Genomic DNA, 111459 nt, shown 5'->3' with positions numbered 1-111459 from the left:
TGCAGGCGTCTCTTGACAGATGTGTCGCAACTTGAGGCGCGCAATCAACATGTAGGCAGGGAACAGGCTCGAACATCTACATGTTGATAAATTCCCGTATAGGTGCTGTTTCATTGATACCACACCCAACATCTCCGCCCCGCCCAGCTTCCGCCGCAATCGCACTCGCCCTGCACATACCGACAAATATTCTTGCAATTTGACGGTAAATCACTAGCGTTTTATCCACAGAAAAGCGGAGCAGACATGGCCGATCCCACAGAAACCCCGCCCGACAAACCCCTGCCCGAGCGGCGGATCGTCTCTTCCCGGCACCTTGCCGAAGGGGAAGGCTGGGAAGCCTCTGAACTCGAATACGGCATGATCATCGCCTGCAATGCCTTCAACCGCTGGATGCAGCGCTGCATGGCGGCGGCAGGCAATGCAGATCTGACGGCACTGGAAATCCTCGTTCTGCACAACACCAACAGCCGCAGCCGCGAAAAACGGCTGGGGGACATCTGTTTCCTGCTGAACATCGAAGACACGCATACGGTCAACTACGCCCTGCGCAAGCTGCTGAAATCCGGCTTGCTGGCGTCAGAACGGCGCGGCAAGGAAGTGTTCTACCGCACCTCTGCCGAGGGTGCAGCACTTTGTGCAGCCTACCGCAAGGTGCGCCAGTCTTGTTTCCTCGACGGGCTGTCCCACATGGGCATCAGCGGCACCGAACTGCGCCAGATCGCCGCCAGCCTGCGGGCGATGTCAGGGCAATACGACCAGGCCAGCCGCGCTGCGACCTCGCTCTAGGGTCTATTGACATTCATAACAATTCACCAGTTTCAGTCCGAAATTGCTCAGGTCTAGGAACGGGAGCGCAGCAATAACGGGTTATTTCAAGCTCACGTGACGACGCCCTGGGCAATTTCGGCGAAACCGCTTCGCGGCGCGGCAGATTTTGCCCTCAGCGTCGCAGATTTGCCCTACCGATGGCCCGCATCGCTGCGGTCAAATCAGCGCACTGGAGGCAAAATCTGTCTCGCGCTGGTGAACTGTTATGAATGTCAACAGACCCTAGCACCCCGCGCACTGGCAGGCCGCCCCCCTTCTCAACCGGTGCCTGCCACGTCCCATCCTCGGAACGGGTGATGGCACACCACCAACGCCTCTTCTCTTTTTGGCCAAAAATATCCCGACACAACGCCCGCACAAACGATACGCCTGTTAGCGCATCAATCCCGCCATCACGCGGGCTGTGTCGTTCATCCGGCACGAAAAACCCCATTCGTTGTCATACCAGCTGACCACACGCATCATGCCGCCATCAGTCATCTTGGTCTGCGCCGGGGCAAAGCAGGACGAATGCGGATCATGGTTGAAATCAATCGACACCATCGGATCGGGTTCATAGGACAACACGCCTTTCAGCGGACCTTCTGACGCCGTTTTCAGCGCCGCATTCACCGCTTCAACGGAGGTGGCGCGGGCAGGCATGAAGCTCAGGTCCACCATCGACACGTTCAGCGTCGGCACCCGCACGGCAGAACCTTCCAGCTTGCCTTTCAGTGCCGGCAGCACCAGTGAAATCGCCGCCGCCGCCCCCGTGGATGTGGGCACCATGGAGGCCGAAGCCGCGCGGCCCCGATACGGGTCGCGGTGCGCGCTGTCATGGCTGGGCTGATCGCCTGTGAAGGCGTGGATCGTGGTCATGTATCCGGTTTCAATCCCGCAGGTTTGCTCCAGCACCATCGCCAGCGGCGCCAGACAATTCGTCGTGCAGGAGGCGTTGGAAACGATCACATCCTTCGCCGTCAGGTCTCCATGGTTCACGCCGTACACCACCGTGCGGTCCGCGCCTTTGCCGGGGGCGGAAATCAGAACCCGTTTGCTGCCGTTCTCCAGATGTTTCGCCGCCGCATCGCGCGCGGTGAAATGGCCGGTGCATTCGTACACGATGTCCACATCGCCCCAGGGCAGCTTGGTCGGATCGCGCTCTTCGGTCAGCCGCGCGGTGTGGGGGCCGACGTGCATCACATTCCCCTCCACACGCGCATCCGTGGTCAGACGCCCATGCACGCTGTCGTATTTGAGCAGATGCAGCAGTGTCTCGTTCGGGGCCAGGTCGTTGATCGCCACCACCTCGATATCGGTACTGCCGTCTTCCAGCAGCGCGCGCAGCACGCAGCGCCCGATCCGGCCAAATCCGTTGATTGCAATCTTGATGGACATGAGGCTTTTCCTTTTGTTGAGGACGTGCATCTTTTGTTGCAATGACTGTTAGCGCTAACTAATCCTGTTTTCAACCCGGTTGGTCCTGTTGCACTGCACCGCCCATGAAGTAGGATGCGCGGCAAGCGGTTGGATCGGTCCACCCTTTGAGCCAAGGAAGACGGATGTCAGCAGCACAAAACAGGGTCATCGTGGCCGTTGACGGAGGCGGGACCGGCTGCCGTGCAGCTGTCGGGACGCTGGCGGCTGGCATCCTTGCGCAGGCCACGGGAAAATCCGCCAATGTCGCCACGGGATATGAAGCGGCACTCACGAATATGACCGACGCTGTGGCCGATGCCCTGGCGACAGCGGGGCTCAACGGAACGCCGCTCGACCAGATCACCGCCCATGTGGGCGTGGCCGGGGCCAACTCCCAAGCCGCTGTGGACCGCGTTGCTGCGGCCCTGCCCTACGGCCAGACCAGCGCCACGGCGGATCGCGAAACCACCGTGATCGGCGCCTTGGGCGAAGCCGATGGCTATGTCCTCGCCCTTGGCACCGGGCCGATCATTGCCTGTCAGCAGCAGGGCACCATCCGCCATGTCGCGGGCTGGGGGTTCAAACTGTCGGACCAAGCCGCAGGCGCCTGGCTGGGGCGTCGGTTGCTGGAGGAGGTCTTGCTCGCCCACGACACCATGCGTCCTCACAGCCCGCTCAGCCGCGCGATGCTGGACCAGCACGGCGGGTTGCACGGCGTGATCGCCTTTGGCGCGGATGCGGTGCCGGGGGATTATGCGAAACTCGCGCTCGACATCGTTCCTGCGGCTGAGGCGGGCGATGCCATCGCGGTTGGTCTGATGCAGGAAGGCGTGCGGTTTCTCCAAAGCGGGCTGGACGCGCTTGGGTTTGCCGAAGGGGATACGCTCAGCCTCGCCGGGGGCCTTGGCCCCAAATACGAAAGCTGGCTTGCGCCCACCTACACCCACGCCCTGACGCCGCCATTGGGCACAGCCCTGCAAGGCGCGTTTGAGATGGCCTGCAAAGCCGTTCGCGTGACCGCCTAACCCGCCCGGTGCCTGCGCCGCACCGAGGCAGGCCGCCCCGGCAGGCTCAACTGCGCCTCATTGCGCGCCTGCCGCGCGATCACCTTGCCCTTGGCAATCACACACAACCGATCCGGCCTGAGCCGCAGCGCCTCCACCGCGCTGCCCGCATCCAGCACCACCATCGATGCCTTCGCGCCGACCCGCAGCCCATAATCCTGCAACCCCATGATCTGCGCATTCCCCGTCGTGACCATGTCAAAGCACCGCTGCATCTCTGCCGGAGAGGTCATCTGCGCCACGTGCATCCCCATGAAAGCCACATCCAGCATGTCGCCCGTGCCCAGCGAATACCACGGGTCCAGCACGCAATCCTGACCCCAGCCCACGGTGATGCCATGGGCCTGCATCTCCTTCACCCGCGTGAGGCCCCGGCGTTTCGGATAGGTATCATGCCGCCCCTGAAGAACGATGTTAATCAACGGATTAGGGATCGCCGCCACCTCGGCCTCCGCCATCAGTGGCAGCAGTTTGGAGACATAGTAGTTGTCCATCGAATGCATCGAGGTCAGGTGCGATCCCGCCACCCGGCCCTGCAATCCCAGACGTGTGGTCTCAAAGGCCAGTGTTTCGATATGCCGCGACATCGGGTCGTCGGTTTCATCGCAGTGCATGTCGACCATCAAGCCGCGTTCCGCCGCGATCTCGCACAGGGCGGTCACTGACCGCGCGCCATCCGCCATCGTGCGTTCAAAATGCGGAATGCCACCCACCACGTCGACGCCCATATCCAGCGCGCGGATCGTGTTCTCATATGCCGTCGGATCCCGGTAGAGGCCATCCTGCGGGAAGGCCACGAGTTGCAGGTCGATGTACTCCGCAACCTCCTTCTGCACCTCCAGCAACACCTCCACCCCCATCAGGCTGTCGTGGCAGGTGTCCACATGGGACCGGATCGCCAGCAGCCCCAATGAGGCCGCCCAGTCACAATAGGTCAGCGCGCGGGCCTTGACCTCATCGGCTTTCATCACTTCTTTGAGTTCACCCCACAGGCCAATCCCCTCCAGCAAAGTGCCTGAGGCATTGATGCGCGGGATGCCGTAGCTCATCGTGGCGTCCATATGGAAATGCGGATCGACCAGCGGCGGGCTGACCAGATCGCCGGTGGCGTCGATGATTTCCCCGGCTTGCGCGTCCAGCGGCTCCATCGCGGCGATGAGGCCGTCCTTGATGCCGATGTCAGTGGTGGTGCCATCGGGCAGCGTGCCGCCTTTTACGATGAGATCGAACATCAGCGTTCTCCTTTATTGAAAGGCACCATGAGGGCAGCGGGGACTTGCGCCCGCCGCGACATCACAACCAGCGCAAGGATGGACAGAACATAAGGTGCCATCAGGAAAATCTGGTACGGTACATCCGCGCCCAGCGGCGTCTGCTGCACCCGGATTTGCAGCGCATCAAACGCCGCAAACAGCACCGCGCCCAACAGCGTTTTCCACGGCATCCACGATCCGAAGACGACCAGTGCGATACAGATCCAGCCCCGCCCGTTCACCATCTCGAAAAAGAACGAATTGAACGCGCTCATGGTCAGGAACGCCCCGCCTACGGCCATCAACCCGCTGCCGACCATCACCGCGCCCATCCGGATGGCGGTGACGCTGAGGCCCTGCGCCTCCACCGCCGCAGGGTTTTCGCCCGCCGCGCGCAGGGCGAGGCCCAGCGGTGTCCGGTACAGCGTGAAGCTGACCACGCCCACGAGGATAAAGGCGAGGTAGGTCAGCGGGGTTTGGGAGAACAGCGCCGGGCCGATCAGGGGCAGGTCTGAAAGGAACGGGATTTCATAAGGCTGAAACGCTTCGATCTTTGGGGGCGACGTGACCTCCGGCAGGGCCAGACGGTAGCAATAGTAGGTCAGCGATGTGGCCAGTAGCGTGATGCCAAGGCCGACCACGTGCTGGCTCAACCCAAACGGCACTGTCAGCGTCCCGTGCAGCAGCCCGAACAGCATCCCCGATGCCATCGCCACAGCCACGCCAAACCACAGCCCGCCGCCCAGATAGACCGCCATCCAACCTGCGAAAGCGCCCACCACCATGATCCCTTCGATCCCGAGGTTCAGCACCCCTGCCCGCTCGCAGATCAGCTCGCCCAGCGCGGCAAAGATCAGGGGCGACGCAATGCGGATCGCAGCGGTCCAGAAACTGGCGGAGAGGAGAATGTCGATAATATCCATCAATCGCGCCTCACTCGGAACTTGGTGAGCATGATCGCCAGCACCATGAGGAGCAGTGACAGCGCCAGCATGATATCGGCCAGATAGGTCGGCACGCCTGCTGCGCGGCTCATGCTGTCTGCCCCCACAAAGATGCCCGCGACAAAGAGTGCCGCGACCACCACGCCCAGCGGGTTCAGAAGCGCCAGCATCGCCACGATGATGCCCGTGTAGCCAAATCCGGGGGAGATATCCAAGGTCAGGCTGCCTTTCAGCCCCGCCACTTCGGAGAAGCCTGCAAGGGCCGCCAAGCCCCCGGACAGCAACGCGGTTTTGATCAGCACCGCGTTCACCGGGATGCCTGCGAATTTCGCGGCTTCCGCGTTCAGTCCCACCGCGCGCATCTCATAGCCGAGCGTCGTGCGGCGCTGGATCACCCAGACGACGAGCGCAGCGATCAGCGCCAAGGCAAACCCCCAATGCAACCGCAGCCCGTCAAAGATGCGCGGCAGGCGGGCCTCTGCAATCAAACGCGCGGATTTGGGCCAGCCCAGCCCCATCGGGTCTTTCAGCGCGCCTTCCAGCAGCATCGAAACCCACAGCAGGACGACGAAGTTCAACAAGAGCGTGGTAACAACTTCATCCACGCCGAAACGGGTTTTCAAAAAGGTCGGGACCAGCAGCACCAGCGCACCCGCACAAATCGCCGCCACCGCCATCGCAGGCAGCAGTGCGAAGGCAGGCCATGCCAAAGCGCCCGTGCCCAGCACCACCGTCACGACCGCGCCGACATAGAGCTGCGCCTCCGCCCCGATGTTCCACAGCTTGGCGCGGAAAGCGACGGCCACGGCCAGTCCGGTGAAGATCAGCGGGGTCGCGCGGTTCAGCGTCTCCAGCAGGGCAAATTTCGATCCGAACGCGCCTTTGATGATCAGGCCCAGCACCGAAAATGGATTTGCGCCTGCGATCATCGCCAGCAGTGACGCGGCCACGACCGTGGCCACCATCGCCAGCGCGGGCAGGCCCAAGGTGCGGCTGAGCGGCGGGTTGGCGATGGGTTCAAGCCGCATCTGCGCCCTCCTCAAACCCGTGACCGGCCATCCAGACGCCCAGTTCGGTGGTGGTCTTCGTCCCGCGCGCAAAACCGGGGGAGAGACGCCCTTCGGAAATCACATGGATCACATCCGACAGTTGCATGATTTCATCCAGATCTTCGGAGATCAGCAACACCGCCGCCCCGCGATCCCGCGCGGCCAGCAGCTGTTCGTGCACATAGGTCAGCGCGCCGATGTCCAGCCCGCGCACGGGTTGATTGGCGAGGATCACCTGCGGCTCTGTCTCCAGCACCCGGCCGAGGATCAGCTTTTGCATGTTCCCGCCGGACAGCAGGCGAATGGGCGTCTCCGGGCCGGGGCAGCGCACGTCATAGCCTGCGATCACCTCTTGCGTGAAGCCGCGTGCGGCGCGCCAGTCCATCCAGCCGCGATTGCTGAAAGGGGGCTTGGCGTAAAGCTCTAGCACGGCGTTTTCGGTCAGGTCGAAATCCGCGATGGTGCCGGTCTTGTGGCGGTCTTCGGGGATGCGCGCGATACCTGCGGCGAGGGCTGCGCGGGGGGACCAGTTTGTCGGGGCGGTGTCGCCCACGTCCAACGTTCCCGAAGCGGGGGCGATCAGCCCGCCGATGAGGTCCGCCAGCGCGGCTTGTCCATTGCCCGAAACGCCCGCCAATCCGGTGATCTGGCCAGCGCACAACTCAAAGTTGACAGCTGTCAACTTTTGCGCCTGCCCGCGCGGCGGTGTTGAGACATCTTTTAGCGTGATCAATGCCTTACCCGGTGTTGCGTCAGAAACGTCCGGTGGGGCGACTTCGGCGCCAACCATCATTTGCGCCATCTGGTGGCGGTCCACATCTGCGGTGCGGGCTTCTGCCACCAGCTTGCCATGGCGCAGCACCACCACGCGGGAGGAAATCGCCGTGACCTCATGCAATTTGTGGCTGATGAAGATCACAGACAGGCCCAACGCCACGGCTTTGCGCATGGTGGCAAACAGATCATCGGTTTCCTGCGGGGTCAGCACGGCGGTGGGTTCATCCAGGATCAGGATCCGCGCATCGCGGTAGAGCGCCTTGAGGATCTCCACCCGCTGCCGTTCGCCCACCGTGAGGCTGCCGACCATCGCATCGGGGTCCACCGCCAGACCGTAGTCCGCCACCAGTTGCACGATCTTGCGCCGCGCGGCACCCTTGCCAAAACCCAGCCGCCACAGGGGCGCTGTGCCCAGCACGATATTCTCCAGCACGCTCATGTTGTCGGCCAGCGTGAAATGCTGGTGCACCATACCGACGCCCGCGTTCAGCGCTGCGGCAGGTGTGCCGGGGGGGAGCGTGTTGCCAAAGACCTCCACCGATCCTTCATCCGCCGTGTAATGGCCGAAGAGGATGTTCATCAGCGTCGTCTTGCCCGCGCCATTTTCCCCAAGCAGCGCAATCACTTCGCCCTGATGCAGGGAGAAGCTGATGGCGTCATTGGCCACCAGATTGCCAAAGCGTTTGGTGATGGTGTCGAGGCGCAGAACAACCTGCGCCCCGTCTTCATGGGTCATTTAGCTGGACTTCGGCTCTTCATCGTTGATCGTCACGACGTAGGAGCCATCCATGATGGCCGCCGTCCGCTCTTCCACCAGTTTCATCGCCGCTTCGGGCACTTTGCCCTCAAACGTGCCGAGGGGCGCGAGGGAGCAGCCGCCTTCCTTCATGAAGGAGTAAACGCCGTAGTCCTTGGCGGTGAATGTGCCCGCCTGCACGGCCGCAATCGCCGCATCCAATGTCGGTTCAAAGTGCCAGATGGCGGAAGCCACAACCGTGTCGGGATATTCGGCTTGGGTGTCGATCACGTTGCCGATGGCGAGGATGCCTTTCTCCTTCGCGGCATCCGACACACCGAAGCGTTCGGCATAGAGCAGGTCCGCGCCGTTTTCGATCATCGCGAATGCGGTTTCCTTGGCTTTGGGCGGATCGAACCACGAGCCAATGAAGCTGACCTGGAAGGAAATATCCGGCTTCATCTCTGCCGCGCCAGCCATGAAGGCGTGCATCAGGCGGTTCACTTCCGGGATGGGGAAGCCGCCGACCATGCCGATGTTGCCGGTTTGTGTCATGGCGCCTGCGATGATGCCCGACAGATACGCCGCGTCCTGAATGTAGTTGTCAAAGACGGAGAAGTTGGGGAGTGCGGGGTCTTCCTTGAACGACGAGCCCATGAGGAAAGCCACGTTGGGATATTCGGCGGCGACTTCACGCGCCTCTTGTTCCGCGCCAAAAACCTCACCGATGATCAATGTGTTACCGGCTTCGGCGTATTCGCGCATGACGCGGGCGTAATCGGTGTTGGCGGTGTTTTCGGTGAAAGTGTATTCGATGTCGCCCCGCGTCTGTGCCGTCTCGGCGGCCAGGTGGATGCGGCTGACCCATTGCTGTTCCACCGGCACGGTATAGATGCCCGCAACCTTGATCGGGTCCGCGGCCCATGCGCGTTTCGGCAGGATCGCAGCAGCACCCGCAAGGGCGGCAGCAGAGCCCAGCAGGTGGCGGCGGGTGATGGATGTGGTCTGTCGTGAAGTCATGTAGCGTTCCCCCAATTGGAATTTCTGCCCGCAGCGTTTGCGCAAACACCGGGAGGGTCAAGGGCAGATGTGGCTGGACGGGGGCATAACTGCCAAAAAATGAGGCAGTGCCTTCTGCTTTGGCAGGATCTAAAATAGAAGATCAGAGCAATGTACTACCTCAGATGGAGATGACCCATGAGCCACGTCCTGCGCCGTGTTTTGACCGGAGATCAGCCCGTGATTGTCAAAGGCGAAGGGGCGTTCCTTATTGATGCGACCGGCAAGAGGTATCTGGACGCCTGCGGTGGCGCGGCAGTGTCCAGCCTCGGCCATGACAACAAGGCGGTGCGGGCCGCAGTGGCCCGGCAGATGGAAACGCTGAGTTTTGCGCATACGGGGCTGTTCACCAACCAACCGGCAGAGGATCTGGCCGACTACCTGATCGCCCGCGCGCCAGAGGGGACCGGCGAAGGTCGGGTGATGTATCTGGGCAGCGGGTCGGAAGCGATGGAAGCGGCGCTGAAGCTGGCGCGGCAGTACCATCTGGAAAATGGCCAACCGGAGCGCGCGCGGATCATCGCGCGGATGCCAAGCTATCATGGCAACACGCTGGGCGCTTTGGCCGTCAGCGGCCACGCGGGCCGCCGTGCGCCCTTTGCGCCGCTGTTGGTGGATGTTGAACACATCGACGCCGCCTATGCCTACCGTTTTCAACACGCAGGGGAGAGCGAGGCCGCCTTCGCCCTGCGCATGGCCAACCAGCTGGAGGAGCGCATCCTGACGCTGGGCCCCGATACTGTCGCTGCCTTTGTGGCGGAGCCTGTGGTCGGCGCGTCGCTGGGATCGCAACCCGCCCCGGCAGGGTATTTCAAGCGGATCAGGGAGATCTGCGACACCTACGGCGTGCTCTATATCGCGGATGAGGTGATGTGCGGCATGGGGCGCACGGGCAGTCTGTTTGCGCTGGAGCAGGAAGGAATTGCCGCAGACATCACCACAATGGCAAAAGGGCTGGGTGCCGGATACCAGCCGATTGCGGCGGTGATGGCGGCGGAGAAGGTCATGGCGCCCATTCTGGCAGGCAGCGGCAAGCTGTGGAACGGGCATACCTACATGTCACATGCGGTGGCCACCGCAGGGGCCATGGCGGTGATGAAGGAAATCGACGACCGCAACCTGCTGGCCGATGTGTGCAGCCTTGGCGCGCAACTGGAAACCGGGTTGCGCGATGCGTTGCAGGATCATCCCCATGTGGGTGACATTCGCGGGCGGGGATTGTTCTGGACCGTGGAAATGGTTGCGGACCGCGCGACCAAGGCCCCCTTCGATGCCGCGCGCAATCTGGCCGGTCGGGTGTTGAAGGCGGCAATGGAGGCCGGCGTGATCTGCTACCCCTCGCAGGGCTGCGCGGATGGAGCCGCAGGCGATCACGTTCTGCTTGCGCCCTGTTTCACCTCCACGCCGGAGGAGATCGATCAGATCGTCGCAACCCTTGCTCAGACCGTTGATGCGGAAACCAAGGCGGCATGACGTCCCGCGGTTCTCTGGGACCTTAACGACTCGCTCATCTACTTTTTCAATTTTTAGAGAAATAATCGTTGAGTTTTCTGCGCCTTCGTTCTTATGTCGACGCATAAAAATACCATAGGGCGAGCAGGCCCCATTTAGATCAATCATCTGAGGCTCAGGATGTCTCCCGTTTTCGCGGGCCCTTTCCTCGCGTTTTGACCACGCCTGTAACGTTCTCATTCTTACAGCTCTGACAGATGTCAGACATTAATGGAGACAACGATATGTTGCAAAATGGCGATTCCGGAAACAACACGCTGACAGGCGGCGCCGATCAGGACACTCTTAACGGCTTTGGCGGCAATGACACCCTGATTGGCAATGGCAATGACGATGTGCTGAATGGCAATGGCGGCAGTGATGAGCTTTTTGGCGGTCTGGGGAATGACACGCTGATTGCGGGAACCGGTAATGATTATCTAGAAGGCGGTGAGGGCGATGACCTTTACATCCTGCGCGGTGATCTGTTTGAGGATTTCGTTCGTGTCGGGCTTGGAGACGACACCATCGATGCGCGGCAGGCCAGCTCATCCGGGGGCTTTTTGGGCGTTGATCTCGATTCCTCTGTCGAAAGCGCGCTTTTCCTGATCGACGGCGTTGAGAATTTCGCGGCCATCGTGAGCGATCTGGGGTCGGGCAATTTCGGCTTCACCGACATCCTTGGTCTGAACGGATACATGGAGTTTAACGAAGTCAACACCAATGGCGGCGCTGGCTTTACCGGAACGTCTGGCGATGACCTGTTCCTTGTAGATGCAGGTGACAGCGGCTGGGTCAGCATTCGTCCCGGTGAGGGCGATGATGAAATTCGGATTGAGGGAAATGGGACCGTCAGGCTTGACTATGCCGACGCCAGCGCCGGCATTTTCGCAAACCTCCATTTTGGGATCGTTGCGGATGCAACGCCGGGATTTGGGCTGGATCGGATCACCGGCAGCGGTGGCGTGCGCGAGCTGCGTGGCAGTGACTTCGATGATGAGATTTTTGGTTCTGATGCGGATGAGCGTTTCATTCTGCGCCAAGGCGATGATTTCGTTGCCGGGCGCGGCGGCACCGATACGGTCCGCTATGACCGCAGCAATGTCGGTCCGATTGACGTTGACCTGACACAGAACACGGCCACCGGCACATGGAGCGGCAACGCCTTCACCCATACCCTGCTCAGCATCGAGAACATCCGCGGGTCCCGCGACGGGGCCGATGACATCACCGGCAACGGCAAGGACAACCAGCTTGAAGGGCGCGGTGGCAACGACACGATTGATGGCCACGGCGGGTCAGATGTGGTGTTGGGCCAAGATGGCAATGACCGGCTGGATGGCGGCATCGGCGACGATTACCTCGAAGGCGGCAGCGGTTTTGACCGGTTCATCTTCCGGGATAATTCCGGCAACGATTTCATTGGTGACTTTGACACCAATGCGTTTGAGGACATCGTGTTGCGGGAAGTCACCGCGATTACGGATTTCACGGACCTTCAGACCAACCACCTGAGCGAAGGGCTGCGGACGCATAATGACGTGGAGGCGTTGAGCTCCATCATCTCCGATGGTGCGGGTATGACGATCACGATTTATGGCGTGACGAACGCAGAGCTTGCGGCGGACGATTTCATCTTCTGACCCAGCTTTCTATCATGACGAAAAGGGCGCGCGACTTGCGCGCCCTTTTTCCAATCCGTCGGGGAGAGAGGCATTCAGTCTTCCCAAGCGGCGTCCTTACAGCCGGGAACAAGAAGCGACTGCACGGCAAAGCGCCGTTCACTTGATCCAGACATGATCAAAGGCCTGTCCGGTTTTCACGGGCTGATGCTTGGCAGCATGGCAGTCCCTGCTGCGTTTTTCTTTCACTCTGACATCCGTCAGATACTCAGGAGGCAGCGGCATGTTGCAAAATGGCGATTCCGGAAACAACACGCTGACCGGCGGTCCGGATCAGGACACCCTCAACGGGCTTGGCGGCAACGACACGTTGATTGGCAATGACAACAACGATGTGCTGAATGGCAACGGCGGCAACGATCAGTTGTTTGGTGGTCTGGGGGATGACACGCTGATCGCAGGAACCGGGGAAGATTACCTTGAAGGGGGCGAGGGCGATGATCTGTACATCCTGCGGGGTGAGCAGTTTTACGACGAAGTGCGCGTTGGTCTCGGAGACGATACAGTTGACGCACGGCAAGTCGACAGCAGCGGGGGCTTTCTGGGTGTTTTCCTAGATACTTCCGCGATCGGCGCCCTTGTTCTGGTTGATGGCGTTGAGAATTTCGCGACCATCGTTACCGACTTTGGCCAAGGCAATTTCGGGTTCACGGATTTCCTCGGCATCAACAGCTATATTGCGATTGATGAGGTGAACTTTGACGGCGGTGCCACTTTTGAGGGCACCTCCGCGAATGACCTATTTCTGGTTGATCCGGGGGACAGAGGATGGGTTAACATCCGTCCCGGTGAGGGATCTGATGAGATCCGGGTCGAAGGCGATGGTTTCGTGAGGCTGGATTACTCCGACGCAACAGCAGGGATTTCCGCCAACCTTTACTTCGGGATCATCGCGGATGCGACCGCTGGAATCGCCTTGGATGAGATCACGGGCAATGGCCGTGTGAATGAGCTGCGCGGCAGTGATTTCGATGATGAGATCTTTGGCTCCAATCAGGATGACCGTTTCATTCTGCGTCAGGGCGATGATTTCGTCGCTGGTCGTGGTGGCAATGACCTTGTGCGGTATGACCGCAGCGACGTTGGTCCGGTTACCGTCGATCTGACACAGAATGTCGCCACAGGCACGTGGGGTGGCAACGCATTCACTCACGCGCTTTTCAGCATTGAGAACATTTCAGGCTCACGCGACGGTGCGGACGACATCACTGGAAACGGCAAAGACAACCTCCTTCGGGGTCGCGGTGGCAATGACACCATCGACGGCCACGGCGGGTCTGACAATGTCCTTGGCGAGGATGGCAATGACCGGCTGGATGGCGGCCTTGGCGATGATGTCCTGATTGGTGGAGCAGGTTTTGACCGGTTCATTTTCCGTGACACCTCCGGAAATGACCTCATTACCGACTTCGACACCAACGCTTTTGAAGACATCGTTCTTCGGGATGTGACCGCAATCACCGACTTTGCAGACCTGCAAGCCAACCACCTGTCCCAAACAACCCTGAACATGGGCAATGGCGACATCCTCAGTTCGGTTATCTCTGACGGGGCGGGCATGACGATTACGCTGTTTGGTGTCACCAACGCCGAACTGGCTGACGACGATTTTATCTTCTGATCGCCGGTCGGAAAAAACGTCAGGGGCGCGCGACTTGCGCGCCCCTTATTCCTCAAAAAGACTGGTACAGTCTGCGCATATGACAGCCTCTGAAACCGATCTGCTGACAGAACTGCACACCTGCGAGACGCGCGTGTGGGATGCGCTGGTGCGGGGTGATATGCAGGCGGACAGTGCCGCGTTGGATGCGGGGTTTCTGGGGGTCTACCCGGATGGTTTTGCCGGAAAAGACGCGCATGTGGCGCAGCTTGCCGACGGTCCGACCATCGCGCGCTTCGATCTTTCCGATGCTCGGGTCAAGGCCTTGGGCAGGGATTTCGCCGTCTTTTCCTACAGGGCGGATTACGTCAGGACCGGCCAGACAGCGCCAGAAACCATGTACGTCAGCTCGATCTGGCAGCGGCATGGCGCGGGCTGGATCAACGTTTTCAGTCAGGACACACCGGCCCGCGGGTGAACGCCGGGCCGGTTGATGCCGCTGCTGGCACAGCCGCGCTAGCCGCATTTGCTGTGCCCGCAAGACCCGCAGGTCATGCAGCCCTCCACCATGCGAAGGTCATATTGTCCACATGAGGGGCAGGCCTTACCGCGCTGTTCCCCAACGGCAATCACCTGCGCCTGTGGATCACTCTTCAGCCCCATGCCTTCGCCCTCGATGAAACCGGTGGCGATCATGTGTTTCTCGATCACGCCGCCGATGGCCGCCAGAATGGAGGGGATGTATTTGCCTTCCATCCACGCGCCCCCGCGCGGATCGAAGACCGCTTTCAGCTCTTCCACCACAAAGGACACATCGCCGCCCCGCCGGAACACGGCAGAGATCATCCGGGTCAGCGCAACCGTCCAGGCAAAATGCTCCATGTTCTTGGAGTTGATGAAAACCTCGAACGGGCGGCGGTGGCCGTTCAACACGATGTCGTTGATGGTGATGTAAATGGCATGTTCACTGTCGGGCCATTTGACCTTGTAGGTGTTCCCTTCCAACTCTACCGGGCGGTCAAGCGGTTCGGACATGTAGATCACATCGCCGCCTTCCTCCACCAGTTGAGGGCCGTCAGCCGGGGCCTTTTCAGTGGATTCCGACACGCTAAGCACGGAGCCGGTGACCGCGTTGGGGCGGTAGGTGGTGCAGCCTTTGCAGCCGGTGTCCCAAGCTTCCATGTAGACGTCCTTGAAGGCATCAAAGCTGATGTCTTCCGGGCAGTTGATGGTTTTGGAGATGGAGCTGTCGACCCACTTTTGTGCGGCCGCCTGCATCTTGACGTGATCAAGCGGCGGCAAGGTCTGCGCGTTGACGAAATAGTCCGGCAGGGGCGCATCACCTTTCAGGTCACGCCACAGTTGCACTGCGTAATCAACGACTTCTTCTTCGGTGCGGCTGCCGTCTTTTTGCAGCACCTTGCGGGTGTAGGCATAGGCGAACACCGGCTCGATCCCCGAGGACACGTTGCCCGCATAGAGGCTGATCGTGCCGGTTGGCGCGATGGAGGTCAGCAGGGCGTTGCGAATGCCGTGCGTGCGGATGGCCTCGCGCACATCGTCGTCCATCATCTCCATCGTGCCGGATTTCAGGTAGGCGTCGGCGTCAAACAGTGGAAACGCGCCCTTTTCCTTGGCCAGTTCAACAGAGGCGAGATAGGACGCCCGCGCAATGGCCTTGAGCCATTCCTCGGTCTGGGCGGCCGCCTCATCACTGCCATAGCGCTGGCCGAGCATCAGCAGCGCATCCGCCAGCCCCGTCACGCCAAGGCCGATCCGCCGTTTCGCCTGCGCTTCGCGCGCCTGTGCGTCGAGCGGAAATTTGGAGACATCCACGACATTGTCCATCATCCGCACAGCTGTGGCGACCAGTTCGTTCAGCGCGTCGATGTTCAGTTCCGCGTTGGCCTCAAACGGATCGCTGACCAACCGCGCAAGGTTGATGGACCCCAGCAGACACGCGCCATAGGGCGGCAGAGGCTGTTCGCCGCAAGGGTTGGTGGCGGCAATCGTCTCACAATAGTTGAGGTTGTTGGCCTGATTGATCCGGTCGATGAAGATCACACCCGGTTCGGCGTAATCATAGGTCGCCTGCATGATCCGGTTCCACAGATCGCGCGCCTGCACCGTGCGGTAGACCTTGCCGTCAAAGACCAGATCCCAGGGACCATCGGCCTTGACCGCTTCCATGAAGGGATCGGTGATCAGCACGGACATGTTGAACATCCGCAGGCGCGCGGAATCGGATTTGGCGGCGATGAAATCCTCCACATCCGGGTGATCGCAGCGCATGGTCGCCATCATCGCGCCCCGGCGGGAGCCTGCGGACATGATCGTGCGGCACATCGCGTCCCAGACGTCCATGAAGCTGAGGGGGCCTGAAGCATCCGCCGAAACGCCTTTCACATCCGCGCCCTTGGGCCGGATGGTGGAGAAATCATAGCCGATCCCCCCGCCCTGCTGCATGGTGAGGGCTGCCTCTTTCAGCATGTCAAAGATGCCGCCCATGCTGTCGGGCACGGTGCCCATGACAAAGCAGTTGAACAGCGTGACCTTGCGCGCGGTGCCGGCGCCCGCGGTGATCCGGCCGGCGGGCAGGTATTTGAAATCTTCCAAGGCGCTGTAAAACTTGTCTTCCCAGCCCTGCGCGTCGTCTTCAACCTGCGCCAGATCGCGCGCGATACGCCGCCAGGTGTCTTCAACCGTGACGTCCTTCGCGGTCCCATCGGGGGCTTTGAAGCGGTACTTCATATCCCAGATCTGTTCAGCGATGGGGGCGGCGAAACGTGTCATGGTGAGGCTTTCCTAGTCAGGGTTCAGTTGGGTGTCTTGGCACAGGGGCATGTCAGTGCAGAGGTAGCGGTCCGTCGCAGCAATCAAGGAATCAGATGTCCTTTCCTCGATCACTCCGAGGACGAGAAAACACTATATGTTGTGGATTATACGCGATCAACAACAATATTTGCCCGATTTCCAATATGTCGCACTTGCAGCCCGCAGCGTTACCTGTAATTTTAGCACGTATGACCCATGTGCACCTTATCAAACTCTCCGTTGGTACGGAGACCGTCGATGACCTGATCGCCTGGCAGGCGACAAAACGTGCGCAGGCCCCCGATGGCTGCCCGCGTCACGTCACACGCATGTGGCCGCGGCGGGAAGCGGAGGTGCTCAACGGCGGGTCGATTTTCTGGGTGATCAAGGGCGTGATCCAATGCCGTCAGGTGATCAAGCGGCTGGATGAATACATCGGCTCAGACGGCATCCGGCGCTGCGCCATTGTGCTGGAGCCCGAAATCATCCGCACCCAGACCAGCCTCAAGCGGCCTTTTCAGGGCTGGCGGTACTTGCAGCCTGCGGATGCGCCACCGGACCTGCCGGAAGGGCGCGATCACGAAGAGCCACTGCCGGTGGAGTTGAACAAGGCCTTGGCGGAGATTGGTGTTTTGTAGGCGCGTTCGATGGGTGCAAGCACCCATCCTACGGAGGAGCGGGTGGCGTAGGATGGGTGCTTGCACCCATCGCCCCCTTATCCGTAAAGCGCTTCAATCTGCGCCGCGTAAATCTCGTAAATCTTCGCGCGCGGCACCTTCATCCCGGCCAGTCCGAAGTGGCCTTCTCTGATGAAGCCTCTGGTAGATCTCGCGCGGGTCGCGGCAACCCAACCTTACCAGCAGTATGTGGAAGCAATCCCGGTCGATCTGACCATCTGACGCCGCGTCAGACCGCCTTTGCCAGAAAGGCGGCAAGCGTGTCGCGGGCGGTGTCGTCCATCTGAGCCACCCGGCTGCGCCACAGCGTGGCCTGCGATTTCAGGATCAACCCGTCGGACAGGATTTTCAAATGGTTCGCGCGCAGCGTCTCTCCGCTTGAGGTGATGTCGGCGATCATCTCTGCGGTTTCATTCTTCACCGTGCCTTCGGTGGCGCCCTGGCTGTCCACCAGCGCGTAGTCGGCAACCCCGTGCAACCGCAGGAAGTCACGGACCAAACGATGGTATTTGGTGGCAATCCGCATCCGGTCGCCATGTACCGCCCGAAACGCCGCCGCCGCGCCATCCAGATCATCCAGCGTATCCACATCCACCCAGACCTGCGGCACGGCGAGGATCAGATCGGCGTGGCCAAAGCCCAGCTCTTCGACCGGGTCGACCAATTGTTCCCACAGGGCGAGTTTTTCATGCACCAGATCCGTGCCGGTGACGCCAAGGTGAATGCGGCCCGACGCCAGTTCGCGGGGAATCTCCCCTGCCGACAGCAGCACCAGCTCAACGCCCTCAATACCCTCAACCCGGCCTGCATATTCACGGTCCGATGTGCTGCGGCTCAGCCGGATGCCCCGCGCGCCGAACCAGTCAAAGGTCTTTTCCATCAGCCGCCCCTTGGACGGCACGCCCAGCTTGATCATCACGGCGCGCCCTCCAGTTCCAGCATCATATCGGGGCGCATCACGCCGCCCACGGCGGGGATTTCCACGCCGTTGCCCAATTGCCGAGTCAGCGCGTCATAGCGCCCGCCGGAGGCGATGTTGGGCAGGTCGGGCCGTGTTGTGGCACGGAAGCCAAAGACAAACCCATCATAATATTCCATCGACACCCGGCCATAGCTGGCTTCGAAAACAAGCGCTTCGGTGTCGACCCCGCGTTTGGCCAGCGCATCCTCGCGCTCCGACACACGGGCGACCGCAGCGGCGATTTCGGGCATATCCACCGCCAGATCATGCAACCGGCTGAGCGCATGGGGCATGGTTTCACGCACGTCCAGCAGGGCTTCGATCAGGGCAACCTGCCCGTCGGACAGCGGGGGTTCTGCCGCATCGGCGCGCAGCACATCAATACGCGCATCAATCTCTGCCTGGGTGCGCCTGCCGATCAGCGGGGCATCCGACGCAGCCTGTCCCGCCAAAAGGGCCGCCCGTGTTGCAGGCACCGGCACCCGGCCTGCATAACGCTCCAGCAACGCGCGGAACCGACGGGGCCGCCAGATGTGCCGCCGCAGGGCAGCCTTGCGCGCATCGGAGGTTTCCAATCCATCCACTGCCGCCATCAGAACGCCGATGTCCCCGGTCACAGGGTCCACCGGCAACCCGGCCAGCGCGTCCGCAATGAGGGCAAAGACCTCCGCATCCGCCGCGGCAGGGTCTGCGCGGTCAAACACCTCATAGCCGACCTGCATGTATTCATTCGCCCGGTCGGGGTCCTGCTCCTGCCGCCGAAAGACCTCTCCGGCGTAGGTGTAGCGCGCAGGCTCCGCCCCATGGGCCATGTGCATTTCCACAACCGGCACGGTGAAATCGGGGCGCAGCATCTGCTCTCCGCGCAGCGCGTCGGAGGTCACATAGGCCCGCCCGCGAATGTCTTCGCCGTAAAGGTCCAGCAGCGTGGCGGCAGGCTGCAACAAGGGCACTTCGGCCACCATCGCCCCCTGCGCTTCGAACGCAGCGCGCAAGGCGGCTGCCTTGGCGCGAATGTCAGCGCGTTCGGACATCAGCCGTGCAGGTCCAGGATCTCACGCACCTTCGCCACCAGTTGGTCGCGCGGCACTTCGTACTGGCTGGGACGGTCTTTCCATTCCTCCAGCGTGGCGTTTTCCGCGATCTGGGCGCCCAGGATCAGGTCCTTGATCTGCACCACCCCGCGTGCCTGCTCATCCCCGCCTTCAATGACCGCCACAGGGCTGCTGCGTTTGTCCGCGTATTTCAGCTGGTTGCCGAAGTTCTTGGGATTGCCGAGGTACACCTCCGCCCGGATGCCCGCCTGCCTCAGTTCCGCGACCATGGCTTGGTAGTCGGCCATGCGATCCCGGTCCATGACCGTGACCACCACAGGCCCACGCGCCGTGTCTTCCAGCCGCCCCTTGGCATGCAGCGCGGCCAGCAGGCGATCCACGCCGATCGACACACCCGTTGCAGGCACCGCCTGCCCGGTGAAACGTTTGACCAGATCGTCATAGCGCCCGCCACCCGCGACGGAGCCGAAATTTCGGGGGCGGCCTTTCTCGTCTTTGATTTCAAAGGTGAGTTCAGCTTCGAACACCGGGCCGGTGTAATAGCCGAGGCCGCGGACAACGGAAGGGTCGATGACGATGCGGTCGGGGCCGTAGCCGCCTGCTGCCAGCAGATCAGCGATGGTTTCCAGTTCATCGACACCCTCTCTTCCGACCTGAGAGTTTTCAACAACTCGATGCAGTTGCATGATCGTTTTTTTATTCGTGGCACCCTTTGCGTTCAAGAACGCGAGGAAACCTTCAATAATGTAGCTAGGAAGGCCCAGCCCCTCGATAAACGCCCCAGACTGATCTTTCCTGCCGTTTCCGAGTAACTCTGCCACTCCAATGTCACCAACTTTGTCATGCTTATCCAAGGTCCTAAGAACATCGTCGGTAAGAGCGTTCATGCGCTCCCGCAAAACGTCGCCACTTTGCAGGCCTTGTTTGGAGATACCATCTGGGAACGCATTGTTCAGCTGGTTTTCGAACATACTTTCGATAATCCCGTTCAACACCTTGCGGTTGTTGACCCGCACCACATAGTCATTCCGCTCGATCCCGACCTCTTCCAGACAATCGGCCAGCATCGCGCAAATCTCTGCATCCGCCGCGACCGAAGGCGCGCCAACAGTATCCGCATCACACTGATAAAACTGCCGAAACCGCCCCGGACCGGGCTTTTCATTGCGCCACACAGGACCCATGGCATAGCGCCTGTAAGGGTTGGGCAGATCATTGCGGTGCTGGGCATAAACCCGCGCCAGGGGGGCGGTCAGATCATAGCGCAACGCCAGCCAATCGCCGGGCTTGTCCAGATCGGCATCCTCCTGCCAGGCAAAGACACCTTCGTTGGGGCGGTCCACATCCGGCAGGAACTTGCCCAGCGCCTCTACCGTCTCCACCCCGGAGCTTTCCAGCGCATCAAAGCCATAACGCTCATAAACGGCAGCAATCTTGCGCAACATGCCTGCCCGATGGGTCACCTCCGCCCCGAAATAGTCGCGAAACCCTTTCGGCGTTTCCGCGCGGGGGCGCGGGGTCTTTTTCGGCTTGGCCATTGGAGGCATCCTCATGTGCAATTATGCGCCCGCAGATAGCCCAGCCGCATGTTAATCGCAACCGGCACGCCGCCCGCGCCTGCTTCTCTTTTTGGCCTTAAATATCCATGCGCAGGTGCCTATGCGGGCGCAGCTTCCCGTGTTATGCGGCACGCAGCCAAGAGGACCCGATGGAAAAGCTTGAAGAACAGATCGCGCACCTGACCCGGACAGTGGAAGAACTGTCCGATATCGTGGCCACGCAGGCCGAAGAGATCGTGACCCTCAACCGCCGGGTGCACATGCTGATGCAGCGTGAAGGGGAGCGGGAGGCGCAGGGGGGCGGTTCGGTGGTCATTGGGGATGAGCGTCCGCCGCATTATTGAACGCAACAGATGCCGCAGCGATCGTTTTCTGAATCAGAAAACGGCCGGAATTTTTTAAAAATTCCGCGCCCTGCCTCAGCCGCCGGACTTCATCGCCGTCGCCAGCACTTTGCCGTCGTGGATCAGGGCTTCTGACCAACGGCTCGCATTGCCGAAGCTGTCATAGGCATTCACAAAAAACGTGGTGCGCTCCAGCCGTTTGATCTTGCTGCCGCAGGGCTTCTTGCGCGCCACACCGCAGACCCGCGCCTTCACCTTTTCATAGGCCTTGTCGGTCGCCCCATAGGGCAAGTCCTGCGCCGCTGGGCCATAATGCAACATGTCATAGAGCGCAGGCGCGCCGATCAGCACGTTCGCAGCTGTTAACTGTCGCGGGCAACCATCTGAAAAGCCAGTGATATAATAGGTTCGCGCTGCGACAGAACCGGGCGCGGAATCATAGACTGCAAAGCCCTTCGCCGGGCCTTTGAGGACCTTTTGCCCCATCTCCTTGCCCCGCGCCTCACAGACGCGGGCAATCACGCCGTAGGGAACCATAGTGCCAAACGCCACATCGTTGGCCTGTGCGCTGGTGGCGGATGCACCACCGCCCAACAGGCTCCAGCCGCCTGTACGCGCAGCCGGTGTGGGTGCGTCAGGCTCGGCTGGCAACGCGGCCAGCGTGGCCTCATCCGCGTCGCCCTGGGCGCCCAGCGCTTCGCTTTGCCCGTCTTCGGCTTCAACACGGGCCGCTGCCACAGCCACATTTTCGCGCGCGCGGGTGAACAGCCCCAGCAATCCGGGGCGCGGTGTGGGTTCTGGAAGGGTCACGTCGGGCGTCGTTTCCGCAGCGGATTGCGTGCCGAGAAAGCCCTCGCGTTCCTGCTCGGCTTGTGTCGGCAGCGCCTGAGCGCTCACAACGCCATCGGCCAATGCCACATCAGAAATCCGGTCAAAATCCTCGAGCGGGTCACCACAACCCGCCACAAGGACAAGCGCCCCCAGCGCCAACGTCCGTCTTATCATTGCCATCCCCAGCATTAAGAACGCAACGTAAGTAGCTGAAAATCAGGGCCAAGTCGAATCTGGCTGACGGAAGGGCACTTATCCCCAAAGCGCCACCAGATGTTGTGGATTAAATTTCCTCAACCTCAAGGACACCGCCCAAAGACCGAATCGCTCCCTTGATCTGCGGGGTCACCGGGAACTCCATGCCAAGGTCTACTTCGACCTCTCCGGGCAAGGCCGGGTCCATCAGGCAGAACTGCACCGGACCGCGCGCCGCAGTCTTGGCAGCCGACCGCGCGCCTTCCAGCACCTGGCTGACCGCGCTGATCGCTTCGGGGGCGTCGATGAAAACCTTCAGGCCGATGGAACTGACGTCCGCCACGGCCATATCCACCGGTGCCACCGAACGGCCCAGCAGCTTGAGCTGTTCGGCTTCCATCGTCGCCTCAACCGTGACAACAACCTTCGAGCCCACTTCCAGATGATCCCGCGCCGCTTCCAGCGTGTCAGAAAACAGCGTGACCTCGTATCCGCCCGAGGGATCAGACATCTGTGCAAAGGCAAAGCGGTTGCCCCGTGCTGACTTGCGCTCCTGCCGCCCGGCCACAACACCCGCAAGCCGCGCATTCATCGCGCCGCGGTCGGCGACCTTGTCGTTCAGCTCATCCAGCGTCAGGAAAGGCACGCCCCGGTCATTGCCCCACTTGCGTTTGAGCTGCCCCATGTAATCGTCCAGCGGATGGCCGGAGAGGTAGAAACCGATGGCCTTGAACTCCTCCGCCAGCCGTTCGGCAGGCAGCCAGTCATCGCAGGGCATCATGCGCGGTTCGGGAAGATCATCGCCTGCCTCCCCGAACAGGGACACCTGATTGGAGGACTTTTGTTCATGGATTGCAGCTGAGTATCCCACCAACGCATCCAGCGCCTGAAACACCCGCCGCCGGTTGGGGTCCAGCGCGTCAAACGCGCCAGAGCGGGCCAGCATCTCCAACGGTCGCTTGCCCACGCGCTTCAGATCCACCCGCCGCGCCAGATCAAACAGGGTCGCAAAGGGTTTGTCCTGCTCCTCAACCCGGCGCCCATCGGTGATCAGCTTCATCGCCTCAATCCCGACGTTCTTGAGCGCGCCCAGCGCATAGACCAGCGCGCCGTCCGTGACCTTGAAGGTCGCATCAGAGCGGTTCACGCAAGGCGGCACGTAAGGAAGCTCAAGCCGTTTGCGCACCTCCTCGAAATAGACCGCCAGCTTGTCCGTCAGGTGGATGTCGCAGTTCATCACCCCGGCCATGAATTCGACCGGGTGGTTGGCCTTCAGCCATGCGGTCTGATAGCTGACCACGGCATAGGCTGCGGCGTGGGATTTATTGAACCCGTAGTTGGCGAATTTCTCAAGAAGGTCAAAGACTTCCGAGGCCTTCTTCTTGTCGACCCCATTCTCCATCGCGCCCTTTTCGAACTTGGGGCGCTCCTTGGCCATTTCCTCGGCGATCTTTTTGCCCATCGCCCGTCTGAGCAGGTCGGCACCGCCCAGACTATAACCCGCCATGACCTGCGCGATCTGCATCACCTGTTCCTGATAAACGATGATGCCTTGGGTTTCCTCCAGAATATCGTCAATCAGCGGATGGATGGATTCGCGTTTCTTCAGCCCGTTTTTCACTTCGCAATAGGTCGGGATATTCTCCATCGGGCCGGGACGGTAGAGCGCCACGAGTGCCACGATATCCTCGATACAAGTGGGTTTCATCCGCTTGAGGGCATCCATCATGCCCGAGCTTTCCACCTGGAACACCGCAACCGTCTTGGCGCTGGCATAGAGTTTGTAGGAGGCCTCATCATCCAGGGGGATCGTGGCGATATCGTCGATAAGCTCTTCCGGGGGCACGAATAATTCGGTGCCATCCGCCGCGATATGCAGATGCCGCCCGCTGGCCTTGATCTGATCCACGGCGTTCTGGATCACCGTCAGCGTCTTCAGTCCGAGGAAATCGAATTTGACGAGGCCCGCCTGTTCGACCCATTTCATGTTGAACTGCGTCGCAGGCATGTCGGAGCGCGGATCCTGATAGAGCGGCACCAGCGCATCCAGTGGACGGTCGCCAATCACCACCCCCGCCGCGTGGGTCGAGGCATTTCTGAGCAACCCCTCCACCTGCTGACCGTATTCCAGCAGCCGCGCGACCACCTCTTCGTTCTTCGCTTCTTCCCGCAGGCGGGGTTCATCCGCCAGCGCCTTTTCGATGGAGACAGGCTTGACCCCTTCGACCGGGATCATCTTGCTCAGCCGGTCCACCTGACCGTAGGGCATCTGCAGGACCCGGCCAATGTCACGCACGGCCGCTTTTGACAAAAGCGCACCAAAAGTGATGATTTGCCCCACTTTATCACGCCCATACTTCTCCTGAACGTACTTGATAACCTCTTCCCGGCGGTCCATGCAGAAGTCGATATCGAAGTCCGGCATCGACACCCGTTCCGGGTTCAGGAAGCGTTCAAACAGCAGCGAATAGCGCAGCGGGTCCAGATCGGTGATCAACAGCGCATAGGCCACCAAAGACCCCGCACCGGAGCCACGCCCCGGTCCCACGGGAATATCCTCATCCTTGGCCCATTTGATGAAGTCGGCAACGATCAGGAAATAGCCGGGGAACCCCATGCCTTCGATGATCCCCAGCTCGAATTCCAACCGCTTCTCGTATTCCTCAACCGGAGCGGCCGGATCAATGATCGACAGGCGGTGTTTCAGCCCCTCTTGCGCCTGTCTGCGCAGTTCGGCGACCTCATCATCGGCAAACTTGGGCAGGATCGGATCGCGCCGGTAGGCCATGAAGGCACAGCGCCGTGCGATCTCCACCGTGTTCTCCAACGCCTCCGGCAGATCAGCGAAAAGCGTCGCCATTTCCTCGGGGCTTTTGAAGTAATGCTGCGCGGTCAAACGTCTGCGGTCCTGTTGCTGATCCACATAAGCGCCGTCGGCGATGCAGATCAGCGCATCATGGGCCTCGTACATCTTGGCATCGGGGAAGTAGACGTCGTTCGTGGCAACCAAAGGCAGGTCCATGGCATAGGCCATTTCGACCAGCCCCTGCTCCGTCAGCCGCTCTGCTTCCGGCGCGCCGTCTTCGCCGGGATGGCGTTGCAGTTCCACATAGAGACGGTCGCCAAAGGCCCCTGCAAGCCGAGTCATCAGCGCCTCCGCCGCAGGGCGCTGGCCGTTCCGCAACAGCAGCCCCACCGGGCCGCCGGGCCCACCCGTCAGACAGATCAGACCGCCGGCATGGGTTTCCAGTTCGGCCAGCGTCACTTGCGGGAGCTGACCACCCTTGTCCACGTAGAGACAGGAGTTCAGCTTCATCAGGTCCTCATAACCCGCTTCGCTTTGTGCCAGCAGAACCACCGGCGCAGGATCGCGCGGTTTCTCTCCGGGGGCGGTTTCGACATAGGCCAGATCGACCTGACAGCCGATGATCGGCTGCACGCCAGCCCCCGCCATCGTGACGGAAAACTCCAGCGCGGCGAACATGTTGTTGGTATCCGTCAGCGCCAGCGCCGGCATGCCCTTGTCGCGGCACATCTGCGGCAGTTTTTTCAACCGCAACGCCCCTTCCAGAAGGGAGTATTCGGAGTGGGTGCGCAGGTGAATGAATCGGGGGGATGTGCTCATCCGGGCAGATTACGACCGCCGATCCCTGGCTGCCAGAGGGTCTCGGGCACCAGATGCTGCAAATCGGGGCATCTCACCCCATCCATCTGGTATCATTAAGGTTTTTTTAACACAAAATTGCCCATGGGCAATTATTCACTTTCCCGCTTGATACCACCGTCAGGATTCTTCTTGCCAAAACGCGCAATCGCCCGCTAGCCTGCTTTTCAACGCCTGCTCATCTCTCTACGCCGCATCGAGCGATGGCATTCCGACAAGGCCCTTTCCGGTACCGCGGTTGAGACCTCACATGGACATCTCGTTTCTTCTCAATGGAGAACCCGTGTCCCTAAGGGACGTCCGCCCCACAGCAACTTTGCTTGACTGGCTGCGCGATACGCGGGGTTTGACCGGCACCAAGGAGGGCTGCAATGAAGGCGATTGCGGCGCCTGCACGGTGATGGTCAGTGATAACACGGGCACACGCACGCTGAACGCCTGCATTCTGTTCCTGCCCCAGCTTCAAGGCCTGCACGTCACCACCGTAGAGGGGCTCAGCGCGCCGGATGGCACGTTGCACCCGGTGCAGCAGGCATTGATCGATCACCACGGCAGCCAATGCGGGTTTTGCACGCCCGGCTTTGCGGTTTCCATGGCTTGCGCGCATTTGCAGGGGGCGACGGATGACGACACGCAACTGGCGGGAAATCTGTGCCGCTGCACGGGCTACGCCCCCATCGCCCGCGCGGCAGAGACAGCACGGAACCAGGCGGTGCCGCCGCACCTGCGGTCTTTGGCCAAGACCCTGCCAGCGCCGCCAAAATCCCAGAAACCCGATCTGACGTTATCCACATTCCGCCCGGCCACCGCTGACGCCCTTGCCGCGTGGTATGCCGCCAATCCAGACGCCACGCTGATCGCCGGGGCCACGGATGTGGGACTGTGGATAACCAAGGATTTCCGCGCCTTGGGAAAGGTTGCTTTCTTGAATGGGTGCAGTGATTTGCAAGGCGTTGTTGAGGGCGAAAAAGATATCCACATCGGCAGCATGACCACGATCGCGGCTGTCGAATCCGCCCTGCGCCCGCATCATCCACATCTGTCGGATATGCTTCTGCGCTACGGCTCGACTCAGGTGCGCAATGCCGCGACCCTTGGTGGGAACATCGCCAACGGCTCTCCCATCGGGGACAGCCCGCCTGCGCTGATCGCGCTGAACGCAACGCTGCACCTGCGCCATGGCGATACCCGCCGCAGCCTGCCTTTGGAGGATTTCTTTATCGCCTACGGCAAACAGGACCGTGCGCCGGGGGAGTTTGTGGAGGCCATCACCCTTCCGCGCCAACTTGACACGCTGCGCTGTTACAAGCTGTCGAAGCGGTTCGATCAGGATATCTCCGCTGTTTGTGGGTGCATGGCGATCACCCGGGACGGAGATACTATCACCGATGCCCGCATTGCGTTTGGCGGTATGGCAGGCACGCCCGCGCGGGCGGCCCATGCAGAAGCAAAGCTGGTCGGTCAACCGTTTGACGCCTCCAGTTTCGCTGCGGCTGCTGCCGCACTGCCGCAGGATTTCACGCCGATGACGGACATGCGCGCCTCTGCTGCGTACCGGATGCAGGCGGCGCAGAACATGATCCTGCGGTATTTCCACGAAGCAGACGGTGCAATGACAGATTTGCGGCAGGTGACGGCATGAGCGTGGCCAAACCCCTGCCCCATGATGCCGCTGCCCTGCATGTGACGGGTGCGGCGCGCTATGTGGATGATATTCCAACCCCCGCAGGGTGCCTGCATCTGGCCTTTGGTCTGAGCGCGCAGGCGGCGGGAGAGATCACCAAGCTGGATGTGACGGCGGTGCGCAAGGCGCCGGGTGTTGTGGAGGTGCTCACGGCAGATGAGCTTGAGCGGGACGCGGATTGCTCTCCCTCCAATCACGATGAACCGCTGTTGGCGGTGAAGAACGTGCATTATGCAGGCCAGCCGCTGTTCATGGTGATTGCCAAATCCCATCACGCGGCGCGCTTTGCTGCGCGGCAGGCGGTGGTGGAGATTGCAGCGACAACGCCGATCCTGACGGTTGAAGCTGCATTGGCCGCTGACAGCCGTTTCGAGGACGGTCCGCGCATTTACACCAAGGGCGATCCTGACAGGGCGCTGCCGGATGCGCCTCACCGTTTGCAGGGGCAGATCACGCTGGGCGGGCAGGAGCATTTCTATCTCGAGGGGCAAGCCGCGCTGTCGCTCCCGCAGGAGGGGGGCGATATGGTGGTGCATAGCTCCACCCAGCATCCCACTGAAATACAACACAAAGTCGCGCATGCCTTGGGTGCACCCATGCACGCGGTCCGGGTAGAAACACGGCGGATGGGCGGCGGGTTTGGCGGCAAGGAAAGTCAGGGCAACGCATTGGCCATTGCCACGGCGCTGGCGGCGGCACGGACGGGGCGCCCCTGCAAGATGCGGTATGACCGGGACGACGACATGATCGTGACCGGGAAACGGCATGATTTTCGCATAGATTACGATGTGGGCTTTGACGGCACCGGGCGCATCACGGCGCTTGAATTCACCCATTACACCCGGTGCGGCTGGGCGATGGATTTGTCGCTGCCGGTGGCGGATCGGGCGATGCTTCATGCGGACAACGCCTACCATCTGGAGCACATCCGCATCACCTCGCACCGGCTGCGGACCAACATGCAATCGGCCACAGCCTTTCGCGGGTTTGGCGGTCCGCAGGGGATGATGGGGATTGAACGGGTGATGGATCACATCGCGCAAGCCCTTGGCTGTGATCCGCTGGCCGTGCGACGCGCGAACTATTATGCCGATGGGGATAAATCACAGACAACGCCTTATGCGCAGCCAGTCAAAGACTGCATTATCAACGCACTGACGGATAAACTTGAACAATCCACAGGGTATGCGGAAAGGCGGGCGGCCATCGCGGAATGGAACGCGGGCCAGCCCATCCTCAAACGCGGCATCGCGCTAACGCCGGTGAAATTCGGGATTTCCTTCACGCTGACGCATCTCAATCAGGCGGGTGCTTTGGTGCATGTCTATCAGGACGGATCGGTGCATCTGAACCACGGGGGGACGGAGATGGGACAGGGGTTGTTCCAGAAAGTCGCACAGATTGCGGCGGATCGGTTCGGGGTGCCGGTTGAGGCCATAAAGATCACGGCGACGGATACGGGTAAGGTGCCCAACACCTCCGCCACGGCGGCGTCTTCCGGTACGGATCTGAACGGCATGGCGGTGCAGATCGCCTGTGATGAGATCAGGGAGCGGATCACAGCACATCTGGGGGAGCGGTATCAGACGCGGGACATCACCTTTGCGGAGGGTAAGGTGCAGGTGGGTGGCGAGGTGCTGAGCTTTGCCGAAGCGGCGCAATCGGCCTATGAGAACCGCATTTCCCTGTCGGCCGCGGGCTTTTATAAAACGCCTGATATTCAATGGGATAGGATCAAGGGGGCGGGGCAGCCGTTCTTCTATTTCGCCTATGGCGCGGCCTGTACGGAGGTGGTGATCGACACGCTCACGGGGGAAAACCGCATTTTGCGCACGGATATCCTGCATGATGCGGGGGCGTCGCTGAACCCAGCGATTGATATTGGCCAGATCGAAGGCGGCTATGTGCAGGGCGCGGGCTGGCTGACGACGGAGGAGTTGGTCTGGGATGATGCGGGCGTTTTGAGGACCCATGCGCCCTCGACCTACAAGATCCCTGCCTTTTCGGACCGACCGCCGGTGTTCAACGTCGCCCTCTGGGACAAGCCGAACCCGGCACAGACGGTGTACCGTTCCAAAGCGGTGGGGGAGCCGCCGTTCATGCTGGGCATATCAGCATTCATGGCGCTGTCTGATGCGGTGTCTGCCTGCGGGCCGGGCTGGGGCGATTTGCAGGCCCCTGCCACGGCGGAAGCGGTGCTGGCTGCGGTGCAGAGGGCGCGGGCATGAGCGCGATTTATGTAGAGATTACAGGCACACGCGGGTCCGCGCCACGGGACGCAGGAACGGTGATGAAGGTCACGGGCGACGGGATTGAAGGGACGATTGGTGGCGGTGCGCTGGAGCATCGCGCGATTGCAACCGCACGGCGGTTGATGGCGCAGGGCGGTGCGGTCCATGAGGAAACGATCCCCCTGGGTCCGTCGCTGGGGCAATGCTGTGGCGGATCGGTGAGGCTGCGGTATGGCGGCGCGGCAAAGGGGATTGATCCGCCACCCGCTCCGCTGGAAGGTCTGAGGGTCACAGACCACGCTCCTGTACCGCTCTGGATCTGGGGCGCGGGACATGTGGGGCGGGCGGTTGTGGCCGCAGCGCCCCCGCAAGCCTTTGATATCACTTGGATCGACAGCGCAGTTGAGCGGTTTCCACGTGAGATTCCCGCACATGTGAACGCCCTGCCTGCGGCAGATATGCCGCTGCTGGCGGCACGTGCGCCGCAAGACGCACACCACCTGATTTTCACCTATTCCCATGAGATTGACTTCGCGCTCTGCGCCGCGCTGTTGAAGCGCGAGAAGGCGAGCATCGGGTTGATCGGTTCGGACACCAAGTGGGCGCGGTTCCGCAAGCGGCTTATCGCGCTGTCGCTGGACCCAGCCCCCATTACCTGCCCCATCGGCGATAAATCCCTTGGCAAAGCCCCCGCGCAGATTGCAAATGGCGTGGTGCGGGCGCTGCTGCCTGTCCCAGCGAAGGCCCCTGCATGACCCAGACCCCTCTTCTTTCCCTGTCCGGACTGACCAAAGCTTATCCCGGCGTGGTGGCCAATGATGATGTATCGCTCCAGATTGCGCCCGGTGAGGTGCACGCGCTGCTGGGGGAGAATGGCGCGGGCAAGTCGACACTGGTGAAGATGATTTACGGGCTTGTGAAACCGGATGCGGGCAGCATGCAGATGAACGGCGCGGCCTTTGCCCCGTCCGAGCCACGCGCCGCGCGGGCGGCGGGTGTGGGGATGGTGTTTCAGCATTTCTCGCTCTTTGATGCGTTAAGCGTGGCGGAGAATATCGCCTTGGGGATGGAGCAGGCGCCGAAGATGTCGGATTTGTCTGCGCAGATCACATCCGTGTCGGACGCCTATGGTCTGCCTTTGGCTCCGGACCGGGTGGTGGGTGACCTGTCTGCCGGGGAACGGCAGCGGGTGGAGATCATCCGCTGTCTGTTGCAGGAACCAAAGCTCTTGATCATGGATGAGCCGACAAGCGTGCTGACGCCGCAAGAGGTCGAAATCCTGTTCAAAACACTGCGCAAGCTGAGTGCTGAGGGGACGGCGATCCTGTATATCTCCCACAAGCTGGAGGAAATTCGCAGCCTTTGCGATGCGGCCACGGTGCTGCGGCTGGGCAAGGTTGTGGGGGAATGCACGCCGTCTGAAACCTCCGCCCGTGACATGGCAGAGATGATGGTGGGCAGCACCCTGCGCACCCCCAAACGCGCGGAGGGAGAGACCGGGGAGGTTGTACTGGCGCTGAAAGGTTTAAGTGCGGCGTCGCCCAGCGCGTTTGGTATGCCGCTGCGCGATGTGTCGCTGGACGTGCGCGCGGGCGAGGTGCTGGGCATCGGAGGGGTCGCGGGCAATGGGCAGGATGAGCTTCTGGCGGCCCTGTCCGGGGAGATGCGGGTGCAGGCGGATATGGTGGCGGTCAAAGGCGTGGCCGTGGGTGCGCTGGGCCCGACGCCCCGGCGGGCGATGGGGATTTTGACAGCCCCCGAGGAACGTCTGGGCCATGCGGCGGTGCCCGATATGTCCTTGACGGAAAACGCAATGCTGACCGGGATGGCACGGGAAGGGCTGGCGCAAAACGGGTTGCTGAACTGGACCGCTGCGAAAGATTTTGCGGAGCGGATCATTCTGAAATTCGACGTGCGCACACCGGGCCCTGCCAACGCGGCGCGGTCCCTGTCGGGCGGGAATTTGCAGAAGTTCGTGATTGGACGTGAGGTGATGCAGCGGCCGGAGTTGCTGGTGGTGAACCAGCCGACCTGGGGCGTGGATGCAGCAGCCGCAGCAGCGATCCGGCAGGCGTTGATGGATCTGGCAGCCGGAGGGGCTGCTGTGGTGGTGATTTCGCAGGATCTGGAAGAGTTGATGGAGATATCGGACCGGTTTGCGGCCTTGAATGAGGGGCGGTTGTCCGCGCCGGAGCCAACGGCGGATCTGAGTGTGGAGCGGATTGGTCTGATGTTGGGTGGCGCGCATGGGATGGAGGTGGCGCATGTTTGAGGCGTTGGTCCAGAAGAGATTTCAGGCCTCTGGCAGGGTTTCTTTAACCATTTGGAAGACAGGTGGTGCGTTTTGATCCGGCTTGAGAAGAGGCCCCAGCCAAGCCGGGCGATGTCACTGGCGACGCCGTTGTTGGCGGTGGTGGCGACGATGGTGTTTGGCGGCGCGTTGTTTGCGGTGCTGGGTAAGGATCCTGTACAGGCCATCGCAACGATTTTCTGGGAACCGCTGTTCGGGGAGTTTGCGTTTTTCTACCGGCCGCAGTTGCTGATCAAGGGCGCGCCTTTGGTGCTGATCGCGATTGGGTTGTCGTTGGGGTTCAAGGCGGGGATCTGGAACATTGGCGCTGAGGGGCAGTACATCATGGGGGCGCTCTTTGGTGCCGGTGTGGGGCTGGCGTTTTATCCGATGGAATCTGCTTTTATCTTTCCGTTGATGGTGTTGGCGGGGGCTTTTGGCGGGTGGCTGTGGGCGATGATCCCGGCGATTTTGAAGGTGAAGTTCGGGACAAATGAGATTTTGGTGTCCTTGATGCTGGTCTATGTGGCGGAGCAGTTTCTGGCGTCGATGTCATTGGGGTTGTTGAAGAACCCCGAGGGGTTTGGCTTTCCAGGGAGCCGGAATTTGCAGCAATACGCCAGCGCGCATAATGCGGAGCTGATTACGGGGACGGGGATGCATTGGGGTATTGTGGCGGCATTGGTCGCAGTGATCTTTGCCTATGTGTTGCTGGCGCGGCATCAGCTTGGGTTTGCCATTCGGGTGACGGGAGAAGCGCCGCGTGCGGCACGGTTTTCCGGGGTCAATCCGACGCGGCTGGTGTTGTTCTGTCTGGGAATGTCGGGGGTGTTGGCGGGGCTGGCGGGGATGTTCGAGGTGTCAGGGCCTGCGGGGCAGGTGACGATTGATTTCAACGTGGGCTATGGGTTTACGGCGATTATCGTGGCGTTTCTGGGGCGCTTGCATCCGGTGGGGATTTTGCTGGCGGGGCTGTTGATGGCGCTGACGTATATTGGCGGGGACATTGCGCAGAGCCAGTTGGGGCTGCCTGCCGCGGCCATTCAGGTGTTTCAGGGGATGTTGTTGTTCTTTCTGTTGGCGCTGGATGTGTTGACGAATTATCGGCTGCGCTTTGGCGCGGGAGAGGTGGTGTAATGGATCTGTCGGCAATCAATCCAATTCTCTTTGTTGCAGGCTTCCTGATCGCCGCGACGCCGCTGATCTTTGCCGCCATCGGGGAGTTGGTGGTGGAGAAATCCGGCTCGCTCAACCTTGGCGTGGAAGGCATGATGATCGTCGGCGCAATCTGCGGGTTTGCGACGGCAGTGGAGACGGGTTCGCCCCTGCTCGGGTTTGCGGCGGCGGCTGTGGGTGGCGCATTGCTGAGCCTGTTGTTTGCCTTTCTCACGCAGGTGGCGCTGGCCAATCAGGTGGCCTCGGGGCTTGCGTTGACGCTTTTTGGCCTCGGCCTGTCAGCGCTGTTGGGGCAGAGTTATGTGGGGATCAAACCGCCAAGGTTGGGGGATATCAACTGGGGACCGCTCGCGGATATTCCGGTGATCGGACCCATTCTGTTTACCCATGACATCATCCTCTACCTTGGGCTTGTGCTGGTCATCGCGGTCTGGGCGATGCTGAAATACAGCCGCATGGGGCTGGTGTTGCGCGCGGTGGGCGAAAGCCATGATGCGGCGCATGCGCTGGGGTATAAGGTCAAGCGCATCCGCACGGCTGCGATCATGTTCGGCGGGGCCTGCGCGGGCATTGGCGGGGCCTACATCAGCCTCATCCGCGTGCCACAATGGACCGAAGGGATGACCGCCGGTGTGGGCTGGATCGCGCTGGCGCTGGTGGTCTTTGCCAGCTGGAAACCGGCGCGATTGCTGCTGGGTGCCTATCTTTTTGGCGGGATCACCCAGTTGCAGTTGAATCTGCAGGGCGCAGGCGTTGCCATTCCGGTGGAGTATCTGGCAATGTCGCCTTACGTGATTACGATCGTGGTTCTGGTGATCCTGAGCCGCGATAAATCTGCTGCGCCGGCCTCGCTTGGTCGGACATTCCACGCCTCAAGCTGAGGCCAAAACGAAACCCTTAATGGGAACAACTGGGGAAAACACATGAAACTCACATCACTTCTGACAAGTGCCGCATTGGCGCTGGGTCTGGCCACGACGGCCATGGCCGATGACAAGACCAAGGTTGGCTTTGTCTATGTCGGCCCTGTCGGCGACGGCGGCTGGACCTATGAGCATGACAAGGGCCGTCAGGCGGTCGAAGCGCACTTTGGTGACAAGGTCGAAACCGTGTTCGTCGAAAGCGTGGCCGAGGGTCCGGATTCAGAGCGCGTGATGACGCAGATGGCGCTGGACGGGGCGGACCTGATCTTTACCACTTCCTTTGGTTATATGGACCCGACGAACAACGTCGCGGCAAAGTTTCCGAACGTGAAGTTCGAGCACGCCACGGGCTACAAACGCCTGCATCCGAATGTGTCCACATATTCGGCGCGTTTCTACGAAGGCCGCGCCATTCAGGGCCACATCGCGGGCAAGATGACCAAGTCGAACATCATCGGCTACATCGCTTCTTATCCGATCCCCGAAGTGATCCGGGGCATCAACTCCGCCTATATCCACGCCAGCAAGGTGAACCCGGATGTGGAGTTCAAGATCATCTGGGCCTACACATGGTTCGATCCCGCCAAGGAAGCAGACGCAGCCAAGGCGCTGATTGATCAGGGCGCGGATGTGATCCTGCAACACACGGATTCCACTGCCCCGCAGGCGGCGGCTCAGGAAGCGGGCAATGTGGTGACCTTTGGTCAGGCCTCTGACATGGGGCAGTATGCGCCCTTCCCGCGCGTGTCCTCGATCATTGACGACTGGGCACCATACTACATCGCGCGCACGCAGGCCGTGATGGATGGCACATGGGAAAGCATGGACACATGGGACGGCATCGGCCCTGGCATGGTTGGCATTGGCGAAATTTCCGATGCGGTGCCAGCGGACGTCAAGGCAGAGGCGCTGGCGATGAAAGCCGCACTTGCGGATGGGTCATACCATGCGTTCACCGGGCCGCTGAACAAGCAGGACGGCACGCCGTTTCTGGCGGATGGTGAAACCGCTGACGATGGCACGCTGGCGGGCATGAACTTCTACGTCGAAGGGATCGACGCGGAAATTCCCCAGTAAGCGGGACCACTTGAAGACAGGAAAGGCCCCGTTGATCGACGGGGCCTTTTTTCGTGGGTTGGGTTGTGGGGCAATGATCCCTCACGCCTCTGGTGCGGTATAGCTGCCGTCTGGCCCGTGCACCTCATCGCCTTCCAGCGCCGGGGAGAAGACACAGATCAGATGCAGGGGCGTGTCGCCGTCGGGGACGTGGATCTCATGTTTATCATGGGCGTTTGGGGCATAGAGGATACCGGGTTTGATGGTGTGGCGCATGCCTGTGGCGGCTTCGATCACGGTGCCTTCGCCGGCGATGCAATAACAGGCCTCCACGTGGTGCTTGTATTCGAGCTTGAGCACGGCACCGGGCAGAACATGGGTTTCGGTCATCGAAAACCCCATGCCGTCTGACCGGACCAGCAGCCGCAGCGATGTCCACCCCGGCCCTGCTGCATCGCGGGCTGTGTGCCGCAGCTGTGCCCTGTCCTGAATGATCATGCTCTTTCCTTTCATTTGTCACCCGGTAGAGTGGCACAAACCCTTGAATGAAAGCCATGCAAGATGATCCATCTTCACCACCTCAACCGATCGCGGTCGCACCGCATCCTGTGGCTGCTGGAGGAGTTGGAGGTCGCCTATGACGTGACCGCTTATGCCCGTGATCCCGAGACGAACCTCGCCCCTGATGCGCTGCGCGCGGTGCATCCCTTGGGCAAATCACCCATGGTTGAGATCGACGGGCGGTTGGTCACGGAAAGCGCGGCGATTGTTGAGGTGCTGTGCCAGCGATATGCGCCCGAGATGATCCCGGAGGTGGGGCGTGATGCCCATATCACCCATCTGGAGCTGATACATTTTGCCGAAGGCTCCGCCATGACACCGATCCTGCTGAACCTCTACACAGGGCGATTGGGGGAGGCAGCGGCCCCTTTGCAGCCGCGCATCAAGGCGGAATTGAGCAGTCATTTCAGCTATATGGATGGGATGTTGCGGGCTTCGGGGCATTTTGTGCAGGACAGCCTGTCGGCGGCTGACATCATGTTGAGCTTTCCTGCGGAAGTGGCGATGCGCATGGGGTACGCAGAGGCCTGCCCGGCGCTGGCGGATTTCGTGGCAAAGATGCAGGCACGGCCTGCCTACGTGCGTGCGACGGCAAAGGGCCTCGGCTGAGGTGGCCAAACGGGATGCCATTCTGGAACGGCTCGCGGCTTTCATCCTTGACGAAGGGCTGGAGGCGGCCACGCTGCGCGCGATGGCCAAGGCGGCGGATCAAAGCGACAGGATGCTGCTCTATTACTTTGCCGACAAGGAAGAGATCATTGGCGCCGCGATGGCGCTGCTGGCGCAGCAATTGACGGAGATCCTTGAGGCCAATCGGGTGCCGCAGAAGATGCGCAAGGAGCCGCTGCATGCGCATCTGGATGAAGTGGTCTTGTCAGATGCGGTCTGGCCGTATCTGCGGCTGTGGCTTGATCTGGCCGCGCGGGCAGCGCGGCATGATCCGCATCTGGCGGAGGTCGGACAGGCGATTGGGCGGGGGTTTCACCAGTGGATCGAGGGGCAGCTTGCCACCGCTGATCCTGATCTGCGCCGCAAGGAAGCGACGCATATCATGATCGGGCTGGAAGGGATTGTTGTGCTGCGCGCGGTGGGCATGCAGGATCTGGTGCGGGAGTTGCTGTAGGTCAATTGGCTGTGCTGGGCCCTTTGTCCATCACCAAAGCCAGCACGATGCCCACGCCGACACCCCACAGGATGGTCCCGCCTGCCCCCGCGTGCAGGTCAACGGATGCACCATAAAGCGTGGGAAACCACGCCAGTGCCACCCCATCACACAGGGTCGCGATGCCGGAACTCAGGGCGAAACCGGGGTAGAGCTGCCCCGGCCGAGCCGCCGCAAGCTTTCCGGCCAGCCAGACCACCGGCACTGTGCCCGGAATGATCAGCGCATAAACCAGCACCCGCAGCCCTCCTTCATAGATGCCGGTTGGGCCAAGCACACGCAGGAGCAGCGCGGCAGTGAGCCAGCCAGCAACGCCGTATAGAACAAAGACGAACAGCTGTTTCGCGGTGAGGTTTTGGAAGGTCTGGGTCATGGCGTCCTCATGAATGTAGCGTGTACTACATTTCTATATCTATTTTCTGTAGTGTTTGCTACATTTTTCTTTTCACTCGAATTTCACATGCTCCGGATTGCGCCCGAAAGCGCCGCGTGGCACCACTTCTGCCATGAAACAGACACTCACCAGCCCGAACGGCACCCCTGCCAGCCGCCTTGCCTTTGGTACGATGCAGTTTGGCGGGCGGGCGGATGAAACCGCTTCCCGCGCGATGTTTGAGGCTTGCCTTGCCGGCGGGATCAACCATTTCGATACCGCGCATGTCTATACCGATGGCGCGTCCGAGACGCTGCTGGGCCGCTTTGCCTGTGATCACCGGGATGACCTGATCATCGCAACCAAAGCGGGCTACACTGGCGGGTCAGGGGCTGAGAACATTCTGACCAGCAGCGCGGAATCGCGTCAACGGCTGGGGATGGACACGCTGGACGTTCTCTACCTGCATCGGTTCGATCCTGATACCGATCCGCGGGAGACCTTTGACACTTTTGCGACACTGAAAGCGCGCGGGCATGTGCGCCACATTGGTCTGTCCAACTATGCCGCGTGGCAGGTGGTCAAAGCCGCAGGGGTTGCGGCAGAATTTGATCTGGACATTGCCGTCATCCAACCGATGTACAACCTCGCCAAACGTCAGGCGGAGGTTGAGATCCTGCCGATGGCGGATGATCTGGGCATTCTGGTCGCGCCCTATTCGCCGTTAGGCGGTGGATTGCTGACCGGGAAATATGCAGCGGGCGGCACGGGACGGTTGACCGAAGACCACCGCTATGCCGCGCGGTATGACCAGCAGGCCATGCGCGATGCGGCTGCGGGGCTGTCTGCGCTGGCACGTGAGATGGGTGTGGATGCCGCGACATTGGCCGTGGCGTGGGTTGCTGCCCATCCCACAGGGCCCAGCCCGATTATCTCTGCCCGGTCGGCGGCGCAGCTGGCCCCTTCCCTTGCGGCAAAGTCTTACACGATGGACGCGGAGACCTACGCGCGCGTCAGCGCCCTGTCGCCCACCCCGCCTCCGGCAACGGACCGACTGGAAGAGCAGACGTGACCGGCCGCCTGCCCCCCACCGCAAGTGTTGCGGAGGCGACCGAAGGCATGAAACTGAACGCGCCTTCGGCTTTGCGCAATGTCGATGCCCTGACCAACCTTTTGTTGGAAGTGGCACCGACCACAGGCACCGCGCTGGAATTGGCCAGCGGCACCGGGCAGCATATCGTCGCCTTTGCCCAAGCCCTGCCCGGCCTGACATGGCACCCCAGCGATCTGGCCGCGGACCGCCGAGCGAGCATTGATGCCTACCGGATGGAGAGCGCATGCGCCAACATCGCGCCCGTCCGCGCGCTGAATGCCTGCGCATCAGGGTGGAGCCGGGACATGCCTGCCCAAGACCTGATCGTTTGCATCAACCTGCTGCATCTGGTGTCAGATGCCGCCGCACAGACCCTCGTGCTGGAGGCCGGACAGGCGTTGGCTCCGGGCGGCACGCTGATGCTCTATGGGCCGTTCAAGCGGGATGGCCAGTTGACCAGCGAAGGCGATGCGCGGTTTGACGCGCAGTTGCGTGCTGCGGATGCCGCAATCGGGTATAAGGACGACAGCACCGTTTCGGGCTGGCTGGCGCAGGCCGGTCTGGCAAGCGCAGCACCTGTCCCGATGCCCGCAAACAACCTCGCCTTTGTCGGCAGAAAGCCCCGCTGATGACACCGATGACCCGCCGCCTTGCCCTGTTGGGGTTGACCAGCCTTGCCGCCTGCGGCGCCGCGCCGCGCAGCGCGCCACCGGGCCCGCCGGGCATGCTGTTCCGTCAGAGGTTCGATGACGCCGACCCGGTTGATTTTGCCACCCCCCGACCTGCGCAGTTCCCCGTACACGGGATTGACGCAGCGCGGTTCCAAACCCGCATCGACTGGAACACCGCGCGTGCAAACGGGGCGAATTTCGCCTTCATCAAAGCGACCGAAGGCGGCGACCTGCTGGATCCGTCGTTCAAAGACCACTGGCGCGGTGCAGGCCGGTCCGGCATGTGGCGCGGGGCCTATCACTTTTACTATTTCTGCACCGAACCGGAGGTGCAGGCCCGCTGGTTCATCCGCAATGTGCCACGGCGCGCAGGTGATCTGCCGCCCGTGCTGGATATGGAGTGGAACCCCCAATCGCCCACTTGTGCAACGGTACGCCCCCCGGCTGCGGAAGTGCAGGACCAGATGCGCCGCTGGCTGGCCATCGTCACGGCCCATTACGGGACGCGCCCGATCATCTATACGACGCCGGGATTCTACGAAGACGCCAACCTGCGCAGCTTCACGGGGTATGATTTCTGGCTCCGCACCACCGCAAAAACCCCGGCCGAGGCCTATCCCGGTCAGCCCTGGCGGTTCTGGCAGTACTCCGCCACGGGGCTTATTGACGGCGTCGCAGGCGAAGTGGACCTGAACGCCTTCAATGGCAGTCAGGACGCTTGGCAAGCCTGGGTGGCGGCGCGGGCGATTGCTTAACCGTCCACCCGAATGCGTGCGTTCCCTGGATCATAAGGGCTGTCCTCGGTGATCTCCGCATCCCAAAGCTGATCGAACATCTTGACCTTCAATTTGGTGCCGGGTGCGGCATGTTCAGGCTTCACATATCCCATGCCGATGGATTTGCCGAAGGCCACCGAATAGCCGCCAGAGGTCAGACGTCCGGTGCGCTCATCCCCCGCATAGAGCACCTCACGCCCCCAGGGGTCCGCATCCGCAGGGCCGTCGATCAGCACGGTCACGCATTTTGCATTGATCCCGTGATCCACCATGCGCTGCTTGCCGTGGAAGTCTTTGTTCAGATCCACAAACCGAGGCAGATCCGCCTCAAGCGGCGTGGCATCCCGACCCAGTTCCGTGCCAAACGCGCGATAGGATTTCTCCTGCCGAAGCCAGTTCTGCGCCCGCGCACCGACCAACTTCATGCCGTGCTTCTCCCCCGCCTTCTCAAGCTGATCAAAGAGGTAGTTCTGCATCTCGATCGGGTGATGAAGCTCCCAGCCCAACTCCCCGGTATAGGCCACGCGGATCGCCCGCACGGGCGCCATACCCAGCTCGATGTTGCGCATGGTCAGCCAGGGGAAACGCTTGTTGCTGAGCACGGTATCGGGGTCTGCATCCTTCACGATCTCCCGCAGCACATCGCGCGATTTCGGGCCCGCGATGGCGAAAACACCCCACTGCGTCGTGACATCGTGGCACTCGATATAGCCGAACTCGGGCGCCTTGTCCTCAATCGCCTTGCGCAGGTAATCGCTGTCATAGGCCGTCCAGGCGCCCGCAGACACGAGGTAGTACTCATCCTGCGCCAAGCGCACGATGGTGTATTCCGTGCGCGTCGTCCCTGCGCCGGTCAGCGCGTAAGTCAGGTTGATCCGCCCGACCGAGGGCAGTTTGTTGCAGGTGAACCAATCCAGAAACGCCGTTGCGCCGGGGCCTTTGACCACATGTTTGGTAAAGGCCGTCGCATCAATCAGGCCCACGCCTTCGCGGATGGCCTTTGCCTCCTCCACGGCATACTGCCACCAGCCGCCACGCCGGAAACTGCGGCTGTCGTGGTCGCTGAACCCTTCCGGGGCATAGTAATTCGGCCGCTCCCAGCCATTCACCCAGCCAAACTGCGCGCCCCGTGCCGCCTGCCGGTCATAGGCTGGCGAGGTCCGCAAAGGCCGACAGGCGGGCCGCTCCTCATCCGGGTGGTGCAGGATATAGACGTGTTCATAGGCTTCTTCATTCTTGCGCGCGGCAAATTCCGTCGTCATCCAATCGCCGTAGCGTTTGGGATCAAGCGACGCCATGTCGATCTCCGCCTCGCCGTCGACCATCAGTTGCGCCAGGTAATACCCCGTGCCGCCCGCCGCCGTGATGCCGAAGGAGAACCCTTCGGCAAGCCACATGTTGCGCAGACCAGGTGCGGGCCCGACCAGCGGATTGCCGTCGGGCGTGTAACAGATCGGCCCGTTGAAATCATCCTTCAGCCCACATTCTTCGGTCGTCGGAATGCGGTGGTTCATCGCCATGTATTGATCTTCGATCCGGTCCAGATCCAGCTGGAACAGATCCGCGCGGAAGCTGTCCGGCACGCCGTATTCAAACCGGGCGGGCGCGTCGCGCTCATACACACCCAGGATCCAGCCACCGCGCTCTTCGCGCACATAAGACTGGGCATCGGCATCGCGGATCACCGGATGCTCCACATTGCCACCTTCACGGAATTTCACCAGTTCCGGGTCCTGATCCATCACGATGAACTGATGCTCCACCGGAATGGCGGGCATCTTGATGCCCAGCATCTTCGCGGTGCGCTGCGCATGGTTGCCGCTCGCCGTCACCACATGCTCCGCCGTGATGACAATCTGCTGGCCCGAGGGCACCAGATTGCCGCCCTTTTCCACCATCTTGGTCGCGGTCACTTCCCAAGCTTCGCCGTTCCAGTGAAACGCATCCGCCTGCCACTTCCGCTCGATCATCACCCCACGCTGCCGCGCGCCCTTGGCCATCGCCATGGTCACATCGGCCGGGTTGATATAGCCGTCCGTATGGTGATAAATCGCGCCCTTCAGATCGTCCGTGCGAATGAGCGGCCATTTGGCCTTGATCTCATCAGGGGTCATCCACTGATAGGGCACCCCGCAGGTCTCCGCGGTGGAGGCATAGAGCATATACTCATCCATCCGCTCTTGCGTCTGCGCCATGCGCAGGTTGCCGACCACCGCAAAACCCGCATTCAGCCCGGTCTCTTCTTCCAGCGTCTTGTAGAACTTGATGGAGTAGTCATGAATATGCGTGGTCGCATAAGACATGTTGAAATAGGGCAGCAGCCCCGCCGCATGCCATGTGGAACCGGAGGTCAACTCGTCGCGCTCCAGCAGCATCACATCGTCCCATCCCGCCTTCGCCAGATGATAGGCAATCGCGGTGCCCACGGCACCACCACCCACAACCAATGCTTTCACTTGCGTTTTCATGGACCGACTCCTTCACAGCACGCTTCCGCCCCTGTTTTAGGGCCCCATACCCCCAAAACGCGCGCAGCAGCCGACCCAAATCCGCAAAAATACGACCTCCCCACCGCGCAAGGCCCCTCAGGCGCGCCCCTCTTTTCTCCATAAATATCCCAGAGCGCGAGACAGCGTCTCGCACCCCGATTTTTCGGAGGAAAATCAATAAATCAAATGCGGGCTTGCCCGCTCCTTTTGGAAAACCCCTACGGCAGGATTTTCCCCGGGTTCATGATGTTGTCCGGGTCCAGCGCATGTTTGATCATCCCCATCACATCCACCGTATCCGCCCCCAATTCCCGCACCAGATAGGGCCGCTTCCCCTGCCCGATGCCGTGCTCGCCAGTGCAGGTGCCGTCCATGCCAATCGCCATGTCATTGAGCCAGCTGACAAAGGCTTTCGCCCGCGCCACTTCCGCCGCATCCTCCATATTCACCAAGAGCGAAGCATGAAAATTGCCGTCCCCCGCATGCCCCACCACGGGCGCAAACAGGTCCATTTCCGCCGCCTTCGCCTCCGAGGCCGCCACCGCTTCGGCAAAGCGCGAAATCGGCACACAGACATCCGTCGCCACCGCCCCGCATCCGGGCTTGAGCGCCAGCATCGCCCAATAGGCATCGTGACGCGCCTGCCAGAGCTTCGTGCGTTCCTCCAATGTGGCCGTGGCGGTATAGCCGCTACCGCCTTCCTCCTCCGCAAGCATCCCAAAGGTCTCCGCCTGCTCCTTGACCGCGGCGTCCGAGCCGTGGAATTCCAGCAGCAACATCGGCTCTTCAGGCATATCCAGCCCGGAATAGCTGTTGAGCGCTTTCACCAGCCATTTGTCCAGCAGCTCAATCCGCGCCACCGGCAAGCCGTATTGAATAACCGCCATCACCGTCTTTGCCGCCGCTTCCACGGAAGGAAACGAACAGCGCGCGGCGGATATCGCCTCCGGTATCCCCTGCAAGCGCAAGGTAATCTCCGTGATCAGCCCAAGCGTGCCTTCCGAACCCACCATCAACCGCGTCAGGTCATAGCCTGCAGAGGTCTTGCGCGCGCGCTGTGCAGTGCGGATCACCCGGCCATCCGCCATCACCGCCTCCACGCTCAGCACATTGTCCTTCATCGTGCCATAGCGCACCGCATTGGTGCCCGAGGCCCGCGTCGCCGTCATCCCCCCAAGGGAGGCATTGGCACCGGGATCAATCGGGAAAAACAACCCCTGATCGCGCAGATAGGTATTCAGCGCCTCCCGCGTCACCCCCGGCTGCACCCGGCAATCCAGATCCCCCGCATTGACCTCCAGCACCTTGTCCATCTGCATCAGATCCACACAAATGCCGCCTGCCGGCGCATTCACATGCCCCTCCAGCGAAGTGCCTGTGCCATAGGCAATGATCGGCACCTTATGGGCGGCACATACCTTCACGATCTCCGACACCTCCTGCGTGGATTGCGCAAAGATCACCGCATCGGGCTTCTGGTTCTCGATCCAGGTGGTGGTATGCCCATGCTGTTCGCGCATCGCTTCCCCGGTCTGGCACCGCTCCCCAAACTGTTGTTTGAGGATCCCCAGAGCCGTTTCAATCCCCGCCGCATTGCGGGGCAAGCTGCCACCATCTGCCATCGTCTCTCTCCCTATTGACCCAGCGCGATGCCTTCGCGGCGCGGGTCCGCGCCGCCCTGCACCCCATCGCCAATCGCGATCAGATGCAGGCCCGACGTCAGCGCCCGCGTGTTCACTTCAAACCCCAGTGCCGTCAGCCCGTCCGCAAGCCCCACCGCGGCGGTGCCTTCTTCCAGATCATAGGTGCCAAAGCGGTTCACGGCATGAGGAATGCTCGCCGCCTGTTGTACATCCATGCCCCAGTCGATCACACCGATGATCGCCTGGGCGGTATAGCCAATGATCCGGCTGCCACCGGGCGATCCCACCACCAACACCGGCGCGCCGTCCTTCAGGACAATCGTGGGCGACATCGACGAACGCGGCCGCTTGCCCGGCTCCACCCGGTTGGCAATCGGCACACCCTCGCGGTGGCTGCGAAAGGAAAAATCCGTGAGCTCATTGTTCAACAGAAACCCGCCAACCATCAGACGGCTGCCAAAGCCATTCTCGATCGTCGTGGTCATGCTGGCCACATTGCCCGCCGCATCCACGATGGAGATATGAGAAGTCGACGGCAGTTCAATCGACACATCATCCGCCCAGTTCAACGCATGATCAAACGCCGGATTGCCCGGTGCAACCTCAGGCAGGGCTGCATCGGTGTTCAACACCTGCGCCCGCTCCGCCATATAGGCGGGATCCAGCAGCCCCGCCACCGGCACCGGCACATAATCACTGTCGGCCAGATAACGCCCGCGATCCGCGAACGCCAACCGCGCGGCATCTCCCATCAACCGCCGCACGTCCACGTCCTGCGGTCCGGCGCTCAGATCAAACCCTTCCAGCGCCCCCAGAATCTGCCCCACGGCCACCGCCCCCGAGGAGGGCGGCCCCATCCCGCAAACCTGATGCGCGCGGTAAGGGGCACAGACCGCCGGGCGTTCCTTGATCCGGTAGATGGCCATATCCACCTCCGACAGCACACCGGGCTTAGCCGCCCCCTGCACCGTTGCCACGACATCGCGGCCAATCTGCCCGCCATAAAAGGCATCCGCCCCCTGCGCTGCAAAGGCATCAAGCGTCGCGGCATACGCTTCGTTCTTCAACAGATCGCCCGCCGCAACAGGCGTCCCACCGGGCAGGAAATAGGCCGCCGTCACGTCCGAGGACGCCAGCCGCTCCGCATCCCCGGCAACCAGCCCCGCCAGACGCGAAGACACGGAAAACCCCTCCAGCGCCAAATCACGGGCGGGTGCCAACAAGGACGCCCAGTCCTGCGTCCCCCAGCGCGCATGCACCTCAGCCAGCAACGCAGGTGTACCGGGCGTGCCCACGGACAAACCGCCCACAACCGCATCAAAAAACTTCAACGGCGCGCCTGCATCATCCTGAAACAACTGCGGCGTCGCCGCCAGGGGGGCGGTTTCGCGCCCGTCCAGCGTCGTCACTTCGCCACTTGCCGCATCATACCAGACCAGAAACGCCCCGCCGCCCAGACCCGAGCTTTGCGGCTCCACCAGACCCAGCATCACCTGCACCGCCACCAGCGCATCCGCCGCCGTGCCGCCGCGCGCCAGCACATCTGCCCCTGCCTGCACCGCATGAGGATTGGCGGCCGCAACCATCCAGTCCGACGCGACAACCGGCACGCCAGACGCCTTGGCCGCCAGCGCCTCGGCCACCGCCGGTGAGATCGCTTCAAAAGCCCCTGCTGTGGCGGCTTCAGGGTCCACCGCATCCGCCGCCTGCTGCGCGGCGACTGCCACACCCCAGGCCGCCATTACACCTGTCATCAAAGTCAAACGCATCGCATCTTTCCTCTCTTTTCTCCCCAAATATCCCGGAGCGCGAGGCAGAGCCTCGCCAAATTTGGCCCTGCCAAATTCATAAAATCGCGTGCGGCGCATGCCGCTCAATGGGGTCAACGCTGCTAAAGCATCGAGGGGACAACCTGATCAGGAGGACGGTGGCCATCATCAAAGGTCTTGATGTTGATGATCACCTTTTCGCCCATCTCGATCCGGCCCTCCAGCGTGGCGGACCCCATATGCGGCAAGAGTACCACATTTTCCAGATCGCGCAGACGTGGATTGATCTCCGTGCCATGTTCATAGACATCAAGGCCTGCACCGGCGATTTCGCCCGCACGCAGCATCCGGGTGAGCGCATTTTCATCAATCACCTCCCCACGCGACGTGTTCACGATCACCGCGTCGGGCTTCATCAGTTTCAGCCGCCGCGCGTTCATCAGATGGAACGTCGTTGGTGTGTGGGGGCAGTTGACGCTGATCACATCCATCCGCGCAACCATCTGATCAAGGCTCTCCCAATAGGTGGCCTCGAAACTCTCTTCGATCTGGTCATGCAGGCGGCGGCGGTTGTGGTAATGGATCTGCATGCCAAAGGCCCGCGCGCGGTGTGCGACCGCCTGGCCGATGCGCCCCATGCCCAGAATGCCCAACCGGCAGCCCGACACCCTGCGTCCCATCAAGGCGGTGGGGGCCCAGCCATCCCAGGTGTCCTGCTGGATCACCGACATCCCGGCGGGCATCCGCCGGGTGACGGCCAGGATCAGCGCCATGGTCATATCCGCGGTATCATCGGTCAGCACACCGGGCGTGTTGGAGACAAGGACCCCCCGCTGCCGTGCGGTTGAGACGTCGATATGGTCCACACCCGCGCCATAGTTCGCAATCAGCTTCAGGCGGTCCCCCGCCTGCCCGATCAATGCGCCGTCAATCTCATCGGTGAGCGTGGGCACCAGCACATCCGCCCCTTTGACAGCCTCGATCAACTCGGCACGGGTCATGGGTGTGTCGTCTTCCCGCAGGCGGACATCGAACAATTCCGACAGGCGGGTTTCCACCGCTTCCGGTAACCGTCGCGTCACTACAACACTCAACCGTTTCTTTGACATTGCGTCCTCCCCGAGACTTGGCCTGCGCGTCTTTGGTTGTCATGGTGTCTCATGCAGCGACGGGGCACAAGAACCCTGCGTGGCAAAATGAGCAGACCGAACCTCCAAGACAGTGCAGGCAGCACCCATTTTATGCGACGTCTTTTTATCTTTACCCTCCAGGTACTGATCATAACGAGTCTCATGGTTACGTCACCCGCTTCGGCGGGTGACGTTGGTCCTGTGACGAAACTGCCTATGCCACGGTACGTGTCGCTGAAGGCGGCAGAAAGCAACGTGCGGCGCGGCCCCTCGTTGACCCACAGAATCGACTGGGTGTTCAAGCGCCGCGACATGCCGCTCAGGATCACCGCAGAGCATGGCCACTGGCGCCGGGTCGAGGACCGCGACGGCATGGGGGGCTGGGTGCATTATTCCCTGTTGTCCGGTGTGCGCACGGTTCTGGTTGAGCAGGACATGCTGTCCCTGCACGCCCGTCCCGACCCCAAAGCGCCGGTGACGGCCGCGCTGGAACTGGGCGTTGTGGCGCGTCTGGGCGATTGCGACGTGGAATGGTGTGAATTGCGCACCGGTGGCTATCGTGGCTGGGCGCCCAAGGCGCGTATCTGGGGCGTCGCGCCGGGAGAGATTCGCGACTGATCCGCCGGGCACCGGCCAATTGCATCCCGGCGCTGTTTGACCCAAAGTGACGCCTGCTTTCCCTCTCTCCAAGGATCCTCCATGCAGGCCATCACCTATGACCGCTTCGGCGCCGCCCGCGACGTCCTGACCCTGTCAGACATTCCAAGCCCCGCTCCCGGCGCAGGCGAGGTGCGCGTCACCCTTGCCTATTCCGGCGTCAACCCGTCAGACGTGAAATCCCGCGCAGGCACGCGCCCCGGCGTGACAAAACCCGCCTTCCCCCTGATCGTCCCCCACAGCGACGGCGCCGGAGAGATCGTGGCCGTGGGCACCGGCGTGGACAGCGCGCGCATCGGTCAGAAGGTCTGGATCTGGAACGGCCAGTGGCAACGCAGCCATGGCACCGCCGCGCAGGAGATCACCCTGCCCGCCGCGCAGGCCGTGCCCCTGCCCGATGGCACCTCCCTTGAGACAGGCGCCACCCTTGGCATTCCGGGGCTCACCGCCTGCCACGCCGTTTTCGGCGGTGGCGATATCCGCGGCAAGACCCTGCTGATCCAGGGCGGCGGCGGCAGCGTGGGATACCTTGCCGTACAGTTCGCCAGATGGGGCGGGGCCAGGGTCATCGCCACCTGCAGCGCGCGCGACCGCGACCGGGTTGCGGCAGCGGGTGCAGATGTGGTGCTGGACTACCGCGCCCCTGATCTGGCCGCAGAAGTTCTGGCGGCAAACGGCGATGCACCCGTCGACAGTGTGGTTGAGGTCGAATTCGGACGCAACATTACCGTGGATGCAGAGGTGATTGCCCCCAATGGCCGCCTGGCGGCCTATGGCTCCGCTGCGGAGATGTCGCCAACGCTGCCGTTTGGCCCGCTGCTGTTCAAAGCCGCAACCATCGACATCATATTGATTTACCTGCTGCCCGCGCCCGAACGGACGCTGGCCATTGAAAAGCTGCATGCCGCTCTTGATGCCGGAGCGCTGGACAGCCCGATTGACGCGGTGTTCCCGCTGGCCGAAACCGCCGCTGCCCATGAAGCGGTAGAAGCCGCCGGGCGCGTAGGGGCGACGTTGATCGCCTGTCAAAGCTGAATTGCAAAAGGCCACCCGACTGCCCTAGGGTCGGGTGCATTGCAATGATGAGATTTCCGATGCGCCTGATCACACTTGTTCTGTTGACCTTTGCTTTTGCCCTGCCGCTTGCCGCACAGACAAACCAACCCAGCGGCACCATCACGGTTGAGGACAGTGCGGCCGCAGATGCCGCCATCGCCAACCGCATCCGCGACATTCTGGGAGAGCTGGACGGGTATGATGACATCACGGTCACCGTTTCTTCGGGGATCGTGACACTGCGGGGCACCACACTGGACATGCCTGCTGCCGCGCGGCTGTCAGAACTGGTGGGACGGGTCGAAGGCGTGGTCGCCATCGAGAACGACGTGGCCGAGACCACGGATGTCGCACGCCGTCTGAACCCGGCGGTGGAGCGGTTCCGCGACCGCATGAAACAGGCAATTGCCTTCCTGCCGCTTGCACTGATTGCGGTGACGGTCTTTGTCCTGATCATCCTCTTTGGCTTTTTCATTGCCCGGCTGCGCCAGCCCTGGGAGCGGCTTTCCCCCAATGCTTTCATCGCAGATATCTACCGGCAGATCATACGGTTGCTGTTCATCGTCGGCGGGCTTGTCGTGGCACTGGATATTGTCGGTGCAACGGCCCTGCTGTCGGGCATCCTGGGGGCTGCCGGGATCGTTGGCCTCGCCATCGGATTTGCCGTGCGCGACACGGTGGAGAACTTCATCGCCTCCATCATGCTGTCGATCCGGCAGCCTTTTCGCCCCAATGACACGGTGGAGATCGAAGGCGATGTCGGCAAGGTGATCCGCCTGACGTCCCGCGCGACCATCCTGCTCAGCTTTGATGGCAACCACATCCGCATCCCCAACGCGACAGTCTTCAAAAGCCGCATCGTGAACTTCTCCCGCAATGCGGAGCGTCGGTTTACCTTTGCGCTGTGCGTGGCATCGGATGCCGATCTGGACGCAGCGCGTCAGCTGGCCGAGGACAGGCTGCGGGGCTTGCCGTTTGTGCTGGACACGCCCGAGGCGTCCGCCTGGATCGCCTCTGTCGACGATTTCTGGATCACGCTGGAGATGGCCGCCTGGATCAACCAGAACGACACCTCCATTGTGCTGGCCCGATCCGAAGCGATCCGCCTGACCCAGGCCGCCTTTGACGCCGCCGGGATTTCCGCCCCCCTGCCCACCTACCGGATCGACGGCCTGCCCGCGATGGCCGGTCACCCCCCAGCCCCAAAACGCGCCCCCGCCCCCTCCCCCGTGGCCGCACCGGTGCAGGACGTTGAGGCGACCGAGGAGAAAGAGCTGGAGAAAATCGTCGATCTTGAACGTGCAGAGCTCGCCCGTGATGACCTGCTGAGAGAGAATGCACAGGAAGAATAGGCCGATTTTTCCCAAAACGGGTCTTGCACTAGCCGCCTGACAGCCTTAATTAGCCCCTCACGTTGGGATGTAGCCAAGTGGTAAGGCAACTGTTTTTGGTACAGTGTACCGTAGGTTCGAATCCTACCATCCCAGCCACACACACTTCCGACTGCAAACGATACGAGGTTGGCGTCGCTTAGTGGCGTAAATTCAGAGGCTTGCCTGCTCTGCCTCATCCTGCAGACTGATATAGCCCGGCGACTACGGACCAAAAACCCCAGAAGTCTGAGGTCGGCATTTCCGCGATACGAGTTTGGGGTGTTTCGGATTAGAGCGCCGCGGTCAGCTGGCGCTGTTCTGACCAGTCGGACGGAATCTCATGGCGCAGGCACCAGTCGGAGCTCAGTCCGATTGGTTGTTTGCCTTCAATGACGTCGCGCAAGATGTCGGGTGCCAAGAATGCTAGGTCGATCATCTGCTGGATGCGGCGCTTTGATGTCGTCTCGGTGGCGGCGATATCTGAGAAGGTTTCGCCTGCCTTGATCCGCTCATACCAGACATGCGCCTTGGCGATGTTCTTGATCAAGGTCTCATCCCGGTCGCCTGGTTGATCAGCAAGGATCAGTTTGGTCTCGACGCCGCGTTTCCTCAGTTGGAATGGTGCTGTGATGGCAAGATCATCCTGCGGAGTGTCATTGATATCTAGCTCAAGCAGTGCACCCAGCCTTTCTGTATCGAGGGTAATGCTGAGCTGGCCAAGGCCAAGATCGATGCGCTCGATGAGATCCAGCGATGGAACGATGGCTTTCCTAGCGCAGACCGTTTGAGCCTTGGATTTGGCTGTCGCGATTTCGCTGGCCGTGGCATTTCGCGCAACCCTACCAATGAACGAGGGGCTGTTGATACCTTGCTGCAAGACATGCGCAACTTTCTGTTCCAGTTCCTCCCCCGGCAAGCGCCAGCCATCTTTACTGGCCTCACCGCTGTGTTTGATCAACCTATGCGAGACGTAGTATCGCAACCGCGCACCCTTACGGGTCTTGGTATGTGATGGCGTCAGGCGATCCCCTGTCTCATCAAAGACCTTGCCACAGAGCAGGGATCGTTGCTTAGCGGTCTTGCGCGTCCTGCCCTTTGCTGCGCCGTCCTGTAGTTGGCGTTGGATGCAATCCCAGCGCTCGGGGTCGATGATCGCCGGGTGTTGACCGTCAAAAACCTTCTCCCGATGGCGAATGCGCCCGGCGTAGATCGGATTGGTCAGGATGTGATGGATGTGGCCCCGGTCGAAGGGGTTGAAACCGGTCATGGTGCCATCTGAGGCTGTACGCTGGCGGCTCCTCAGACCAAGCACATCAGCCTGCGCCTTTACTTCGCGGACCGTCCCGTATTGTTCGTAGAGATCGTAAAGCGTTCTGATCGTCTTTTCTTCAACTCCGTTGATCGTCAGTGTCCGCCCATCCGGATCATATCCCAGCGGCACACTACCGCCCATCCACAGCCCCTTCCGCTTGGATGCCGCGATCTTGTCTCGGATGCGTTCTGCTGTCACTTCGCGTTCAAACTGAGCAAATGAAAGGAGCATGTTCAGCGTCAAGCGCCCCATGCTGGTGGCCGTATTGAACGATTGGGTTACGGAAACGAACGACGCTTCGGCAGCATCCAGTGTGTCCACAATCTTGGAGAAGTCCGCGAGGGAGCGCGTAAGCCGGTCGATCTTGTAGACGACGATCTGGTCAACGAGCCCGTCTGCGATGTCCTGCAGTAGATGCTTCAGCGCAGGCCGCTCCAGCGAGCCGCCCGACAACCCACCATCACCGTAATGTTGCGGCAACAGCACCCAGCCTTCATGCTTCTGACTGGAGATGTAGGCAGCACAGGCTTCCCTTTGCGCATCCAACGAGTTGAACTCTTGCTCAAGGCCATCTTCCGAGGACTTGCGGGTGTAAATGGCGCAGCGGATCTTCTTCATGCCCCGCCCCCTGCTCCTGCTGTCAGTCCAAAGAAGCGAGGACCAGACCAGGTTGCCCCGGTGATGTGTTTGGCGATGGCGGTGAGCGAGCGCCAAGTTTTGCCATCCATCTCAAAGCCCGCATCCGTGACCTGCACTTGATAGGTGCGCCCATTCCATTCCCGAACAAGATGCGCCCCCGTGCTCAGCTTGGGCGGCGCCGCATTGGTAACGTCTTCTCCTGCTGCGATTTGCCGTAAGGAGCGCCGTGTCTTGGCTGTTAACCCGCCCATCGCCTCGCACTGGGCCTCATACGCCAGCGCCTTTTGCATGAACGGCACAGACAAATAGAGCGGCGGAGGCGATCCAAAGACCGCCTCCCATCGTGCTAGCGTCGCGGGCCGCGCCCGGTCTGGTTCACGCCGCATTGGCTGCCTCCAAGGGCCGTGCGGAACTCTCTGGCTGCGGTGTTGCCAGGATCCGATACTTCGAGATCCCGCCCTTCGCTGGCTTCTCCCCTGCGATCTCATAACCCGCCTTGCGCAACCCTGTCAGCGCCGCCCGTGTCGTATGCTGCTGCCAACCCAGCTTCTCACTCAATACTTTGACATCAACGCCCGTCTTGTGGCTCAGCAATTTGATCAACCGATCCTTCTTGGTCACGCGCCCAGCCGCGTGTGTCTTCTTGCTCGTTTTCTTGGTCATATCCGTCTCCTCAGATGATCAGCGGTGAATTCCGCTGCTACTGAGCAAAGCCCGGCGTTCCCGAGCTGCGCCTCCGAACAGGGCCTGGCGCGTGGACACTACCGCTCCAATTACCGCGGTAGTCCAGTCTTATCTGCACGCATTGGAATGTCCGTTTGGAACCGCCGCGACCTGCTGGAAGGGCGTATTCCGTTGAAAAACTCTTGTTGATTTGAGGTGCTGTCGCTGATTCAATTCTCGCTAGGATGTGGGGGGATGCGGCGATGTTGGGACCGAAGCAGGAAGCACAAGCGGCGCTGTTTTACGAGTTCTCGCTGGAAGACCATGTCCCTCAAGATCACCTGCTGCGGTCGATTGATCGGTTCGTCGATCTGAGCGACATCCGCCCGTATCTGGCCGATTTCTACAGCCATACTGGTCGTCCATCGGTCGATCCAGAGCTACTGATCCGCATGCTTTTGGTGGGATACTGCTTTGGCATCCGTTCTGAGCGACGTCTGTGTGAAGAGGTGCATCTGAACCTGGCGTATCGCTGGTTTTGCCGCCTTGATCTGAGCGAACGCATCCCTGACCATTCCACCTTCTCAAAGAACAGGCATGGCCGTTTCCGCGATAGTGAGCTATTGCGCCATCTGTTCGAGACAACCGTTGCGAGATGCATCACCGAAGGTTTGGTGAGCGGACAGCGTATGGCTGTTGATGCCAGCTTGATCGAAGCCGACGCGAACCGGCAGTACTCTGCTCCAAAGGAAGAATGGGACCCGGCGCGCGTTGATGTGGGCACTGCACCACGGGCTGTTCGCGAGTATCTCGACACGCTGGATGAGGCCGCGTTTGGTGCTGCGAGTGAAGTACAGCCGAAGTTCACATCCTTTTCCGACCCTGCCAGCCAATGGACTGCTGCGCGCAAAGGCCCTGCATTCTTTAGCTATTCCGACAACTATCTGATCGACACGGATCACGGTGTAATCGTCGATGTCGAAGCGACCAGATCGATCCGACAGGCCGAGGTGGGATCGACGAAGACCATGCTAACGCGGGTTAAAGACAAGTTCGACCTGCACCCGGAACGTCTGATTGCGGACACCGCCTACGGCTCCGGCCCGATGCTGGACTGGCTGGTGAAGCGCAAGATCGCACCGCACATCCCGGTCATCGACAAGGCTGGCCGGACGGACGGCACATGGTCCCGCGCTGACTTCGAATGGGACGCCGAGAACAATCAATACATCTGTCCCGAAGGTGAAGCGCTCAAGCAGTTCCGCCGGAACTATTCCGATCCGAATCGTGGCCCGACCGGTAAAGGTGTTGCCAAGTACCAAGCTCTCAAACACACCTGTCAGGCGTGCCCCTCAAAGATGAAGTGCTGCCCGAAAGCAGACGCACGCAAGATCACCCGCGAAGAACATGAAGATGCCAGGGACGTCGCTCGCGCCATCAGAAAAACACGTCAGTACAAAGTCTCGTCCAAGCTCCGCAAGAAGGTCGAGATGCTCTTCGCCCACCTCAAACGCATCCTCGGCCTCGGGCGCCTTCGATTACGCGGTCCATGCGGCGCAAGCGACGAATTCCTCCTCGCAGATACCGCCCAGAATCTCCGGAAACTGGCCAAGATCTTTCCTGCACCGCAGCAACCACGCAAAGCCTAGTCAGAAAGGCGCCCGCGCACTGTTCATGCCGCTAATTTCTGCGCTCGCAACACGTTGTTTTTCAACAGAATGGGCGGGAAGCGGAAGTTCGCTGCGCGCGCTAAGTGGTCCAAATAGCCTCTGGAAAGCGGACTTTGACTTCCGGCGTGTTCAAGCGAAATGGCGGTTCATGCGCCACATGTTTCTGACAAATCATTTGAGTTATTTGGCGTGAGCTTCTCGACGCTATTCGGAGTAAGGCCAAGGTATCAGACCGTGGCACAGAGACGGGATGCTTGACTGTTGGGAATTCCAACATTATGTTAGCTCCATGTTGGAAAGGTTCGACTAGTGGCGCTGACTACACAAACTGAACAAATATCGACCGATACGTTTCAGGCAGCTGCCATCGAAGCGGCGTTGCGAGATGCGTTGATATCGAACGTTCAGGATCAAGCGACACTTTACGGTGTAGAATTGCCGGAGTCGCTCTCGGACGTTTCAAAGCAGTCAGTATCCATCGACTCCCTGATTGTCGTTGAAATCCTGTGCGCGGTGGAACCATTAGTTGGCAGTGAGTTGCCGCAAAAACTTGTGAAGGAAGGAGGGTACGCTTCTGTCGATCAGGCGGTTGAGAATCTGATGCCTAAGATCGAGAAGGTTTGGCAGAAAAATCAAAAAGGAAAGGCGAAAGCATGAGCGAAGTTCAGACAAAATCGGCAACCGACAAACAGGAGAGAATTCTGATCGGCCAACGTCTGCAGGATGCGCGGAAGTATCTTGGCTTCACGCAAGAGGAGGTCGCGGAATATCTCACTGTCACACGGACAGCGCTCGTCGAGATCGAGAAGGGCAACCGAAAAATCGAAGCGCTAGAACTCAAGAAGCTTGCACAGCTCTATAAACAACCGATCACGCATTTCACAGGTGAAGATGCTGCCACGTCCGCGCTACCTGCTGATGTCGCACATCTTGCTCGAAAGGCAGCGGCCCTATCCGGCAACGATCGCGAAGAACTCACGCGCTTCGCGGATTATCTTCAAAACAGGTCGAATTAGAGACATCCAAAATGGCAAGTTCGACTTCGGAAGCAATCCGCAATGGTGTCGCGAAGGCTGCCAGGCTGCATGAGCAACTGGGCAGCCAGACCGATATGGTGGCTCAACTTGGCAGTATCGATGTCTTCGACACGATCAGCCAACTCGACATTACGCTCTTGCTCCGCCCCCTCAATGGTCTCTTGGGTGCCTATTTGCGCGAACCTGCGCCGGGTATACTGATAACGACTCAACGGCCCTTAAGCATTCAGCGGTTCACCGCGGCGCACGAGCTGGGGCATTTCTATCTGGAGCATAAACCGAGTCTCGATGATGAGCAGGTACTGCGGCGTTCACCATTTCAAAACAGAGGTCTGCCGGATCTTCAGGAACTCGAAGCAAACACGTTTGCGGCCGCTTTCTTGATGCCAAGGTGGCTTGTAATGCAACACTGCCGCCAGCGCGGCTGGACGGCGGTTGACTTGCAGGACCCTGACAAGGTGTACCAACTCGCGCTGCGGCTGGGCACAAGCTACGCAGCAACCTGCTACACACTGCAACGATACAATGTAATCGATCCGTCTGTTGCCAAAGAGTTGCTGGCGGCTGAAGTGCGGACGCGCAAGCAGCGTTTGCTGGGAGATTTCGTCCCCGAGAATTACTTCGGCGACACCTGGCTCTTAACGGAGGCAGATCAGGGCACAAGCATATCCGGCAGCCGGAACGACTTGTTCGTCATTCGTCTCAAAGAGCATAGCTCCGGAGGATATGTGTGGAACTTAGACCAGCTGGTGGAGAGCGGGTTTCTTATCGTTCAGGACACAAGAGAAGCGCTGGATGAACAGGGCGTCGGCAATCCTGTGTTCCGCAACATCACTGCCCATCTCGAAGACAGCAACTACGGACGGGTCGATCTCACCGAACAAAGACCCTGGCAACCTCAAGAGCCCCTAAGCAAACTCTCCTTTGATTTCGATCTATCCGGACCCGAACTCGAAGGTTTGTCGAGAGCGGACAAGAAAAAGGCGTTGCTGGCCGCATGACTCTGGTAATCCCGACAGTCGACTTGCGCGGCCAGTTTGCACCGATCCGCGATCAGGGCAGCCGACCGACTTGCCTCGCCTTCGCAGCAAGTGACGCGCATGGCGCTTTGCTTGATCCAGACACTGAACTTTCTTGCGAATTCCTTTACTACCATGCCCAGAAGATTGGGGGGCGGGATGCCACCTCCGGTGCCACTGTTCCCGATGTATTGGCGGCGCTCAAGTCCGAAGGTCAGCCAATCGAAGCCGACTGGCCCTACATCCAGAAAAAGCCGGATCAGGTTATGAAATCCTGGACCCCACCGACCGACTTCGGTGATATCTACAAGCGCAATGGCGATCGGTGCGGTCAACTCGCAAACGACGTCGTCCAGTATCTGAATGCCGGATTGCCGGTTATTTCCTTGATTTTTCTTTGCGACTCGTTTTTCGCGGCGCAGAGGGGAAGAATTATCGAGACATCGCCCGCATCGACGCCAAACATCAATATGCGACACGCAGTGGTTGCGGTCGGCTACGGCACGGCTTCGTCAGGGCGCTGTTTTCTTATTCGGAACAGTTGGGGCAATGGCTGGGGCGACGATGGCTATGCCTGGATCGCCGAAGATCTCTTCGACGCCAGTCTGTATGACATTGCCGTATTGAAGGAGGGATCACATGTATCTGGCAACAAAGCCGCAGCCTGATGCTGCGCGCGCCTGGCTCGAGGCAACACAGCAAGTCTTCGCGCAGCCACAGCACGAAGCCTACAACGTCATTGTGGACCTTAAGGAACCGGTAATCTGCGATGCGACCAGTCTTGCGATCATCCAGCGCGTCGACGGGTTTCTGAGACCTCGATCCAAGCCGCTGATGACCGTCGCTAACACGATCTTCCCAAACGCACTCTATAAAAAACACGGAATCGAAGGGCTCTATGAAACCTTCCATGATGTCTTGCTTCCAAAAATTCGGAAAGACTGCAACTGGACAGGTTACTATTTTGAGCGAATGACCAAGGTCATCTCGGCCGAGGGCAGAGTTATCAATCCTCTCCAAGACGTCATTCGCCGGATCAGCGACCCCAGCATCACTGCGAAGAATAAGTTCGAGATCGCCATCTTTGATCCCTTCAGGGACCTCAGCGACTCCCCGTACGGGGGGCAATGCATGAGCCATCTCAGTTTCAAGCTTGCCGGCAAAGCAGAGAAGAAACTGATGCTGACTGTGACCTACCGCAATCACTATTACATCGAGAAGCTGCTAGGAAATCTCATGGGACTTGCTCAGTTGCTCTCTTTCGTATCCAAGGAAGCCGGTGTGCAGCCGGGTTCACTCACCATTCTATCGACACATGCAACAACGACTCAGCAATGCAAAGCAAACGTCGGAGACATAAAAAATCTGATCGACGAATGTGCGGTAGCAGTTGATCTGGCGGAGGCCGCTTAAGCAAAGAACTTCATAGTTTCTTGCTTTGCTGCCAATGGCACGTCGACCTTGTAAAAGTCCGCCAGTGTTTCGTTGAATTCGCGTTGTCCGCCATAGCTCGGGTGCCGGACATTAATCACCGGTATTGGTGAATCTTCCAGTGCTGCCTGTGCGTCGCGTCCGATAGCTACGAGCTGCTTCGGCTTCAGAAACTCGATCAGATACCACAAGAATGGCAAAGTCAGTTCGCGCTCTTTTGCTGTATGGCATCTGTTAGTCATCGGTTTTGCTTCTTCATGTGGATGAAACGGAAAGACGTTCCAAAGCATCACCGGCCGTCCAATAGTACCCAGGAGTTTCCAAATCACGGCAGCGGTACGCTCGGCAACGATTTCGCCTTGGGTGGCGCGAACGAGCGATCCAGTGCCAAACAGACGTTCGACCGTGTTCAAATGAACCTCATCGGTCAGTGGCACACCCGTTCGGCGTCCTCCGCGATAACCCAGGTCCCTAGCAACCCAGATTGTGTCCACGCCGGAGGCATGTACGGCTTCAAGAAGGTTTTTGAGGTTACCAGACCTCGTGGCCGCGGCGTCAGCGCGGTCCCAATCTGGGCACACATCGCGATATGGATTGAAGACCCGCTCTGCCGAAAAGGACTGGAGTTCACAGATGAATTCACTCGCGCTCATAATTTTAAAGCCTCAATGTCGATGCTTCGCTTTTTCAGGTCGAGGATCAACCTGCCCTGCCGATGCTGCTTGAGATACCGGAAGCACCTGAAACCTTCGAGGATTGCTTCCTCCCATAGCCACAATGGGCATCGTTCCGCCTCATAGCCGGAGGAGAATTGATGGACGGTTTTCAGCATGTCATAACTGAGCTTTCCTTGCTCTACGCCGGCAAAGAAATCCTGCTTCATGGCCCGGTTGAATATCCAGGTTGAAATTCCTTCCTCCACGAGATTCGCGCGGGCACCATCCTGGTTTTCGTCTTTCACGGGGTCTGATTTTCGTTTCAGCTTGAATAGCGCGCGCATCACTGGCGACCAGCCCAGAATCGCAGCGTAGGCGTAGTGGAAGACATCGTGGAATCGGTAGTCATCAGCGTCTTCTTTATTGTCGGTCAGCGGGTCTCCGATGTTCAATCCATTGCATCGCTGGAACACGAGAACGTTGCCGCCCCGCTCGCGCTCGAAAATCTCGATTTCGAGACGTCTCGGCAACTGCTCGGCGGGATCGTCATCTTCGTCGAAGAGGGCAGGGTATTCCTTCTGATGAGGCCAACGGCTGAAAATCTTGTAGAGGTTCTGGCGGGCCGCGTCTTCAAGTTCTACTTCGGCTGCATCCGCGGCTTCGATTATCGCGCGGAAAATCTCGACAAGGTGCCCAGCCAGTTTGTCGCGATTTGATGAGAATGCACCGGAATGGAGATCGTTCATCAAATCGCCGACACGTCCTGCTAGCTGCACTACCCGTCCCGAAAACTCCTCATTCGAGATCGGCTCTTTGTGGATGTGCTGAATGTCACCGAAGATACCGTTTTCGTCGGCCATCACCTCGTCCCAATCCGACATGTCACGGAAGGCACGCTGCGCTATTACACTGAGATCAAGATTTGCCCGTGCTGCAATCCGAGTGAAGTACCACAGAACGTCGCCCAGCTCCTCGACAACCGCTTCGTCATAGCTCTGCTCGTAAGACTGATCACGTTGCTTCTTCTTCAAGGCGCTGAGAAGCCCGCCAACTTCACCAAAAAGTCCCAGGATTGGCAGATCGATCTCGGTACTTCCGAATTTATCTGTCAGCTCTGTGACCCTTTGATAAGCGTTCATCCCGATCCTCGACGCATCCCCGATTTCCTCGGGGAGTTGGACGGAAGGCCACAATCGATTGAAGACGCTCGGTGAATGCATTTTTTTAGGTCCTGTAAAATATTGTTTAATTGAATCATGTGCTTGACGACCCGTCAACAACTCAATGAGCGAATTCGATTCTTAATGGACCCGCCTGATTGCCACCTTTCTGCCGGTCGCTTCTTACTATTCGAGGTTGCGTACAGATGGTGTTGCGCGTGAGAGCTGTTTCGAAAAACTTGCCTGCGTAAATTTGGCTGCGCTATCTGCTCAACCCCAAGCTTCATTAGCCCTCTTGGGCGTTTGGCCACAGCTCTAGCGCATAGATTAGGACAGAGTTCGCTTTGGTGAAGTTGTCATATTGGTCCGCAAAATTGTAACTAGCTTTCTCACCATGCAAAAAGTTGTTTCGCAGCCGGTTCGCTACTAGTAGCAGGGCGAGAAGTGTATCGCGGTTCGTCCGGTTTTCACCTGCCAATCCATGTCGCACCGTCTCGACAAACTCGGCCCTTACACGAAGATGATACCAGTGCTCGGTGTACCCATTGCCGATTAGGTACCTCTCTGCGAAGTACGCCCTCGCAGTTTCAGAATGATTGTTAGTCGGAACTTGTTCCAAATCGTTCACAGCTCGAATGATATTTTCTGGCGTGGCATTCGGCCGACCATACCGCCAAGTCGAATTCAACTCGAAGAACGACCACAAAACAGCGAAGTCGCGTATCGCCTTCTTTTCCTTGACTTCAAGGTTTCGCCATCCTGGGATCTTGGCATTTAGCCATCGGGCAGGGTCCGGCATGTTTACTCCAAATTCCAGATAGAGCACTCAGGATAGAGCAAAGATAACGCTCGAGTATCAAGATATGCATTTGGCAGGTCCGCGGACCGTGAGTTCATGCAGCCTCGAATTTTGCCATCGCAGCGAATGGCCGCTACGCGGGCAGCAACTGCAGCATCCCTACAATGTGTTCAAGGTCCGCAAAGGGCCGCCCGTGAAGACGGCCCGATTGCGTCAGATTTCGATGGCCTCAGCGATCGCCAGTGCATCTTCAAGTTCAACGCCAAGGTATCGCACCGTGCTGTCCATCTTCGTGTGTCCGACGAGAAGCTGAACAGCACGCAGGTTGCCTGTCTTCTTGTAGATCTGGGTCACCTTTGTGCGCCGCATCGAATGCGTGCCATATGCGCTCGCCTCAAGACCGATCGACGTGACCCACTCACGGACCATCCGCGCATACTGGCGTGTCGAGATGTGCAGGCGTTCGTGAAAGCGGCCCGGCCAAAGGTACTCCGAGCCGACCATGAGCTCATCTTCCATCCACTCTTCGACCGAGGCGCGTGTACCTTCGGATATTTCGAATCTCACAGGTTTCTGTGTCTTGCTTTGCAGCACCGATGCTCGTTCCTTGATCTGACCGGAAGCCATCACATCTACGACCTTCATCTTGACCAGATCGCAACCGCGCAGCTTGCTGTCGACTGCCATGTTGAACAGCGCGAGGTCGCGATGGTTCTCGGCCAATTCAAGTCGAACGCGGATTGCCCAGACGTGTTTCGGTTTCAGAGGGCGCTTCTGGCCGACGATACGGCCTTTGTTCCATGCTGGGCGAAGTGCGCGAATGGCTGGTAAGTTTGGTGTTTCCATGACTGATCCTCCGATCCGCCATGCCCTCCACAACGACAACCCGACGTTGACAAGGCAACATACCACAGGATTGCTGCGCTGCCTCTGAGGTCGGCTTGGAGCCCAAAGTGTTGAATGCTGCACATTGTTCGAAGGGCTGCTTTGTGGAATAAGTATTATCAGTCGTTGGTGCATTCTACACCGACTGAACTACAGGATTTTGCGAAAAGGTGCGTTTAGAGAATTGGCACGAAGTACTAGCAGTCCACCCCAAGTGAGCATGCCGCGAAAAGGTGAGCTTCCAACTTGGTGGTCAGAAATTATCGGCATTCGATGCCCAAAATGTGGTCGCCCCCAATCTCCTCGAAAGATGGGTTCAACCAACCCGCATCGCGGTCATAATCGTACGGACTTCCACATGTGTGGCGGCTGTGGAAACCTACTCTATTTGACCGGTGAGCGGCGTTTACGGCGGTTTTTCCTGCTTGATTTGCCAGTATTTTTCGGAGTTGGCCTATCAGGATTTTCCATCCTCAGACACATTGATGGCCTAAACATCTATCGTGAAGCTCGGGAAGCATTTGAACCGAACTTCTTTGGGTTCCTTCTGATCTGCGCTGCGATCTACGTTAGTTTGAGTATGCTGGCACGATTTGAAATCGTCGGAATTGCACAGCCATCAGAAGTTGATGACAGACAAGCTGGCTCCAATACATGAGTCTTGAATTAGCACTGACTAACAAGCCACTGCTATCTATCGTCTTTTGTTCCGGTGCCTGAACGCATTGCCGACCTTCGCGCAAGTGCAGCGAAATGGTGCTTTGTCCGCCGAGCCGACCATTGTTGCTTTCCAAGGCGAAGCGAGACCCATTAAAAACCTCAGATGGCCGGTTTGAGCCCGGAGTGACAAATGCTGCGTTTTGCAGGAATGTCCGCTTGTTAAACTGAAGCCAAAGCCTTGGCAAAACCAAAGAGAGTTTTGCGAGGGCTATTGGCAGGCGAAGGGTGCTCTCACCGCTGTGCAAGGCCCATACTTGGCGCTCGTCGAATATTGCTATCGCGAAATCGTTTGGATCGCGGCATCTCAATTGTCCGTCATCAAATGAAGTGGTCCGATTGAGCTGACTGTGTTGAGGACGGACAGTAGAGGGCAACAATGGCCTCAGCGCTCCGGTCTGGGACCATATTTCGAAAATCGAGGGATTCAGCAAACACTGAAAGCCATTCGTAGCCTTCGTTTGCTTCTACCCAGCTCAGTCATTGGCTCATTTCCGATAGCTGAGACCGCAAAGAGATGACCGTCAAACTCAATATGGGTCGTGAACCAACATCGGTGTCGCCTTTCGAACAGACACGCAAAGAGCACTGCGTACTTTTCCAGCCATACTTTTAGGCCCGTTAGAGATGTTTGAGCGTCGAATCCCTGAATGGCTACGTCATGCACCTGCACCATCAGTGCGGGGTTTTGCGACCCTTGCCGCATTTGAGGCAGTTGCGCGTGGCATCCTGATTTCCGTCTTTCCGGTTGCGATGTACGACGCGCTCCAGGACGCGGTTCTGATCAGTTCGATTTACTTCGTGATCGGTATCATCTCATTGCTGACTGGGCTTCTCGTTCCCTTTCTCAATCGCTGGATAGCGAGGCGATGGATGTATGGCATCGGGGCGATGGCGTTCGTCATTGGATCGGGCCTTGCAACCTTGGGCTCTCCAGAGATGATCGTTCTGGGGCTTGTCCTGAATTCGCTTGCCACGGTCGTAACCTTTGTGTGTTTCAACGCCTATGTGCTGGATTACATCACGCGGGTCGAGTTGGGGAAATGCGAAACGCTGCGCATGTTCTATTCGGCCCTTGGATGGACCGTTGGCCCCATGCTGGGCGTGCTGTTGTGGGAATGGTGGAAGCCCGCCCCGTTCGTGATTTCGGGCGTGGCGGCGGCAGCCATGCTGGGAGCGTTTATCTTTCTGCGGCTGGGGAACGGCAAACAGATCACCCGGGCGCAGAGTGCACCTGTCAATCCGCTGGCATTTCTAGGGCGTTTCTTGCGCCAACCCCGCCTGATCGCTGGTTGGCTCTTTGCGGTGATCCGCTCCTGCGGTTGGTGGGCCTATGTTGTCTATCTGCCCATATTCGCAGTCGAGAATGGTCTAGGAGAAACGCTGGGCGGCACGCTCTTGTCGATCACAAATGCTGGATTGTTCTTGTCGCCGGTGATGCTGAGATGGATGCAGAAAAACTCCGTGCGCAGCTCGGTTCAAACCGGCTTCATGGCTTTCGCATGTCTGTTCTGTACCGCCAGTTTGGTTTCAGCAGCCCCGTCTGCAACAGTATTCGTTCTCTTTGTCGGCAGTTTCTTTCTGATCCTTTTGGATATTTGTGCCGGATTGCCGTTCCTGATGGCCGTCAAACCATCGGAACGCACCGAAATGTCGGCAGTCTACTCATCCTATCGGGATGTGTCCGGCATCCTGACACCGGGTGTGGCCTGGCTGATCCTTTTGGTGGCACCGATATCCGGCATTTTTGCCGCCGCCGGAGCGGCAAGCCTGCTGGCCTGGGGAATTGCCGGGCGGCTGCATCCGCGTCTGGGCGAAAATCGTTTGAAGCCTGTTCCACCATTGCAAGTAGAGCGGCAGGTACCTTTTCCCGAGACCTGAGGTCAGTCACCAACTGACCCCATTTCCCCGTACCGGTGTATCGGCACGATGACCTATGCTTGGTCTCCCGCGCGTATTTGATCGCCAGTACCAGAGTGATCGCACCCTTCGACTTAAGATGTCGGGTTCAAGAGCAGAGTGGGCGGCAAAACGCTCATGTTGGAATGTGGACGACACCAAAATTACCTTGACAAGGCGAGGGTTCTGGGAACTCTCATTCAGGTAAGTCTTCCAAGGTGGTGAAAGCCAAATGCAGGTCAGTGTTCGCGACAACAACGTCGATCAAGCTCTTCGGGTCTTGAAGAAAAAGCTGCAACGCGAAGGCGTATTTCAAGAAATGAAGCTTAAGCAACATTTCGAGAAACCCTCTGAGAAAAAGGCACGAGAGAAAGCTGAAGCAATCCGCCGTGCCCGCAAACTGGCGCGGAAAAAACTGGAACGCGAAACGTAACTCTACGTTCTTCTATCTACCGAAACTTAGGGCCGTGCGCCCAGACGGTTAAAGAATGTCGGGTCCCTCGTGACACAGGCTTCACTTGATGCAGATGAAAACTTGGGAAAATAGTGATGGAGCCCTGCGTCCGGTTTGCGGCGATGATATGCGCGCCCGGCATAACTTCCAGATCACCGCCATCATAGCTTGCGGGCTTGGAAAGCTGCGCGACCAACGTCAGTTTTCGTTTTTGTGCGATTGGGCCATCACCGATGTCGGAATGCCATGTAAAATGACCGCCATCCGTGGCATCGTAGCTGGCAACCTGTGGGCTCTCGGCAAATTCTCTGAGATCAAAGTCGAACCAGTTTCGGTTTGAGGTTCTCACAACGTCGATAAGTCGCTCCATGACCCACGCCATGCCGTCTATCTCATCCAGCCAAACGAGCTTAGCGCGGCGCAGATTATGATCCCGGTTCTGGCCGACAAGCAAAGCTTCTCTCGCTGGAGCTGATGCCACGGCGTTGACGATTGCGCTGCATTCGGCAGGCGTAAATCCATCGTCAATAGAACGTACGTTCACCTGCTAAGTCCCTTGTCCTGAATTGTACTCGACAATGCAGGTCATTTTGCACGCCATGCTTATCCATTTTCGACCAAAGCGGGGGAATACGACCTAAATCCAAAGCAGTACCCTGCTCTTTGAGTGGGTAGAGATTGCTGGCGGCTGAAGAGGTGACTGCGGTCTGGAGCGGCTGCAGAGATCAATGGTCGGGCGCGCCCAATTCTGTGCTAGGCCCTAAAAAATTTACGACTAGTCTATTGTAGCCAACCTCAACGATAGCCATCTCAGTCGTATTGGCACTCTGGTGTGGCGAGTGCCAATGGGTTTCTAAGCACGCCATCCACCCCCGTAAATCTTGAAAGGCAGCATACCTATGTTGTTTACTCCGCTCCACGACCGCGTTCTGGTTCGTCGCATTGAAAGTGACGAAAAGACATCAGGCGGTCTGATCATTCCCGATACCGCCAAGGAAAAACCACAAGAAGGCGAAGTGGTATCTGTTGGCGCAGGTGCAAAGGACGATGCTGGCGCGCGTATCGCCATGGACGTCAAAGCTGGCGACAAAATTCTGTTCGGCAAATGGTCGGGCACTGAAATCAAGATCGACAGTGAAGAGCTGATGATCATGAAGGAGAGCGACATCTTGGGCATAATGGCCTGAACGACGCTGAACCCTCCCCCATTTTTCATTTAGGAATACCGACATGTCTGCAAAAGACGTCAAATTCGGCACGGACTCCCGTGACCGCATGTTCAAGGGCATCAATACGCTCGCCAACGCCGTAAAGGTTACGCTTGGACCCAAGGGCCGCAATGTAGTCATCGACAAGTCCTATGGTGCGCCACGTATCACCAAGGACGGTGTTACGGTCGCCAAGGAAATCGAACTCTCGGATGCGTTCGAAAATATGGGCGCCCAGCTTGTCAAAGACGTAGCGTCCCGCACCAATGACGAGGCTGGCGACGGCACAACAACCGCCACGGTTCTCGCTCAGGCCATCGTCAAAGAAGGTATGAAGTCAGTTGCCGCTGGCATGAACCCGATGGACCTCAAACGCGGTATCGACAAGGCGGTTACCGCCGTTGTTGCCGAGGTCAAGGCAATGTCGCGGCCAGTGGGCGATACGGCCGAGATCGCCAAAGTCGGCACCATCTCGGCAAACGGCGAAGCTGCAATCGGCCAACAGATCGCGGACGCCATGGGACGCGTCGGTAACGAGGGCGTCATCACCGTCGAAGAGAACAAAGGGCTGGAGACCGAGACCGAAGTGGTCGAAGGCATGCAATTTGATCGTGGTTACCTCAGCCCGTACTTCGTTACGGACCCAACCAAGATGACCGCAAACCTTGAAGATTGCGTCGTTCTGCTTCATGAGAAAAAGTTGACATCATTGGCTCCTATGGTTCCTTTGCTTGAGGCTGTCGTGCAGGCAGATAAGCAGCTCTTGGTTATCGCTGAAGACATTGATGGCGAAGCACTCGCGACGCTTGTGGTGAACAAACTTCGGGGTGGCCTCAAAGTAGCCGGTGTCAAAGCACCTGGGTTTGGGGATCGCCGCAAAGCGATTCTGGAAGATCTTGCCGTCCTGACGGGCGGACAAGTGATTTCCGAGGAACTGGGCATCAAGCTCGAAAACGTCACGATGGACATGCTTGGCGACGCCAAGAAGATTACAATCACCAAGGACACTACAACTGTGATCGACGGCGCAGGCGACAAAAAAGCTATCGCTTCGCGTGTCACTCAAATCCGTGCACAAATCGAAGAGACCACCTCGGACTACGACAAGGAAAAATTGCAGGAGCGGCTGGCCAAACTGGCGGGCGGTGTTGCGGTGATAAAAGTTGGTGGTGCGACCGAGATCGAAGTGAAAGAGCGCAAGGATCGGGTTGATGACGCCTTGAATGCAACGCGTGCGGCCATCCAGGAAGGCGTCGTACCAGGCGGTGGCGTCGCACTTGTCCATGCGGGCAAGGTTCTGGAAGGGCTCAAAGGAGACAACGCGGATCAGGATGCGGGTATCAAGATCATCCGCAAATCCCTTCAGGCACCGTTGCGCCAGATCGCAGAAAACGCCGGAGTTGATGGCTCGGTCGTGGCTGGAAAAATACTTGAGAACACCAGCAAGACGTTCGGCTATGATGCGCAGCTGGATCAGTACGGCGATATGTTGAAGGCCGGTGTCATTGATCCAACAAAGGTCGTTCGGATCGCGCTGGAATATGCCGCATCAGTTGCCGGCCTGCTGGTCACCACTGAAGCGATGGTGGCGGACAAACCCGCCAAGCCGAACCGCCACGGCATACCCGACATGGAGGGTATGGAAGGCATGATGTAAATCGCGAACCACTGGCCTGCAGGCAAATGCTTGTGGGCCAACCTGTGTTCTTCAACGCACGCGCGATTTTGCAGTCACTCCTGCTCCGGAACAGACCCAAGTCTCACTAAAAATGTAGGGTCTCCTACTTCGCCACTACTGCTGTCTTCTGTCACCATATAGGCATCGGCACCGACGCAATTTTCCGCGCGAAATTCCCGTTCTGCCCGCTCTTCAGCTTCACGCGGCGTAGAATACTGCAACTGTTTGTCGATTTTCAGGGGGCCTTGCTGCCCCCGCGCAGTCGTCTTGGCGATGTATGTCTGGCAGACATAGTGAACCTTTGTGCCGGACTCTTCTTTTTCGCTCATCGGGCTTTCCAAATCTAAATAATAGGCGTTTTGGGACAAGTCTCGGATGTCGCCCGTGCCAAGGTGCGCAACTAAACCAAGCTGAATACCTCCGACGGACGAAATCCGAAACGTTCTGGCTACTTTATCTTTTTACCGCCAATTGCAAGCGCGGGTTTTCCATCCTGCGAATTGGCCGTCGCAGAAACCTTTGGTTTCTCTTGCTTGGGTTTTTTGGCTTCTTTGTTGCCACGCTTGCTCTTGTTGCCTTTGGCCATGAGAGGTCCTTTCAAATGCAGCGATCCTGTGCCGGGATGGCAAGGGCATCACTGCGCTGTAAACCGCGCACCAGATTTCCGGCGCAGGGCAGTAAGTGCATCAGACGTGCGTCTGTGTGGCCGCGTCTTCCGCAGCCTCGTCCAGCACCTTTTGCTGGCTACGGGATATGGTGGTGACAGGGCTGCCAAACATCGCATTTGCAGCGGCAAAGTCTTTGGCTGTGTCGATCTCAGTCCAATCCAGGCCGCTGATATCAAGAGCATGGAACTGCGTACCTTTGTCGACCAATTGCGCGTAAGCCGCCTCGTAATACGCCTGAAGTTTTTCGCGACTCTCCATCATTTCCGAAAGCTCTGCGAACAGCAGCGCACCCGTTCCGGCGCTGATCTTCTCAACGCCGATAGATTCACCCAACGCCCGCTTCGGATCGACGGACTTGCCAACCTCAAGAACCTGCATCTGATCGTTTGCGATAACCTTAACTTCTTCGTCCTCAAGCGCGATGTTGCGGTCGATACACAAGACGTTTGCGTGGTCACTGTCCAAAAGCTGGCGCAGGATTTTGACATCGAACACGACGTCCGCATCGAATTTCACAAACTCAGCTGTGCCAATCGCTTTGGCGGCCAGCATCAGGGAGTAGCCTGTGTTCGTCTCGCGGTATCGGTCGTTGATCACATAGGTGGCGCGGATGCCGCGAAACGTCTTGTCTACAAAATTCTTGATCTCATCAGCCCGGTGACCCAGAACCAGAACGAATTGCGACATTCCGCAGCTCAGGCAATTCCGGATCATGCGTTCCAGAATGACAGACCCGCCCACCGACAGAAGGCTTTTTGGGCAATTGTCGGTCAGCGGGCTGAGGCGAGAGCCAATGCCAGCGGCCAGAATGACGGCAATCGGTGCACGGTGTTTTTCGTTTTTCATTTTGTTTGAACCCTAAATGAGCCGTATTGAAGCAGGCTATTTTTGCGTTGGAACCTTCAGATTTTCGTCGATGTGTTTTCCGCGCAGCCACGATTTGTAGAGACCCCAGAACACCTGGCTTGCCGCAAACACCCAAAGCATCGGTGTGAGTTGGTCAAAGATGAGCGCCGCAGAGAGCATGAAGATGAAGACGCCTTCATCAAAGGCGAGCACCTTGCTTTGTTCACGCCCGAACCACGCTAGATTTGCCTTCAGACCGAATCCTGGACCCGCGGTGGTCTGTACCTGTTTCATTTGCGCGATCTGAGCAGGGTAATCCGGGTTGCGTCCCGTTTCGATCTCCAACGCCACGTATTTGGCGTATCCGCGTAACCCGTAGAACGCGATACCGAATAGCGACAGAAAAACTGGTATGACGCTGTTTGTCTGCGCAAATGCAGCAAAGCCTGCCGCCCCGAACCATAACGTGACCTGCACTTGATCCGTGATACGGTCGTAATAGCTGCCAACAGGGGACGAAACCTTTCTGTAGCGCGCCAACTGGCCATCCATGCAATCCAGGACATGGCTGATATGGATCAGGATGGCCGCTTCGATGAAACACGCAGTTCCCCCGATCAGAATTGCAAAGGTTGCCACGATAGCCGCAAGGAACGATGCCGCTGTGATCCGGTTCGGTGTAATCCAGGGGATGTCGACAGCGCCATAATTGGCAGCGATAGCCAGCGGTGCCGTGACAAAAGACGACCACCATTCGTCATCGCGGGTCTTGGTCGCCCAGAGGCGTTTCAGCTTATCGTTCATGACACCACCCGCAGATCTGCGGGCACTGGCGACACGGCGGAGGGCTCTTGCTTTTGCCTGACCGGAATTACAAGGTCTGCCGCATCTGCCTGAAGCGTCAGCAACACGTCCTTGAGGGTGGACAGGAAATACCGGATGTCGTCATCCGAGAGCTCCCCGATATTACCGACCTGAAAAACCTTGCCTGCAAAGCATCCCTTACCTTCATAGATGATGATGGACTTTTCACGTAGACGCGCACGCAGATCCTGCACGGATACTGATGCCGGAATGTGGACCGTGGTCAGAATCGAACACATGTCCGCCTCATCAACCAAAAAGTCGAGGTTGAGCCTGCGCATGCCGTTGCGCAGCAGATCAGCCCGTGCCTTGATGCGGGCATGTCGCTTAAGGACGCCCTCGTTCAGAATATCCGTTAGCGCTTGGTCCAGTGCAAAAAACAACGGTACGGCGGGTGTGTTTGGCGTCTGGCTGTGGGTCTTGAGGAATGCGTAGAACGTCGCGAGGTTCAGGTAAGTGGTCTTGGCTGCATGGTGTTTGAGCCGTTTGAACTGTTTCTTGCGACCCACGACAAAAGACAGGCCGGGATATGAACCCAAGGCCTTGGAGCTGGAACTGGACACAAACGCGATGTTACACGCCTCCATGTCGATCACCTCTGCGCCAACCGAGCTGACCCCATCCACCACAAAGAGTGCACCGCTGGCTTTTGCCAGGGCTCCGATCTGGGCCAGCGGGTTGAGCATGCCGGAACACGTCTCGTGGTGGACCATGGCCACCACATCGATCTTGTGTGTCGCGAGGTAAGTTGAGATCTGCGGTATGTCGAAGGCGATGCCCCAGGGCATTTCGATCAGATGGGTCTTCTTGTTGTGGATCACCGATGTCTTGTGCAGTCGACCGCCAAACTCTCCGTTCGACAGGATCAGAACGGCACCATCTCCGACAACTGAGGACAGTATCGCCTCATTCGCCGCTGTCCCGGAGCCGGTGATCACCACCGCGCGGTAGCGTTCTCTTTTTCTTATCTGAAAAAGTGAAAGTAATTTGTGCTCAATACCTGCAAGCAGGGCATCAAAATCAGTTTCCCGATGGCAGATATCCTGTTTGCAAATCGCGGTACGCAGGGTCTCGGCCACATTCACAGGGCCGGGGGTGAAAAGCAGATGTTTGTCCAAATTCAGGTCATGCTCCAACGACGCTGCAACCCCTTGGTTTCAGCGCCGGTACGCCCATGATGTGCCCCTGAGCGCGAACCGCGCAGAGACGTCGAGAGGGCACAAATCGAGTTCGAAAACACAGCCCAATTCGGGGCCGTCGTCGTGCCGTCCGAAAATTGGACGGGTATGGAAAAAATATGGAATACCTGATCCTGCCAAGGTGAGCGGACCAGAAGCGCCTCAGGTGCTGCTTGGCAGCATCTTGGCAACGGTATCGTAGGTTCGAACAGAAATGGTCGTTAGCTATGCGGCCAATTGATCGTCATCTGACCAGCGTCGCCCGGGTGCAAATGCTTGGGTCAATGCAGGACGATAAGGTGAGCGATCAGGATTGGCCGAAAAAAATACTGTCGCACGCCAAACTGGTGCTCCATGAGCCGTAGGGCCAAAGTCGCGCAATAGCAACACAAATATCGGAACCCCAAGTGCAACACCCATCATGTGCACTTGGACCGGATCACACATGCAACGCACCCACCCACGGCAGCTCCATCAGGAACAGGTTGTCCCCAATCCCCTAAGGTGAGGTGATCGGCGGCGGCTTGCGTCGCTTGCCTGACAGAGCGTTTCCAGCGATGGCCGCAAGCAAAACTGCGCCTCCAGTCAATGTGTTCAGCGTGGCCGTTTCGCCGATAAACAACCAGACCCATAACGGGCCAAGCAGAACTTCAGCCAGTGACAACAGCGCAAGTTCCGCAGCAGGAAGGCTGCGAGACCCCAGAGTATACAGGATCAACCCTGCGCCGACCTGAAACACACCCATGCCCATTGCTATGCCGCCATCCCGGACTGACAGCACTAGAGACAATTCCAAAAACAGGCATATGCCGGACGTCACGATAATGCCGAATAATCCGGACAGAAAAACCGACGGCAGCATTTCACCTGATTTTCCCCACCGAAGCGCCACAGTGAAGACCGCAAACCCAAAGGCGGACCCCAAAGCCGCAAGGCTGCCCGTCAAGGCAACGCCCCCAGATTTATCGGCGACCATGATCGCGATACCGGCAATGGCAACGGCGATGGCCACCCAGGTGGCAGGGCGTACAGGTTCGCGCAAAACGATCCACCCCAGAACTGCCGCCATGAAGGGTGCTGTTGCAAACAAAAGCATGGCGTTTGCCACGGATGTCGACTGGATCGCATATATCCCGCCGGAATAGGCAGCAACCAGCGACAGCCCCGCGATCACCGCTGGAAACCCGGTGCGGCGGATCTGGGCAAAGGGGGTTTCTGCGGACCGAATGCGAATGAACACGTATAGAAGAAGTGACAGGCTGACCGAACGGTAAAGCAATACCTGCCACACAACCGCGTCTTCGATCAGCCGTATTCCAAGCCCGACGGTCGACCAAAGCACACCAGCGGCAAAGACAAACAGGACACCAAAACGATGCCCGTCCGTGCTGTTTGACGGTTGGCTTATGACAGTCATTTGCGCTCCGTAAGGCATTTCTGTCTCATTGCTAGCGATATGGCTGTCGCATTAGCCTTCCGTTTGCGACACCGAAACAGTTCGTGGCACATAGATGCCAAGGAATGACCTCAGACCGAGCGATTGCTGCCGACGCCCCTACAGACCAGTACAAACATGCCTACGGATTTAGCACCAGGCAACCGATGGAGGAGTGGACAGACCTTCCGTCTGATTCAATGTCGTAGCCACTGTAGGTGTGCAACTTGTGTGCAGTCCAAAGTGAAGGTCCGCAAAGCGCGAGAAAGCAGCCTCCTGCGCAAACGCAGAAGCTCACACTTTGTCCGCATCTTACCAGTTCAAGCGTGGTGCAGCGAGTGTCGAAAATGCCCAATGATACGATTCCGCACCCAGCCCGAGCAGACCCCACCAAGATTGATCAAAACATCCCCAGTATCGGGGTCGAGTGCGGCTGAGTGCAAAATCCCCCTTTAAACGACAAGATAAACGAGGGCCCTGCCTTCAAAGGTCATCTACCCGACGAGGCAGGCTTCACCCCAACCAAAGGGGACCGGGCCATCCAGTCGGGTGCCGTATTTGTCAGATGCCTTGGCCCGTCCAAAAAGACTGACTTGGCTTCGACAGCCTCGCGCACGCCCATATCCCCCAACCAAAGCGCTACTAGATTTGCGAGCGTGGCCGTGAGGTACACGTCCACATCATGACCAGGGTCTGTGGGGCACAGATCAACGGAGTCACTGTTTGCAATTACCCACCACATATTAAGATCTGTACGGTCGGAAATTTGCACAAGGATCACCGTTTCCCCGTCCGGCAAGCCTTCGGTACTCAGTGTGCGATGGAAATCCCACATGAACCCACCAACATCGCAATCCTGCGCCGCGATACTGCGTTTGCGCCACCGCATTCCCCAGATGGCCATGTTTTCGACAATTGGTCCAAGTTCTCGCCCCGAACGCGTCAGCTTGTAGTCCGCAGCTTGGCTGGTCGGCGCGGATTTGCGGATGATGATCTCTGCCGCTTCCAATGTTTTGAGCCGTTTGCTCAGGATCGAAGGAGACATGCGCGGGATCGCTTTTTGAAAACCGCCAAAGCGCGTCGTGCCCAGAAACATTTCGCGCAGTAGTAACAGCGTCCATTTGTCCCCCAGGATGTCGGCAGAGGCCATCGCGGGACATAAGCTGCCCGATATATTTTTTGTGTTGCTGTCCATCAGCCATGCCTACAGCAACCAAGGGCCGCGTGACTACTACGGATTCCGTAGTGGTTTAGTACGGATTGCGAAGTATCCCCCGATGCACGCCGCGCGCACCATATGACCAAATCCGGATTCTCGGGTGATTTTCTGTTGAAAGGGGTTTGGCATGGGCCGCTCAATTACATTTATCTACGGCATCGCCGTCTACGTCGCTTTTCTGGTGACTTTCCTCTATTCCATCGGGTTTGTCGGGAATGTGCTGGTGCCAAAATCCATCGATTCCGGCGCGCAAGGACCAATCGTCGCTTCTCTGGTTATCAATCTGGTGTTGCTGTCCGTCTTTGCTCTTCAGCACAGCATCATGGCGCGTCCAGCATTCAAACGTGTCTGGACCAAAGTTATTCCCCAAGCTGCCGAACGCAGCACGTATATTCTTATGACATGCGTTGCCCTGATCCTGATTTTCGTGTTCTGGCAACCGCTTCCGATGGTTTTATGGGACGTCAGCAACACGGTCCTCGGCACAGCATTGATCGTTCTGTTTTGGACCGGCTGGCTGGTTGTTTTGGCCTCAACCTTCATGATTGATCACTTTGATCTGTTTGGCCTGAAACAAATTTACGCAAATCTTAAAAGGCGCCGAACAATCCAACTGGGATTTTTGAAAGTCGGGCTTTATCGACTGGTGCGCCATCCAATCATGACCGGATTTATGATCGCCTTTTGGGCCGCGCCGACCATGACCGCTGGGCATCTTTTGTTTGCGTTGGTGACCACAGGATACATCGTCATCGCTGTGCTACGGCTCGAAGAAAAGGACCTGATTGCCCAGATCGGTGATGACTACATCACGTATCAAAACGAAGTTCCCGCATTTATTCCCAGTATTGGGCGGGGGGCGGCAAAATGACACTGGACCCCAAACATCTGCACCATATTCAGTCTTTCACAGATACAAAACCGCCCAGCATTCTCGACCGGCAACTCCCCTTGCGAAAGCGTTATCATGGCACGCCTGACGCAGCATGGGTGTACGATCACGCAAAAACCGTTGATGCCCAAGCTCCCGCAAACCATCCTCTCCACGGGCATGTGGTCTGCGGCGAAGGCATCCCAGTGGACATTCCAATATCCGTTCACAAAGCTGTAGGTGGCGAAAGTGACTTTCCATGTCCAGGCGAAATTCTGGCCGCAGCTTTGGCCAGCTGCCTTGATACGGCCATTCGCATGATTGCCAATCTCAAGGGTATTGAACTGAGCCACCTTGAAGTGCAGGTCAGCTTAGGAGCCGACGTTCGCGGAGCGTTGATGACAGGCGACAATGTGCCCGTCGGGTTTCAAACTGCGCACATGAAGGTTGAACTGAAAACAGGGTGTGACATGTCAACGCCGCACCTAAACGCGCTGATCGATGCGGCGGAGCGAAGCTGTGTCATCCTGCAAACACTGCGCGCTCCTCCCACTGTGGAAATTGAACGCAGCTTTGGTGATCTTGGCAACCTAGGGACGTCCTGAGAACAGGATATGGATTCCTCAACATCGGACCTTTAGATTTGATAGTTGAACGGCAGAAATGTCCCGCAGACTGTCAGTTCGAATGCCGCCAGATTTTGCTGTCGCAGCGAAAGTCCGGTTCGGTGAAGCTGAACCGTGGCGCGGACTAACCAGGCGAAGGTCCGCAATGGGCCGTGTGCGATTGCTCATGCGCGTGAATATAGGATAGGCATCGCCGTCGTTGCATTTGCTGAAAAATTGGCGAGCACGAATGTGTGAAAGCTGCGCTTGAACAGCAACGATGGCAGGATGTCGGAAAGACTGTCCCATCTGCAGTGATTGATAACAGTGTGATCTGTTTGAACTGGCGCAGGGATCAGAAGTGTAGAGTTGTTAAGCCCTGTCTGATCCTCGAACCAACCTGCTGTGTATTCCCAAATGCTGAGGTTCCGCTCCAATTCATCCGCAACGAAGAAGTTGAAAAGAAAGATACCATCCTTGCTGTGATCAACTGACCCAATCCGTCGGGCATTGGTTGCTTCGATCGAAAGCGTTCGACGCGCTATCTGCTCAATCGTAGTTTCGAGATCCTGCCAAGTTTGAGAGGCTTCAAAAGCCGCCGCGCTAGCTGGGGTGTCAAACTCGAGTAGGAACACCAGGTCAAATCTTGCCGGGGCCATGGCTTGCCACGTCTTGCGAATGGGCTTGCGACCGGGTGGCAACAGAAGTGCTCTAAATACATTTGCATCTATCAGGCCGGGTGCATTCCGGGACTCACTTGCTGCGGCCTTGAGGATGGATTTCGCTTTGCGCTTTTTTGAGCTTTCCAAACCAAACATGAAGGGTGGTCTGTGGTCGACTTCTGCAGCAAGTAAAAGGTAACCAGATTTCGTCGGCTCAACTAAGGTCACTTTCGGGAATCGTCCTCTGTCACCGACGATAGTCAGCCCCTCAAGCGATTCCGTTTGCCCTTGATGGGTCATGGGGAACGTCCTATTGTTAAGGTGTATTAAACACTATGTGTATACTACACATAAAAGTCAAGAACGCCGATGACCTTCGAATACGAAACCAAACTGCATCACTGGGTAAATCGTGTGGCCTTTCAAATTCGCGCTGAAATGCAGAAGCGGATCAAGGAAAGCGGCCTTGATATCTCTGTCGAGGAATGGGCCATGCTCATGATCCTTTGGGAAGATGGCGCCACACCGATGAACAACCTCGCGGAGAAGACCCTGCGGGATCGAACAACCGTCACCAGATTAATTGACCGCCTTGTTACAAAGGGTCTCGTCGAACGCGTTGCTGCGCCGGAAGATCGCAGACTGGTTGTTGTTGAGACGACAGATCGGTCGAATGACATCCGGGGAGCGCTTATCAGTAGCGCTCTCTCTCTCATTGACGAAACAACAGAAAGTGTTTCGTCGGAAGACCTCGCCACAACGCTTCAAACACTTAGGCAGATCAGCAATCGAATTAGTGCGATTCAGTCGAACAAATGATGTTTCGAGCAAACCAACTATGATGAGCGTATTATTCCGGAACGTGCATCCAAGAAATATCGAATTAGGGTTAGCGGCGGATGTCTGCAATGCGGGCTACGGCCGCAGCACACTGACTTACCGTCGGATGTCGGCTTTGAGCCGGAGCCTTTTTGCATCAGGCATCGGTCATATGCTGGACCAATGAAGTCAACTGTCTGTCGCCGTAGCCATCGTCCCAGGCCGCCTTAGTGCGGTCATGCATCAACCGGATGAAATCAGCGGGAGCATTAAGTGAGAGATAGGTCTTCAACGCATCCTCTTGCGCCATCGCGTAAACTTTCAGAGAGGCTTCCGCACCGTCGTAATCCTGGGTCGGAACAGTTCTGGCAAAGAGATCATGGTAGTCATTAACCAATTTGATCGTGGCAGGGAGTTGGTCGGCATAAATCTGCATCGGGATGCCCGCTTTCTGGCAAACAAGTGCACCGTAGATCATTCCAAACATAAACCCCTGCCGAACCGTGAAGAGGCCGGCAAAGAGCGCGGCAAGTGCCGCTGGTTTCTCTCCAACATGGGCGGACTTTCCACCCAGTTCTCTAATGATGCTACCATAACGGTCCCAGGTTCCGGCACTGCCCACCGTCAGGATTGTGGTTTCGTCACCGCCAATGCCGGAAGGGTAGGCATTGATCATGCCCAGCATGTAGCCAGTTCCCTGTTTCTCAAGGATGGTGACCAGTTTATCGGCATCCCAGGTATCGCCGGTGCTCATGTCGCAGATGGTCTTACCCTCTAGCGAAACACTCAGCCCGTTGACCAGTTCAACAGTTTCCTTATGGCTCTTGATACAGATGATGACAAAATCAGACGCCGCAATGGCATCATCCGGTGAAGAGCAGATTGTGGCTCCAGCCTCAGCAAGAACCTCTGCCTTTTTTTTTGTGCGGTTCCAAACGCTGACATCATGGCCTGCCTTGAGCAGGCAATGCGCCAGCGCTGAACCCATATTGCCCAGTCCCAATACTGCAAGTTCCATAGTGTTTGCCTCCTGTGTCCGCCAATGGATTCCTGCGCCAGCATGCGCCGGCATCGAGGGATCGCATAGTTGTAAATTTTTCTATATTGTTAGATGATCTAACTTATGGATTGGCGCACGCTTCCCTCGTTGACATCTCTCAGAGCCTTCGCTGCCGCTGCCGAGTTGCGAAATCTGACCCGGGCGGCAGAGGCGCTGAACGTGACCCATTCCGCTGTCAGCCAGCAAATCCGCGGGCTCGAACTACATCTCGGCACCCGGCTTATCACTCGTACGCAGCACGGCATTTCTCTGACATCGCAAGGCGAATTCCTGTCGGCTGGCCTGCTTGAAGCCTTCGCTGAAATGGCTTCCGTGACCGAGAGCGTGTCGAGTGCAGAGTCGGTTCGGCCGTTGGTGGTCAGCGCGACTCCTATGTTTTCAAGTGCGTTCCTCATGCCACGTCTGTCGACGTTTATTGACGAATTCCCCAATATCGAATTGAGGATCGATTCAACGATTCAGGCTGTCGACCTCAAGCCGGGAGGAATTGATATGGCCATCCGATACGGAACAAGTCGCTGGCCAGGGCTTGTTTCGCAGATGCTGCTACCAGGTTGTCTGACGGTCGTCGCGTCCCGCGAACTAATCGGAAACCGGGTGCTCTCGAATCCTGCAGAATTGCTTGATTTCACTCTTCTTCAGGAACAAGCGTCAGTCGAGTTTGATCTGTGGTTGGAAAAGGTTGGAATTCCGCCCGACGCTGACCGGAGAGTTGTCCGCATGCCGGGTAACATGCTGCTGGATGGCATCCGCCGAGGTGACGGTATCGGGGCGACGGTACCGGCCTTTATCTCTGACGAGTTGAAGTCCGGACAACTCGTGGCGCTGTTTGATGATCCAATACCGCAGATCGGCTATTACCTTGTCACGCTGCCCGGTCCGGTTCGGCCAGCGGCAAAGCTGTTCATGCAGTGGCTTTCGAAATCAATCACTGAATAGGAAAAAGCCTGTTTCGATGGACGCCCGCTCACTTGTTTTAGGCGGTAAAGTGCGCCGGCTAGAGCTAAATGGGGTCTGATCTTGCAAGCTAACGACCCGATAATGCTGCGCTAAATATGAAGGTCCGGGGTGGGGATGCAGCACCGCGGCGTTAATGGCAGGGGTGAAGGTCCGGTGTGGGCCGACATCGGTTAGCCTGGCATGTCAAACTCCGCATTCATCCTCTGTGTGGAGAGCCTATTCCGGTATCCAGATAACGCTTAAGGCTGCCGAGAAAGAACAGGTCCCAACCTGCCTCGCAAATGTCGTAGCAGAGCAGTTGTGGAGTAAGGCCTGCATGTTGTAACTCGATCTGTGTGCCGTCGACGTGCCCGCGGATGTCCCACAAGACCTTGGTGTCGAGCCACTCCGCCTCGATCTCTTTTGGCTGACCTTCGTGAATATGCAGGGCGTCGACGCAGGTCCACTCGACCTGCGATGGCTCATCCATTCCGGTCAGCTCGAATGTCCAGTAAGACACGCCCGGAGGAAATGTGAACTTCGCGCGATCGCCCAAACGGACCAAAGGTTGGTCTGGACGTGTCCACCAATGCTCGACCCCTCGGGTCACCGCCTCGAAGGCGGTGGCGGGACTTGCAGCGACTTCGATGGATTTCTTGTAGCTTTGCGTGGTCATCTTGGAGGTCCTCAAGTGGCTTCAACCCAGTGGGGCGGGAAGGTTTGCGCGACATTAGGCAGGGCCTCGACCCGTCGCACCCAGTCGGCGATCTCGGGAGAAAACACGGCCAGATCGGACAAGCCTAGGTCTTGCATGATCTGCGGTTTCGTCTCCATTGCCCGTTGGATGAGACGGACATGGGGAAAAGCGACGGCGTCTGCTGCGCCCGGACGGGCACCTGATAGGAAAGAGTCATCGATCAGGATTTTGGCCAGACGGGCAAGTTCGGACCGCAAAGTATTACTGGCCGCAATTAGATCATCCGTTGCCTTGTCTGCGGCTTCGAAGAAGATTGGGGACAGGACACCGCTGGTTGCGCGCGGCAGATAGTCGAAAATCTCCATTGTGCGCTGCCAAATCATGCCTGCCTCCAGTGCGGTCTTTCCGAACAAGGGCGGCGCGGGATATTCCCTGTCGAGCCATGCCAAGATCGCGATGGATTGGCCAAGGGTCACGTCACCCTCCTTCAAGGTCGGGACCGTGCCCCTGCCGTTAATGACGAGGTAGGCATCCGACTTATGCTCCTCCTGCTGGGCAGAGAGCATGTGGACGTCATAATCCAGCCCCTTGAAAGCCATTCCAAGTTCTGCGCGCCACGGGCTGGGCGCGCCACTTACTGTCCAAAATTCCAAGGTCATGTTGAAAGCCCTCCATCGTTCTCTGTTTACAGAGGCTTACCCGGGGCAGTACGATCCGAAAAGTAGGCAGTATTTTTTGATATACTATCAAAAATCATACTATTGGGAGAAACTAGATGTCCGAGACCCTTACCGCCGCCCCAGTTGAAACGCTTATTGCGGATGAATCTCCATGCCCGGCGCCCCGGGTGATCGGGATGATTGGCGGTAAATGGAAGCTTTTGATTCTGCAGATCCTGATCTTTCAGGGCACCAAGAGATTTGGTGAGCTGCGCAAGTCTATCGATGGGATTACCCAGACAATGTTGACCAACCAGCTTCGGGCTTTGGAGGCCGACGGACTGGTCACGCGCAAGGTCTATGCCGAGGTACCGCCTCGTGTCGAATACTCGGCGAGCGCAGATGGGATGGCGTTGGAGCCAGTGTTTACGTCGATGCATGACTGGTGGGTCAATCGCTCAGCTGGCGAGTAGCGCCTGATCCACCCAGATGAAAAAGCTGCGAAGCAACGTCCGCTTCGAGGATTCTGCACTGCGGCGCATTGGCCTGCTTCGGAAGGCTGCTTTGGGCCGCTTCGAAGAGCGACCCTTACTGCTCGCTGCAATTTCATTGCCGCATCCTCTAGGCTCAACCGGTGTGCATTTGCCTTGCCGGTGCCGGTGACCGTGGCAATGGGATCAGAGTTTCCACTCGAATCCGACAGCTTTTTCAGACTCATTCCAAAGCCTTGTCATGACAGCTTTGTCATGGGCGTGGGCGTTCAGTGTACCCTTGCCGACCGGGCCGACCGCTTCCATGCGGCCCGTCGGACCGTAGAGGGCGCGTTGCTCAGTCAGAGCCTCTTCGGTTGCACACATGACCTCGGGGTATGAGCCTTGTTCCGCAGTCTGGACCATCGGCGTCTTGGTCATCAGCCACCAGATGAAACGCATCGTGCGGCTGCCGCTGGTGGAGATCAGCGATGTAGCCGACGAGCCCGGATGACAAACGTAAACCTCGACATCTTTGCGCCCTGCTGCAGCCAGCCGGTCCTGCAATTCATAGGCAAACATCATCTGCGCCAGCTTGCTTTGCGAATAGGCAGTGTTCGCGCCGTAGCCATCATCCCAATTCATATCGTCGAACTTGATGGTCTTGAGACCCATGTTGTAGCCGAGGCTCGCGACCACGACGATCCGACCCTTGCTTTCCGCAATACGATCAAAGAGCAGACCATTGAGCAGAAAATGCCCGTAGTGGTTGGTGCCAAGCTGGCTTTCGAACCCATCGACAGTCAGCTTGCGCGTTGGTACCTGAGCGATGGCCGCGTTGTTGATCAGCGCGTCGATCCGAGGCACCGTTTTCAAGACTTCTTCGGCAGCCTTGCGCACGCTGTCCAAAACGGACAGGTCCATGCGGATGAAGCTTACGTCGGCTTTCGAGCCGAATTCCTGTCTCAGGTCCGCGATTGCCGCCTCGGATTTCTCGGCCGAGCGGTTCAACATCACCACCCTGGCGTTCTTCTTCAGCAAGATACGCGCGGCTTGAAAGCCCGCCCCAGCATTGGCGCCAGTGATGATGTAGGTCCTACCTGACTGGTCGTCGAGGCGCTCGGATGTCCAGCCTTTGGGTCCGAATGTCGTATCTGCCATGTTCTGTCTCCTGCCAGCGCAGGCTGGCGGTTTGCGGTTTCATTGTCTGAAAGCACAGATAGAACTCGGCAGGATGCAGAAACAGGCGATATCCTCTCGATTACTTGCCCAATCGTCTCAACCCCATTGCAAAGATGAAAGTCCTCTGCCAGCTAGAGTGCATGAGCAAAGACCAGATCAAAAACCTTATCGAGCGCCGTCTGCCAGAGGCAGGCCTCGTCGACACCGCGTTGAAAGGCGTCCAGCTATTCCGGGTGACCGAGGCCATGCCCTGCGTGCCTGCTGTGTACGAGCCCACGGTGGTGGCTATTCTCAGTGGCACCAAGGAAGCTGTTCTGGACGGTGAGCACCACGTCTATGGCAGCGATAAATACTTGCTGTGCCCCATGACTTTACCGGTGGAGGCAGGCACGCCCTTGGCGTCCAAGGACGATCCTCTGCTTGGCGTGGTGATTGCGCTGGAGCCACGGAAGATGCTCGAGCTGACCATGGAGGTTGAGACCGCCGCCGGTGGCAACAGACAATCGCGGGATGGCGTGCCATCGGCTTTGGCATTGGCGGCTTGGGATACGGGCTTCACGCAGGCTTTGTTACGGCTCCTTGAGTTGCTCGATAATCCAGTTGATCTGGAGGTGCTCGGACAGGGGCGACTGCGCGAATTATATTATGCAGTGCTCAGGGGTGAGGCCGGGGCCGCGGCAAGACGGGCTTTTGGCGTTGGCAACGAAATCGCGCGCACCATCGATTATCTCTCGAACCACCTGAACGAACAGGTCACCATCGACGACATGGCCGACCACGTCGGTATGAGTCGGGCGGTCTTCCATCGGCGCTTTAAGGAAGCGACGACCATGTCCCCGATACAGTTCGTGAAATCCATGCGGCTGAACCACGCCGCGATGAAGATCGCCGAAGGGAAGACCGTGTCGGAAGCAGCCTGGGACGTGGGTTATCAAAGCTCCTCTCAATTCAGCCGTGAGTTCAAACGGATGTACGGCCAGTCGCCCCGGCAATGGAGCAATGCCGCGCAGGTGCCTCAACTATTGAACTAAGGGACACCTTTCACTGCCGGCTTGCAGCGAATGTCCGGAAAGCGGGCTGCGACTGCAGCAATCCAATACATGGTTGAGTGACCGGTATGGGCCGACACCTCATGTACACCCAACGCTCGGCATGGCGGCCTACCACAGAATGTTTAACGGACAGCGCTTGAGAGGCCAGCACCCATCATCAGGTGAGCTTCTACGAATGCACTGACCAGTATAAGGACGGATGCTTCTTAACCTCGATGTCACTGACCCGAGAGAGCCAACCTGCGTTTATGGCAGGATCCCTCAGAAGAGCAGACTGAAAGTGTCTCCAAATTGCCAACTTACAATGACCTTCACCGGAAGGCTCAGTCAACTGCGGGTACACTGACATCGCTGGAATCGCCTGCGTCATCGACCGTAGTAAACACATTGGCTAAAAATACCGCGCCCGCGAAAACTGCGACGACCGCGATCCCAATCAAGGCGGGTAGATGTCGTTTCTTCTGTTTCGAGATATTTGTGTCGGGTGCGGACATAGCCAGGCTTCCTTTCCTAATGGTTCAAGGACTGAACACCTAGCCCACATATTCGTTCCAAATCGATGCATTCAGTTATTGAAACAACAATCCCTGCTCTGCAGTGAGTAACCTCGACTAGTCGAGATCACAAAGCGTACGATCGAGAGTTAACTGTTTTTGCATCAGGTTAGAAATCATGGGACGTTGAGGAATTCACCGATTATCCACAAGCGGTTTTGCAGAACCGTTCAGTTAGGCTCGGCATACCAAAGCCGCCATCGTCTTCAGCTAGAACAATAGCGCAAGCGCTTCAGTCACTCATTTTGGGCAGGATTGCACGGCCTCAATGAGTTGTACCTTAACAAGAGAATTACGCCCGACTTGACAGAACGAGACACATTTCCTGCACGCTGTTACGGCGCACAGCGAATTATGCCGACTGTGGCTGCGTTATAGTGTTTATTGCTGCATCTGGGCGGGCAGAAGATCCACCCCTGCCTGCCCCTCTGAAAGTCACCGATCTCAGGTCATTTCTGAGCGGAAAGCTTGGACTTCAGTTTCGCCGCTTCTTCATCAGTTAACTTTTCCCAATCGCCGTCCTTCGATGCATGATCGGAATCGCCATGCTCGCCTGGGTTATCTTTGAGATCGTGGTGTTGCTCCGAACCCTCGAGGTCGGGGTATTTTACGTTCAGTTTGTGCCGTTCCATGGTTCTCTCCTTTTCTTGATGGCTACATAATGGATTGAGTTACTCGGCTGCATGCCGACTGTCCGTCTCTTCGTCATCCTGCACAGGCTGTAGAAACGGCTTCTCAGGGACGAGCGTGCGTGTGGGAAATGGAATGTCGATCGCCGCCGCATCCAGCGCTTCCTTTACCAAACGCTTCATGTCCGCCTGATACTGAAAATATACTTCGCTGTCGCACCAGACACGGACAAGAAAATCCACGCTACTGCTGTTGAGGTTATTCACCTGAAAAAACGGTTCGGGCTCTTGGTGGGATCGGCTATCTGCCATGATAGTATCGCGGATCACGCGTTCGGCATCGGCAAGGTTGGCGCCATAACCCACCCCGAAAGTCCATTCGGCACGACGTGTTGGGTACTCCGAGTAGTTTCTGATCTTATTGCCCCAAACTTCTGAGTTGGGAACGGTGACCTTCACGTTCGAGAGGTCGGCGATCTCGGTATAGTTCAGGGTGATGGACTTGACCGTGCCCGTTGTTCCATCAACTTCGACGAAATCACCGAGTTTGAGGGGGCGAAACAGCACAAGCATGATGCCCGCAGCGACGTTGGAGAGTGTTCCTTGTAGCGCAAGACCGATGGCCAAACCGGCGGCACCGATTACGGCAATGACAGATGTTGTTTGCACACCAAAGGTGTTCAGGACAAACAATGCCGTGAACGCCAAGATTACGTACCGCGCGATATTTCCCAAGAAACTGAAGAGTGTCTTGTCGAGGCTAGCGTGATCTTGACCGATCCGTTGAATCCTGCGGCTGGCGAACCCTGCGATGGTGAAACCGACAAAGATGATCAGTGTCGCTGCCACTGTACTCCCAACGACTGCAACCATAGCGTCGAGGGTAAGATAGTCAGCGAAGGACTTTCCATCGTAAATTTCCGTAGTGAAAATTTGCTGAAACCAATCAGTAAGTGCGTCCATGTTGGGACCTTTATTCTACGTATGTCTCGCGTATACAGCTTGGTCGGTCTGGAATGAGGATCGCTCTAGTCCAAGCTTAACCGACCATCCGTTGCGAATTGTCGGACTACTAACTGACCAACGCGCAAATGGTTCCAACTTGGGGAAACGGATCATCAAACTGCGACCTTTACGAAGCAAAGTGGGTCGTGTTGCGCGTGGTAGATCTCTTCGTGGGGTCAGCTCGCGGATGTCAGAATGTCGATCTCATCTTGAATGCGTGGCCTGTTTTCTTCTCGAACGTGCACCACTAGAGCGCGCAGCAAAGACAATACGTGCTCCAGCGTGATCGCGTCTGGTTTTATGTATTGGCGGCACAAGGGGAAGGTTGCTGCGAAAAGCCGGTCAAACGTTAAGTAAGAAAAAGCGATCCGTTCATATGCTGGGTTTTTCAAGCCTTGTTTGTAAGTGCCTGCTACCATCAGCGCAGCACTGAGCCGGTTCAGGCAATCAATCGCTGTGTAGGGATCATTCACTCCTGGCGACAGAGCGCGTGCTACCATTTCCACCAATTGCTCTGCCAGAAATGTCGGGTTCTGATTTTCAGTTCGGCTTGCGCCGACCGCAAAGCATCCATGAAGCTGCGAACGAGCTTCTGAGCTGATCGGATCTTGAGACCAGATTTTAAAGACTGGTGTTTCGCAGGTCACGAATGCACCGATCGACGACACCATTTCAATGTACCACTCGTTGTTTTCCGCGAGGCTATTCAGCTGACCAAAGTTGACCGTCTGAATGTAGCCTGAAATCTTCGAGGAAATGAACTCGTTTGGGTCGCGCTCGGGCATCTCGGGTGCAGATTGCGCATCCTCATGTGCGTCAATGAGTTGCCGGACCTGCAATTCAAGCGACGTGCCAATGCCTGCTGATATGCGCGACACATTGATCGTCTCAGGGACGTGATGAACGAAGTAGATGAGGGTGAAGATACAGACAAGCGTGAGCAGTAGCGCTACCAACAATGAAAAATGCGGGACATATTGCACGACATCCCCATCATTGCCGTCTTGGACGGTGCGCAGCACCGCAAGGGCGTATACGAAGGTAGCAATCAAGATGCCAAGGCTCAGTTGGTTGCCCCGATCACGCATGAAATTTCCGATCAGACGGGGTCCGAAGTTGCCTGACGCAAAGGACACAGCGACCAAGGTCATGGAGAACATCACCCCCGTAACGCCAATGATGGACTGTGCTATGACAGCCAGGGTCGAACGTGCACCATCAGCCTGGGTGTCCAGCAAACTAGGCGGAAGACTGAAAGGCAAAGTCGTCGCGTGACGATCTACCCAACCCATGAATGTCGCAAGGATCAAACCCAAGCAAACTAGGACCATAGGAAGGAACCAATAACTCGCCCGGATATCCTGAAGAAGCTTGAATAGATATGCACGCTTGCCCATCCGGTCGTCCTTTCAAAAATTCCCTCGGGGCCACTAGTTGCCACCAAACGCACATTTAACCGTAACGCACAGGGAACCAAGTCAGTTCCAAAGGCGTTCACTGTCGACACTTTTTTCAGGATGATCCCCATGACCAATGACAGCCAAGCTAAAACGACCGATGAGGATATCGTTGTACAATCCGAAAACTTGGCATCCAAGCACATCTTCGAGATCATCCGAAGAGAAGGAGAAGAGGAATTGGAGCGACCAAACGCCTCGCTCTTTTGGTCCGGGGTTGCGGCCGGGTTGATGATCTCCCTCTCTGTTCTTGGCGAAGCGATTTTCCGGACATATCTGCCGGAAACCGATTGGGCATATTTGCTGGAAAACCTAGGTTACAGCCTTGGATTTCTCGTGGTTATCCTAGGCCGGATGCAGCTCTTTACCGAAAATACCATTACAACTGTGCTGCCTGTGATGAACAATCCGGTAAAGTCGATGTTTCTCAGACTGGCAACGCTCTGGGCGATCGTGTTGTTTGCGAATGTGATCGGCGCATTTATCGTGGGGAGCGCGTTTGCCTACGGGAGCTTCATTCCAGAGGTTCTACGCCCTGCAATCACGGAGCTCTCGCAACATGCCACGGGCTTTGCACCGTTCGAAGGCTTTCAGCGTGCGATCCCGGCCGGCATCCTGGTGGCTGCGATTGTCTGGATGCTCCCTGAATCAGAAGGATTCGGCTTTTTTGTTATCCTGACCTTTACCTGGCTCATCGCTGCGGGGGATTTTACCCACATCGTCGCGGGCAGCGTGGAGATGGCATATCTCATGGTGCAGGGTCTATTGCCTGTCGGAGATGCTATGTTCGGGTTCTTCCTACCGGTGTTAGCAGGCAACATTCTCGGTGGAACGGCTATCTTCGCGCTGCTTGCGTTTGGCCAGGTCCGCAGAGAGCTCCCTTAACAACCTCCAAACTAATTGGGAACGAATTTATGGTTCCCGTGTTGGGTCAGTGAACTTTTCAACTGGAGGACACAGACAATGGAATATGCAGGTATCGGTGGACTGATCGTTTTGGCCCTGAACATTTGGGCAATCATTTCGATCTTCGGATCTGGTGCATCCACAGGCAGCAAAGTGCTTTGGACTTTGCTGGTTCTGGTGCTGCCAGTGATCGGCTTCGTCATTTGGCTTGTAGCCGGGCCACGCGCCGCAGCAAGCACAGTATAATTGACAGATAAGGGGCGCATGTTGCTGCATGCGCCCTTTTCGTTTCGTAGGTTTATAAGTGGCAAAATCGGATCAATCCTCAGCCAACGGGTCGGCAGCGCAACGCACTGATTGGGCCGAAGACCGAACCATCCTTGCCAATGAGCGCACGTTTGCGTCATGGATGCGTACCGGAATGGGCTGTGTGGGTGTCGCCTTGGGCTTGAAGGCAGTGTTCGGGTCGACCGCGCACCCTCTGGCCGCCAAGGCAGTGGCAGAACTATTTATTATTGCGGCGGTGATAATCTTCATATCTGCTGCCAAACGCTGCAATGAAGCGCAACGCCGTATCGACGACCATGACACCAACGCGCAATCACATCACGGCATGATTATCATTTCTGCCGCTTTGACGGTTGGTGCGATTGCGGCAGGAATTATCCTTTGGCTGTTGTAATCTCCAACGCCGCAGGCAGAAGGCGGGTCATCGCACCGCGCTTGGACAGTCTCAAAAAAATGGATGCCAGGGCATGAGCTTGATCTATCAGCCGTGGCGACCAGCGTCAGCAGACGGGTCAGCACAATGAACGCGTCCATTAACACTTTTTGTCTTGTGATCTTGGCAGCCATAGTTGTCCTCGTCACATTGCAGCAAGCGCAGGACATCCTTGCACCTATTGTTGCTGCTTTCTTGCTCGGCGTTGTCATGACGCCATTGTCAGACCTTTGGGAAAAGCTCCGTCTTCCGAAGGCTGTTGCAGCGTTTCTGTCGGTGTTGCTTGCGCTCGCAATGATCCTTTTGATCCTCTTGCTATTGGAGCCCTACATCTCACTTGCGATCAGCCAAGCGCCAGTGATCCGCGATGAACTGCGCGCTTCCATTCGGGAACTTCGAGCTTTGCTTAGCGGGCTTGAGCAGCTGTCAGACGACATGGTAGCAGCTATTGAACTGAACGGTTCAACTGGGTCCGGCGACGGTGCGTCGGAGCTCCCTTCCCTCACAGACGCACTTTTCTACGCCCCGCAATTCGCTGCCCAGTTTCTGATTTTTACTGGCACCCTGTATTTCTTCTTGCTTGCCCGTGACTCCGTCTATGACTGGTTGAGCCGCCGCATCGCGCCATTACAGAAATCTGATCTGCACCTCGCCGCCAAGCAGGTAGCAAGGTATGTTCTGACCATCTCAGCCATAAATTTCGGTTTCGGGACATTGGTCGTGGTCGTCATGCATTTGATCGGGATGCCCTACCCTGTCATCTGGGGCTTGCTCGCGTTTCTGCTGAATTTTGTCCTTTACCTTGGGCCAGCGGCACTAGTGGCCATGCTTACCGTCACAGGAATGGTTGCCTTCGACGGCGCGGCCAGCTTTGTGCCACCTGCACTCTATCTCGCAATGAATGCAACAGAGGCCCAATTTGTTACCCCAACGCTCGTGGGTAAGAGCTTGGCAGTCAACCCGCTGCTGATCTTTTTATCTCTCATTTTCTGGCTTTGGCTTTGGGGACCGATAGGTGGAATCATTGCTATCCCGCTGCTGATCTGGACCTGGACGGTTTTCCGTGGATTTGGTGATCAAGCCATCTCAGGCGGAACACCCGGCAAAAACTGAGCATCCTCTTTTGCTGCCTGCACGTTGTAAGGCACGACAAGACCCTGACGTTCCTCCGGCACACATCGCGTGTTGGTTGCTGCCAGCGTGCTCCACGCCTGCAACGCGGTCCTTGGGTTGTAGAATTCTTGCCGGAAACCATCCTGCAACCAATGCTTGAAACAGCGCCTTTTCAGTTGCGCAACTTCTGCGCCAGTTTGCGTCGCGACACCCGCTTCTGTATCCCAGCTCATGCTGCGACCATTCAGATTTGCCGAAGATACGATGCCAGTATGGTCGTCGAAAACGGAGACCTTGGCGTGCAGATAGATAATCGGCGCATCAAAGTGAGTGTCGCGCCCTTTCGTAACCTTCGTGCGTTTCTGAACAGGTGATCCAATAAACAAACGTTCAGCAAAAGCTTCCTGCAAAATACTGACACATTTTGTCTGCAGGTGCTCGCCAAAAGCTGCGTCGGGGCCCCAAGTGTCTGTAAAAGCGATGTCTTCCGGCGCCGCAGGCAACATCATGATCAGATCCAAGTCAGGTATTTCACGCGCTCTGGCGGCCAGACATTGCGCCAGCGCTTCGTCCCGAAAAAACTGTGTTTCAAAGTAAATTAACTGTTTGGATTTACCGATCGCTGTACGGTGTGCATCGGCGATCTCGCTGAAGACCGGTTTGGGAGACATATAGGGCAACTGAAATTTGCGCTTGGCAGAGAGTGTGCGAAGCAGTTTTTCTGGTCGCGTCACTTTGTGTCCGTGGAATGCCTGATCCATAGTCAACAAGTGGTTCCGTGCTTCGCGCGCAATTTGTCCAGTCACAAGAACTTGGATGTCATGCCAGGTTTCTGGCCCATCTCTCTGGTGCTCTGGGGTATCGAAGCGCCGATCATTCAAATCCAAGCCCCCGATGTAGAGCCGCGTTTCATCAAAAACTGCTAGTTTCTGATGATGCGACACTGGCACCAGGGCGGGGGGGGGAAACAAGCGTGGCTTCAGTTGACCTGCTACTCTTCTGGTGAGGCGTTTGATCTGAGGTGCCGTCTCCAAAAGGTCCTCAACGCGGACCCTTTTTGCAAGCTGATGCAGTTGGTTGCGGATCTCCTTCACAGATCGCATCCAAAGAACTGTGCGCGGTAGCAAACCCAGTCTTGCCGGATGCAGGCCCGTATCAACCGATAGATTTTCTGGTTGATCTGAAGCCTCACCGGCAGCAATCAAGCCATGATGGCACTGCCAAGCGTAATAATGCATGTCCATGCGCACGACTGGATCAAAGTCGGTTGTGAATATCTTGATCCTGACACCCCTGTTCAGGGTATGGGTTATAAGGTCTGCCCAGATTTCTCCCACATCCCTAGCTTCGTCCGAGTACAAAGTTGTCTCAGGATCAAAGATGCGGAACCCAGCTACGATTTCTTGCTTGGCTTTGAGAAACTCGGTCTCCAGACGCGGATAGGCCTCCGATGCGGTGACAAGGACGTCAAACTCACGATGGGCGTCTTCGGCGTTCAATAGTTTCGGACCTCTGGTTCGAACTCAAGCGCTTCAAAGCAGAGCTCCATTACATAGCGCTGATCATCCCGGTGGATTTCTAGTTCACCTCCCAGTTGCTGAGCAAAGGCATCCATCAACGTTCCACCCAATCCAGTGCTATCTGTTGAAACAGTGTCGCCAATCGAGTTGGCAAAGACCAGCTTCCATTTCGCTCCCGATTGCCGCAAGCGAACCTCAATCGACGCGTGGTCATCATTGTCGCTACCAACATATTTCATTGCATTCGTTGCTGCTTCTGCGACCAGCATTGAAAGCGGAACAGCTTGATCAGGGAACAACCGCAGGTCATCAATCTCTGTGTCGACCGTAATACGACTCCCTTCAGAGATCGCCATTTCAGCTGATTTATCGACGATTTCGCGGACCAAACCAGCCGCGTCCACAAGTCCACCGTCTTGTGATTGATAAAGATCGCGATGGATTGTCGCAAGGCTGAGAACGCGGTCTTGAAGTCGGCGCAGGACGTCCTTCGTTTCGCGATGTTGCGCCGAGCGGATCTGGATGTTCATGACAGAGGAAATTAGTTGAAGGTTGTTCTTCACTCGATGATGGATCTCCTTGATCAAGACCTCCTTCTCTAGCAATGAACTCTCAAGGTTAGCTTCATCTTCTAGGATTTCTTTGCTCATCCGGGCAAAATTGTCAGAGAGCTTTTCAATCTCTAAAGGCAACAGGACGATGTCTTCACGGTAGTGCTGCACGGTTCGGTCATCGGCGAATTTGTCCATGTCCCGTCCGATGCGTTGCAGATGCCGCAAAACAAGCGTGTGCATGGCGAGCATCGCGACGCCGAGACTGGAAAACATCATCAAAACTGGAAAAATCGATGCTGGAATGTGATCGCTTTCGTCCCCAGATAACGCCGGGTTAAGCGACCAAACGGCCAGAATTGTCGCGGGTGTCCCTGCAATCGGGACCACACTGTACCGCCGCTCTACCCCGTCACGGTTTTCCGATCGGAATGATCTAGAGCGATCCGTTGGTAGATTCCTCAGATCCCTGTCAATTGGAAGTTCGTTGGCTGCAGCAGATACCCCCTCGCGAGTGGTTAGAACCAAACCATCCTCATTAAAGGTGATCAAATCTATAAGTCCTAGATTTTGCAAACTTTCCCGCGTTTCCGGTAGGTTTCGATGCGGGATCGACACCGACACCAAGCCGGCAAAGCTGCCCTTCACCTTGAAGGGTTCCGATACCACAAAGACGGACTCACCAGAGGTTGGTGCGACCCGGTTCACAACGATCGTTGGCGTCTGTTTTGACATCGTCGCCTCGAAGTTGGGCATGTCCCTAAAATCGACCGCATTGTTTACTGATGAACACTCGACGATACCCGTCGGCGGTATCACTCCGACAAAACTGTAGTCCGGGTTTGCGGCGACAAAGCGCGACAGCACAGGCTTGCAACTCCCAGGCTCACGCAACAAATCCGCTGCGATTAGTCCGAAAAAGCGCGCAGCACCGACAGCGCGCTCAATGAGGGCTTCTTCTCGCCTTGCGGCGCGTTCAGTCAATGCCAAGAGCGCGAGGTTTGCGTTTTCATCTGCTGTGAGAGCAACGCGGTTAGTCTGGTAAATCGCGACGGATCCAAGAGGCAAGAGTGCCAGTAAAAGGAAAGCGACCAATTGGACATTCAGCCGCTTGAAATGCTGTTTTCCAATCATGAAGGAATGTTCGGACTGCCCACAACGGACAATGTTTCAACGTCAGTGAGCTCCAGTACATCGTCTTCATCTAGATGAAGCATCTCCGTCAGCTTGGCGCGTGCTCTGTTTACGCGGCTCTTCATTGTGCCCGGCGCAACACCACACATCTCTGCTGCGTCATCGTAGGAAAATCCAGACGCACCCACCAAGATCAGCGCTTCGCGATGTTCATCTTTTAGTTGATCGAAGGCGACCTTGAAATCTGACATTTGTAGCCTCCCATCGTGATCGGGTTTCACGGCGAGCCTGTCAGAATAAGTATTATCCACATCAGCAACTTCACGATTAAGCTTGCGCCGCGAGGAGTAGAAATTGTTGCGTAAAATTGTGAACAGCCATGCCCGCATGTTCGTGCCTGGCGTGAACTTGTCCATGTTAGTCCAGGCTTTCAGTACGGTGTCCTGCATCATGTCGTCGGCAACAGTTCGGTTGCGGGTTAGACTAAGCGCGAAAGCACGTACGGCAGGCAAGTGCGTCACCAATTCATCTCTTGGATCCATCACACTCATTTCTTGTCCTTCATCTGCTCATCCTGAGCTCGAAGAACCATCAGCAGATCCGTGATCTCGTCCGGCATCTCGTCTTCTGCCAGATCGGCCAAGATCGTCTTGAGATTGTTGTTAATATACTGATTTATCCGCTCCTGCTTTGAAGCCTCTTCGTCTGTCATTGCGCTGCGCTGCCTTAAGGAAAAAGTAACACTTATACGGAACGAACTGCGACGTAGGGTGTTCGTTCCATAGAAAATTAAAAAAGGCGCGAACAATGAACGACACAATGCGGGATAAGACGTTCTCCGAACAGCTCACTGCAGAGATGCCATACCTAAGGAGGTACGCTAGAGGCCTCACCGGTTCCCAATCGCGCGGGGACAAAATTACGGTCGCAACGCTGAAGACGATTTTGGATGACAGGAGCCCCTTTGAGAATTCTGATCCAATCAAAGTTAACCTCTTTAAGTGCTTTCACAGAATATGGTCTTTGTCGGGTGTGTCGCCGTCTGCGCCTGAAGACGCGTTGCGGGGCCGCACTCACGCGTTGTTAGCGAAGCTGACAGTGAATTCCCGAGAAGCGCTATTGCTACGTACAATCGAGGAGTTCAGCGTTGATCATATCGCTAAGATTATGGACGTGAACTCTTCAGAAGTACGCCATCTGATTGAAACGGCCAACACTGAGCTGGCCGAAAGCACCCAAGGCCGGGTGATGATCATCGAAGATGAACCGATCATCGCCGCTGACCTTTCCGCAATCGTACAATCGCTTGGACATGATGTAACGGGTGTTTCTCGAACCCACACAGAGGCCCTTGATCACGGAAGGACTTCGCAACCAGATCTCATTCTTGCCGATATTCAGCTGGCTGATAACTCCTCCGGCATCGACGCCGTGAACGACCTGCTGGGACTGATGGACGTGCCTGTAATCTTTATCACAGCGTTCCCCGAAAGAATGCTGACCGGAGACAAGCCGGAACCTGCATTCTTGATCTCGAAGCCATTTCAGGAGGAACAGGTGCGATCCGCTGTCAGCCAAGCCATGTTCTTTGCGTCAACCGTCACTTTGAAGGGCTAAGGCGCAGGCACGATGCATAGTTCGGACCCTACCCAGACGGGGCTGACGCGCACAACCGCGAAGATCGCGTCGCCCGCGCCGTCGCTAGTCGAAATTATCGACCAAGTCGTGCACGCGGCGGCAGCGAAGCGAGTTTCCGTTCGCGAGATTCTTCGCGCTATCGGTGGTGCTGGGTTTGCCGCAATACTCCTCATGCCTGCCCTTGCCGTCACGACGCCATTGAGCGGGATCCCAATGCTATCTACTGTTATGGGCACCATCATCTTCCTTGTGGCATTGCAGATGCTTACAGGCCGAGAAAACTTATGGCTACCGAGATGGATTCTAAACCAGCAGGTCAACGGCGATCTCGTCGCTCGTGCATTTAATTATGTCAGACGGCCTGCCGCATGGCTTGATGACCGGACCAACAAGCGTCTGGTGCTCTTCGCGCGCAAACCATTGGTTTCTCTTCCACAACTCGTTTGTCTTTGCTCAGGTGCAGTGATGCCGCTTCTGGAGTTTGTTCCGTTTTCATCATCCATCGTAGGCTTTAGCGTTGCACTGTTTGCGTTGGGGATGCTCGCACGGGATGGCATGATCATCCTTCTGGGGTTTCTGCCGCTTGGATTCACCCTTGCCCTTCTTTCAACTGCGTTTTCCCAGTCTTAAGCACCAACTTTTTGAAAGCCGCAGAGCGGCGCTAGCAATGAGGTGTTGTCAAGATTTCATCAACCGCAGGATCAGCACACCAATGAACAATACTAGGAAGACAAAGAATAAGATCTGCGCGATTCCAGCAGACGCAGAAGCAATCCCTCCAAACCCAAAGATAGCGGCAATGATTGCGACGATCAAAAATGCCAAGGCATAATTCAACACTTCTTTTCCTCCTCTCAACAAGTCAAACAACACAATCCATTGAGGATCGCTGAGTATAAAACTGATAGATTAGGAAACCGTTCCATTTGATTTCTTTGAAACCAAGTGTGCACCGTTGCTTTCTGGTACTGCACAAAACGTGTAAAGATTTGGACTGGCCGGGAGGGAGAGAACTACACGCCTATACTAGATCGTTTGATCAAAGCCGAAAGTTTCGCTCAAGCCTTAGCGTCCGAGGACATCGCTTGAACTACCATTTCGGTGGTAAATGGAACTTCGACACCGCGGAACGAAGGAGGTAGCCCATCAACCTGTCCAAGTGTCACAATTCGGGACCCAACGGCCGCAGCTTCCCGGATGATTTCGTCCAAACCATCGTGTTTGATCAACCAACTAGCTTTGACAAACACTGTCGTGTCAGCCTCAGCGCCTTGAAGAAGCGCGGTCGCGGTAGCGGGCTCGCTAGCGACGACAACTTCATGGTCCGGAAAGGTATCTTTCAACGTCCCTTCCAAGTCGATGCAAACGATAGGATCAGGTTCAACTATGATGATGCGATGCGGCATAAGTTTCCTCTCAGACCGCCACGCTCTATCAACATCCCACCGACCCATCATTAATCTATGACATAGGGAGAACAGAAAAATTGGCGACTAAATGTGAAAATTGTCCTTTGCGTCAACGCGACCTTTTTGTGCCGATGACCCGCGACGAAGTCTCTGTCATGCAGCGATTCAAGGTCGGTGAACTGATTGTGGATGCAGGGGCGCCCATCCTGATGGAGGGGTCTAACAGCCCGCAGTTGTTCACAGCCCTCTACGGTATGGGCCTGCGTTATAGAATATTGAAAAATGGCAAGCGGCAGGTCGTGAATCTAATCATGCCGGGTGATTTCATTGGCCTTCAGGCCGGTGTCATGGGCGAAATGGGGCACTCGGTTGAAGCGACGACTAAAATGACACTCTGCGTGTTTGACCGATCTGCCTTCTGGAGTTTTTTCCGCGACAATCCCGAGCGGGCTTTCTCTATAACCTGGCTGGCGGCGGTGGAGGAGCATTTTTTAGGTGAAGCGCTGACCACGCTCGGTCAACGCACCGCACTCCAGTCCGTTGCTTGGGCGTTATGCAAGATATTCATGCGTGGTCAAAGCCTCAGAATGGTCAACAACGGACAGATGCCCCTACCCTTCCGCCAACAGGACATCGCCGACGCTTTGGGCCTGTCACTTGTTCACACGAACAAAATGCTCGCCACACTGCGTCGTCGCCAGTTGGCACACTGGGCTGACGGAACGCTCAGCATCACTGACACAGATGCACTGGCGGAAGTTGCGCTGTTGGACGACACCGAAGTCGTACAACGCCCGATCATGTAGAAACCAAAATAATCAGACGCAAGATGGGAACGGTTCAAGCTGACATCCGTTACTTCACCGTAACCTGAACGAAGGGAGTAATATTATGAAAATTGCATTTGGTATTGGGATCGTCGGAGCAATCGCCGCTTTGGCCGTCGGATCATACATGATCGACATTAACCAGACGGAAGAGGCAAGTTTCCCAGACGTCGACGTAAGTGTCGAAGGCGGCAATCTGCCCGAGTACGAAGCAGAAGTTGGTGAAATCAACGTTGGTACAGAAGAAGTTACCATGGAGATCCCAACAGTCGAGATCGAAGCTCCCGGTGAGACATCGCAAAGCGACAGCTAGGGCCATCACGTCTTCGAGATTTTTGGATAAGGAGAGAGACACATGACACATTCCGCAGCATCTGACACGAGCCAACCAAACGGCAAAGACAAGTCAGCCAAGGGACTGGCGAGCGAGATGGCAGGCAGGATTGAGGATACCGTTGAAGCAACGCAGGAGACTGTGATGCAGGCCGCCGATGAAGCCTCCGCGGAAATCCGCAAAATGGCCGACAGCGGCACCAAGTTTGTCCGGGACAATCCAGGCGTAGCAATCGCAGGCGCAGTCGGAGTGGGCATCTTGGTGGGCCTTGCCCTGCGCGGGCGCGACTAAAACCAAAGCCTGAAATTATGAATAGGCCGCCGTGATCTTGTCACGGCGGCCTATTTGTTAGATCTTAAGTAGTAGTGCTGAATTGGAAGGTACCTGAGCCCGCTCGCCGATAGAGCGTTTCATCAGCCAATATGAGCCTTTCCACAGCTCCAACTTCAGCCAAAGAGTTCGTCCAACTCCTTTTCCACTTCAAACTTTGCCTTGCCGTACTTTTCACTGATCATTCCGATCAGTTGGTCACGTTCACCTTTGGCTTGTTCCATTTCGTCGTCGGTCAGTTCACCGTATTTCTCACGAAGCTGACCTTTCGCCTGGGTCCAGTTGCCTTTGATTTCATCCCAATTCATTGTGATCTCCTTTTCAGTTTTTTAGTGGCGTGCGGGTATTCTGATCCTTTCATTCCGTCGGGCTGCACCCTGGAACCTTCTGGAATGGCCTAACCGCTGCTTGCGGGGGAGCGACCTGGATCAATCGAGGTTTTTGCGACCGAACTCTCGGCGCAAAATAACTGCATTCTTTGAGTGGCTTTTGAAGGCGACGTCGAAAAGGTCGCCGACGAGCGGCACGGCACCGACAGCAAGGTCTAGCCCAGTATTGAGCACCATGTTTGCCATCGCGCTTTTGCGTATCCCAGCGCGGTAGCCCGCATGAAGCATAGCAGCTGAAGGTACGACGGTGATCGCGTCGCCGACGCCAGGGATCAGACCCAGGATCGAATCCCAGCCAATGCGTAAGCCAAGTATGCTGAACTGTGAGTCCAGCAGCCCAGCCCATCGGTCAAATTTGTCCAGCTGGGCCCGCGCCTCAGCGCCGTGCAATGATGTAGACCGCATGTACGATCCCCGGAATATAGCCGAGTAACGTCAAGAGGACGTTGAGCCAGAACTGGCGCGACAAACCGACCTCAAGGAAGGTGCCGAGCGGCGGCAAAATGATTGCGCAGATGATCCTTACGATATCCATGAGGGTGGTTCTCCATTGCTGAATAATCACCCCGATAACGCCGTCGGCGGTAGTTCGTTCCAATGAAAGTTTGGGGAACGTTTTGCAGGTGCTTGCGTTGATTGGCCGAACGGAATGGAAGCAAGGGAGAATAGAAATGTCACAGACTTCCGATCTCAATACTGCCGCAAAGCGCCACGCAAACGAACTTGCGGCGCAGGCAAAGGACACGATTGAACAGGAAGCAGTCGCGCAGGCGGACACAGCTAAAACCGCAGTGGCCGACAATGTTCAAAGCGCCGCTGACGCGACAACGGCTGCGGCCAGTGAACTTGACCCATCGTCTCCGCAAGCACAGGCGATTCAACAGGTTGCAGACCAGATCGAGGAGGTTGCAGCAAAACTCCGTCATGCGGACGTACGCCAGTTGGCGACCCAAACGACCGAGGTTGCGCGCCAGAACCCACTGCTTTTCATCGGAGGTGCGGCACTTCTCGGCTTTGCCGCTGCGCGTTTTCTAAAGGCCCGTGACCCCAAGCCAATGAGTACGACGTTCAAAGCTGATCCTTGGGCTGAGCCTGCGGGACCTGCGCACACTCACAGATCTGCCGGGGGCTTTTCCAATGGCTAAGCAAAAACTCGAAGAAGCACCCTCTATGTTGGTCGATACGCTGCGCCAGTTCACGTCGCTGATCCAAGGCGAGATCAAGTTGGCACGCGCCGAAGTGTCCAGCATCGCGACACGCGCTACAGTCGGCATCGCATTCCTGGCGGTTGCGTTCTTGCTTGCGCTGGTCGCACTGAACGTTCTGGCATCAGCCGCCGTAGCCTATGTCGCGGCAAATGGCCTGTCCGTTGGTACCGGGGCACTGCTCGTTGGCGGGATCCTACTGTTTGTCGCGGTTGGGTTTGTTCTCGCCGGGAAATCGCGCCTATCGGCCGATGCCCTCACCCCGCAGCGGACGGCTGCAAACGTCCGTCGTGATATTATGACTCTTAAGGAGGCCTCCAATGTCTGACATTGACAAGATTTCGCAAGAGGTTGCGGCGGGACGCGCCCGCCTCGCCACCACGCTGGATGATCTTACAGACACCGTAAATCCGCAGAAACTCGCCCATGACGTGACGCAGAGTGCCCAAAAGATTGGTGGCGATCTGGTGAACATGGCGTGGGGGTCGTTGCGTGAGCAGCCTGTAGGCGGGTTGCTGGTAACCATTGGCCTTGGTTTGCTGGCGTCCGGCGCACAGCGTGGGTCGGTGAAACGCACTACGCCGCAACCGACTCACGCGGTCGACCCAGAAGTCGCGATGATGGGGTTTGAAGAACGCGTCGCCGCAGCGGATGCTGAAATGCGCGCAGAAATGAGCGGTGAGATGGAACCTGCGCCGAATGCGTCGGCGCTGCGTTCTGCACTCAATAGCGGGCTCGACCAGTTGCCACCGAAAGCGCGCGCGCGCATCACCCAGGCCCGAAAGGCTGCAATCGAAGCGCAAGAAAGGGTTGAAGTAAAAGCGAAGAAAGCCACTCGGGCGTCGAAGGGCTTTGTGCAAGAACAGCCGCTTGCAGCTGGCGCGCTCGCGCTTGGCTTTGGTGCATTGTTCGCCACACTGCTCCCGGCAACACGCCGCGAAGATGCTCTGCTGGGTGCGCGCCGGGATGCGCTGATGGCTGAAGCGCGACAAGCGCTTAATGATGAAATGCGCAAGGCCAAGCTGAAGGCTGAGACAATCATCAAGCAGCAGAGTGACACTGCAGGCGGCCAGTTAGGCATCTGAAACCTACAATGATCGGGTGAAGGGCGGCGCGCAGCCGCCCTTGTTGCTGCTCAATGAAAGCTAAGTTTCAAGCTCAGCGAGCAGATCCCGAAAATCGTGCCCCACCGATACCGGCACCCCTTTCGCTTTAATCCGCGAAATGTCATCCGCCACACTCTTTGGCAGATCCGCATCGGTCGGGCGACGCAGAACCACTCGGTCAAACCGGCTCGGTGATTGCTCCACGGCCGCTCTGTAGATGTGCGGGTCATGCTGCCCGGTGTCACCAATCAGCGTGAATTTCAGATGGGGGTTGGCGTCCAATACTGTATTGATTGCAGCCGTTTTATGATCACCATGGGTTCCGGTAATGAATTTTGTTTCCGAAACGCCGAGATCACGCAGGAAGAATGGACCAAGTGGCAGGCCTGTGCGCACAAAAATTGATTGTAGATACTGAAAGAGGTTCCACGGTGACGAACTTACGAAAAAGAAAGATGTATCTTGTTCATCGAATTTCTGGAGCAGTTCAGCCGCATCATCAAAGATTTTTCGCTGATGTACATTGCCTGTCGCGGAGGTCCATAGGTTGCGGACAAGCGAATGCGCGCCAGTGAGAAGAAGCGTATCGTCGATGTCAGAGATCACGCCGCCCACCGCGTCCACGCTTGAATAGACAGGTATCATGTGTTCTTCGTCAGAGCCTTCCAGTTGAACGGCAACCTGATGCGGTGGAGGTGCGTCACCAACTGGCCAAGCCAGCGTGAAGAAGCCTTCTTCGTCCGTCACGGTCTGCGCATTTCCATCCGCCGTCGTCACGTGCAATTCGGACAGTTCGTCAGTGCAGAAAAGCCTGACAAAATCGACAAAGTTGCGCCACTGCGACTGATTACCCGGCTCGCTAATGCGCCGCGGTGTTGCAAGTACGCGGCCCCGAAGGATGACCAAATCCTTGGCTGTGTAACCGCCTTAACAATCTACGATCGGGTTGTCGCGTGCAGGGCCGCGGGTCAGGTTCTCCAGTCCCCGCTCAACGCCGTGTGCGATGCGCGCTAGCAAGATTTTTGCATTCATTTGAAGGTGTCAGACATCAGCTGGCTTACCGTGAGATGACTTGTCCGCAGCCAAGGTTGATTTCGGCGCGCTGTCATCCTGCATCCGCTTCTCGGTCTTTCGCTTGCTGATCAATGCAAGAACGATGAAGACCAAAAGTGTAAACAGTGCCAGCAGTGGCACGATAAAGCCGGGTTCCATAGATTTCTCCTTTTCGAGTTGGTTCTGGCAAATAACCCTCAAAATGCTGTTGCGTTCCAATCTGAAAAAAATGGAACGAATATAGAAAACCTGCGTTGCTTCACCGATCAAAGTTAAAAAACGAGAGGAGAACCAGGATGACAATGACCAACCTTAAGGACGTCTACCACGATCAGCTGCAGGATCTTTGGAGCGCGAACACCCAAGCCATCAACATCGTAGCGAAGCTCGGCGAGGCTGCAGGCAACAAAGATTTGTCCGAAGCACTGATTGCTGGTGTGAATGGCATGAACGACGGCATCGCGAAGATCGAAGAGATCTGCAACGCGCATGACATCGCCCCGTCCGGCGAGCACTGCAAAGGGATGGAAGGTCTGGTCTCCGAAGCCCAGGCCCACGCGTTGGATGCGAACTTCGACGATCCAGCAGTTCGCGATGCCATGATCATCACGCAGTATCAGCGCATGGTCCATTACGCATTGGCGGGTTATGGCTGCTTGGTCGCCTTTGCCAATCGCTTGGGTCACGACTCCGATGGCGCCCTACTGCAGGAATGCCTCGACAGCACCTATGATGGTGACCGCACCATGACGTCGATCGCGACCGGTGGCATCAACAAAGCAGCCGCTTGATCTGACGCCCACAATCGCCAGGAGCCCGATTATATGGAACATGGACGCCATGCCACCGCCCCCGTCGACATACCCGCAAAAGGGTGGAAAGACATCGCATTTTGCCTGAAAGACGAGGTGAGCGAAGACCGGGTCGGCTTGATTGCAGCAGGTGTCGCCTTCTATGGGCTTCTGGCACTTTTCCCGGCGATTACCGCTATCCTGGCCATCGGCGGGCTTCTCGTTGATCCAGTGCAGATCATTGGTCAATTGGAAACACTGTCTGGTATCGTACCGGCAGCGGCAATGGATATCGTCGAAACACAAGCAACGGCAGTCGCTGGCTCGCGTGAAGGTGGGCTGGGTCTAGCTGCAATTTTTGGTATCGGGCTTGCGATCTACTCAGCTTCTAAAGGGATGGGCAGCCTGATCGAAGGAATGAACGTTGCTTATGACGAGCAAGAAGAGCGCGGCTTTCTACGACTGAAGCTGGAGACGCTTGCGTTGACAGTTCTGCTAATTATCGCTGTCCTCGTGGGCTTTTTCATCATGACTGGGTTGCCCATTTTGCTTCGCATCTTGTCGCTTGGCTTTTTGACCGAAGTCGTTGGTACTGCAACCATACTCGCTTTGCTTGTCACCCTCACAATTCTGGGCCTTGGAGTGCTTTATCGTTACGGACCGTCCCGTGATCCGGCGGAAGTGAAGTGGGTGACACCCGGTGCAATCGCTGCCAGCGCCCTTTGGCTCGTGGGTTCAGCTATGTTCGCATTCTATGTAGCGAATTTCGGGTCCTACAATGAGAGTTTCGGCACCTTGGGTGGTGTGATTGTCTTACTGATGTGGCTTTGGATTTCGGCCTACGTAATCATCCTTGGCGCTGAGCTGAACGCCGAAATGGAGGCACAAACCCGCCACGACACCACTGTTGGCTGCGACCGGCCCATGGGTCACCGCGACGCTGAAAAAGCTGACCAGCTTGGCGAGTTGTCGACATGAATGAGTGTCATGATGCAGTCTGTGCCCCGGACCGACGAAATGGACAGCTAAGTGAGCCGTCATGATCTTAAACATTGGTCATTGTAACCCGAAACTCCACCTCAAATGTCAACAAACGAAAGAAGTAATATGAATCGCATTATCTATATCATCGGATTGATCGTCGTGATCCTTGCCATCCTGTCATTCTTCGGGCTGCGCTGACAGACCGCCTGAAGAAGGCGGAAAGTATTGCTGATACACGCTAGATCGACTTAGCGATCCTAGACATCAACATTGACCGTGGGCAAACCAGCATCGCACTTGGAAAAGAGCTCGCAGCATCCGGCACGAAATTTATTTTCGCCTCTGGCAACAGCGGCGATGCGCCTGCTCTCGAAGCGGAAGGCTTTGGGTTCTTGGACAAACCGTTCTCGCTCTCTGCGCTGACACGAAAGATCGAGGCATCGATCGCCTGCAATCATGCGGGCGAAACTTGAGCGATCAAGCTTGATCAGCGGCGTAGGGCGCACGCGATTGGTTGACCAACAAAGGCCGCTCATCTGCAGACCATAAACAAAGCAAGCTGCAAGCCTATCGTTGACCCTGACCACGTCAAATCTGTAGCACTACGTTTGGTTCTCCAATGTCTTTATCGATCGAAAATCGATCGAAAACATCCCCGTCTTCTTGACAGCATACAAGGCTGCGAGCGCGCCGATGATATTCGCAAGCGCGGCAGCGAAGACCACACCAGAATAGCCAAAGAGCATAGCGCCTGCCCAAGCGGCCGGCAGATAGACAACAAAAACCCTTCCCAAACTCAGTGACATAGACCAAACTGCTTTGTCCCGCGCATTCATTGCGGAGTTTGCAATGACAACAATACCGTACCCAAACATCGTCAACCCGACGATACGAAGGTACCGTGCCGCATATTCCAAATCGTTCTCACCCGCCGCAATCAATCCGGCGATCGGTGTCGCGAAGAGTACAAGCGCTGTTCCGATTAGCGCACCATAGCCGCAGCTGAACGCAAATGCCCAACCGGTGGCTGACTGCGCTCTTGCCTTTTCCTCGGCACCCCAGTTTTGACCGACGACAGGGCCTATCCCTGCGGACAACGCCATCAGAGGGACGAGCAAAATGGACTGGATACGCCCTGCCGCTCCAAAGCCCGCGACGGCATCATCGCCCACCGTGGCAACCGCAGCCGTGACCAACGCCATACCAGCAGGGTTGATTGCATTTGAGACTGACGCAGGCACGCCGACATTGAGGATTTTCCGGCAGCTTCGAAAAACCCCTGAAAACATGCTGCCGCATACCCCCAGCAGCCCCCGCCGCCACGCAATCCAAAGTGCGACAGACATCGCAACAACCCGGCCGATCAACGTTGATAATGCGGCACCCGCAGTCGACATTTCGGGGATCAGGCCCCAGCCAAAGATAAATATTGGGTTCAGCGCGATGCCGAAAAACGCAGCAACAACCATTATCGCAGCTGAGGTTGCCCCGTCGCCATGTGCGCGAAAAACTGAGTTTGTGATCATCATCGTCACCAGAAAGGGAAACGAAATTGCCCAGAGGGGCATGTAAGCAGCGATTTCGTCAGCCACATCGGACTTTGCACCCAGCGCGCTGAACAGAAAGGGAAAAGCAAAAATCAGCAAAGCCGCAAGAATAAGCGACAGCACACAACCCAGCCCGATCGCATGAAGTCCCAGCCGCTGTGTGTCATCCTCCGATCCTCCGGCACCGATCTTTTGTGACACTGCCGCATTTGCTCCCGCGCTCAACCCAATGGAAAGAGAGGTGATCGCGGTGATGACTGGATAAATAAATCCCACCGCGGCAAGGGCTGCGCCACTCACCTGTCCTAGGAAATAGGCATCCGCCAGCCCCACAGCAATCACCGAAAAGATCCCAAAACTCATGGGTGCGGACATCACGGCGAGGGCTTTCCATACCGGACCTGCAGTGAGGTCGCGTTTGTTGTCTTCTGACATTTGGCCTCTCCGGGAAAGGATGTCGTTACTGCGCGGTGAGAAAGCCGAGCAGTCGTTGCTCGCCAACCCGCAATCCAGAACGGTTTTGAGGTTTGCACGTAACACTTCCCGCGCCTGCCAGATCAACAACAGCAGGGTGAATATAGCTGTTTCGCGCAACAGTTGGCGTGTTGTGTAATCTGTCCGCAGCCGCCATGGACATCTGTTTGATCGTCACGGGCCCGTCTTCTGCCACGGCGAAGGCTGCAAGTGTGCCAGCCCAGGTCCTGAAGGTCTTTGCCGTAACCGCATCATCCTTAGCAGCTTTGGCGAGATACCCGTTCAGCTGCTCCGACGAAAGGCTTTGCGGAGCGCCTGCATCGTCCAGCCAACTCAGCAGCCTCGCCCCGGGAACGTCGTTGACCCGCTGCAATGAGCTATGAAGTTTCCGGTCCGTTACAACCTTACGCACCTTCTGCCCGCCCTTAGCGGTAAACCTAAGCATAAGCGCACCATCCTTCATGCTCAGATGCCGTCTTCGCAGCGTCAAAGCGCCATAACTGCCGTTTTGTTCCGAATACTCCGGATGCCCTACCCGTAACGCTGCCCGATCGATTATGTCGACGGCAGCTGCCAGCGCAAACTCCAGATCGCCCGGATCTGTTTGCAAGTCTCGCAGCACTCTGCGTCGAATGGCAGGGAGCCGCTGGCCAAACGCAACAAGATTGTCGAATTTCGTCTCTGAACGCATAGCTGTCCAGTCAGGATGATACTGGTATTGCTTTCGGTTTCGCGAGTCGCGACCAGTGGCTTGCAAATGGCCGTTTTCTTGGGCGCAAATCCAGACATCCTCATAAGCCGGTGGTACCGCAAGCGCCTCAATTCGCTCACGAATAGGCCCCCGAGCGATCACTGTTCCATCCGGTGCAGCATACGAAAATCCCCTACCCCGTCGCCGCCGGGAAATACCCGGATCTGCATCAGTCACATAGACGATATCGGAAGTCATGCAGCATCAACTTCTGATGCCAGTTTCAAGACGCTGTCGCCGTCGTCCTGCTTTATGTAAAGCGCCGGGTTGTCTTTCGTCCCGTTGCGCGTGACTTCATTACCTTTAGTTTTCCGCGTGGTTTTTTCGTGGAAAACAGACAGAACAGTGCCTTCGGCCCGCCCCTCGCCCCAACGCCATGATACCTTAGTGCCTTCACTAACCGTTGACATCATTCCCTCCTCTGGATTGGTGTGACGTTCAACAACTATCAGATCAGCAATTCGTTCCCTCGCGTAAGAAAGTGCAACTTAAGCGACACCAATCATGTTGCTTCACGTCCAACGGTCCAGAGCAACCACGCCAGGGGGATCGTCCAAAGCTGTGTTGCGATGACTGCGGCCTTCTCAAGTGCGCCATCAATGCCATTCGGGGCGAGTTTGAAGGCTGTCGCGAGGAATGCCCAGAGCACTGCAGCTGTGATGAAGAGCCATGTATAACCACGACCCAGCGGCCCTGCTCCACCCAACATTAAGAGCGGTCCGAACAAGTACAGGGGACCAAGGAAAAATGTCAGTTTCGTGTGAACTGACATGTCAGTAGGACCCCCGAACTTGTCCCAGACGCCGATCAAAACAGTGACAAAAGCTGTACCAGCAAGCACGAAAATACCCAAAGACCACCCCAAACGACCAAGATGGGCGTGCGCAGAACCAATCGCCAAGGCCAGTAAGCCAAAGGCGTTGATGTAGAATCCGTAGTCCATGATCCATTTATGTGGGCCTCGGCCAAGGTCGCTGATGGTGTCGGCAACAAAATCATGCTCGGCAACACCAGCGGCAATCACATTCAGCACGATAGGTGCGACAGATCCAACGATGCCGGAAAGGGCGCAAACGAGGAGAAGCTCTGAGCGATGCCCGCCCCAGGTGACTTCGTCGCAACCAAAGCGATCACTCTTAGGGAAGTTGGTCATAGGTGTTGTCCTCGAAAAGGTAGGCTGTCCGAAACCGCGAGACTGGCAGCTGAAGGGATGCCATTGCATCGAGCCTCCCCCGAACAACGCAATGTGGTGTTTCAAGCATCGCCTGCCTTACAAAATTACTACGTCAAGCAGAATTGTTACGCTGGATGCAGACGACCACATTGGCTGGTCTTCGGCCTCTTTTAACGTGGATACCAGCTTGCGCCATTTTCATGGCGTACGCTGGTACAATGGCGTTCATCGGCTCTGTGACTCGCACATGAGCCCGCTGACAGCTTTTTGGATGTTGCTACGGATCAGAACAAGGTCACGTCGACCCGGTCGGAAGATCCGCGAGAACCGGCGGCGTTCACCTTGAGCATCAACTCGTCAAAGGAGGTTTCCAGAATGATCCGGTTTTCGGCGACCATGATGTTGCCGGGCTGGATCGTCACCACCATTTTGTCCGCACCGACTGACGCATCATCGAGCACGTCGATGACGAGCTCTGGGTTGCCCTGTGCGTTATACATGACGTCCTCGATCACACCGATTTCAGACCCTTCGTTGGTTTTCAGCATCTCACCTTCAGCTGCAGCCAGCGCCATAATCTTGTCGGTAGAGAAACCAGCAGCCAACATGTCTGCTTCAGCTTCACCATTTGTGATCCGCGGTGAGTTGGTGTCGTAAGTGTGCCCGGTTTCGGACGCGACCTCATTGCTCGTGTCGGTCGACACCTGCGGGGATTCAGCAAATGCCATAGAAGCTGCCAGAGTGCTGATCAGGGCTGTTGCGCTGAGTTTTGCAAGACGTGTCATTGTGTTTCCTTTCTATCCTCGGCGAGACGACCGCGTTCGCCGTTCAGATGAGTGAACAGGCCGACCCGCAATCTGTTCCAAAAATTCGTGGAAAAATGCACAGGAACGATTTGGAAACGAGAGCGTTTCGCACGGAAGCAAAAATCAAGAACGCAGGCAATGCCGCCTCGCCTGCAACCAGAAATCCAAGTGGCAAAGAACTACCTTCCAGGTTCCGTCCGAAACTCGAAGACTGACATCGGCAATGGCCTTTCCGCTGGCTATTAGCCCACATTCGACGATCAGAAACCGCCTCGCTAGGCGTCCGCGAAGCAACCTTTCTCTGAGCTTGGCGAGAATGTCAGCTCTTGATCCAACGCGGCCCAGACACCGCGACACTGCATCTCAATATCCAATCTTTTCAAGCATTGGATCAATGATAGCGAGGAGTTTCTCAGCCTGCGCTTTATCATCCTCCAACAGCTTGCGGATGTCTGGATCCGCCTCTGACCGCAGATGCTCTTCGATGTCCTGCAACTCCGCGATCCAGTCATCGCGTCGTTTCTTCCAATCCTCCAGCTCCTGGCGATCCTCCTTGGTCATCGGGCCTCGAACACGCGCGGTGCCGGCATTCATGTCGATGATCACCTGATCAGGGTGCGGCAACGGTTGCGGCAAGTTGGTGATACTAAGCGCTTCGCGACGCTGCAATTCGCGCTCCCATTCCACTTTGTACTCGATCGCTGTCCGCAACCACTCATCAGCCAGAGCCTTGTTCTGGCGTTCTGTGGAGGAGAGCATCTCTGCAAATAGCCGCTGTGCCCGGTGCTGGCCCTTGGCGGCGTTGACCGCAAGCGCGCGCACGATTGCCTGCGCCATCGGCACCGAGACGTTGCGGTCACCGTCACGAACCGTGATCTCGCGGTATGCCTCATCTAGAATGATGCTTTTGAGTCGCTCATCATTCAAAGCAGGGCGCTTGTTCTTCGCACCTTTCGGCCGCCCCTTGGGATTACCGGATTGCCCCGGCTTGAAGCGGCTGCCGGTTGGCGGCTTGGCATAGCCAACATCGTAGTCGGCTTGGGATGGAACGGCTGGAAGTTTTGCAGGCTTTGGTGCGCTCATTCCGCCGCCTCCAGAAGTGCATCTTGCCGCGGCCAACCGCAGACCAGTTGCGCCGCATCATCTCTGGCAAAGGCCTCCCACCGCGCGAGGATACGATCGCAGTAGGTCGTGTCTAACTCACAGATGAAGGCGCGCCGCCCGGTCTTTTCCGCCGCAATCAGCGTGGAGCCAGAGCCGCCGAAGGTGTCAAGAACAATGTCCCTGCGCCCCGAGACATCCCGGATGGCATCTGCAATCATCTGCACTGGCTTCACCGTCGGATGCAGCGCAAGCTCTTCCATCCTCCCTGCACGCATCGTGTTGACACCCCGGTACTGCCAAACATTGGTGCGGTACCGCCCGTGCTGTCCCAACTCAAAGGTGTTGATGTGCGGCGCATTGCCTTTCTTGAAGGCAAAGATCAACTCATGACGAGAGCGATAGAACGTTCCCATGCCACCATTGTCTTTGGCCCAGACAATGAGGTTCTTCAACTCGGTATAGACCCCCTGCCCGGCCTCCAGCAGCTCGGACATGTGACGCCAGTCCATGCAGAGGAAGTGGATCGATCCATCAACGCTGTGATCCGCCAAGTTGCGCATGGCCTTGGTCAGGAAGTCCGTGAACTGGGCAGGCGTCATCTCACCTGATGCCATTGCGAACTCGCGGTGCTGGATCTTACCGGAGTTGCCGACATGCCCTTCGATTGGGACGTTGTACGGCGGATCAGCAAACACCATCCGGGCCATTTCGCCGTTCATCAGATCGTCAACCACACCGCCATCCAGGGCGTCTCCACAGACAAGTCGATGCCGACCCAACTGCCACAGATCACCTGGACGCACCCGCGCTGGCACCACGTCTGGAACTCTGTCATCCGCCGGATCATCCGGCTCCTCCGGTGCTACCGTCTCCATCAAGCTGTCGATCTCGGGAATCGAGAAGCCAATCACACCAACATCAAAATCCAGATCCTCCGACATCAGCGCGCCAAGCTCCGCCGCCAATAGGTCATCGTCCCAGCCCGCATTCAGCGCCAGCTTGTTGTCCGCCAGCACATAGGCCCGCTTCTCCGCTTCGCTCATGTGGTCGAGGTGAAGGCATGGCACCTCTGTCATCCCTAAGAGCTCCGCCGCAGCGACCCGACCGTGCCCGGCCAAAATCGTGCGGTGCTCGTCAATCAGCACCGGATTGGTGAACCCAAAAGTCTCGATGCTGTCAGCGATCTGGCGAACCTGTTTTCTGGAGTGCGTCCGCGCATTACGCGCCCAGGACTTGAGGTCGCGGATCGCAATCATCTCGATATTTCTCGAGGCCATTTAGGCTCTCCTTTTCTGGTGCTCGGCCGAATCTGTCTGATCAGCCCTCTTCGTATGATGTATCTTACGACTGGCATGTCGTCAATCTTACGCGTATAGCTTCGTCAGACAAACCGAACGGGAGAGACAAGATGGACATCGGAGAACGTCTGTTCAGCCTGCGCCAGAAGACCGAAGAGTCTTTGCAGGACGTTGCTGACAAGGTTGGCGCATCAAAGGCGCATGTTTGGGAGTTGGAGAAAGGACGGAGCAAGAACCCCTCCTTTGATCTGGTCCGGAAGCTGGCAAAGCACTTTGGCGTTAGCATTGAGGTGATGACTGGTGAGGCCGAAGAGCCCGGTCAGAAGGATGTGAAGATCGCTCAGATGAACCGCAACCTAGAGGCACTTAGCGAACGGGACAGAGCTGTCGTGGAGCAGATGATTAAGACGATGGCGTCTAAACCCAGCAGGAGCCGCTAACATCCCTGTGCTCAACCGCATTGATTTGGCTGACATTCATGCACCCAAGCGACTTGCGGGCATGGTGTTGGATATGCTCGGACCGCTGGATGGCGCTGTTCCAGTGGTCCAGGTTGCGGAAGCATTGGATATCTCCGCGGTGCGCATCGATCGGTTCGACGGTTTTGAAGGCATGCTGCTCACAGACAGAAGGCGCACGGATGGCGTGATCCTGGCAAATACACGGCGCGGAGATCGCCGTGCGAGGTTTACGGTAGCCCATGAACTTGGTCACTTCTTGATGGAACGACACGTGCCATCGGATGAAGGGGGTTTCCGGTGCATGGCTTTTGACATGCGTGAGAGACGCAAGGCAGAGTGGCACTACCGGCAGGAAGCGGAAGCCAATCGATTTGCGATCGAACTGCTGGCTCCGGCGCACCTTGCCGTACCCCTACTTGTAGATCCACCTGACCTTCGCCAAGCGCTTTCAATGCGCGATCTGCTGGACCTTAGTTTAGAGGCCTGCGTTAGGCGGCAGATTGAGCTTGCGGACCAAACTCTCGCGGCGATTTGGTCACACGAAGGCCGGGTTAGGTACCCGGTCAGGTCCAGGGCATTCCCGTTTCTAACCTGCCAAAAAGGGCACGCGCTTCCAAAAGGAACGGCTGGGTTTCGAGCCATCCAAAAAGGGGAACGGGGCATCACACGTATGACCGAGACCTCCGCTATTGCTTGGACGAACAACCCTGAGATCGAAATTTGGGAGCAAACCCGGATCGGCAAGAATGGACATGCAGTTACGCTGCTTTGGGCTGACATGCCCGACGAGGGCGACGATAATGGTGACAGTCATCGCGAACTCGGTATGCCGACCTTCCGGTAGTCAGCACTGGGCGCACGTTCCTGTAATGCGATCCCCCTTCCCTGTTCTTCGTCGATCTTTCCCTGTTGCACAGCGCTAGATTCCCTGTTCCACAAAGAACAGGGAAATGGCCTCCAAACCACTGTTATGTCGACATGAACCAGGCCCCAAACCGGCCAGGATGGGTCAAATGCATGCGGAAAACTCCGGATATCCCTGTAAATTCCCTGTTAATCGGCCAACTCAGCGAGACTGGATAGCCGCAGACTGGCCGCACAGCCACACACCTTCTTGATTGCAGACGATGCGAGATTGGCGTCACTTAGTGGCGTAAATTCAGAGGCTTGCCTGCTCTGCCTCGTCCTGCAGACTGATATGGCCCGGCGACTACGGACCAAAAACCCCAGAAGTCTGGGGTCGGCATTTCCGCGATACGAGTTTGGGGTGTTTCGGATTAGAGCGCCGCGATCAGCTGGCGCTGTTCTGACCAGTCGGACGGAATCTCATGGCGCAGGCACCAGTCGGAGCTCAGTCCGATTGGTTGTTTGCCTTCAATGACGTCGCGCAAGATGTCGGGTGCCAAGAATGCCAGGTCGATCATCTGCTGGATGCGGCGCTTTGATGTCGTCTCGGTGGCGGCGATATCTGAGAAGGTTTCGCCTGCCTTGATCCGCTCATACCAGACATGCGCCTTGGCGATGTTCTTGATCAGGGTCTCATCCCGGTCGCCTGGTTCATTGATCAGCCCCACTTGAGTGGTCCAATTTGATTGTTAGTGCATGATCGGCCTTTGGTCCATCTGGACAATGGTTTCT

At 57.6% G+C, this 111459-nt stretch carries 119 protein-coding genes and 1 tRNA gene; 58 read left to right on the top strand and 62 right to left on the bottom strand.

Annotated features, from left to right (window positions below; all coding sequences use genetic code 11):
* Positions 1-246 precede the first annotated feature (246 nt).
* The gene (locus Q1A91_RS13385; protein ID WP_299878112.1) at positions 247-789 is read left to right on the top strand and encodes a winged helix DNA-binding protein; all 543 of its coding nucleotides are present in this window, start codon (positions 247-249) and stop codon (positions 787-789) included.
* Between the two features lie 414 nt (positions 790-1203).
* On the opposite strand, the gene gap is transcribed toward Q1A91_RS13385, so the two are convergent.
* Positions 1204-2208 (bottom strand): type I glyceraldehyde-3-phosphate dehydrogenase, encoded by a 1005-nt coding sequence (gene gap, locus Q1A91_RS13380; protein WP_299878109.1) that lies wholly within the window; start codon positions 2206-2208, stop codon positions 1204-1206.
* A gap of 164 nt (positions 2209-2372) precedes the next feature.
* Here gap and Q1A91_RS13375 point away from each other — a divergent pair, with 164 nt between their 5' ends.
* Positions 2373-3254 (top strand): BadF/BadG/BcrA/BcrD ATPase family protein, encoded by an 882-nt coding sequence (locus Q1A91_RS13375; protein ID WP_299878106.1) that lies wholly within the window; start codon positions 2373-2375, stop codon positions 3252-3254.
* On the opposite strand, the gene Q1A91_RS13370 is transcribed toward Q1A91_RS13375, so the two are convergent.
* From Q1A91_RS13370 to Q1A91_RS13350, 5 genes are read right to left on the bottom strand one after another with little or no spacing between them, the layout of a single operon-like run.
* Positions 3251-4525 (bottom strand): amidohydrolase family protein, encoded by a 1275-nt coding sequence (locus Q1A91_RS13370; protein ID WP_299878103.1) that lies wholly within the window; start codon positions 4523-4525, stop codon positions 3251-3253. The genes Q1A91_RS13375 and Q1A91_RS13370 overlap by 4 nt on opposite strands.
* The gene (locus tag Q1A91_RS13365) at positions 4525-5469 is read right to left on the bottom strand and encodes an ABC transporter permease (protein WP_299878100.1); all 945 of its coding nucleotides are present in this window, start codon (positions 5467-5469) and stop codon (positions 4525-4527) included. The genes Q1A91_RS13370 and Q1A91_RS13365 overlap by 1 nt, the downstream gene beginning before the upstream one ends.
* Positions 5469-6518: an ABC transporter permease gene (locus tag Q1A91_RS13360; protein WP_299878098.1), complete on the bottom strand. Its 1050-nt coding sequence runs from the start codon at positions 6516-6518 to the stop codon at positions 5469-5471. Before Q1A91_RS13360 ends, Q1A91_RS13365 begins: the two co-directional genes overlap by 1 nt.
* On the bottom strand, positions 6508-8052 hold the full coding sequence (locus Q1A91_RS13355; protein ID WP_299878095.1) for an ABC transporter ATP-binding protein: 1545 nt from the start codon (positions 8050-8052) through the stop codon (positions 6508-6510). The genes Q1A91_RS13360 and Q1A91_RS13355 overlap by 11 nt, the downstream gene beginning before the upstream one ends.
* Positions 8053-9072, bottom strand: a complete 1020-nt coding sequence (locus Q1A91_RS13350) for a BMP family protein (RefSeq protein ID WP_299878092.1) — start codon at positions 9070-9072, stop codon at positions 8053-8055.
* Between the two features lie 177 nt (positions 9073-9249).
* On the opposite strand from Q1A91_RS13350, the gene Q1A91_RS13345 reads away from it, so the two are divergent.
* From Q1A91_RS13345 to Q1A91_RS13330, 4 genes are all read left to right on the top strand, one after another.
* Positions 9250-10584: an aspartate aminotransferase family protein gene (locus Q1A91_RS13345; protein WP_299878089.1), complete on the top strand. Its 1335-nt coding sequence runs from the start codon at positions 9250-9252 to the stop codon at positions 10582-10584.
* 236 nt (positions 10585-10820) lie between these two features.
* On the top strand, positions 10821-12245 hold the full coding sequence (locus tag Q1A91_RS13340; RefSeq protein ID WP_299878086.1) for a calcium-binding protein: 1425 nt from the start codon (positions 10821-10823) through the stop codon (positions 12243-12245).
* A 262-nt stretch (positions 12246-12507) separates the two neighbouring features.
* Positions 12508-13905, top strand: a complete 1398-nt coding sequence (locus Q1A91_RS13335; protein ID WP_299878083.1) for a calcium-binding protein — start codon at positions 12508-12510, stop codon at positions 13903-13905.
* Between the two features lie 79 nt (positions 13906-13984).
* Positions 13985-14362 carry a nuclear transport factor 2 family protein gene (locus tag Q1A91_RS13330; RefSeq protein ID WP_299878080.1) on the top strand — a complete coding sequence of 126 codons (378 nt, stop codon included), beginning with the start codon at positions 13985-13987 and terminating at the stop codon, positions 14360-14362.
* 38 nt (positions 14363-14400) lie between these two features.
* Here Q1A91_RS13330 and Q1A91_RS13325 read toward each other — a convergent pair whose 3' ends face one another.
* Positions 14401-16677, bottom strand: a complete 2277-nt coding sequence (locus tag Q1A91_RS13325; RefSeq protein ID WP_299878077.1) for an adenosylcobalamin-dependent ribonucleoside-diphosphate reductase — start codon at positions 16675-16677, stop codon at positions 14401-14403.
* Between the two features lie 230 nt (positions 16678-16907).
* Here Q1A91_RS13325 and Q1A91_RS13320 point away from each other — a divergent pair, with 230 nt between their 5' ends.
* Complete coding sequence (locus tag Q1A91_RS13320) at positions 16908-17336, top strand: DUF1489 domain-containing protein (protein ID WP_299878074.1); 429 nt, start codon at positions 16908-16910, stop codon at positions 17334-17336.
* Positions 17337-17604: 268 nt separating this feature from the next.
* Here Q1A91_RS13320 and hisG read toward each other — a convergent pair whose 3' ends face one another.
* The 3 genes from hisG to hisS are packed head-to-tail and all read right to left on the bottom strand — an operon-like array spanning position 17605 to position 20929.
* Entirely contained in the window at positions 17605-18294 is a 690-nt protein-coding gene (hisG, locus tag Q1A91_RS13315; RefSeq protein WP_299878072.1) for an ATP phosphoribosyltransferase, read from the bottom strand.
* Positions 18291-19370, bottom strand: coding sequence for an ATP phosphoribosyltransferase regulatory subunit (locus Q1A91_RS13310; protein WP_299878069.1), 1080 nt, complete (start codon positions 19368-19370; stop codon positions 18291-18293). The genes hisG and Q1A91_RS13310 overlap by 4 nt, the downstream gene beginning before the upstream one ends.
* A complete protein-coding gene (hisS, locus tag Q1A91_RS13305) occupies positions 19370-20929 on the bottom strand; it encodes a histidine--tRNA ligase (protein WP_299878066.1) in 1560 nt (519 codons plus the stop codon). The genes Q1A91_RS13310 and hisS overlap by 1 nt, the downstream gene beginning before the upstream one ends.
* Before the next feature lie 170 nt (positions 20930-21099).
* Between hisS and Q1A91_RS13300 the strand changes: the two genes are divergently transcribed.
* Positions 21100-21294 (top strand): SlyX family protein, encoded by a 195-nt coding sequence (locus Q1A91_RS13300; RefSeq protein ID WP_299878063.1) that lies wholly within the window; start codon positions 21100-21102, stop codon positions 21292-21294.
* A 75-nt stretch (positions 21295-21369) separates the two neighbouring features.
* Here the strand turns inward: Q1A91_RS13300 and Q1A91_RS13295 are convergent, their stop codons facing one another.
* Positions 21370-22305: a hypothetical protein gene (locus Q1A91_RS13295; protein ID WP_299878060.1), complete on the bottom strand. Its 936-nt coding sequence runs from the start codon at positions 22303-22305 to the stop codon at positions 21370-21372.
* A 103-nt stretch (positions 22306-22408) separates the two neighbouring features.
* The gene (gene dnaE / locus Q1A91_RS13290; RefSeq protein ID WP_299878057.1) at positions 22409-25945 is read right to left on the bottom strand and encodes a DNA polymerase III subunit alpha; all 3537 of its coding nucleotides are present in this window, start codon (positions 25943-25945) and stop codon (positions 22409-22411) included.
* A gap of 289 nt (positions 25946-26234) precedes the next feature.
* On the opposite strand from dnaE, the gene xdhA reads away from it, so the two are divergent.
* From xdhA to Q1A91_RS13255, 7 genes are all read left to right on the top strand, one after another.
* Entirely contained in the window at positions 26235-27626 is a 1392-nt protein-coding gene (gene xdhA / locus Q1A91_RS13285) for a xanthine dehydrogenase small subunit (RefSeq protein ID WP_299878054.1), read from the top strand.
* Positions 27623-29896 carry a xanthine dehydrogenase molybdopterin binding subunit gene (gene xdhB, locus Q1A91_RS13280; protein WP_299878052.1) on the top strand — a complete coding sequence of 758 codons (2274 nt, stop codon included), beginning with the start codon at positions 27623-27625 and terminating at the stop codon, positions 29894-29896. The genes xdhA and xdhB overlap by 4 nt, the downstream gene beginning before the upstream one ends.
* Positions 29893-30654 carry a xanthine dehydrogenase accessory protein XdhC gene (gene xdhC / locus Q1A91_RS13275; RefSeq protein ID WP_299878050.1) on the top strand — a complete coding sequence of 254 codons (762 nt, stop codon included), beginning with the start codon at positions 29893-29895 and terminating at the stop codon, positions 30652-30654. Before xdhB ends, xdhC begins: the two co-directional genes overlap by 4 nt.
* On the top strand, positions 30651-32171 hold the full coding sequence (locus tag Q1A91_RS13270) for an ABC transporter ATP-binding protein (protein ID WP_299878047.1): 1521 nt from the start codon (positions 30651-30653) through the stop codon (positions 32169-32171). Before xdhC ends, Q1A91_RS13270 begins: the two co-directional genes overlap by 4 nt.
* Before the next feature lie 72 nt (positions 32172-32243).
* On the top strand, positions 32244-33326 hold the full coding sequence (locus Q1A91_RS13265; protein WP_299878044.1) for an ABC transporter permease: 1083 nt from the start codon (positions 32244-32246) through the stop codon (positions 33324-33326).
* Positions 33326-34246: an ABC transporter permease gene (locus Q1A91_RS13260; protein ID WP_299878041.1), complete on the top strand. Its 921-nt coding sequence runs from the start codon at positions 33326-33328 to the stop codon at positions 34244-34246. The genes Q1A91_RS13265 and Q1A91_RS13260 overlap by 1 nt, the downstream gene beginning before the upstream one ends.
* Before the next feature lie 42 nt (positions 34247-34288).
* On the top strand, positions 34289-35365 hold the full coding sequence (locus Q1A91_RS13255) for a BMP family ABC transporter substrate-binding protein (protein WP_299878038.1): 1077 nt from the start codon (positions 34289-34291) through the stop codon (positions 35363-35365).
* A gap of 81 nt (positions 35366-35446) precedes the next feature.
* Here Q1A91_RS13255 and Q1A91_RS13250 read toward each other — a convergent pair whose 3' ends face one another.
* Complete coding sequence (locus Q1A91_RS13250; protein WP_299878035.1) at positions 35447-35842, bottom strand: ectoine synthase; 396 nt, start codon at positions 35840-35842, stop codon at positions 35447-35449.
* A 63-nt stretch (positions 35843-35905) separates the two neighbouring features.
* Here Q1A91_RS13250 and Q1A91_RS13245 point away from each other — a divergent pair, with 63 nt between their 5' ends.
* Positions 35906-36514 carry a glutathione S-transferase family protein gene (locus Q1A91_RS13245; RefSeq protein ID WP_299878032.1) on the top strand — a complete coding sequence of 203 codons (609 nt, stop codon included), beginning with the start codon at positions 35906-35908 and terminating at the stop codon, positions 36512-36514.
* A 1-nt stretch (position 36515) separates the two neighbouring features.
* Positions 36516-37028: a TetR/AcrR family transcriptional regulator gene (locus Q1A91_RS13240; protein WP_299878029.1), complete on the top strand. Its 513-nt coding sequence runs from the start codon at positions 36516-36518 to the stop codon at positions 37026-37028.
* A 1-nt stretch (position 37029) separates the two neighbouring features.
* Here Q1A91_RS13240 and Q1A91_RS13235 read toward each other — a convergent pair whose 3' ends face one another.
* A complete protein-coding gene (locus Q1A91_RS13235) occupies positions 37030-37440 on the bottom strand; it encodes a hypothetical protein (RefSeq protein ID WP_299878026.1) in 411 nt (136 codons plus the stop codon).
* 133 nt (positions 37441-37573) lie between these two features.
* Between Q1A91_RS13235 and Q1A91_RS13230 the strand changes: the two genes are divergently transcribed.
* From Q1A91_RS13230 to Q1A91_RS13220, 3 genes are read left to right on the top strand one after another with little or no spacing between them, the layout of a single operon-like run.
* Positions 37574-38512 carry an aldo/keto reductase gene (locus Q1A91_RS13230; RefSeq protein ID WP_299878021.1) on the top strand — a complete coding sequence of 313 codons (939 nt, stop codon included), beginning with the start codon at positions 37574-37576 and terminating at the stop codon, positions 38510-38512.
* Positions 38509-39162, top strand: a complete 654-nt coding sequence (locus Q1A91_RS13225; RefSeq protein WP_299878018.1) for a DUF938 domain-containing protein — start codon at positions 38509-38511, stop codon at positions 39160-39162. The genes Q1A91_RS13230 and Q1A91_RS13225 overlap by 4 nt, the downstream gene beginning before the upstream one ends.
* Positions 39162-39959: a GH25 family lysozyme gene (locus Q1A91_RS13220; RefSeq protein WP_299878015.1), complete on the top strand. Its 798-nt coding sequence runs from the start codon at positions 39162-39164 to the stop codon at positions 39957-39959. The genes Q1A91_RS13225 and Q1A91_RS13220 overlap by 1 nt, the downstream gene beginning before the upstream one ends.
* Here the strand turns inward: Q1A91_RS13220 and Q1A91_RS13215 are convergent.
* The 4 genes from Q1A91_RS13215 to Q1A91_RS13200 all read right to left on the bottom strand — a co-directional run bounded on the left by Q1A91_RS13215 (position 39956) and on the right by Q1A91_RS13200 (position 46990).
* The gene (locus Q1A91_RS13215) at positions 39956-42448 is read right to left on the bottom strand and encodes an FAD-dependent oxidoreductase (protein WP_299878012.1); all 2493 of its coding nucleotides are present in this window, start codon (positions 42446-42448) and stop codon (positions 39956-39958) included. The genes Q1A91_RS13220 and Q1A91_RS13215 overlap by 4 nt on opposite strands.
* 239 nt (positions 42449-42687) lie before the next feature.
* The gene (locus Q1A91_RS13210) at positions 42688-44091 is read right to left on the bottom strand and encodes an FAD-linked oxidase C-terminal domain-containing protein (RefSeq protein ID WP_299878009.1); all 1404 of its coding nucleotides are present in this window, start codon (positions 44089-44091) and stop codon (positions 42688-42690) included.
* Positions 44092-44102: 11 nt separating this feature from the next.
* Positions 44103-45881 carry a gamma-glutamyltransferase gene (ggt, locus tag Q1A91_RS13205; protein WP_299878006.1) on the bottom strand — a complete coding sequence of 593 codons (1779 nt, stop codon included), beginning with the start codon at positions 45879-45881 and terminating at the stop codon, positions 44103-44105.
* A 122-nt stretch (positions 45882-46003) separates the two neighbouring features.
* On the bottom strand, positions 46004-46990 hold the full coding sequence (locus Q1A91_RS13200) for a D-glycerate dehydrogenase (protein WP_299878002.1): 987 nt from the start codon (positions 46988-46990) through the stop codon (positions 46004-46006).
* 183 nt (positions 46991-47173) lie between these two features.
* Here Q1A91_RS13200 and Q1A91_RS13195 point away from each other — a divergent pair, with 183 nt between their 5' ends.
* The 4 genes from Q1A91_RS13195 to Q1A91_RS13180 all read left to right on the top strand — a co-directional run bounded on the left by Q1A91_RS13195 (position 47174) and on the right by Q1A91_RS13180 (position 50214).
* On the top strand, positions 47174-47629 hold the full coding sequence (locus tag Q1A91_RS13195) for an SH3 domain-containing protein (RefSeq protein ID WP_299877999.1): 456 nt from the start codon (positions 47174-47176) through the stop codon (positions 47627-47629).
* 81 nt (positions 47630-47710) lie between these two features.
* Complete coding sequence (locus Q1A91_RS13190; protein WP_299877996.1) at positions 47711-48703, top strand: NADPH:quinone reductase; 993 nt, start codon at positions 47711-47713, stop codon at positions 48701-48703.
* A gap of 59 nt (positions 48704-48762) precedes the next feature.
* Positions 48763-50076: a mechanosensitive ion channel family protein gene (locus Q1A91_RS13185; protein WP_299877993.1), complete on the top strand. Its 1314-nt coding sequence runs from the start codon at positions 48763-48765 to the stop codon at positions 50074-50076.
* Positions 50077-50139: 63 nt separating this feature from the next.
* Positions 50140-50214, top strand: a tRNA-Gln gene (locus Q1A91_RS13180).
* A 172-nt stretch (positions 50215-50386) separates the two neighbouring features.
* On the opposite strand, the gene Q1A91_RS13175 is transcribed toward Q1A91_RS13180, so the two are convergent.
* Genes Q1A91_RS13175 through Q1A91_RS13165 form a run of 3 tightly spaced genes read right to left on the bottom strand, consistent with a single transcriptional unit; the run spans position 50387 to position 52711 of the window.
* Positions 50387-52027: a recombinase family protein gene (locus Q1A91_RS13175; RefSeq protein ID WP_299877990.1), complete on the bottom strand. Its 1641-nt coding sequence runs from the start codon at positions 52025-52027 to the stop codon at positions 50387-50389.
* Entirely contained in the window at positions 52024-52434 is a 411-nt protein-coding gene (locus Q1A91_RS13170; protein ID WP_299877987.1) for a DUF2924 domain-containing protein, read from the bottom strand. The genes Q1A91_RS13175 and Q1A91_RS13170 overlap by 4 nt, the downstream gene beginning before the upstream one ends.
* Positions 52424-52711: a DUF3489 domain-containing protein gene (locus tag Q1A91_RS13165; protein ID WP_299877984.1), complete on the bottom strand. Its 288-nt coding sequence runs from the start codon at positions 52709-52711 to the stop codon at positions 52424-52426. The genes Q1A91_RS13170 and Q1A91_RS13165 overlap by 11 nt, the downstream gene beginning before the upstream one ends.
* A 263-nt stretch (positions 52712-52974) precedes the next feature.
* Between Q1A91_RS13165 and Q1A91_RS13160 the strand changes: the two genes are divergently transcribed.
* The 6 genes from Q1A91_RS13160 to Q1A91_RS13135 all read left to right on the top strand — a co-directional run bounded on the left by Q1A91_RS13160 (position 52975) and on the right by Q1A91_RS13135 (position 57850).
* Positions 52975-54360: an IS1182 family transposase gene (locus Q1A91_RS13160; protein ID WP_299877981.1), complete on the top strand. Its 1386-nt coding sequence runs from the start codon at positions 52975-52977 to the stop codon at positions 54358-54360.
* Between the two features lie 330 nt (positions 54361-54690).
* The gene (locus Q1A91_RS13155; protein ID WP_299877978.1) at positions 54691-55038 is read left to right on the top strand and encodes a hypothetical protein; all 348 of its coding nucleotides are present in this window, start codon (positions 54691-54693) and stop codon (positions 55036-55038) included.
* The gene (locus tag Q1A91_RS13150) at positions 55035-55397 is read left to right on the top strand and encodes a helix-turn-helix transcriptional regulator (RefSeq protein ID WP_299877975.1); all 363 of its coding nucleotides are present in this window, start codon (positions 55035-55037) and stop codon (positions 55395-55397) included. The genes Q1A91_RS13155 and Q1A91_RS13150 overlap by 4 nt, the downstream gene beginning before the upstream one ends.
* Before the next feature lie 11 nt (positions 55398-55408).
* Positions 55409-56419, top strand: a complete 1011-nt coding sequence (locus Q1A91_RS13145; RefSeq protein WP_299877973.1) for an ImmA/IrrE family metallo-endopeptidase — start codon at positions 55409-55411, stop codon at positions 56417-56419.
* A complete protein-coding gene (locus tag Q1A91_RS13140) occupies positions 56416-57105 on the top strand; it encodes a C1 family peptidase (RefSeq protein ID WP_299877970.1) in 690 nt (229 codons plus the stop codon). The genes Q1A91_RS13145 and Q1A91_RS13140 overlap by 4 nt, the downstream gene beginning before the upstream one ends.
* Entirely contained in the window at positions 57077-57850 is a 774-nt protein-coding gene (locus tag Q1A91_RS13135; protein ID WP_299877967.1) for a hypothetical protein, read from the top strand. The genes Q1A91_RS13140 and Q1A91_RS13135 overlap by 29 nt, the downstream gene beginning before the upstream one ends.
* On the opposite strand, the gene Q1A91_RS13130 is transcribed toward Q1A91_RS13135, so the two are convergent.
* The 4 genes from Q1A91_RS13130 to Q1A91_RS13115 all read right to left on the bottom strand — a co-directional run bounded on the left by Q1A91_RS13130 (position 57847) and on the right by Q1A91_RS13115 (position 61329).
* Positions 57847-58521: a uracil-DNA glycosylase gene (locus tag Q1A91_RS13130; RefSeq protein ID WP_299877964.1), complete on the bottom strand. Its 675-nt coding sequence runs from the start codon at positions 58519-58521 to the stop codon at positions 57847-57849. The genes Q1A91_RS13135 and Q1A91_RS13130 overlap by 4 nt on opposite strands.
* The gene (locus Q1A91_RS13125; RefSeq protein ID WP_299877961.1) at positions 58518-59663 is read right to left on the bottom strand and encodes a nucleoside triphosphate pyrophosphohydrolase family protein; all 1146 of its coding nucleotides are present in this window, start codon (positions 59661-59663) and stop codon (positions 58518-58520) included. The genes Q1A91_RS13130 and Q1A91_RS13125 overlap by 4 nt, the downstream gene beginning before the upstream one ends.
* Positions 59664-59970: 307 nt before the next feature.
* The gene (locus Q1A91_RS13120) at positions 59971-60510 is read right to left on the bottom strand and encodes a hypothetical protein (protein ID WP_299877958.1); all 540 of its coding nucleotides are present in this window, start codon (positions 60508-60510) and stop codon (positions 59971-59973) included.
* Between the two features lie 186 nt (positions 60511-60696).
* Positions 60697-61329 carry a tyrosine-type recombinase/integrase gene (locus Q1A91_RS13115; protein ID WP_299877955.1) on the bottom strand — a complete coding sequence of 211 codons (633 nt, stop codon included), beginning with the start codon at positions 61327-61329 and terminating at the stop codon, positions 60697-60699.
* A gap of 349 nt (positions 61330-61678) precedes the next feature.
* On the opposite strand from Q1A91_RS13115, the gene Q1A91_RS13110 reads away from it, so the two are divergent.
* The 3 genes from Q1A91_RS13110 (at position 61679) to rpsU (ending at position 64417) form a co-directional block, all read left to right on the top strand.
* Positions 61679-62026: a hypothetical protein gene (locus tag Q1A91_RS13110; protein WP_299877952.1), complete on the top strand. Its 348-nt coding sequence runs from the start codon at positions 61679-61681 to the stop codon at positions 62024-62026.
* Between the two features lie 686 nt (positions 62027-62712).
* Positions 62713-63966, top strand: a complete 1254-nt coding sequence (locus Q1A91_RS13105; protein WP_299210579.1) for an MFS transporter — start codon at positions 62713-62715, stop codon at positions 63964-63966.
* A 250-nt stretch (positions 63967-64216) separates the two neighbouring features.
* Positions 64217-64417: a 30S ribosomal protein S21 gene (gene rpsU / locus Q1A91_RS13100; protein ID WP_299210581.1), complete on the top strand. Its 201-nt coding sequence runs from the start codon at positions 64217-64219 to the stop codon at positions 64415-64417.
* A gap of 16 nt (positions 64418-64433) precedes the next feature.
* Here the strand turns inward: rpsU and Q1A91_RS13095 are convergent, their stop codons facing one another.
* Positions 64434-64982, bottom strand: coding sequence for a 2OG-Fe(II) oxygenase (locus Q1A91_RS13095; RefSeq protein WP_299877949.1), 549 nt, complete (start codon positions 64980-64982; stop codon positions 64434-64436).
* A 355-nt stretch (positions 64983-65337) separates the two neighbouring features.
* Here Q1A91_RS13095 and groES point away from each other — a divergent pair, with 355 nt between their 5' ends.
* Both groES and groL read left to right on the top strand, forming a co-directional pair.
* The gene (gene groES / locus Q1A91_RS13090; protein ID WP_299879438.1) at positions 65338-65625 is read left to right on the top strand and encodes a co-chaperone GroES; all 288 of its coding nucleotides are present in this window, start codon (positions 65338-65340) and stop codon (positions 65623-65625) included.
* A 43-nt stretch (positions 65626-65668) separates the two neighbouring features.
* Positions 65669-67303, top strand: coding sequence for a chaperonin GroEL (gene groL / locus Q1A91_RS13085; protein WP_299877946.1), 1635 nt, complete (start codon positions 65669-65671; stop codon positions 67301-67303).
* Positions 67304-67377: 74 nt separating this feature from the next.
* Here the strand turns inward: groL and Q1A91_RS13080 are convergent, their stop codons facing one another.
* From Q1A91_RS13080 to Q1A91_RS13050, 7 genes are all read right to left on the bottom strand, one after another.
* Positions 67378-67653: a hypothetical protein gene (locus tag Q1A91_RS13080; RefSeq protein ID WP_299877943.1), complete on the bottom strand. Its 276-nt coding sequence runs from the start codon at positions 67651-67653 to the stop codon at positions 67378-67380.
* Positions 67654-67772: 119 nt separating this feature from the next.
* Positions 67773-67910 carry a hypothetical protein gene (locus Q1A91_RS13075; RefSeq protein WP_299210589.1) on the bottom strand — a complete coding sequence of 46 codons (138 nt, stop codon included), beginning with the start codon at positions 67908-67910 and terminating at the stop codon, positions 67773-67775.
* Positions 67911-68010: 100 nt separating this feature from the next.
* A complete protein-coding gene (locus Q1A91_RS13070; protein WP_299877940.1) occupies positions 68011-68838 on the bottom strand; it encodes a phosphocholine cytidylyltransferase family protein in 828 nt (275 codons plus the stop codon).
* A gap of 36 nt (positions 68839-68874) precedes the next feature.
* Entirely contained in the window at positions 68875-69642 is a 768-nt protein-coding gene (locus tag Q1A91_RS13065) for a CDP-alcohol phosphatidyltransferase family protein (protein WP_299210593.1), read from the bottom strand.
* Positions 69639-70781: an aminotransferase class V-fold PLP-dependent enzyme gene (locus Q1A91_RS13060; protein WP_299877937.1), complete on the bottom strand. Its 1143-nt coding sequence runs from the start codon at positions 70779-70781 to the stop codon at positions 69639-69641. Before Q1A91_RS13060 ends, Q1A91_RS13065 begins: the two co-directional genes overlap by 4 nt.
* A 598-nt stretch (positions 70782-71379) precedes the next feature.
* Complete coding sequence (locus tag Q1A91_RS13055; protein WP_299210595.1) at positions 71380-72297, bottom strand: DMT family transporter; 918 nt, start codon at positions 72295-72297, stop codon at positions 71380-71382.
* Positions 72298-72805: 508 nt separating this feature from the next.
* Positions 72806-73510 (bottom strand): helix-turn-helix domain-containing protein, encoded by a 705-nt coding sequence (locus Q1A91_RS13050; RefSeq protein WP_299877934.1) that lies wholly within the window; start codon positions 73508-73510, stop codon positions 72806-72808.
* 151 nt (positions 73511-73661) lie between these two features.
* Between Q1A91_RS13050 and mddA the strand changes: the two genes are divergently transcribed.
* Positions 73662-74405 (top strand): methanethiol S-methyltransferase, encoded by a 744-nt coding sequence (mddA, locus tag Q1A91_RS13045; protein ID WP_299877931.1) that lies wholly within the window; start codon positions 73662-73664, stop codon positions 74403-74405.
* Positions 74402-75010 (top strand): OsmC family protein, encoded by a 609-nt coding sequence (locus Q1A91_RS13040; RefSeq protein ID WP_299877928.1) that lies wholly within the window; start codon positions 74402-74404, stop codon positions 75008-75010. The genes mddA and Q1A91_RS13040 overlap by 4 nt, the downstream gene beginning before the upstream one ends.
* Positions 75011-75195: 185 nt before the next feature.
* Here the strand turns inward: Q1A91_RS13040 and Q1A91_RS13035 are convergent, their stop codons facing one another.
* On the bottom strand, positions 75196-75972 hold the full coding sequence (locus Q1A91_RS13035) for a hypothetical protein (RefSeq protein ID WP_299877925.1): 777 nt from the start codon (positions 75970-75972) through the stop codon (positions 75196-75198).
* A gap of 69 nt (positions 75973-76041) precedes the next feature.
* Between Q1A91_RS13035 and Q1A91_RS13030 the strand changes: the two genes are divergently transcribed.
* Positions 76042-76491, top strand: a complete 450-nt coding sequence (locus Q1A91_RS13030; protein WP_299877922.1) for a MarR family transcriptional regulator — start codon at positions 76042-76044, stop codon at positions 76489-76491.
* A gap of 157 nt (positions 76492-76648) precedes the next feature.
* On the opposite strand, the gene Q1A91_RS13025 is transcribed toward Q1A91_RS13030, so the two are convergent.
* Entirely contained in the window at positions 76649-77563 is a 915-nt protein-coding gene (locus Q1A91_RS13025; protein ID WP_299877919.1) for an NAD(P)-binding domain-containing protein, read from the bottom strand.
* Between the two features lie 51 nt (positions 77564-77614).
* Between Q1A91_RS13025 and Q1A91_RS13020 the strand changes: the two genes are divergently transcribed.
* On the top strand, positions 77615-78490 hold the full coding sequence (locus tag Q1A91_RS13020; RefSeq protein WP_299877916.1) for a LysR family transcriptional regulator: 876 nt from the start codon (positions 77615-77617) through the stop codon (positions 78488-78490).
* A 217-nt stretch (positions 78491-78707) separates the two neighbouring features.
* Here the strand turns inward: Q1A91_RS13020 and Q1A91_RS13015 are convergent, their stop codons facing one another.
* Entirely contained in the window at positions 78708-79166 is a 459-nt protein-coding gene (locus tag Q1A91_RS13015) for an SRPBCC domain-containing protein (RefSeq protein ID WP_299877913.1), read from the bottom strand.
* An 11-nt stretch (positions 79167-79177) separates the two neighbouring features.
* A complete protein-coding gene (locus Q1A91_RS13010) occupies positions 79178-79846 on the bottom strand; it encodes a glutathione S-transferase family protein (RefSeq protein ID WP_299877910.1) in 669 nt (222 codons plus the stop codon).
* Between the two features lie 116 nt (positions 79847-79962).
* Here Q1A91_RS13010 and Q1A91_RS13005 point away from each other — a divergent pair, with 116 nt between their 5' ends.
* Positions 79963-80319 carry a helix-turn-helix domain-containing protein gene (locus Q1A91_RS13005; RefSeq protein WP_299877907.1) on the top strand — a complete coding sequence of 119 codons (357 nt, stop codon included), beginning with the start codon at positions 79963-79965 and terminating at the stop codon, positions 80317-80319.
* Positions 80320-80523: 204 nt separating this feature from the next.
* Here Q1A91_RS13005 and Q1A91_RS13000 read toward each other — a convergent pair whose 3' ends face one another.
* Positions 80524-81477: an SDR family oxidoreductase gene (locus Q1A91_RS13000; RefSeq protein ID WP_299877904.1), complete on the bottom strand. Its 954-nt coding sequence runs from the start codon at positions 81475-81477 to the stop codon at positions 80524-80526.
* 161 nt (positions 81478-81638) lie between these two features.
* Here Q1A91_RS13000 and Q1A91_RS12995 point away from each other — a divergent pair, with 161 nt between their 5' ends.
* Entirely contained in the window at positions 81639-82529 is an 891-nt protein-coding gene (locus tag Q1A91_RS12995; RefSeq protein WP_299771822.1) for an AraC family transcriptional regulator, read from the top strand.
* A gap of 344 nt (positions 82530-82873) precedes the next feature.
* Here the strand turns inward: Q1A91_RS12995 and Q1A91_RS12990 are convergent, their stop codons facing one another.
* From Q1A91_RS12990 to Q1A91_RS12975, 4 genes are all read right to left on the bottom strand, one after another.
* Positions 82874-83044, bottom strand: coding sequence for a hypothetical protein (locus Q1A91_RS12990; protein WP_299877901.1), 171 nt, complete (start codon positions 83042-83044; stop codon positions 82874-82876).
* Positions 83045-83553: 509 nt separating this feature from the next.
* Positions 83554-83736 (bottom strand): hypothetical protein, encoded by a 183-nt coding sequence (locus Q1A91_RS12985; RefSeq protein WP_299877898.1) that lies wholly within the window; start codon positions 83734-83736, stop codon positions 83554-83556.
* Positions 83737-83775: 39 nt separating this feature from the next.
* Complete coding sequence (locus Q1A91_RS12980; RefSeq protein WP_299877895.1) at positions 83776-84696, bottom strand: mechanosensitive ion channel family protein; 921 nt, start codon at positions 84694-84696, stop codon at positions 83776-83778.
* Positions 84697-84914: 218 nt separating this feature from the next.
* On the bottom strand, positions 84915-86135 hold the full coding sequence (locus Q1A91_RS12975; RefSeq protein WP_299877892.1) for a DUF2254 domain-containing protein: 1221 nt from the start codon (positions 86133-86135) through the stop codon (positions 84915-84917).
* A gap of 129 nt (positions 86136-86264) precedes the next feature.
* Between Q1A91_RS12975 and Q1A91_RS12970 the strand changes: the two genes are divergently transcribed.
* The 4 genes from Q1A91_RS12970 to Q1A91_RS12955 all read left to right on the top strand — a co-directional run bounded on the left by Q1A91_RS12970 (position 86265) and on the right by Q1A91_RS12955 (position 88935).
* The gene (locus Q1A91_RS12970; RefSeq protein WP_299877890.1) at positions 86265-87080 is read left to right on the top strand and encodes a formate/nitrite transporter family protein; all 816 of its coding nucleotides are present in this window, start codon (positions 86265-86267) and stop codon (positions 87078-87080) included.
* Between the two features lie 78 nt (positions 87081-87158).
* Entirely contained in the window at positions 87159-87347 is a 189-nt protein-coding gene (locus Q1A91_RS12965) for a PLDc N-terminal domain-containing protein (RefSeq protein ID WP_299877888.1), read from the top strand.
* Positions 87348-87405: 58 nt separating this feature from the next.
* Complete coding sequence (locus Q1A91_RS12960) at positions 87406-87783, top strand: DUF202 domain-containing protein (RefSeq protein WP_299877886.1); 378 nt, start codon at positions 87406-87408, stop codon at positions 87781-87783.
* A gap of 126 nt (positions 87784-87909) precedes the next feature.
* Entirely contained in the window at positions 87910-88935 is a 1026-nt protein-coding gene (locus Q1A91_RS12955; protein WP_299877884.1) for an AI-2E family transporter, read from the top strand.
* On the opposite strand, the gene Q1A91_RS12950 is transcribed toward Q1A91_RS12955, so the two are convergent.
* From Q1A91_RS12950 to Q1A91_RS12935, 4 genes are read right to left on the bottom strand one after another with little or no spacing between them, the layout of a single operon-like run.
* A complete protein-coding gene (locus tag Q1A91_RS12950; protein WP_299877882.1) occupies positions 88899-90434 on the bottom strand; it encodes a phospholipase D family protein in 1536 nt (511 codons plus the stop codon). The genes Q1A91_RS12955 and Q1A91_RS12950 overlap by 37 nt on opposite strands.
* Positions 90431-92140, bottom strand: coding sequence for a histidine kinase dimerization/phosphoacceptor domain -containing protein (locus Q1A91_RS12945; protein WP_299877880.1), 1710 nt, complete (start codon positions 92138-92140; stop codon positions 90431-90433). The genes Q1A91_RS12950 and Q1A91_RS12945 overlap by 4 nt, the downstream gene beginning before the upstream one ends.
* Positions 92137-92691, bottom strand: coding sequence for an RNA polymerase sigma factor (locus tag Q1A91_RS12940; protein ID WP_299877877.1), 555 nt, complete (start codon positions 92689-92691; stop codon positions 92137-92139). The genes Q1A91_RS12945 and Q1A91_RS12940 overlap by 4 nt, the downstream gene beginning before the upstream one ends.
* Positions 92688-92852, bottom strand: coding sequence for a hypothetical protein (locus Q1A91_RS12935; protein ID WP_299877874.1), 165 nt, complete (start codon positions 92850-92852; stop codon positions 92688-92690). Before Q1A91_RS12935 ends, Q1A91_RS12940 begins: the two co-directional genes overlap by 4 nt.
* A gap of 95 nt (positions 92853-92947) precedes the next feature.
* On the opposite strand from Q1A91_RS12935, the gene Q1A91_RS12930 reads away from it, so the two are divergent.
* Both Q1A91_RS12930 and Q1A91_RS12925 read left to right on the top strand, forming a co-directional pair.
* Positions 92948-93757: a response regulator gene (locus Q1A91_RS12930; RefSeq protein WP_299877872.1), complete on the top strand. Its 810-nt coding sequence runs from the start codon at positions 92948-92950 to the stop codon at positions 93755-93757.
* Positions 93758-93769: 12 nt separating this feature from the next.
* On the top strand, positions 93770-94408 hold the full coding sequence (locus Q1A91_RS12925) for an exopolysaccharide biosynthesis protein (protein ID WP_299877870.1): 639 nt from the start codon (positions 93770-93772) through the stop codon (positions 94406-94408).
* 48 nt (positions 94409-94456) lie between these two features.
* Here Q1A91_RS12925 and Q1A91_RS12920 read toward each other — a convergent pair whose 3' ends face one another.
* On the bottom strand, positions 94457-94618 hold the full coding sequence (locus tag Q1A91_RS12920) for a DUF1328 domain-containing protein (RefSeq protein ID WP_299877867.1): 162 nt from the start codon (positions 94616-94618) through the stop codon (positions 94457-94459).
* A gap of 218 nt (positions 94619-94836) precedes the next feature.
* The gene (locus Q1A91_RS12915) at positions 94837-95184 is read right to left on the bottom strand and encodes a hypothetical protein (protein WP_299877865.1); all 348 of its coding nucleotides are present in this window, start codon (positions 95182-95184) and stop codon (positions 94837-94839) included.
* 134 nt (positions 95185-95318) lie between these two features.
* Here Q1A91_RS12915 and Q1A91_RS12910 point away from each other — a divergent pair, with 134 nt between their 5' ends.
* The 3 genes from Q1A91_RS12910 (at position 95319) to Q1A91_RS12900 (ending at position 96639) form a co-directional block, all read left to right on the top strand.
* The gene (locus tag Q1A91_RS12910; protein WP_299877862.1) at positions 95319-95993 is read left to right on the top strand and encodes a Crp/Fnr family transcriptional regulator; all 675 of its coding nucleotides are present in this window, start codon (positions 95319-95321) and stop codon (positions 95991-95993) included.
* Between the two features lie 85 nt (positions 95994-96078).
* Positions 96079-96327 carry a hypothetical protein gene (locus tag Q1A91_RS12905; RefSeq protein ID WP_299877859.1) on the top strand — a complete coding sequence of 83 codons (249 nt, stop codon included), beginning with the start codon at positions 96079-96081 and terminating at the stop codon, positions 96325-96327.
* A gap of 42 nt (positions 96328-96369) precedes the next feature.
* Positions 96370-96639: a hypothetical protein gene (locus Q1A91_RS12900; RefSeq protein ID WP_299877856.1), complete on the top strand. Its 270-nt coding sequence runs from the start codon at positions 96370-96372 to the stop codon at positions 96637-96639.
* 155 nt (positions 96640-96794) lie between these two features.
* Here Q1A91_RS12900 and Q1A91_RS12895 read toward each other — a convergent pair whose 3' ends face one another.
* The 3 genes from Q1A91_RS12895 to Q1A91_RS12885 form a co-directional block, all read right to left on the bottom strand.
* The gene (locus Q1A91_RS12895) at positions 96795-96986 is read right to left on the bottom strand and encodes a CsbD family protein (RefSeq protein ID WP_299877852.1); all 192 of its coding nucleotides are present in this window, start codon (positions 96984-96986) and stop codon (positions 96795-96797) included.
* Positions 96987-97106: 120 nt separating this feature from the next.
* On the bottom strand, positions 97107-97472 hold the full coding sequence (locus Q1A91_RS12890) for a DUF4112 domain-containing protein (RefSeq protein WP_299877850.1): 366 nt from the start codon (positions 97470-97472) through the stop codon (positions 97107-97109).
* Positions 97444-97602, bottom strand: a complete 159-nt coding sequence (locus Q1A91_RS12885) for a YqaE/Pmp3 family membrane protein (RefSeq protein WP_299879435.1) — start codon at positions 97600-97602, stop codon at positions 97444-97446. The genes Q1A91_RS12890 and Q1A91_RS12885 overlap by 29 nt, the downstream gene beginning before the upstream one ends.
* A gap of 82 nt (positions 97603-97684) precedes the next feature.
* Here Q1A91_RS12885 and Q1A91_RS12880 point away from each other — a divergent pair, with 82 nt between their 5' ends.
* From Q1A91_RS12880 to Q1A91_RS12870, 3 genes are read left to right on the top strand one after another with little or no spacing between them, the layout of a single operon-like run.
* On the top strand, positions 97685-98212 hold the full coding sequence (locus Q1A91_RS12880) for a hypothetical protein (protein WP_299877849.1): 528 nt from the start codon (positions 97685-97687) through the stop codon (positions 98210-98212).
* Entirely contained in the window at positions 98205-98600 is a 396-nt protein-coding gene (locus Q1A91_RS12875) for a phage holin family protein (RefSeq protein WP_299877845.1), read from the top strand. The genes Q1A91_RS12880 and Q1A91_RS12875 overlap by 8 nt, the downstream gene beginning before the upstream one ends.
* The gene (locus tag Q1A91_RS12870; protein WP_299877842.1) at positions 98593-99357 is read left to right on the top strand and encodes a DUF3618 domain-containing protein; all 765 of its coding nucleotides are present in this window, start codon (positions 98593-98595) and stop codon (positions 99355-99357) included. Before Q1A91_RS12875 ends, Q1A91_RS12870 begins: the two co-directional genes overlap by 8 nt.
* A gap of 60 nt (positions 99358-99417) precedes the next feature.
* Here the strand turns inward: Q1A91_RS12870 and Q1A91_RS12865 are convergent, their stop codons facing one another.
* Entirely contained in the window at positions 99418-100284 is an 867-nt protein-coding gene (locus Q1A91_RS12865) for a phosphatase domain-containing protein (protein ID WP_299877839.1), read from the bottom strand.
* Between the two features lie 135 nt (positions 100285-100419).
* The gene (locus Q1A91_RS12860) at positions 100420-100590 is read right to left on the bottom strand and encodes a hypothetical protein (protein ID WP_299877836.1); all 171 of its coding nucleotides are present in this window, start codon (positions 100588-100590) and stop codon (positions 100420-100422) included.
* 137 nt (positions 100591-100727) lie between these two features.
* Here Q1A91_RS12860 and Q1A91_RS12855 point away from each other — a divergent pair, with 137 nt between their 5' ends.
* Both Q1A91_RS12855 and Q1A91_RS12850 read left to right on the top strand, forming a co-directional pair.
* A complete protein-coding gene (locus Q1A91_RS12855; protein ID WP_299877833.1) occupies positions 100728-101222 on the top strand; it encodes a ferritin-like domain-containing protein in 495 nt (164 codons plus the stop codon).
* 33 nt (positions 101223-101255) lie between these two features.
* On the top strand, positions 101256-102200 hold the full coding sequence (locus Q1A91_RS12850; protein WP_299877830.1) for a YihY/virulence factor BrkB family protein: 945 nt from the start codon (positions 101256-101258) through the stop codon (positions 102198-102200).
* A gap of 263 nt (positions 102201-102463) precedes the next feature.
* Here the strand turns inward: Q1A91_RS12850 and Q1A91_RS12845 are convergent, their stop codons facing one another.
* The 6 genes from Q1A91_RS12845 to Q1A91_RS12820 form a co-directional block, all read right to left on the bottom strand.
* Positions 102464-102742, bottom strand: a complete 279-nt coding sequence (locus Q1A91_RS12845) for a hypothetical protein (protein WP_299877827.1) — start codon at positions 102740-102742, stop codon at positions 102464-102466.
* A 66-nt stretch (positions 102743-102808) separates the two neighbouring features.
* Positions 102809-104188, bottom strand: a complete 1380-nt coding sequence (locus tag Q1A91_RS12840; protein ID WP_299877825.1) for an MATE family efflux transporter — start codon at positions 104186-104188, stop codon at positions 102809-102811.
* A gap of 25 nt (positions 104189-104213) precedes the next feature.
* A complete protein-coding gene (locus Q1A91_RS12835; RefSeq protein WP_299877822.1) occupies positions 104214-105176 on the bottom strand; it encodes a DNA topoisomerase IB in 963 nt (320 codons plus the stop codon).
* Positions 105173-105388, bottom strand: a complete 216-nt coding sequence (locus tag Q1A91_RS12830) for a DUF2945 domain-containing protein (protein ID WP_299877819.1) — start codon at positions 105386-105388, stop codon at positions 105173-105175. The genes Q1A91_RS12835 and Q1A91_RS12830 overlap by 4 nt, the downstream gene beginning before the upstream one ends.
* A 92-nt stretch (positions 105389-105480) precedes the next feature.
* Positions 105481-106131 carry a DUF998 domain-containing protein gene (locus Q1A91_RS12825; RefSeq protein ID WP_299877816.1) on the bottom strand — a complete coding sequence of 217 codons (651 nt, stop codon included), beginning with the start codon at positions 106129-106131 and terminating at the stop codon, positions 105481-105483.
* 305 nt (positions 106132-106436) lie between these two features.
* Entirely contained in the window at positions 106437-106937 is a 501-nt protein-coding gene (locus tag Q1A91_RS12820; RefSeq protein ID WP_299877813.1) for a hypothetical protein, read from the bottom strand.
* Between the two features lie 47 nt (positions 106938-106984).
* Here Q1A91_RS12820 and Q1A91_RS12815 point away from each other — a divergent pair, with 47 nt between their 5' ends.
* Positions 106985-107173 (top strand): hypothetical protein, encoded by a 189-nt coding sequence (locus tag Q1A91_RS12815; RefSeq protein WP_299877810.1) that lies wholly within the window; start codon positions 106985-106987, stop codon positions 107171-107173.
* A 148-nt stretch (positions 107174-107321) separates the two neighbouring features.
* Here the strand turns inward: Q1A91_RS12815 and Q1A91_RS12810 are convergent, their stop codons facing one another.
* Both Q1A91_RS12810 and Q1A91_RS12805 read right to left on the bottom strand, forming a co-directional pair.
* A complete protein-coding gene (locus tag Q1A91_RS12810) occupies positions 107322-108041 on the bottom strand; it encodes a DUF5681 domain-containing protein (protein ID WP_299877807.1) in 720 nt (239 codons plus the stop codon).
* Complete coding sequence (locus Q1A91_RS12805; protein ID WP_299877804.1) at positions 108038-109339, bottom strand: DNA methyltransferase; 1302 nt, start codon at positions 109337-109339, stop codon at positions 108038-108040. Before Q1A91_RS12805 ends, Q1A91_RS12810 begins: the two co-directional genes overlap by 4 nt.
* Positions 109340-109470: 131 nt before the next feature.
* Between Q1A91_RS12805 and Q1A91_RS12800 the strand changes: the two genes are divergently transcribed.
* Both Q1A91_RS12800 and Q1A91_RS12795 read left to right on the top strand, forming a co-directional pair.
* Complete coding sequence (locus Q1A91_RS12800; protein WP_299877800.1) at positions 109471-109800, top strand: helix-turn-helix transcriptional regulator; 330 nt, start codon at positions 109471-109473, stop codon at positions 109798-109800.
* Positions 109801-109807: 7 nt separating this feature from the next.
* Positions 109808-110665: an ImmA/IrrE family metallo-endopeptidase gene (locus Q1A91_RS12795; RefSeq protein WP_299877796.1), complete on the top strand. Its 858-nt coding sequence runs from the start codon at positions 109808-109810 to the stop codon at positions 110663-110665.
* A gap of 433 nt (positions 110666-111098) precedes the next feature.
* Here Q1A91_RS12795 and Q1A91_RS12790 read toward each other — a convergent pair whose 3' ends face one another.
* Complete coding sequence (locus tag Q1A91_RS12790; RefSeq protein WP_299877793.1) at positions 111099-111395, bottom strand: hypothetical protein; 297 nt, start codon at positions 111393-111395, stop codon at positions 111099-111101.
* Positions 111396-111459 lie beyond the last annotated feature (64 nt).

Source organism: uncultured Sulfitobacter sp. (assembly GCF_947500075.1).
Lineage (GTDB): Bacteria > Pseudomonadota > Alphaproteobacteria > Rhodobacterales > Rhodobacteraceae > Sulfitobacter.
Note: the sequence above shows the minus strand (reverse complement) of the source record. Positions and strands in the feature narration are given on the sequence as shown.

Coding starts and splice junctions, on each gene's coding strand:
- xdhA (WP_299878054.1), top strand. CDS start 26,235: ATGGACATCTCGTTTCTTCTCAATGGAGAACCCGTGTCCCTAAGGGAC.
- Q1A91_RS13075 (WP_299210589.1), bottom strand. CDS start 67,910: ATGGCCAAAGGCAACAAGAGCAAGCGTGGCAACAAAGAAGCCAAAAAA.
- Q1A91_RS13105 (WP_299210579.1), top strand. CDS start 62,713: ATGTTTGAGCGTCGAATCCCTGAATGGCTACGTCATGCACCTGCACCA.
- Q1A91_RS12860 (WP_299877836.1), bottom strand. CDS start 100,590: ATGGAACCCGGCTTTATCGTGCCACTGCTGGCACTGTTTACACTTTTG.
- Q1A91_RS12955 (WP_299877884.1), top strand. CDS start 87,910: ATGAACGCGTCCATTAACACTTTTTGTCTTGTGATCTTGGCAGCCATA.
- Q1A91_RS12835 (WP_299877822.1), bottom strand. CDS start 105,176: ATGACTTCCGATATCGTCTATGTGACTGATGCAGATCCGGGTATTTCC.
- Q1A91_RS13375 (WP_299878106.1), top strand. CDS start 2,373: ATGTCAGCAGCACAAAACAGGGTCATCGTGGCCGTTGACGGAGGCGGG.
- Q1A91_RS13195 (WP_299877999.1), top strand. CDS start 47,174: ATGGTTACGTCACCCGCTTCGGCGGGTGACGTTGGTCCTGTGACGAAA.
- Q1A91_RS13030 (WP_299877922.1), top strand. CDS start 76,042: ATGACCTTCGAATACGAAACCAAACTGCATCACTGGGTAAATCGTGTG.
- Q1A91_RS12840 (WP_299877825.1), bottom strand. CDS start 104,188: ATGTCAGAAGACAACAAACGCGACCTCACTGCAGGTCCGGTATGGAAA.
- Q1A91_RS13015 (WP_299877913.1), bottom strand. CDS start 79,166: ATGACCACGCAAAGCTACAAGAAATCCATCGAAGTCGCTGCAAGTCCC.
- Q1A91_RS12810 (WP_299877807.1), bottom strand. CDS start 108,041: ATGAGCGCACCAAAGCCTGCAAAACTTCCAGCCGTTCCATCCCAAGCC.
- Q1A91_RS13250 (WP_299878035.1), bottom strand. CDS start 35,842: ATGATCATTCAGGACAGGGCACAGCTGCGGCACACAGCCCGCGATGCA.
- Q1A91_RS12850 (WP_299877830.1), top strand. CDS start 101,256: ATGGAACATGGACGCCATGCCACCGCCCCCGTCGACATACCCGCAAAA.
- Q1A91_RS13035 (WP_299877925.1), bottom strand. CDS start 75,972: ATGACCCATCAAGGGCAAACGGAATCGCTTGAGGGGCTGACTATCGTC.
- Q1A91_RS12805 (WP_299877804.1), bottom strand. CDS start 109,339: ATGGCCTCGAGAAATATCGAGATGATTGCGATCCGCGACCTCAAGTCC.
- Q1A91_RS13185 (WP_299877993.1), top strand. CDS start 48,763: ATGCGCCTGATCACACTTGTTCTGTTGACCTTTGCTTTTGCCCTGCCG.
- Q1A91_RS13070 (WP_299877940.1), bottom strand. CDS start 68,838: ATGAAAAACGAAAAACACCGTGCACCGATTGCCGTCATTCTGGCCGCT.
- Q1A91_RS13055 (WP_299210595.1), bottom strand. CDS start 72,297: ATGACTGTCATAAGCCAACCGTCAAACAGCACGGACGGGCATCGTTTT.
- Q1A91_RS13295 (WP_299878060.1), bottom strand. CDS start 22,305: ATGGCAATGATAAGACGGACGTTGGCGCTGGGGGCGCTTGTCCTTGTG.
- Q1A91_RS12820 (WP_299877813.1), bottom strand. CDS start 106,937: ATGACACGTCTTGCAAAACTCAGCGCAACAGCCCTGATCAGCACTCTG.
- Q1A91_RS12875 (WP_299877845.1), top strand. CDS start 98,205: ATGGCTAAGCAAAAACTCGAAGAAGCACCCTCTATGTTGGTCGATACG.
- Q1A91_RS13025 (WP_299877919.1), bottom strand. CDS start 77,563: ATGCCGGCGCATGCTGGCGCAGGAATCCATTGGCGGACACAGGAGGCA.
- Q1A91_RS13080 (WP_299877943.1), bottom strand. CDS start 67,653: ATGAGCGAAAAAGAAGAGTCCGGCACAAAGGTTCACTATGTCTGCCAG.
- Q1A91_RS13170 (WP_299877987.1), bottom strand. CDS start 52,434: ATGCGGCGTGAACCAGACCGGGCGCGGCCCGCGACGCTAGCACGATGG.
- Q1A91_RS13370 (WP_299878103.1), bottom strand. CDS start 4,525: ATGTTCGATCTCATCGTAAAAGGCGGCACGCTGCCCGATGGCACCACC.
- Q1A91_RS13005 (WP_299877907.1), top strand. CDS start 79,963: ATGTCCGAGACCCTTACCGCCGCCCCAGTTGAAACGCTTATTGCGGAT.
- Q1A91_RS13210 (WP_299878009.1), bottom strand. CDS start 44,091: ATGGCAGATGGTGGCAGCTTGCCCCGCAATGCGGCGGGGATTGAAACG.
- gap (WP_299878109.1), bottom strand. CDS start 2,208: ATGTCCATCAAGATTGCAATCAACGGATTTGGCCGGATCGGGCGCTGC.
- Q1A91_RS12905 (WP_299877859.1), top strand. CDS start 96,079: ATGAAAATTGCATTTGGTATTGGGATCGTCGGAGCAATCGCCGCTTTG.
- Q1A91_RS13135 (WP_299877967.1), top strand. CDS start 57,077: ATGTATCTGGCAACAAAGCCGCAGCCTGATGCTGCGCGCGCCTGGCTC.
- Q1A91_RS13255 (WP_299878038.1), top strand. CDS start 34,289: ATGAAACTCACATCACTTCTGACAAGTGCCGCATTGGCGCTGGGTCTG.
- Q1A91_RS12970 (WP_299877890.1), top strand. CDS start 86,265: ATGACCAATGACAGCCAAGCTAAAACGACCGATGAGGATATCGTTGTA.
- Q1A91_RS12830 (WP_299877819.1), bottom strand. CDS start 105,388: ATGTCAACGGTTAGTGAAGGCACTAAGGTATCATGGCGTTGGGGCGAG.
- Q1A91_RS12890 (WP_299877850.1), bottom strand. CDS start 97,472: ATGCGGTCTACATCATTGCACGGCGCTGAGGCGCGGGCCCAGCTGGAC.
- hisS (WP_299878066.1), bottom strand. CDS start 20,929: ATGGCCAAGCCGAAAAAGACCCCGCGCCCCCGCGCGGAAACGCCGAAA.
- Q1A91_RS13360 (WP_299878098.1), bottom strand. CDS start 6,518: ATGCGGCTTGAACCCATCGCCAACCCGCCGCTCAGCCGCACCTTGGGC.
- groL (WP_299877946.1), top strand. CDS start 65,669: ATGTCTGCAAAAGACGTCAAATTCGGCACGGACTCCCGTGACCGCATG.
- Q1A91_RS13010 (WP_299877910.1), bottom strand. CDS start 79,846: ATGACCTTGGAATTTTGGACAGTAAGTGGCGCGCCCAGCCCGTGGCGC.
- Q1A91_RS13065 (WP_299210593.1), bottom strand. CDS start 69,642: ATGAACGATAAGCTGAAACGCCTCTGGGCGACCAAGACCCGCGATGAC.
- Q1A91_RS12925 (WP_299877870.1), top strand. CDS start 93,770: ATGCATAGTTCGGACCCTACCCAGACGGGGCTGACGCGCACAACCGCG.
- Q1A91_RS12990 (WP_299877901.1), bottom strand. CDS start 83,044: ATGTCCGCACCCGACACAAATATCTCGAAACAGAAGAAACGACATCTA.
- Q1A91_RS13040 (WP_299877928.1), top strand. CDS start 74,402: ATGACACTGGACCCCAAACATCTGCACCATATTCAGTCTTTCACAGAT.
- Q1A91_RS12975 (WP_299877892.1), bottom strand. CDS start 86,135: ATGGGCAAGCGTGCATATCTATTCAAGCTTCTTCAGGATATCCGGGCG.
- Q1A91_RS13020 (WP_299877916.1), top strand. CDS start 77,615: ATGGATTGGCGCACGCTTCCCTCGTTGACATCTCTCAGAGCCTTCGCT.
- Q1A91_RS13150 (WP_299877975.1), top strand. CDS start 55,035: ATGAGCGAAGTTCAGACAAAATCGGCAACCGACAAACAGGAGAGAATT.
- Q1A91_RS13130 (WP_299877964.1), bottom strand. CDS start 58,521: ATGAGCGCGAGTGAATTCATCTGTGAACTCCAGTCCTTTTCGGCAGAG.
- Q1A91_RS12965 (WP_299877888.1), top strand. CDS start 87,159: ATGGAATATGCAGGTATCGGTGGACTGATCGTTTTGGCCCTGAACATT.
- Q1A91_RS13200 (WP_299878002.1), bottom strand. CDS start 46,990: ATGTCAAAGAAACGGTTGAGTGTTGTAGTGACGCGACGGTTACCGGAA.
- Q1A91_RS13270 (WP_299878047.1), top strand. CDS start 30,651: ATGACCCAGACCCCTCTTCTTTCCCTGTCCGGACTGACCAAAGCTTAT.
- Q1A91_RS12895 (WP_299877852.1), bottom strand. CDS start 96,986: ATGAATTGGGATGAAATCAAAGGCAACTGGACCCAGGCGAAAGGTCAG.
- Q1A91_RS13175 (WP_299877990.1), bottom strand. CDS start 52,027: ATGAAGAAGATCCGCTGCGCCATTTACACCCGCAAGTCCTCGGAAGAT.
- Q1A91_RS12995 (WP_299771822.1), top strand. CDS start 81,639: ATGAGCAAAGACCAGATCAAAAACCTTATCGAGCGCCGTCTGCCAGAG.
- Q1A91_RS12870 (WP_299877842.1), top strand. CDS start 98,593: ATGTCTGACATTGACAAGATTTCGCAAGAGGTTGCGGCGGGACGCGCC.
- Q1A91_RS12945 (WP_299877880.1), bottom strand. CDS start 92,140: ATGATTGGAAAACAGCATTTCAAGCGGCTGAATGTCCAATTGGTCGCT.
- Q1A91_RS13325 (WP_299878077.1), bottom strand. CDS start 16,677: ATGACACGTTTCGCCGCCCCCATCGCTGAACAGATCTGGGATATGAAG.
- Q1A91_RS13230 (WP_299878021.1), top strand. CDS start 37,574: ATGAAACAGACACTCACCAGCCCGAACGGCACCCCTGCCAGCCGCCTT.
- Q1A91_RS13165 (WP_299877984.1), bottom strand. CDS start 52,711: ATGACCAAGAAAACGAGCAAGAAGACACACGCGGCTGGGCGCGTGACC.
- Q1A91_RS13160 (WP_299877981.1), top strand. CDS start 52,975: ATGTTGGGACCGAAGCAGGAAGCACAAGCGGCGCTGTTTTACGAGTTC.
- Q1A91_RS13340 (WP_299878086.1), top strand. CDS start 10,821: ATGTCAGACATTAATGGAGACAACGATATGTTGCAAAATGGCGATTCC.
- Q1A91_RS12845 (WP_299877827.1), bottom strand. CDS start 102,742: ATGAGCGGCCTTTGTTGGTCAACCAATCGCGTGCGCCCTACGCCGCTG.
- groES (WP_299879438.1), top strand. CDS start 65,338: ATGTTGTTTACTCCGCTCCACGACCGCGTTCTGGTTCGTCGCATTGAA.
- Q1A91_RS13300 (WP_299878063.1), top strand. CDS start 21,100: ATGGAAAAGCTTGAAGAACAGATCGCGCACCTGACCCGGACAGTGGAA.
- Q1A91_RS13050 (WP_299877934.1), bottom strand. CDS start 73,510: ATGGACAGCAACACAAAAAATATATCGGGCAGCTTATGTCCCGCGATG.
- Q1A91_RS12800 (WP_299877800.1), top strand. CDS start 109,471: ATGGACATCGGAGAACGTCTGTTCAGCCTGCGCCAGAAGACCGAAGAG.
- Q1A91_RS12985 (WP_299877898.1), bottom strand. CDS start 83,736: ATGGAACGGCACAAACTGAACGTAAAATACCCCGACCTCGAGGGTTCG.
- Q1A91_RS13385 (WP_299878112.1), top strand. CDS start 247: ATGGCCGATCCCACAGAAACCCCGCCCGACAAACCCCTGCCCGAGCGG.
- Q1A91_RS12855 (WP_299877833.1), top strand. CDS start 100,728: ATGACAATGACCAACCTTAAGGACGTCTACCACGATCAGCTGCAGGAT.
- Q1A91_RS13000 (WP_299877904.1), bottom strand. CDS start 81,477: ATGGCAGATACGACATTCGGACCCAAAGGCTGGACATCCGAGCGCCTC.
- Q1A91_RS12815 (WP_299877810.1), top strand. CDS start 106,985: ATGAGTGAACAGGCCGACCCGCAATCTGTTCCAAAAATTCGTGGAAAA.
- Q1A91_RS13345 (WP_299878089.1), top strand. CDS start 9,250: ATGAGCCACGTCCTGCGCCGTGTTTTGACCGGAGATCAGCCCGTGATT.
- Q1A91_RS13140 (WP_299877970.1), top strand. CDS start 56,416: ATGACTCTGGTAATCCCGACAGTCGACTTGCGCGGCCAGTTTGCACCG.
- Q1A91_RS13245 (WP_299878032.1), top strand. CDS start 35,906: ATGATCCATCTTCACCACCTCAACCGATCGCGGTCGCACCGCATCCTG.
- Q1A91_RS12910 (WP_299877862.1), top strand. CDS start 95,319: ATGACCCGCGACGAAGTCTCTGTCATGCAGCGATTCAAGGTCGGTGAA.
- Q1A91_RS13145 (WP_299877973.1), top strand. CDS start 55,409: ATGGCAAGTTCGACTTCGGAAGCAATCCGCAATGGTGTCGCGAAGGCT.
- Q1A91_RS13350 (WP_299878092.1), bottom strand. CDS start 9,072: ATGACTTCACGACAGACCACATCCATCACCCGCCGCCACCTGCTGGGC.
- Q1A91_RS12885 (WP_299879435.1), bottom strand. CDS start 97,602: ATGGATATCGTAAGGATCATCTGCGCAATCATTTTGCCGCCGCTCGGC.
- Q1A91_RS13335 (WP_299878083.1), top strand. CDS start 12,508: ATGTTGCAAAATGGCGATTCCGGAAACAACACGCTGACCGGCGGTCCG.
- Q1A91_RS12825 (WP_299877816.1), bottom strand. CDS start 106,131: ATGACCAACTTCCCTAAGAGTGATCGCTTTGGTTGCGACGAAGTCACC.
- dnaE (WP_299878057.1), bottom strand. CDS start 25,945: ATGAGCACATCCCCCCGATTCATTCACCTGCGCACCCACTCCGAATAC.
- Q1A91_RS13355 (WP_299878095.1), bottom strand. CDS start 8,052: ATGACCCATGAAGACGGGGCGCAGGTTGTTCTGCGCCTCGACACCATC.
- Q1A91_RS13365 (WP_299878100.1), bottom strand. CDS start 5,469: ATGGATATTATCGACATTCTCCTCTCCGCCAGTTTCTGGACCGCTGCG.
- Q1A91_RS13220 (WP_299878015.1), top strand. CDS start 39,162: ATGACACCGATGACCCGCCGCCTTGCCCTGTTGGGGTTGACCAGCCTT.
- Q1A91_RS13110 (WP_299877952.1), top strand. CDS start 61,679: ATGGGTTCAACCAACCCGCATCGCGGTCATAATCGTACGGACTTCCAC.
- Q1A91_RS12935 (WP_299877874.1), bottom strand. CDS start 92,852: ATGACAGACGAAGAGGCTTCAAAGCAGGAGCGGATAAATCAGTATATT.
- Q1A91_RS13115 (WP_299877955.1), bottom strand. CDS start 61,329: ATGGAAACACCAAACTTACCAGCCATTCGCGCACTTCGCCCAGCATGG.
- xdhC (WP_299878050.1), top strand. CDS start 29,893: ATGAGCGCGATTTATGTAGAGATTACAGGCACACGCGGGTCCGCGCCA.
- Q1A91_RS12915 (WP_299877865.1), bottom strand. CDS start 95,184: ATGCCGCATCGCATCATCATAGTTGAACCTGATCCTATCGTTTGCATC.
- Q1A91_RS13215 (WP_299878012.1), bottom strand. CDS start 42,448: ATGAAAACGCAAGTGAAAGCATTGGTTGTGGGTGGTGGTGCCGTGGGC.
- Q1A91_RS13125 (WP_299877961.1), bottom strand. CDS start 59,663: ATGAACGCTTATCAAAGGGTCACAGAGCTGACAGATAAATTCGGAAGT.
- rpsU (WP_299210581.1), top strand. CDS start 64,217: ATGCAGGTCAGTGTTCGCGACAACAACGTCGATCAAGCTCTTCGGGTC.
- Q1A91_RS12980 (WP_299877895.1), bottom strand. CDS start 84,696: ATGGACGCACTTACTGATTGGTTTCAGCAAATTTTCACTACGGAAATT.
- Q1A91_RS13260 (WP_299878041.1), top strand. CDS start 33,326: ATGGATCTGTCGGCAATCAATCCAATTCTCTTTGTTGCAGGCTTCCTG.
- Q1A91_RS13330 (WP_299878080.1), top strand. CDS start 13,985: ATGACAGCCTCTGAAACCGATCTGCTGACAGAACTGCACACCTGCGAG.
- Q1A91_RS12930 (WP_299877872.1), top strand. CDS start 92,948: ATGAACGACACAATGCGGGATAAGACGTTCTCCGAACAGCTCACTGCA.
- Q1A91_RS12900 (WP_299877856.1), top strand. CDS start 96,370: ATGACACATTCCGCAGCATCTGACACGAGCCAACCAAACGGCAAAGAC.
- xdhB (WP_299878052.1), top strand. CDS start 27,623: ATGAGCGTGGCCAAACCCCTGCCCCATGATGCCGCTGCCCTGCATGTG.
- Q1A91_RS13320 (WP_299878074.1), top strand. CDS start 16,908: ATGACCCATGTGCACCTTATCAAACTCTCCGTTGGTACGGAGACCGTC.
- Q1A91_RS12940 (WP_299877877.1), bottom strand. CDS start 92,691: ATGAGTGTGATGGATCCAAGAGATGAATTGGTGACGCACTTGCCTGCC.
- Q1A91_RS13310 (WP_299878069.1), bottom strand. CDS start 19,370: ATGTCCGAACGCGCTGACATTCGCGCCAAGGCAGCCGCCTTGCGCGCT.
- Q1A91_RS13190 (WP_299877996.1), top strand. CDS start 47,711: ATGCAGGCCATCACCTATGACCGCTTCGGCGCCGCCCGCGACGTCCTG.
- mddA (WP_299877931.1), top strand. CDS start 73,662: ATGGGCCGCTCAATTACATTTATCTACGGCATCGCCGTCTACGTCGCT.
- ggt (WP_299878006.1), bottom strand. CDS start 45,881: ATGCGTTTGACTTTGATGACAGGTGTAATGGCGGCCTGGGGTGTGGCA.
- Q1A91_RS13235 (WP_299878026.1), bottom strand. CDS start 37,440: ATGACCCAGACCTTCCAAAACCTCACCGCGAAACAGCTGTTCGTCTTT.